We start from the raw sequence: 115,343 nt of genomic DNA, 5'->3' as shown, positions 1-115,343 counted from the left end.
AAAGTGGTTTCGAATTCAGCCATGTAGTACGTGTGCCTCAAAATTAATGGCGGCCAGTCTACATAACTCATCATGAAATTGATCTGCAATTTTCATTGAAAAGTGTGAACCGGCTCAAAGTAGGTGTATTAACGAACAACAACGCCCTCACCCGCGAAGGTGATGGCAATCAAAAAGATTACGGGCTGATATGTTCGTCAGCTATTGCTGGTCCGATTCTGCCAGGTCATCTTGGTCCTGGCCCAGGAGCGATAATTCCAACAATGCGTATCGGTGCTCAACAAAGTTATGAACGTTGTTGGCCACCGCCAGTTTGAACAGAGCCGTGGCGCTGTCCAAATCCCCCAGACTTAGGTAATACTTACCTAAATAGAAGTTGGTTTCACTGAGATGCTCAGCGAGCGAGGTGTTATCCGTTGCGTCCGCCTTGAGCCTTTCCATCAGCGTTGCTTCGCTAATGTCGCCCAGGTAGAACTCGACAATGTTCCATCCCCATTGCTCTTTATCCGATTTTTCGAAGCGTGCTTTTAACGCTTCTTTCGCCTGCTTCTCATTAAGCTTCTGCTCAACAAGATACAGCCACAGGCTGCGGTAAGGATCATTGGGATCGTCTTGATAAAACGCCAGCAGATCATCTTGCGCTAACTTATCACGGCCGCCGTAATACAATGCGATACCGCGGTTTAAGTGCGCGTAGTTGTAAGTTGGATCAAGCTCTAGTACAGAATCAAACGCTTCATAGGCAGCATCAAAATTGCCTGCCTGCGTTAAATAAATGCCTAAGTAATTGAATACTTCAGGCATATCCGGTCTGATTGCCAGCGCTTGTGAAAAATCATTTCGCGCTAATGCCCTCAAACCAAGACTATCATACAACACTCCGCGCTCATATAAAAGCTGTGCGCGTTCGTCATCGGTTAAAGCCCGACTGGCAAGAATCTGTTCCATACGCGCCAGAATCACTTCCTGCTGTAAAGTCGGTTGCAATGGTACTGCGAGGACTTCACTTTTACGCCAGGCGGAATTACTGCATCCTGCAAGCGTAAGTGCTGTCGCAACGAAACACCAGCGCAAAAAAGGCTTCATTTCCCACTCCCGAAGACAACGATTGAATGAACGTCCTGTTCCCCGGTGGCTCAACAAGGCGTCCAGCCAGGTCTAAAGCCCTCCGCACTGCGGAGGGCAAAAGGCTACCTTACTCGGCCTGTTCGCTCGCCGGAGCTTCCGGCGCAGCCGCAGGTTGAGACTGCTCGGTTGCTTCTTTAATGCTCAGACGTACACGGCCCTGGCGGTCAACTTCCAGAACCTTAACCGGGACTTCCTGACCCATCTGCAGATAGTCGGTCACTTTCTCTACACGCTTATCCGCGATTTGAGAGATGTGAACCAGACCTTCTTTACCGCCGCCGATGGCAACAAACGCGCCAAAGTCAACGATACGGGTCACTTTACCATTGTAGATACGGCCGACTTCGATCTCTGCGGTGATCTCTTCGATACGACGGATAGCATATTTCGCTTTTTCGCCGTCGGTCGCCGCGATCTTCACAGTACCGTCATCTTCGATTTCGATGGTGGTGCCGGTCTCTTCAGTCAGCGCGCGGATCACAGAACCGCCTTTACCGATCACGTCTTTGATCTTGTCCGTGCTGATCTTGATGGTATGGATACGCGGCGCGAATTCAGAGATATCGCCGCGCGGCGCGTTGATCGCCTGTTCCATCACGCCCAGGATGTGCAGACGCGCACCTTTAGCCTGGTTCAACGCAACCTGCATGATCTCTTTGGTGATACCTTCAATTTTGATATCCATCTGCAGCGCAGAGATACCGTCGCGGGAACCCGCCACTTTGAAGTCCATATCGCCCAGGTGATCTTCGTCGCCCAGAATGTCAGACAGTACAACGTAGTTGTCGCCTTCTTTCACCAGACCCATAGCGATACCTGCTACGGCGGCTTTAATTGGCACGCCAGCGTCCATCAGCGCCAGAGAAGCGCCGCACACGGAAGCCATAGAGGAAGAACCGTTGGATTCGGTGATTTCAGACACCACGCGAACGGTGTACGGGAATTTATCCATGTCCGGCATCACTGCCAGCACGCCGCGCTTCGCCAGACGACCGTGACCAATTTCACGACGCTTCGGAGAACCGACCATGCCGGTTTCGCCTACGGAGTACGGAGGGAAGTTGTAGTGGAACAGGAAGCTATCAGTGCGCTCGCCCATCAGTTCATCAAGCACCTGCGCGTCACGAGCAGTACCCAGAGTCGCGGTAACCAGCGCCTGCGTTTCACCACGGGTAAACAGAGCGGAACCATGAGTACGCGGCAGCACGCCAGTGCGCACGTCCAGACCACGGATCATGTCTTTTTCACGGCCATCAATACGCGGCTCGCCTGCCAGTACGCGGCTACGCACCACGTTTTTCTCAATAGCGTGCAGGATTTCGCCCAGCTCGTTAGCATCCAGAGTTTCATCTTCTGCAATAAGCTGCTCGATGGTTTCGGATTTGATTACGTCAACCTGAGCATAGCGTTCTTGTTTATCGGTGATGCGGTACGCGTCGCTCAGACGAGATTCAGCAAGCGCAGCAACACGCGCGTTCAACGCGTCGTTGACGGCTTCCGGCTGCCAGTCCCAACGTGGTTTACCGGCTTCTTTCACCAGATCGTTGATCGCCTGGATAACAACCTGCTGCTGCTCGTGACCGAATACCACCGCGCCCAGCATAGTGTCTTCGCTCAGCAGTTCAGCTTCGGATTCCACCATCAGCACAGCCGCTTCGGTACCGGCAACCACCAGGTCCAGCTTGCTTTCTTTCAGCTCGTCCTGGGTCGGGTTCAGCACGTACTGGTCATTGATGTAACCTACGCGCGCCGCGCCGATTGGGCCGTTGAACGGAATGCCGGACAGCGACAGCGCAGCAGATGCGCCGATCATCGCCACGATATCCGGGTTAACCTGCGGGTTAACGGAAACGACGGTCGCGATAACCTGCACTTCGTTAACGAAGCCTTCCGGGAACAGCGGACGAACCGGGCGGTCAATCAGACGCGCGATCAGGGTTTCGCCTTCGCTTGGACGGCCTTCACGACGGAAGAAGCTGCCCGGGATACGACCAGCAGCGTAGGTACGCTCCTGATAGTTAACGGTCAGTGGGAAGAAGTCCTGGCCTGGTTTGGCTTTTTTCTGGCCGACAACGGTAACGAATACGGCGGTGTCATCCATGCTTACCATAACAGCGGCAGTGGCCTGACGCGCCATCATGCCAGTTTCCAGCGTAACGGTATGCTGACCGTACTGGAATTTACGAACGATCGGATTAAGCAAAATAATATCCTTTCCAATTTTTGACGGCATAATACGCGCCGTCGTTAATACCCGATCTTCTGCGCATCCTCGCGACTAATGACAACCCTAACCCTGATATGGGTAAAGCCTCTCATTAGCCGCGCGAACCTCTGCAACGGAAGATCATTCATAGCAACAATACATTAGTTTCCAGCGAATTGCTGCCATCTGCTGGAAAAAAGGGGCCATGAAGGCCCCCTCTTTCTGAAACTCGAAAGAATTAGCGACGCAGACCCAGACGCTCAATCAGCGCGGTGTAGCGTGCAACATCTTTACGTTTCAGGTAGTCGAGCAGTTTACGACGCTGAGAAACCATACGCAGCAGACCACGACGGCTGTGGTGATCTTTTTTATGCTCTGCAAAGTGACCCTGCAGGTGGTTAATCTGTGCAGTCAACAGAGCAACCTGAACATCGGTAGAACCGGTGTCGTTTGCGTCACGACCGAACTCAGAAACGATTTTAGCTGTAGCTTCAGTACTTAGAGACATTTTAAAACTCCAAAGTATTTAAGAATGAGAGGACGCCGATCTCTAATTCAGCGATCCCAGTGTACGCCGCGTAAACTGTTAAATAATTTACGCGACGTTAAGCGGCGGTATTCTACTCGCAGCGCTCTCTTATCGCAAGACGAAGCGACATTACGCTGGGTACTCTACTACCAGCCGACGAGGCGCGACACGGCCTTCGTCGTCAATTTCGCCCATACCGATAAATTTACCGTCTTCGCCTTCCGTCACACGAACCAGTCCCTTCAACGGCGCGCCCGTGGTACGAACCGGGTTGCCATTTTTGAAGTATACCGAAGATGTTAACGGCAAATTAACAACAGGATAGTCCGAAGCTGGACTGTCCATTGGCATCAATAATGGATCGAGCAACTGCGCCGCCGGAACGCCCTGCTGTTCCGCCTGTGCTACCAGCTCGCGCAATTGCTCCAGCGTGACCATTCGCTCAATCGGATACTTGCTGACCGTCAGACGACGCAGGAACGTTACGTGCGCGCCACAGCCCAGTTTCTCACCTAAATCATCAATAATGGTACGAATATAGGTGCCTTTGGAGCAATGAACTTCCAGCTCCAGCTCGTTACCTTCATGGCGAATAAACAGCAGCTCATAGACGGTAATCGGGCGGGCTTCGCGCGGCACTTCGATACCCTGGCGGGCATATTCGTACAGCTTCTTGCCCTGATACTTCAGCGCCGAATACATCGAGGGAATCTGTTCGATATCCCCACGAAAGGTCTCCAGCGCGCTCGCAAGCTGCTCAGCGCTGAAAGTCACCGGACGCTCCTGCACGATTTGACCATCGGCGTCAGAGGTATCCGTGCGCTGCCCCAGACGGGCAATAACACGATAGCGTTTGTCAGAATCCAGCAGGTACTGCGAAAATTTTGTCGCTTCGCCGAGGCAAATCGGCAACATGCCGGTCGCCAGCGGGTCCAGCGCGCCGGTATGCCCGGCGCGGTTGGCATTGTAGATGCGCTTAACTTTCTGCAGCACGTCATTGCTGGACATACCCTGCGGCTTATCCAGCAGCAGAACGCCGTGAATGTCGCGGCCACGACGACGAGGACGACTCATCAGTCCTCCTTGTTGTCGTCCGGGTTCACACGACGTTCTTCGTCATGTTTCACCACGTTAGTCACCAGGTTGGACATACGCATCCCTTCCACCAGCGAGTTGTCGTAGAAGAAGGTCAGTTCCGGTACGATGCGCAGACGCATCGCTTTACCCAGCAAGCTGCGGATGAAACCAGACGCTTCCTGCAACGCTTTGATGCCCGCTTTTACTGCGTCTTCATCTTTGTCGTTCAAAAAGGTGACAAACACTTTGGCATAGGCCAGGTCACGGGACATTTCGACACCGGAGACGGTAGTCATCATACCCAGGCGCGGGTCTTTAATTTCGCGCTGCAGGATGATTGCGATCTCTTTTTGCATCTCCTGGGCCACGCGCTGCGGGCGACCAAATTCTTTCGCCATAATAAATCCTCCAGACAAAAAAGGGGCTATCAGCCCCTTTTTGAAATTAATACGGTATTCAGGCTGTAGGCCTGATAAGCGCTAGCGCCATCAGGCATAACATTGCCGGATGGCGGCGTAAACGCCTTATCCGGCCTACACCCAACCAACCTTAAGCGATAGTACGTTGGATCTCGATAATCTCGAATACTTCGATCATATCGCCAACGCGAACGTCGTTGTAGTTCTTCACGCCGATACCACATTCCATGCCGTTACGGACTTCGTTAACGTCATCTTTGAAGCGGCGCAGGGATTCCAGCTCGCCTTCATAGATAACCACGTTGTCACGCAGAACGCGGATTGGGTTATGGCGTTTAATCGTACCTTCGGTAACCATACAGCCCGCGATCGCGCCGAATTTCGGCGATTTGAACACATCGCGCACTTCAGCCAGACCGATGATCTGCTGTTTCAGTTCCGGAGACAGCATACCGCTCATCGCCGCTTTCACTTCGTCGATCAGGTTATAGATGACGGAGTAGTAACGCAGATCCAGGCTTTCAGATTCGATCACTTTACGCGCAGAGGCATCGGCACGAACGTTGAAGCCCACCAGAATGGCGTTGGATGCCGCAGCCAGGGTCGCGTCGGTTTCGGTGATACCACCTACGCCAGAACCGATGATCTTCACTTTCACTTCGTCGGTAGACAGTTTCAGCAAGGAGTCGGAGATCGCTTCCACAGAACCCTGTACGTCGGCCTTCAGCACGATGTTCACTTCGTGAACTTCGCCTTCGGTCATGTTGGCGAACATGTTCTCGAGTTTAGATTTCTGCTGACGAGCCAGTTTAACTTCACGGAATTTACCCTGACGATACAGAGCCACTTCACGCGCTTTCTTCTCGTCGCGAACTACGGTCACTTCGTCACCGGCAGCCGGAACGCCGGACAGGCCGAGGATTTCCACCGGAATGGACGGACCCGCTTCCAGCACTTCCTGACCCAGTTCGTTACGCATCGCACGCACGCGGCCGTATTCGAAGCCACACAGCACGATATCGCCCTTATGCAGCGTACCTTCGCGTACCAGAACGGTAGCCACCGGACCACGACCTTTATCCAGGAAGGATTCGATCACCGCGCCGCTCGCCATACCTTTGCGTACCGCTTTCAGTTCCAGAACTTCGGCCTGCAGCAGGATAGCATCAAGCAGTTCGTCAATACCGGTACCTGCTTTCGCAGACACGTGAACGAACTGGCTCTCGCCGCCCCACTCTTCCGGCAGAATGCCGTACTGGGACAGTTCGTTCTTAACGCGATCCGGATCCGCTTCCGGCTTATCGATTTTGTTCACCGCAACCACGACCGGCACACCTGCCGCTTTCGCGTGCTGGATAGCTTCGATAGTCTGCGGCATCACGCCGTCGTCTGCCGCTACCACCAGAACCACGATATCCGTTGCCTGGGCGCCGCGAGCACGCATAGAAGTAAATGCGGCGTGGCCCGGGGTGTCCAAGAAGGTGATCATCCCGTTGTCAGTTTCAACGTGGTAAGCACCGATGTGCTGGGTAATGCCGCCCGCTTCGCCAGAGGCTACTTTCGTGGAACGAATGTAGTCCAGCAGAGAGGTTTTACCGTGGTCAACGTGGCCCATGATGGTCACAACCGGGGCGCGCGGTTCAGCCGCAGCGCCGGTATCACGGTCGCTCATTACCGCTTCTTCCAGTTCGTTTTCACGACGCAGGATAACTTTGTGGCCCATCTCTTCGGCAACCAGCTGTGCGGTTTCCTGGTCGATGACCTGGTTGATAGTGGCCATGGCGCCCAGCTTCATCATCGCTTTGATGACCTGAGAACCTTTCACCGCCATCTTGTTCGCCAGTTCGCCAACGGTGATGGTTTCACCGATCACCACGTCACGGTTAACGGCCTGAGCGGGCTTCTGGAAGCCTTGCTGTAAAGAAGACCCTTTACGCTTACCGCCTTTACCGCCGCGAACCGCAGCACGCGCTTCTTCGCGATCGGCTTTAGATTCGGCATGTTTGCCTTTTTTCGCCGGACGCGCCGCTTTTGCATTACGGCCACGACCACGACCGCCTTCAACTTCACGATCGTTTTCGTCTTCGGCCTGGCGCGCGTGCTGAGAAGTGGTGACATGATAGTCACTGGTGTCTTCTACTGGCTCAGGCGTTGCGGTCCATTTGTTTTCTTCCGCCATGCGGCGAGCTTCTTCTGCTACACGACGCGCTTCTTCTTCGAGTTTGCGACGTGCTTCTTCTTCCGCTTTACGCTTCAGCTCTGCAGCTTCATTCTCACGGCGGGCTTTTTCGGCCTGGGCGGTTTTGGTCATATCGTCAGTCTGTTGATTGCTCACTTTGTCTTTTTCCGCAGCTTCACGTTTCGCTTTTTCAGCGGCTTCACGCTTAGCTTGTTCTGCGGCCTCGCGTTCAGCTTTTTGTTGCGCCTCGCGTTTGGCCTGTTCTTCTGCCTCACGACGGGCTTGCTCTTCCGCTTCACGCTGCGCCTGCTCTTCCGCGGCCAGGCGTTCAGCCTCTTGCGGATCGCGTTTCACAAAGGTGCGCTTCTTGCGGACTTCGATTTGTACCGATTTACTTTTTCCACCGGTACCTGGAATATTCAGGGTACTGCGCGTCTTACGCTGCAGCGTCAGTTTATCGGGACCAGAAACCGCTTCGCGGTTCAGGTGCGCCAGTAAAGTCTGTTTTTCTTGTGCGGACACAGAGTCGTCAGCAGATTTCCGGATACCTGCATCAGCAAACTGCTGTACCAGGCGATCCACGGAAACCTGTCTCTCTGCGGCCAGCGCTTTTAGGGTTACATCTGTCATGCTGTTCCTTCCTGCTACAGTTTATTACGCTTCGTCGCCGAACCAGCAAATATTACGGGCAGCCATAATCAGCTCACCGGCTTTTTCGTCGGTCAACCCTTCGATATCAGCCAGATCATCAATGCCCTGGTCGGCGAGATCTTCCAGCGTACAAACACCACGAGCCGCCAGTTTGAAAGCCATATCGCGATCTAATCCTTCCAGATTCAGCAGATCGTCAGCCGGTTTGTTATCACCGAGGCTTGCTTCCTGGTCCTGCGCCAGAGTGGTCAGTGCGTTTTTAGCACGCTCGCGCAGTGCTTCAACGGTCGGCTCATCAAGGCCGTCAATTTCCAGCAGTTCTTTCATTGGCACATAGGCCAGTTCTTCGAGCGTGGAGAAACCTTCTTCTACCAGAACGGTCGCGAACTCTTCATCAATATCAAGATATTTAGTAAAGATCTCGATAGCGGCATGTGCTTCAGCCTGATGTTTAGCCTGCAAGTCATCAACGGTCATTACGTTGAGTTCCCAGCCGCTCAATTGCGAAGCCAGGCGGACGTTCTGACCATTACGTCCGATCGCCTGCGCCAGATTACCGGCTTCAACGGCGATATCCATGGTATGTTTATCTTCGTCCACCACGATAGACGCGACGTCTGCCGGCGCCATCGCATTAATGACGAACTGCGCCGGGTTATCATCCCACAGCACGATATCGATACGCTCACCGCCCAGTTCGGTAGAGACCGCCTGAACGCGCGCGCCGCGCATCCCCACGCAAGCGCCGACCGGATCGATACGTTTATCGTTGGTTTTCACTGCGATTTTCGCACGAGAACCCGGATCGCGAGCCGCCGCTTTAATTTCAATCACTTCTTCGCCGATTTCCGGCACTTCGATGCGGAACAGTTCGATCAGCATTTCCGGCTTGGAACGGGTGACGAACAGCTGCGCGCCACGCGCTTCCGGGCGAACAGCATACAGCACGCCGCGAATACGGTCGCCAGGACGGAAGTTTTCGCGCGGCAGCATATCTTCACGCAGAATCACCGCTTCAGCGTTACCGGCCATCCCTTCAGATTTAATTTCCAGAGAGATATTGTCGCGGTTTACTTTCTTCACCACGCCAGTGACGATTTCGCCTTCCTGGTCGCGGAACTGATCGACAACCATCGCCCGTTCGGCTTCACGCACTTTCTGCACGATAACCTGTTTCGCAGTCTGCGTGGTGATACGGTCAAAGGTGACAGATTCAATCTGATCTTCAACATAGTCGCCGACATTCAGACTTTCGTCTTCAAAGCGCGCCGCTTCCAGCGTAATTTCCTTCGTCGGCATGGTCACTTCTTCAACGATCAACCAACGGCGGAAAGTATCAAAATCACCGCTTTTACGATCGATTTCTACACGAACATCGATCTCCTGCTCATATTTTTTCTTTGTTGCTGTCGCCAGCGCACTTTCCAGCGCTTCAAAAATTTTTTCGCGTGGCAGCGCTTTTTCGTTGGAGACGGCTTCAACAACAGCCAAAATTTCTTTGTTCATCGCGGGCTTTTCACCTCATCCAGACTGTTAAAAGTGGGGAACCAGGTTCGCCTTCTGGATATTACTCAGCGCGAACACTTCATCTTTGCCTTCGACTGTGACGGTAATCATTTCACCGTCCACCGCTTTGATAATGCCCTGCCACTTGCGACGGTTCTGTACCGCCATGCGAAGAACCAGCGCGACTTCTTCACCCTGGAAACGCGCATAGTGATCGGCAGTGAACATAGGACGGTCGAGACCCGGTGACGAGACTTCAAGGTTGTAAGCCACGGAGATAGGATCTTCAACGTCCAGCACCGCGCTTACCTGGTGGCTCACATCAGCACAATCATCAACATTGATGCCATCTTCACTATCAATATAGATGCGCAGTGTGGATGTGCGACCGCGAATAAATTCGATGCCGACCAGCTCGTAGCCTAAGGCTTCAACTGGCGCTGTAATCATCTCTGTTAATTTTTGCTCTAATGTGGACAAGCCCACCCCCAAGACATAAAAAAAGGGCCTAAAGCCCAGTTATTCTGTAGTCAGATAACAAAAAACCCCGATAAATCGGGGCTTTATATAACTGAACCCTATAACCGCAACGGCGGTCTGGTGTACCTTCCGAAAGAATTTTTTTCAAATCCAGCTACGAAGGACATAATCTTCACAGTATATTTGAAAAAGAACTCTAAGGGAAAGTGGTTGCGGGGGCCGGATTTGAACCGACGACCTTCGGGTTATGAGCCCGACGAGCTACCAGGCTGCTCCACCCCGCGCCTGAAACGTGGCAAATTCTACTCGTTTTGGGTAAAAAATGCAAATACTGCTGGGATTTGGTACCGAGGACGGGACGTAAAATCTGCGCACAGTATAGTGACCAGGCATGAGTTATGTCAACCCTATTCCCAATATGCAGATGAATGAATATCACTCTTCGTTATACTCATCCCACCTCTCCGGCTTATACACGCATTTCACAACGTTATTTCAGTAAACCTTCACTAAATGCTTCCTGTCTCTGCTAAAAGATGATTAAATGAAAACTCATTTATTTTGCATAAAAATGCACTAAAGCAGAAACCGATCTCATTATCAGTCAATCAAGCAGGGTTCTATTCTATGACGACGATTCTTAAGCATCTTCCAGCAGGTCAACGTATTGGTATCGCTTTTTCCGGCGGTCTGGACACCAGCGCCGCGCTGCTGTGGATGCGACAAAAAGGAGCTGTCCCATATGCCTATACTGCGAATCTGGGACAACCGGATGAGGATGACTATGACGCCATTCCTCGTCGCGCAATGGAGTATGGCGCAGAGAATGCTCGCCTGATTGATTGCCGCAAGCAGTTGGTTGCAGAAGGGATCGCAGCGATTCAGTGCGGCGCTTTCCATAATACGACTGGCGGACTGACCTATTTCAATACCACGCCGCTGGGCCGTGCCGTGACCGGCACGATGCTGGTCGCCGCGATGAAAGAAGACGGCGTGAATATCTGGGGCGACGGCAGCACCTATAAAGGCAACGATATTGAACGTTTCTATCGTTACGGCTTGCTGACCAACGCCGAGCTGCAGATTTACAAACCGTGGCTGGATACCGACTTTATCGATGAGCTGGGTGGTCGCCATGAGATGTCTGAATTTATGATTGCCTGCGGTTTCGACTATAAGATGTCAGTCGAAAAAGCCTACTCCACCGACTCCAACATGCTCGGCGCCACGCATGAAGCGAAAGATCTGGAGTTTCTTAACTCCAGCGTCAAGATCGTCAACCCGATTATGGGCGTGAAGTTCTGGGACGAAAGCGTGAAGATCCCGGCAGAAGTTGTGACCGTCCGCTTCGAGCAGGGTCACCCTGTTGCCCTGAACGGTAAAACCTTCAGCGATGATGTTGAGATGATGCTGGAAGCGAACCGCATCGGTGGCCGTCACGGCCTGGGCATGAGCGACCAAATTGAAAACCGCATCATTGAAGCAAAAAGCCGCGGTATTTATGAAGCCCCCGGAATGGCACTGCTGCACATCGCTTACGAGCGTCTGTTGACCGGTATTCACAACGAAGACACCATTGAACAGTATCATTCTCATGGTCGTCAGCTGGGTAAACTGCTGTATCAGGGCCGCTGGTTCGACTCTCAGGCGCTGATGCTGCGTGACGGCCTGCAACGTTGGGTCGCCAGCCAGATTACCGGTGAGGTCACACTCGAGTTGCGTCGCGGCAACGACTACTCCATCCTGAACACCGTGTCTGACAACCTGACCTATAAGGCTGAGCGTCTGACCATGGAGAAAGGCGAGTCCGTGTTCTCACCGGACGATCGTATCGGTCAGTTGACCATGCGTAATCTGGACATTACCGATACCCGCGAGAAACTGTTCGGCTACGCGAAAGCCGGTCTGTTAACCGCCTCTTCCGCGACCGGTCTGCCGCAGGTTGAGAATCTGGAAAACAAAGGCAAATAAGCCCGCGTCGTTGATGCAACAGGCCGCGAAAGCGGCCTTTTTTATGCGCGGAATATAAGGTGTCTGTTGGCCTGATAAACGTAGCGCCATCATGGGTTGTAATAATGTCGGATGGCGGCGTAACGTCTTATCCGACCTACAGACAACCACAAATAACAAACGAAAAAAAAGACGCTTTTCAGCGTCTTTCTTTCGGAATATTGGTACCGAGGACGGGACTTGAACCCGTAAGCCCTATTGGGCACTACCACCTCAAGGTAGCGTGTCTACCAATTCCACCACCTCGGCACGGATACTGCTATTAGCGCGGGATATCGCTGGTCGGCTGGGCCGGTGCAGCAGGTTGAGTCTGCTCGGTCTTCGCCGGCGCGCTCAGATTTTCCCACTCGCTTCCTTTATTGGTTTTATTGCTATTGATATTACCCAACACCAGACTGATGATGAAGAACAGCGTCGCCAATACCGCCGTCATTCGGGTCATGAAGTTACCAGAACCACTTGAACCAAATAGCGTAGCGGAAGCGCCTGCTCCGAAGGAGGCTCCCATATCAGCGCCTTTACCTTGCTGCAGCATGATCAGACCTACAAGGCCAATTGCCACAATAAGGAAAACAACTAAAAGAGCTTCGTACATAATCAACCTGTTCCTTGCGGAGTTGCCGCGTACCAATGCTTCTACCAATAAAGCGGGATTTTTACTGTTTCCCACTGAAGCGGGTGTGAATACTAACCAAAGCGAATGACCTTCGCAAGGGCAATTTAAGCGCATTGTATCAACTGCGGAAAAAAACAGCAAAAGCGTTGTTTTTTGCGGGCAGTAAGGCGGCAACCGCCGCCTTTTTAGTCACTTAAACGCTTAAACGGCTTTTACCGCATCCGCAATACGATGGGCGAATGCCGTAACCTGCGCTTCATCCTCGCCTTCCACCATCACGCGAATCAGCGGTTCGGTACCGGATTTACGTAGCAATACCCGCCCACGATTGCCGAGCGTGGCTTCTACGTCCGCCGTTACCGCTTTCACCGCTTCATTTTCCAGCGGATCGCCGCTACCGGCGGTGTAACGCACGTTAACCAGAATCTGCGGGAACATTTTCATACCGCTGCACAGATCGTGCAGACTCATATGATTACGCACCATCGCCGCCAGAACTTGTAGCCCCGCTACAATACCGTCGCCAGTGGTCGTTTTATCCAGCAGAATAACGTGACCAGAGTTTTCCGCGCCGATGCGCCAACCTTTTTCCTGCAATTTTTCCAGCACGTAGCGGTCGCCCACTTTCGCCCGGGCAAACGGAATGCCAAGCTGCTTGAGCGCCAGCTCCAGCCCCATATTGCTCATCAGCGTCCCCACCGCGCCGCCGCGCAGTTGCCCCTGGCGCAGCCCTTCGCGCGCGATGATATACATAATCTGATCGCCATCGACTTTATTGCCTTCATGGTCAACCATGATGACCCGGTCGCCGTCGCCGTCAAGCGCAATGCCGAGGTCCGCCTTCTCCGCCAACACGCGCGCCTGCAACGCGCGCACGTCGGTCGCGCCCACTTCTTCGTTAATGTTGACGCCGTTTGGCTCACAGCCGATGGCGATAACGGTCGCGCCCAGCTCGCGCAGCACATTCGGTGCGATATGGTAGGTAGCGCCGTTGGCGCAATCCACAACCACTTTCAGACCGTTGAGGCTCAGTTCGTTCGGGAAGGTGCCTTTACAGAACTCAATATAGCGTCCGGCGGCGTCGACGATGCGGCTCGCTTTCCCCAGCTCGGCGGAGTCTACGCAGGTGATCTCTTTTTCCATTTCGGCTTCGATGGCTTCTTCCACATCGTCAGGCAGTTTCGTACCGTCGATAGAGAAGAATTTAATGCCGTTATCATAGAACGGGTTATGCGAAGCCGAGATAACGATACCCGCCTCCGCGCGGAAAGTCCGCGTCAGATAGGCGACGGCTGGCGTTGGCATAGGTCCGGTAAACGAGGCCGACAGTCCCGCAGCGGCAAGGCCCGCCTCCAGCGCGGACTCCAGCATATAGCCGGAAATACGCGTATCTTTACCGATAATGATTTTACGCGAGCCATGACGCGCCAGCACTTTTCCGGCAGCCCAACCCAGTTTAAGCACGAAATCAGGTGTAATGGGGGCATTGCCTACACGTCCGCGAATCCCATCGGTACCGAAATATTTACGATTACTCATAGCGTTTGTTTCCCTTTGCAGACAGAGTGGCTTCTACCACCCGCATCGCCTCTACGGTTTCTTTGACGTCATGGACGCGAATGATCTGCGCGCCCTGCATCGCGGCAATTACCGCGCACGCAAGGCTGCCGTTCAGACGGTCTGATGGTCCCACGTTAAGTAACTGACCAACCATCGTTTTACGTGACATGCCCACCAGCAGCGGCAGGTTAAAATGATGAAACTCACCCAGTCGCGCCAGTAAGGTATAATTGTGAGAGAGATTTTTACCGAAACCGAATCCGGGGTCGAGCAACAATTTCTCTTTTGCGATGCCGGCCTTCTCACAACGTGCTATTTGCTCAATAAAGTAGCGATTCACCTCGGCAAAGACATCGTCATATTTCGGCGCCTCCTGCATGGTTTTGGGGTTGCCCTGCATGTGCATAAGACTGACCGGCAAGCCGGTTTCCGCTGCCGCTTCCAACGCGCCGAGTTCGGAGAGCGAACGGACATCATTGATAATATGCGCGCCCGCCCTTGCCGCTTCACGGATCACCTCGGGTTTAGAGGTATCCACAGAAATCCACACTTCAAAGCGTTGCGCGATTGCTTCCAGTACCGGAATAACGCGATCCAGCTCTTCTTCCACGCTCACTTCCGCCGCGCCTGGTCGCGTTGATTCCCCCCCCACATCAATAATTGTCGCCCCGGCATTCACCATTAAATTCGCATGTTTCACCGCCTCAATCAGCGTGTTATGCGCGCCGCCGTCGGAGAACGAATCCGGCGTTACGTTCAGGATCCCCATAACATGCGGATGAGTGAGATCGAGCGTGGCGCCCTGAGCGAAGAGTTTCATGGTCAAAATCCCTGTTTTATTTGTGGTGAGTTAAAAAAAGAAAAACCCCGGGGCAAGCCCCAGGGTTTCGGTGAGCGCTAAACATAATGTTGTACAACAAACGCTTATTTGTCGCCCAGCTGCTCTGACATCGTGTTGCCCGGGTTCGGCGTGCGTGGTTCATCAACCGGACGCGGCGCCTGAGGCGTACCATTGCTGTCAGAGTTATTGGTGCCGTTTGGATCTTCCCAGCCCGCAGGCGGACGCACTTCACGACGCGCCATCAGGTCATCAATCTGCGGCGCATCGATGGTTTCATATTTCATCAGCGCATCTTTCATCGCGTGCAGAATATCCATATTGTCAGTCAGGATCTGACGAGCGCGATTGTAGTTACGTTCAATCAGCGCTTTCACTTCCTGGTCGATGATACGCGCAGTTTCATCAGACATATGTTTCGCTTTTGCGACGCTACGGCCGAGGAACACTTCGCCCTCTTCTTCCGCATACAGCAGCGGACCAAGTTTGTCGGAGAAGCCCCACTGAGTCACCATGTTACGCGCCAGGTTAGTCGCGACTTTAATGTCGTTCGACGCCCCGGTAGAAACATGTTCGGCACCGTAGATGATCTCTTCCGCCAGACGACCGCCGTACAGGGTGGAGATCTGGCTTTCCAGTTTCTGACGGCTGGCGCTGATCGCGTCGCCTTCAGGCAGGAAGAAGGTCACGCCCAGCGCACGACCGCGCGGGATAATCGTCACTTTGTGCACCGGATCGTGTTCCGGCACCAGGCGACCGATAATCGCGTGGCCCGCTTCGTGGTACGCGGTCGACTCTTTCTGCGCTTCCGTCATCACCATGGAGCGACGTTCGGCACCCATCATGATTTTGTCTTTCGCTTTCTCGAACTCAACCATCGACACTACGCGTTTGTTGCCGCGTGCGGCAAACAGCGCCGCTTCGTTGACCAGGTTCGCCAGGTCCGCACCGGAGAAGCCCGGCGTACCGCGCGCAATGATCGCCGCATCAATATCCGTCGCTAACGGTACGCGACGCATATGCACCTTCAGAATCTGCTCACGACCGCGAACATCCGGCAGGCCTACCACCACCTGACGGTCGAAACGACCAGGACGCAGCAGCGCCGGGTCAAGGACGTCCGGACGGTTAGTTGCGGCGATAACGATGATACCTTCGTTACCTTCGAAGCCGTCCATCTCAACCAGCATCTGGTTCAACGTCTGCTCACGTTCATCGTGACCGCCGCCAAGACCTGCGCCACGCTGGCGACCGACGGCGTCGATTTCATCGATGAAGATAATGCACGGCGCCGCTTTCTTGGCCTGTTCGAACATGTCACGCACACGAGACGCGCCGACACCGACGAACATTTCCACAAAGTCAGAACCGGAAATCGTAAAGAATGGCACCTTCGCTTCACCCGCAATGGCTTTTGCCAGCAGGGTTTTACCGGTACCCGGCGGGCCGACCATCAGGACGCCTTTCGGAATTTTACCGCCCAGCTTCTGGAAACGGCTCGGTTCACGCAGGTATTCAACCAGTTCCGCCACTTCTTCTTTCGCTTCGTCACAGCCCGCGACGTCAGCAAACGTGGTTTTGATCTGATCTTCCGTCAGCATACGCGCCTTGCTCTTACCGAACGACATGGCGCCTTTGCCACCGCCGCCCTGCATCTGACGCATGAAGAAGATCCAGACGCCGATCAGCAACAGCATCGGGAACCAGGAAATGAAGATAGAAGCCAGCAGGCTTGGCTCTTCAGGTGGTTCGCCAACAACCTTGACGTTTTTAGTCAGCAGGTTATCAAGCAGCTTCGGATCATTAATCGGAATGTAAGTCGTGTAACGGTTACTATCTTTCTTGGTAACGTTGATCTCACGTCCGTTGATACGCGCTTCGCGAACCTGGTCCTGATTGACCTCTTGCAGGAAGGTAGAGTAATCCACCTTACGGCCATTAGACTCGCTGGGCCCAAAGCTCTGGAATACTGACATCAGCACAACGGCAATGACCAGCCAGAGTATTAGGTTTTTCGCCATGTCACTCAAGGGATTAACCTCTTATTACAACTGTGTTAAAAACAGCGTCAGGATACTCTATATCCAGTTTCTTTCAAACCTTACGTCTGAAATCTGCCGGTTATCACTTTCGCCCGGTCGCTACAATGTACACTTCACGCGAACGCGCACGCGAAGAGTCCGGCTTACGAACTTTAACCTTCGTAAACAGGGAGCGAATTTCCCTTAGATACTCATCGAAACCTTCGCCCTGGAACACCTTCACTACAAAACTTCCGCCTGGCGCCAGCACATCGCGGCACATCTCTAACGCCAGCTCCACCAGATACATGGCGCGGGGGATATCCACCGCCGGTGTTCCGCTCATGTTTGGTGCCATATCCGACATGACAACTTGTACTTTACTGTCACCCACGCGTTCCAGTAACGCTTTCATGACAAGTTCATCACGAAAATCGCCCTGAAGAAAGTCCACACCAACGATAGGATCCATAGGTAAAAGATCACAAGCGATGATGCGGCCTTTGCCGCCAATCTGCGTGACCACATACTGTGACCAGCCTCCTGGCGCAGCGCCGAGATCGACTACCGTCATTCCCGGCTTAAAAAGTTTGTCACTTTGCTGTATTTCATCAAGTTTAAACCAGGCACGGGAGCGTAGCCCCTTTTTCTGCGCCTGTTGAACATATTTATCGCTAAAGTGTTCCTGAAGCCAGCGGCTTGAGCTGGCAGAACGCTTTTTACCTGTCATTTAACTTTCCCGTCGGGGCAGTTCATCGTAGCCAATGGCGTAAATTTCTACACGCCTATTTGGCGATATAAGGGAGATGGCGGTAGAATGACCCGTTTTCAATCCCAACGTAAGCAAAAATATACGATGAATCTGAGTACTAAACAAAAACAGCACCTAAAAGGTCTGGCACATCCGCTCAAGCCTGTTGTTATGCTTGGCAATAATGGTTTGACCGAAGGGGTACTGGCCGAGATTGAACAAGCGTTAGAGCACCATGAACTTATCAAGGTGAAAATCGCCTCGGAAGATCGCGAAACAAAAACCTTGATCGTGGACGCTATCGTGCGCGAAACCGGCGCCTGTAACGTACAGGTCATCGGTAAAACGCTGGTGCTGTATCGCCCAACTAAAGAGCGTAAAATCTCGCTGCCGCGTTAAGGATATCCTAAAGTCGAACACAAAATCTGTGTAAAACGAGGGGTTTTCCACGAGCAGGAGAGCAAAATGCCACGCTCTCTCCGTTGATAAAAGGCCGCTATGCGGCCTTTTTCCTTTCTTTACAATACACCAACAATTTGCGTATTGAGTACTGCTTAAAGGTATTCCACTTTAAGCACTTCGTATTCCACATCGCCGCCAGGCGTTTTGATCACCACGACGTCATCCTGCTCTTTGCCGATCAGGCCGCGAGCGATTGGCGAGTTTACCGAAATGAGATTTTGCTTAAAATCCGCCTCATCATCGCCAACAATACGATAGGTCTGCTCTTCGTCGGTGTCCAGGTTCAGCACCGTGACGGTAGCGCCGAAAATCACGCGACCATTGTTCGGCATTTTAGTGACATCAATCACCTGCGCATTCGACAGTTTTGCTTCGATATCTTTAATGCGTCCTTCGCAGAAACCCTGCTGTTCGCGTGCAGCATGATACTCCGCGTTTTCTTTTAAATCGCCATGTTCGCGCGCTTCGGCGATAGCGGCGATGATTTCAGGACGGCGCACAGATTTCAGAAAATCCAGCTCTTCGCGCAGTTTTTCGGCTCCGCGTAAGGTCATCGGAATAGCTTGCATTTGTTATACCTCTTGAACATTCCTGTAGGGGGCAATGAACTCTACCCCGGCTGCTAAGCCAGCCCCGGCATATGCCATACCAGGGTCAGAAGCAAAAAAACACCAACCCGGGCGCGCAGTCCCAGGTCAGCTACAATTTCCTCTTTGATAACCATTTTACCCTGGAGTTCCCTATGGGTCATCGTTTACTTTTTAGGGCGTTGCGCCGTAGTATGACGGCTTGTTTCCAGGGTGTTAGCGCGAGATTATGCGATTTTCCAGATTTATCATCGGATTGACCACCAGTATAGCGTTCAGCGTTCAGGCCGCGAATATTGACGAATACATCAAACAGCTTCCGGCCGGCGCCAACCTCGCGCTGATGGTGCAAAAGATTGGCGCGCCCGCGCCAGCTATTGATTATCATAGTCAGCAGATGGCGCTTCCCGCCAGTACCCAAAAGGTGATTACCGCGCTGGCGGCGCTGATTCAACTCGGCCCGGATTTCCGTTTTACGACCACGCTGGAGACTAAAGGCAACGTCGATAACGGCATCCTGAAAGGTGACGTAATTGCGCGATTCGGTGGCGATCCAACGCTAAGACGTCAGGATATTCGCAATATGGTCGCGACGTTGAAAAAGTCAGGCGTCACGCAAATCGACGGCAATGTGCTTATCGACACGTCGATTTTCGCCAGCCACGATAAAGCGCCAGGCTGGCCGTGGAACGACCTGACGCAGTGTTTCAGCGCGCCTCCCGCCGCCGCCATTGTTGACCGCAACTGTTTTTCTGTGTCGCTTTATAGCGCGCAAAAACCAAACGATTTAGCTTTTATTCGCGTGGCCTCTTATTATCCGGTAACGATGTTCAGCCAGGTACGGACTCTGCCGCGCGGTTCGGCAGACGCGCAGTATTGCGAGCTGGATGTTGTGCCTGGCGATTTGAACCGTTATACGCTTACCGGCTGTTTACCACAGCGCGCCGACCCGCTGCCGCTGGCCTTTGCTATTCAGGACGGCGCCAGCTACGCGGGCGCGATCCTCAAGCAGGAACTGAAAGAGGCCGGGATAACTTACCGCGGCACACTGCTGCGCCAGACGCAGGTTAACGAGCCCGGAACGATCGTCGCCAGTAAACAGTCGGCGCCACTGCACGATCTGCTTAAGATTATGCTGAAAAAGTCAGACAACATGATCGCCGATACTGTTTTTCGGATGATTGGTCATGTCAGGTTTAACGTGCCTGGCACCTGGCGGGCGGGATCGGATGCCGTTCGCCAGATCCTGCGCCAACAGGCGGGAATTGATATCGGCAATACCATTATTGCCGACGGTTCCGGTCTTTCTCGCCATAACCTGATCGCTCCCGCCACGATGATGCAGGTGCTGCAATATATCGCCCAACACGATAACGAGCTGAACTTTATCTCTATGCTGCCGCTGGCGGGCTATGATGGTTCATTGCAATACCGCGCCGGACTGCATCAGGCGGGCGTAGACGGTAAGGTTTCGGCGAAAACTGGGTCACTGCAGGGCGTGTATAATCTGGCGGGCTTTATTACCACCGCAAGCGGGCAACGGATGGCATTTGTACAGTATTTGTCGGGCTACGCGGTTCCACCTGCCGATCAGCGTAATCGGCGTATTCCGCTGGTACGCTTCGAGAGTCGGTTGTACAAGGATATTTATCAGAATAACTGAGTGCATTATTGCCGGATGGCGGCGCTAACGCGTCTTATCCGGCCTACAACGAACATAATAAAACGGGCCGCAAATGCGGCCCGTTGGCTTTTGTAGGCCGGATAAGCGTTAGCGCCATCCGGCTACGAGATTAACGTTTGTAGATGAACTCGACGCCTTCTTCGTCGTCTTCATCCCAGTCGTCATCCCAGTCATCGTCTGCGTCTTCTTCCACTTCAGCCAACTGCTGGCGATGATAATCGTCCCACATGAACTCGACTTTTTCCGGCTGTTTTGCTTCTTCAGCCTGCGCGATCGGATTCTCGATGATAAAGGTCATCACATCCCAGCAGAGATCTTTCACCCCCAGCTGACTGGCGGCGGAAATCAGATAGTATTTCCCTTCCCAGCCCAACGCTTCGGCGATCGCTTTCGCTTTCTCTTCCGCTTCGGTTTTATCCATCAGATCGATCTTGTTGAACACTAACCAGCGCGGTTTAGCCGCCAGATCCTGGCTGTATTTTTCCAGTTCGCCAATAATGATACGGGCGTTTTCCACCGGATCGGAACCGTCGATCGGATCGATATCAATGAGGTGCAGCAGTACGCGGCAACGTTCGAGGTGCTTCAGGAAGCGAATCCCCAGGCCCGCGCCTTCCGCCGCGCCTTCGATCAACCCCGGAATGTCAGCCACCACAAAACTCTTTTCGCTGTCCATTCGTACCACGCCCAGGCTCGGCACCAGCGTGGTAAACGGATAGTCCGCGACTTTCGGTTTTGCTGCCGATACCGCACGAATGAACGTTGATTTACCGGCGTTTGGCATCCCCAGCATCCCGACATCCGCCAGCAGCATCAGTTCCAGCAGCAGGTCGCGCTTATCGCCCGGCGTACCATTGGTTTTCTGGCGCGGCGTACGGTTAACCGAGGATTTAAAACGGGTATTGCCTAACCCATGCCAGCCGCCCTTCGCGACCAACAGACGCTGACCGTGTTTGGTCATGTCGCCCATCGTTTCACCGGTTCCCTGGTCGATAACGCGCGTACCGACCGGCACTTTGATGGTCACGTCTTTACCGCGTTTACCGGTACAGTCGCGGCTCGCGCCATTCTGACCACGTTCAGCGCGGAATGATTTTTCAAAGCGGTAATCGATCAGCGTATTCAGGTTTTCATCGGCTTCCATCCAGACGTCGCCGCCGTCGCCGCCATCACCGCCGTCCGGGCCGCCTTTCGGGATATATTTTTCGCGGCGGAAGCTCACACAGCCATTACCGCCATCGCCTGCAACGACCAGAATCGATGCTTCATCAACAAACTTCATTTTATTCTCCGTAAATCATTCGCCTGAGCGGGGTTGCGAAACCACCGTTTCATGCTTGCGTAAACCGCCCCAAATACGATGACCAATGGCGGAATACATCGCGCCCGCAACCACGACAAACGCACCGAGATAACCTAAAAGGTTTAACATCGGTCTGGCGAAGAAATCGGGCCAGGCCATAGATAAAAGATCTGAAAACAGCAGGGTAAATAGCGGTGTAAGCGTGATTATCGCACTCACCTGCGCCGCCTGCCAACGCGCCATCGCTTCCGCCAGGGCGCCATATCCTACCAGCGTATTTAGCCCGCAGAAAATCAAACAGGCGAGCTGCCAGTCGCTCAGTTGCGCTATCACCATCGGTTTTGCCAGCGGCAAGAGCGCTATCGTACATAAAGTGTACAGTAAAAACAGGATCTGCTGCGAGGCCAGACGTCGCAATAATACTTTTTGCGCCACGCCATAGCTCACCCACACCATCGCCGCGCCTACGCCAAAAATAACGCCCCAGGTGTAGTCGGTCAGTCGGGTAAAAATCTCGATCAGACTGGTGTTAAAAAACATCACCAGCCCGCTCAATAACATCAGCGCGCCAATCACCTGCGTACCGCGCATCTTTTCTTTCAGAATAAAGACGCTGGCGACCATCATGCCAACCGGCGAGAGCTGGCCGATAACCTGCGACGCGGTTGGGCTTAAATATTGCAGGGAAGAACTGAACAAAATGAAATTACCGAACAGTCCGCAGGTCGCTATCGCTAATAACACCAACCAGCGCGGCTTACGAAAAATACGCAGCGGCGGCAGCTTTCTTTTTACTGCCAGTATCGCCCCGAGGCCAATACTGGCCATTAAGAAGCGGTAGAAGACAATGGTTGAAGGCTCCATCACCTCCAGCACTTGCTTCATTGCTATTGGCAACGCTCCCCAGCACATCGCGGTAGTGAGCGCTAAAAGAATGCCAATGCCTGCCTGCTGCTTCATGCCGTGTTCCCTGCAAAGACCCGTTAACGGCATTCGCACAGCCACACGGGTATATTTTAGTCGGCCATCGAATGTAAAAAGCCCCGCAACAGGTGCGGGGCTTTCATCCGTTACCGGACCACAAAAAACTTACTCAGCAACGATGCTGATGTATTTACGGTTTTTCGGGCCTTTAACTTCGAATTTCACTTTACCGTCTGCTTTAGCAAACAGAGTGTGGTCACGACCGCAACCAACGTTGGTGCCAGCGTGGAATTTAGTACCACGTTGACGAACGATGATGCTGCCTGCCAGAACTGCTTCACCGCCAAAGCGTTTTACGCCCAGACGTTTAGCTTCAGAATCGCGACCGTTACGAGTCGAGCCGCCAGCCTTTTTATGTGCCATTTAATCTGCTCCCCTAATCTTAAGCGCTGATGCCGGTAATTTTCACATCAGTGAACCACTGACGATGGCCCTGCTGCTTACGGTAGTGTTTACGGCGACGAAACTTAACGATTTTAACTTTCTCGCCACGACCGTGGGCAACAACTTCAGCTTTGATTACGCCGCCATCAACGAAAGGAACGCCGATTTTGACTTCTTCACCGTTTGCGACCATCAGAACTTCAGCGAACTCGATAGTTTCGCCAGTTGCGATGTCCAGCTTTTCCAGGCGAACGGTCTGACCTTCGCTTACTCGGTGTTGTTTACCACCACTTTGGAAAACCGCGTACATAAAAAACTCCGCTTCCGCGCACACCTTTCAATGATTCAGAGCGCGCTATAAATATTCACAATAGGGCGCGAATATTACGCAAATTGCACGGCTTTGACAAGTGCTACCATCAATACATGAAGAAAAAAAACACAACGCATACGGTAACGTTTATCTGCGGCGTTTTTTCAGTACAATCAGGGTATATTTCTAACCATAAACCCTACGTTACCTCATTCAGACATGGGATAATCGGGGCGATAAGCCCGGCTTTTGCGATGAATTTAGAAAAAATCAACGAGTTAACCGCGCAAGATATGGCGGGTGTCAATGCGACAATCCTTGAACAGCTTAATTCCGACGTTCAACTGATTAATCAGCTAGGATATTACATTATTAGCGGCGGCGGGAAACGCATTCGTCCGATGATTGCCGTTCTTGCCGCGCGTGCGGTGGGTTATCAGGGTAACGCGCACGTGACTATCGCCGCTCTGATCGAGTTTATCCACACGGCGACGCTGCTGCATGATGATGTGGTGGATGAATCCGATATGCGTCGCGGCAAGGCAACGGCAAATGCCGCCTTCGGTAATGCCGCCAGCGTGCTGGTCGGCGACTTTATCTATACCCGCGCCTTCCAGATGATGACCAGCCTCGGCTCGTTAAAAGTGCTGGAAGTGATGTCGGAAGCGGTCAACGTGATTGCAGAAGGCGAAGTGCTGCAATTGATGAACGTGAATGACCCGGACATTACCGAAGAAAATTACATGCGGGTGATTTACAGTAAAACGGCCCGTCTGTTCGAAGCCGCCGCCCAGTGCTCCGGTATTCTTGCCGGTTGTACGCCTGAGCAAGAGAAAGGGTTGCAGGACTATGGCCGCTACCTTGGTACGGCTTTCCAGCTCATTGACGATCTGCTGGATTACAGCGCCGACGGCGAGCATCTCGGTAAAAATGTGGGTGATGACCTCAATGAGGGCAAACCCACCTTACCGTTGCTTCACGCCATGCGCCACGGTACGCCAGAACAGTCAGCGATGATCCGTACCGCTATTGAACAAGGTAATGGCCGTCATCTTCTGGAACCGGTTCTGGAAGCGATGACCACCTGCGGCTCGCTGGAATGGACGCGTCAGCGAGCGGAAGAAGAAGCCGACAAAGCGATATCCGCGTTGCAGATATTGCCGGATACTCCATGGCGTGAGGCGCTTATCGGTCTCGCACACATCGCGGTGCAGCGCGATCGTTAATGCCGTTCTCTTATCCCGCGCACTGCGCGGGATATCCCATTAAGTTCTAATAAACTCCAGATACCCTATCGCCTGTCTTTCATATACTCACCCAGGACTTCCCCTGGCATATTCTGAATATTGCCGACACTTACATGAACTTTTTAGAACATTCCTTCACGAAGCGTTATAGTATCGAACGTCGTCGGGTTGTTAAAACCGTAAGTGATTAACCTAAGGAGTGATGGATGTATGGAAAGCAAGCTTATTGACTGGCATCCGGCCGATATCATTGCCGGACTACGTAAAAAAGGGACTTCAATGGCCGCTGAGTCACGTCGGAATGGATTGAGTTCATCCACGCTGGCCAATGCATTAACGCGCCCGTGGCCGAAAGGAGAGTTGATTATCGCGAAAGCATTGGGAACGGAACCCTGGGTTATTTGGCCATCGCGTTATCACGATCCGCGCACGCATGAGTTTATCGACAGAACGCGGCTTATGAGAGCGCGTAATAAAAACAAACAGAATGTAGAGTAAGAGCCTGTAAAACAACCCCCGCATCGCGTTCGCGGGGGTTATTCAGCGTATAGAAGGTTATTCGCCTTTCACGCGTTCAATATTCGCGCCTAGCGCGCGCAGTTTGTCTTCGATGCGCTCATAACCGCGATCGATGTGATAAATGCGATCCACAATCGTCGTGCCTTCCGCAATACAGCCCGCCAGCACCAGGCTCGCAGATGCCCGCAGATCTGTCGCCATGACCTGGGCGCCAGAGAGCGTTTCTACGCCATGGCATATGACGGTATTGCTTTCAATTTCCGCACGCGCGCCCATGCGGCTGAGTTCAGGCACGTGCATAAAACGGTTTTCAAAGACGGTTTCAGTGATAAAGCCCGTCCCTTGCGCCACCAGGTTCAGCAACGTGAACTGCGCCTGCATATCGGTCGGGAATGCCGGGTGCGGCGCGGTACGGACATTGACCGCCTTCGGTCGTTTGCCGTGCATGTCCAGACTAATCCAGTCCTCGCCCACTTCGATATCCGCGCCAGCATCGCGCAGTTTCGCCAGTACCGCGTCCAGAGTGTCCGGTTGCGCGTTACGGCAGAGGATTTTGCCGCGAGAGATCGCTGCCGCCACCAGGAAAGTCCCCGTTTCGATACGATCCGGCAGCACACGATAAACGCCGCCGCCCAGACGCTCTACGCCCTCGATCGTAATACGATCGGTGCCCTGCCCGGCGATCTTCGCCCCCAGCGTAACCAGGAAGTTAGCGGTGTCGACAATTTCCGGCTCGCGCGCGGCGTTTTCAATGATGGTCGTCCCTTCCGCCAGCGTAGCGGCGCACATAATGGTGACGGTCGCGCCGACGCTGACCTTATCCATCACGATATGCGCCCCTTTAAGACGTCCTTCGACGGAGGCCTTTACGTAGCCCTCTTCCAGCTTGATGGTCGCACCCAGTTGTTCCAGACCGGTAATATGCAGATCCACCGGACGCGCGCCGATAGTACAGCCCCCCGGCAGAGAGACTTGTCCCTGACCAAAACGGGCAACCAGCGGCCCCAGCGCCCATATCGAGGCGCGCATGGTCTTAACCAGATCATAAGGCGCGCAGAACACGTTCACCTGGCTGGCGTCAATGTGTACCGATCCATTGCGTTCCACTTTCGCACCTAATTGGCTCAGGAGCTTCATCGACGTATCCACGTCTTTCAGTTTTGGAACGTTTTGGATCTCTACCGGTTCTTCTGCCAGCAGAGCGGCGAACAGGATCGGCAGCGCGGCGTTTTTGGCGCCGGAAATTGTGACTTCGCCCTGGAGCGTCGTTGGCCCCTGTACACGAAATTTATCCATTATTGTATTCTCAGTTAAGCATTCATCTCCGCTACCGGCAGGTTACCCGTAGCTTAAAATCCGTTAAGTTTACGATCGCGCGCCCATTCCGCCGGGGTATATGCTTTGATCGATACGGCATGGATACGGTTGTCCGCAATGTACTCCATTAGCGGCCCATAGACCGTTTGCTGTTTCTTGACCCGGCTCATGCCGTCAAACATCTCGCCCACGGCAATAACCTGAAAGTGACTGCCATCGCCGGAGACGTGGACTTCCTGGAGGGAGAGGGCATTCATCAGCACACTCTGAATTTCATGATTTTCCATGGGTTCTTTATTCGTCAAATAGTGAAAACAGCCCAACATCTTAGAGCAAAGTCGCGCCGTCTTAAATAAGCAAAAGATTACGCTGATAAATCAGCGCGGTAAAAGTGCCGGATGGTGCTGCTAACGCAACTTATCCGGCCTACGGGGATCATGCGAAGTGTAGGCCGGATAAACCATCCGGCATTCATTACATACGGGGAAGTACGTCTTCGGGCAAGTTATATAATTGCGCCAGCGCGTAAACCTTGTCGTTAACGCCAGACAGCGACACGGCATTGCCCTGCTTTTTTGCCTGGTTCACAAGGTGCGCCAGCAGCGCCAGTCCCCCCGTATCCACCCTGGAGATCTGGCTCAGGTCGATACGGGTAACGCCATTCATCGCTTCTACGCGCGCGTCCCATAGCGGCGCCAACACGTCCTGATCCAGCTCTCCCGCCAGCACCAGAGTGTCCGCCTCACGCGTCCAGGTGAGTTGCGGCGTCATTACTGTTTCTCGTCCAAAGTAATTTTCTGTTGAGAGATAGATTTCAGTTGTGCGGTCAGGCCGTCAATGCCTTTAGTACGCAGCAGATCGCTCCACTCATTTTGCTTGGTAGTGATCATGCTGACGCCTTCCGCAATCATGTCATACGCCTGCCAGTTGCCGGTCTGAGTGTTTTTGCGCCACTGGAAATCCAGGCGTACCGGCGGACGACCGTTGGGATCGATAATCGTTACACGGATAGGCACAATGGTCGCATCGCCCAGCGGTTGCTCAGGCGCTATCTGGTAAGTCTGACCGTGGTACATCGCCAGCGCCTGACCGTATGCCTGTTTCAGGTATTCGCGAAACGCTGCAAAATAGGCTTCACGCTGCGCCGGGGTCGCCTCTTTGTAGTAGCGGCCCAACACCAGCGCGCCGGCATATTTTACCTGCACGTACGGCAGAAGTTCCTGATCAACAACGTCGCGCAGGTAATCCGGGTTGGCACGAATTTTCGGCTGTTCGTTTTTCAGGCGATCAAAAGTTTTCTGCGCCGCCTCGTTCATCAGTTTATAAGGATTGCTCTGATCCGCTGCCGTTGCTGCGCTTAATGGCGCAATGACCAGCAGGGCCACCATCATCAGTCGTTTAAACATGCCTCAATTCTCCTGAGATTATTTCGTTTCGCCCGCGGGCGTTGTGGCTTCAGTATGACCTTCCGTTGCGGCTGGCGCATCGCCAGAATTCTTATTGTCGTCGCCTTTGCTGTTATAAAGGAACTGGCCAATCATATCTTCCAGCACCATTGCAGACTTGGTGTCCTGAATCGTACTCCCATCTTTGAGGATAGACGTTCCCAGCTCAGGATCTTCAAAACCGACGTTTAATGCCAGATATTGCTCCCCCAGCAGTCCGGAAGTTCGAATACTCAACGAGCTGGTATCGGGAATATGGTTATAACGCTCTTCGATGTCGAGCGTTACGCGCGGCAGGTATGTTTTCGGATCAAGCGAGATATCTTCAACCCGCCCGACAACCACCCCGCCGATGCGTACCGGGGAACGCACTTTCAGACCGCCGATGTTATCGAAGGTCGCATAAACCTTATAGGTCGGCTCCGTGCGCATAGAGGTCACATTTGCCGCCTTCAGGCAAACAAACAGCGCCGCCAGCAACGCTACCAGCAAAAAAACGCCTACCCAAATTTCATTTTTTTTCGTTTGCATGAACTCAATTCCCAAACATCAGTGCGGTCAGCACAAAATCCAGCCCCAGAACGGCCAACGATGCGTGAACCACGGTACGCGTCGTTGCCCGGCTAATCCCGGCAGAAGTCGGTATTGCGTCATAACCGTTGAATAACGCAATCCATGTTACCGTAATGGCGAACACCACGCTCTTTATCAGACAGTTCACCAGGTCCATACGCCAGTCGACGGCATTCTGCATCGCGGACCAGAAGAACCCGGCGTCGATTCCCTTCCAGCTTACGCCGACCAGCGAGCCGCCCCAGATACCGACCGCCACAAAAATAATGGTCAGTAGCGGCAACGAAATCACGCCCGCCCAAAAGCGCGGCGAAATCACCCGGCGCAATGGATCGACCGCCATCATCTCCATACTGGAGAGCTGCTCCGTCGCCCGCATCAGGCCGATTTCCGCCGTCAACGCCGACCCGGCCCGCCCGGCAAACAGCAACGCCGCGACCACCGGCCCCAGCTCGCGCAGCAGCGAAAGCGCCACTAACATGCCAAGACTGGTCTCCGCGCTGTAAGTAGTCAGAACCAGATAGCCTTGCAGCCCCAGCACCATACCGATGAATACGCCGGAGACAATAATGATAAGCATCGACAAGACGCCCACATTATAAAGCTGGCGCACCAGCAGCGGCGCATGTTTGCGAAACTCCGGCTTACCGATAATCGCATTGAATAACATTAACCCGGCGCGCCCGAACGTCCTGACGGTTTTGATCCCGCTGTGTCCGAGTGCTGCCAGCGCATTTAACAGCATGAGTGGCTTAACTCCCTGTTTCGAGTAAATCAAGGTGATAGTCGCCCGCCGGATAGCGGAACGGAACCGGCCCGTCGGCAATGCCGTCAAGGAACTGACGCACGCGCGGGTCCGTATTCTCCTGCAACGCCTGAGCGCTACCGTGAGCGACGATTTTTTTGTCCGCCATGATCCAGGCGTGATCCGCAATACTGAGCACCTCTGGCACATCATGCGAGACCACCACGCAGGTCACGCCCAGCGCGCTGTTCAATTCTGAAATCAGCTTCACCAGAACGCCCATGGTAATCGGGTCCTGGCCGACAAACGGCTCATCGAACATGATGAGATCCGGTTCCAGAGCGATGGCGCGCGCCAACGCGGCGCGACGCGCCATCCCACCGGAGAGCTCGGAAGGCATCAGTTTTGCCGCACCGCGCAGCCCGACAGCTTCCAGTTTCATCATCACAACGCTTTTTAGCAGCGGCGCGGGTAAATTGGTGTGCTCCCGTAGCGGATAGGCCACATTGTCAAACACGTTCATGTCGGTAAACAGCGCTCCCGACTGAAACAGCATACTCATACGTTTACGGACGGTGTAGAGCCGCGAACGGGACATGGCCGGCACATTCTCGCCATCAAATAAGATCTCGCCCTTATCCGGCGGGATCTGTCCGCCAATCAGGCGCAACAGCGTGGTTTTACCGATGCCCGACGGCCCCATGATCGCCGTGATCTTCCCGCGCGGCACCGTCAGGGAAATATTATCGAAAATGCAGCGTTCGCCACGGGAAAAGCTGACGTCGCGCATATCGACTAAATTGGCCGCAGACTGACCCATTGATTCATCCTTCGTATTGCCTTGTTGAGGTAACCATGGCGCTGAATTTAACCATGGGTTCGACATAATTACAGAATATTAACTGACAGGGTTAGCGAAAGCTGGCATTCGTTTTACTTTTTAGCCGCATAAAGTCAAAATTAGGACTTCGTTACGGCTTCCAGATATCCCTTCCAGGGGACCGGCGAGTATACCTGAAGAAAGGACTTTAGATGCTTTTAGCGATGGCGCTACTCATAATTGGTTTGCTTCTGGTGGCCTACGGCGCCGATCGTCTGGTGTTTGCGGCCTCTATTTTATGCCGTACATTCGGTATTCCCCCGCTGATCATCGGGATGACGGTCGTGAGTATCGGCACCTCGCTGCCGGAAATTATTGTGTCGGCCGCCGCATCGCTACACGGTCAGCTCGATTTGGCCGTCGGCGCGGCGCTCGGTTCTAACATCACCAATATTTTGCTGATCTTAGGGCTGGCGGCGCTGGTTCGTCCATTTACCGTGCATTCCGATGTTTTACGTCGCGAATTGCCATTAATGTTATTTGTTAGCGTGGTAGCCGGTTCCGTACTGCATGACGGACAGTTAAGCCGCAGTGATGGTATCTTTCTCCTGCTTCTGGCTGTGCTATGGCTGTTATTCATTGTTAAAATCGCGCGTCTGGCCGAACGCCAGGGGAATGACAGCCTCACCCGCGAACAACTGGCGGAGCTGCCGCGCGAAGGCGGGCTCCCCGTCGCGTTCTTATGGCTGGGCATTGCGCTGGTCATCATGCCGATGGCGACGCGCATGGTAATCGATAACGCTACGGTGCTGGCGAACTATTTCGCCATGAGTGAATTAACGCTCGGTCTGACAGTCATCGCCGTCGGCACCAGTCTGCCAGAACTGGCGACGGCGATTGCCGGCGTGCGAAAAGGCGAAAATGATATTGCCGTTGGTAATCTCATTGGCGCCAATATTTTTAATCTCGCCATCGTGCTGGGACTACCTGCGCTGATCGCGCCGGGGGAGATCAACCCGCTGGCGTTTGGGCGAGATTATAGCGTGATGTTGCTGGTTAGCGTGGTTTTCGCTTTACTTTGCTGGCGGCATCCGCGCCAGATTGGCCGGGGCGCAGGTATACTGCTGACCGGCGGGTTTATCGTATGGCTGGCGATGCTCTATTGGCTATCGCCACTTCTTGTTGGATAACTGGAAACGGATTATGTCGCATTTAGCGTTGCAACCGGGGTTTGACTTTCAGCAGGCAGGCAAAGAGGTCCTGGAAATTGAACGTGAAGGCCTGGCGGAGCTTGATCAATATATCAACCAGGATTTCACGCTGGCCTGTGAAAAAATGTTCAACTGCACCGGAAAAGTGGTGGTCATGGGGATGGGAAAATCCGGCCATATCGGACGGAAAATGGCCGCCACGTTCGCCAGTACCGGCACCTCTTCCTTTTTTGTACATCCGGGCGAAGCCGCGCACGGCGATTTGGGGATGGTTACGCCGCAGGATGTGGTTATCGCTATCTCCAACTCCGGCGAATCCAGCGAGATCGCGGCGCTAATACCGGTGCTTAAACGGCTGCACGTGCCGTTAATTTGCATTACCGGGCGACCGGAAAGCAGCATGGCGCGTGCGGCAGATGTGCATCTGTGTGTTAAAGTGCCCAAAGAAGCGTGTCCGTTAGGACTGGCGCCTACCAGTAGTACCACCGCAACGCTGGTGATGGGCGACGCGCTCGCCGTGGCATTGTTAAAAGCGCGCGGCTTTACCGCCGAGGATTTCGCTCTGTCGCATCCTGGCGGCGCGCTGGGACGTAAGCTACTGCTGCGCGTAAGCGATATTATGCATACTGGCGATGAGATCCCGCATGTTAATAAACATGCCACCCTGCGTGATGCGCTGCTAGAAATTACGCGTAAAAATCTCGGTATGACCGTCATTTGCGATGAATCCATGAAGATTGACGGTATCTTCACCGACGGCGATTTACGTCGCGTGTTCGATATGGGCGGCGATATGCGCCAGTTGGGGATCGCCGAGGTGATGACGCCAGGGGGCATTCGCGTGCGTCCCGGTATTCTCGCTGTCGATGCGCTGAATTTAATGCAGTCCCGCCATATCACCTCCGTACTGGTTGCTGATGGCGACCAGTTACTCGGTGTGTTACATATGCATGATCTCCTGCGTGCAGGCGTCGTGTAGAAACTCAAGGATAATTAACGATGAGTAAAGCAGGTGCGTCGCTTGCGACCTGTTATGGCCCCGTCAGCACCCATGTCATGACCAAAGCGGAGAATATCCGCCTGCTCATCCTGGACGTGGATGGCGTATTGTCTGACGGCCTGATTTATATGGGCAATAACGGCGAAGAGCTGAAGGCTTTCAACGTTCGTGACGGCTATGGCATTCGCTGTGCTTTGACCTCCAATATCGAGGTTGCCATTATTACCGGACGAAAGGCTAAACTTGTAGAAGATCGCTGCGCCACGCTGGGGATTGTCCATCTTTATCAGGGACAGTCGAATAAGCTGATCGCCTTTAGCGATCTGCTGGAAAAACTGGCCATTGCGCCGGAAAATGTTGCCTATGTCGGCGATGATCTGATTGACTGGCCGGTGATGGAAAAAGTGGGGTTAAGCGTTGCCGTTGCGGATGCGCATCCGCTGCTGATCCCCCGCGCTGACTATGTGACGCACATTGCCGGCGGGCGCGGCGCGGTACGTGAGGTGTGCGATTTGCTGCTGCTGGCGCAGGGCAAGCTGGATGAGGCCAAAGGGCAATCGATATGAGTAAAACCAGACGTTGGGTTATCATTCTACTGTCGCTGGCCATTCTGGTACTGATTGGTATCAATCTGGCGGATAAAGACGATCCTGCTGCCGTGATGGTCAACAGCAACGATCCCACGTATAAAAGCGAGCATACGGATACCGTCGTGTACAGTCCGGAAGGCGCGTTGAGCTATCGTCTGATCGCGCAGCACGTTGAATATTTTTCCGATCAGGCGGTCTCATGGTTTACGCAACCGGTATTAACCACCTTTGATAAGGATAAAGTGCCGACATGGTCGATCAAGGCCGATAAAGCCAAATTGACTAACGATCGGATGCTCTATCTGTATGGTCATGTTGAAGTCAACGCCCTGGTGCCTGACGCTCAATTACGCAGAATTACCACCGATAACGCGCAGATTAATCTGGTGACGCAGGATGTTACCTCGAACGATCTGGTGACGTTATACGGCACAACATTTAACTCCAGCGGACTGAAAATGCGCGGTAACTTACGCAGCAAGAACGCCGAGCTGATTGAAAAGGTTAGAACCTCTTATGAAATTCAAAACAAACAAACTCAGCCTTAATCTTATGCTTGCCGGCTCGCTGCTGGCCGCCAGCATTCCGGCTTTCGCCGTCACGGGCGATACCGAACAGCCTATTCATATTGACTCGGATCAACAGTCGCTGGATATGCAAGGCAACGTCGTGACCTTTACGGGCAACGTGGTGATGACCCAGGGCACGATTAAGATCAACGCCGATAAAGTCGTGGTTACCCGCCCTGGCGGCGAACAGGGGAAAGAGGTGATCGACGGTTACGGCAATCCGGCCACCTTCTACCAGATGCAGGACAACGGTAAGCCGGTGAAAGGCCACGCTTCCCATATGCACTACGAGCTGGCGAAAGATTTTGTGGTGCTAACCGGCAACGCTTATCTGGAGCAGCTTGACAGCAACATTACCGGCGACAAAATCACCTACCTGGTGAAAGAGCAGAAAATGCAGGCCTTCAGCGAGAAAGGCAAACGCGTCACCACCGTTCTGGTGCCGTCGCAGTTGCAAGACAAAAACAAAGGCCAGACTCCGGCGCAAAAGAAGAGTAACTAATTCGTTATGGCAACATTAACTGCAAAGAATCTGGCGAAGGCCTATAAAGGCCGTCGCGTAGTGGAAGATGTCAGTCTGACCGTTAACTCCGGGGAGATTGTCGGGCTGCTCGGTCCAAACGGCGCGGGTAAAACCACCACCTTTTATATGGTCGTCGGTATCGTGCCGCGTGACGCGGGCAATATCATCATCGATGATGAAGATATCAGTCTGCTGCCGCTGCACGCGCGCGCGCGCCGCGGTATCGGCTATTTGCCGCAGGAAGCCTCTATTTTCCGCCGTCTCAGCGTATTTGATAACCTGATGGCGGTACTGCAAATTCGTGACGATTTGACCGCAGAACAGCGAGAAGACCGCGCCAACGAGCTGATGGAAGAGTTTCATATTGAGCATCTGCGCGACAGTATGGGACAAGCGCTGTCCGGTGGTGAACGCCGTCGTGTAGAAATAGCCCGCGCGTTGGCCGCTAATCCCAAATTTATCCTGCTGGATGAACCGTTTGCCGGCGTTGACCCGATTTCCGTTATCGACATCAAACGCATTATCGAGCATCTGCGCGATAGCGGGCTCGGCGTGCTGATCACCGACCATAACGTCCGTGAGACGCTGGCAGTCTGTGAACGCGCCTATATCGTGAGCCAGGGCCACCTTATTGCCCACGGTACGCCGACAGAAATCCTGCAAGACGAACACGTTAAGCGTGTATATCTTGGGGAAGACTTCAGACTCTGATAGGGTAGAGGGCTATGCTGCTCTAGCGGGAGAAAACGACTCTGAATATGAAGCAAGGTTTGCAACTCAGGCTTAGCCAACAACTGGCGATGACGCCTCAGCTACAACAGGCCATCCGTCTGTTGCAGTTGTCTACGCTGGAACTTCAGCAGGAACTCCAGCAAGCGTTGGAAAATAACCCGCTGCTTGAGCAAACCGATCTTCATGACGAAATCGACACTCAGCAACCTCAGGATAACGATCCTCTCGATACCGCCGACGCGCTCGAACAAAAAGAGATGCCGGAAGAGCTGCCGCTTGACGCCAGTTGGGATGAAATTTACACCGCCGGGACGCCGTCCGGCCCCAGCGGCGATTATATCGACGATGAGCTGCCCGTCTATCAGGGCGAAACGACGCAGTCGTTGCAGGATTATCTGATGTGGCAGGTTGAGCTAACGCCCTTCTCGGACACCGATCGCGCTATTGCGACATCCATTGTCGACGCGGTAGATGATACCGGTTATCTCACCGTATCCCTGGACGAAATTCGCGAAAGCATGGGCGATGTAGAGGTGGATCTCGATGAGGTTGAAGCCGTTCTGAAGCGCATTCAGCGTTTTGATCCGGTAGGCGTCGCGGCAAAAGATCTTCGCGACTGTCTGCTGATCCAGCTTTCACAATTCGACAAATCCACGCCGTGGCTGGAAGAGGCGCGGCTTATTATCTGCGATCACCTTGATCTGCTGGCCAACCACGATTTCCGCACGTTGATGCGCGTTACCCGACTAAAAGAAGAGGTGCTGAAAGAGGCGGTAAACCTGATTCAGTCGCTCGATCCCAGACCCGGTCAATCGATCCAGACCGGTGAGCCGGAGTACGTTATCCCGGATGTGCTGGTACGCAAGCATAACGGTCGCTGGACGGTGGAGCTTAATAGCGACAGTATTCCCCGTTTACAGATTAACCAGCACTATGCCGCCATGTGCAACAGCGCGCGCAACGATGCCGACAGCCAGTTCATCCGCAGTAATTTACAGGATGCGAAGTGGCTGATAAAAAGCCTTGAAAGCCGCAACGACACGCTGCTGCGTGTCAGTCGCTGCATCGTCGAGCAACAGCAAGCCTTTTTTGAACAGGGCGAAGAATATATGAAACCGATGGTACTGGCGGATATCGCCCAGGCCGTCGAGATGCACGAATCCACCATATCCCGCGTGACCACGCAGAAGTATTTGCACAGCCCGCGCGGTATTTTTGAACTCAAATATTTCTTTTCCAGCCACGTCAATACCGAAGGCGGAGGCGAAGCCTCTTCCACCGCGATTCGCGCGCTGGTGAAGAAGTTAATTGCGGCGGAAAACCCCGCGAAACCACTGAGCGACAGCAAGTTAACCTCTCTGCTGTCAGAACAAGGTATCATGGTGGCGCGCCGCACTGTTGCGAAGTACCGAGAGTCTTTATCCATTCCGCCGTCAAACCAACGCAAACAGCTGGTTTGACCCAACCGATAAGGAAGACACTATGCAGCTCAATATCACCGGACATAATGTCGAAATTACTGAAGCCCTGCGTGAATTTGTGACGACGAAATTCGCCAAACTTGAACAGTATTTTGAGCGGATTAATCAGGTATACGTGGTGTTGAAAGTGGAGAAGGTCACGCATATCTCGGATGCGACGCTACACGTTAACGGCGGCGAAATTCACGCCAGCGCGGAAGGCCAGGATATGTATGCCGCCATTGACGGCTTGATTGATAAACTGGCAAGGCAGTTAACCAGGCATAAAGATAAACTGAAACAACACTAATTGTCCGGGCAGTTAGCCAGTGCAGGACGGCCTGTTGTGTGACACAACGGGCCATTTGTACAGTTAGCGCTCCGAACCTGGCCATCAACCTGACAGGACAGGTTCTTAGGTGAAATTATGATAAATAACGATACGACTCTACAACTGAGCAGTGTACTTAACCAGGAGTGTACGCGTAGCGGCGTTCATTGTCAGAGTAAGAAACGCGCGCTGGAAATCATCAGCGAACTGGCGGCAAAACAGCTCAGTTTACCTCCTCAGGTCGTGTTTGAAGCCATTCTGACACGCGAAAAAATGGGCAGTACCGGTATTGGTAATGGTATCGCCATCCCGCACGGGAAACTGGAAGAAGATACCTTACGCGCCGTCGGCGTGTTCGTTCAGCTCGAAACGCCGATCGCGTTCGACGCCATCGATAACCAGCCGGTCGATCTCCTCTTCGCCCTGCTGGTGCCCGCCGATCAAACTAAAACGCATCTGCACACGCTGTCGCTGGTAGCGAAACGTCTGGCGGATAAAACGATCTGCCGCCGCCTGCGCGCGGCGCTGAATGATGAAGAGCTGTATCAAATCATTACTGACACCGAAGGTGAGCAGAATGAGGCATAACAACTCAATGGCATTTCTTTCTGTCGTTGTGAGGAGAAACGGTACATGGTACTGATGATCGTCAGCGGGCGTTCCGGATCAGGTAAATCTGTCGCTCTGCGCGCGCTGGAAGATATGGGATTTTACTGCGTGGATAACCTCCCCGTCGTGCTGTTGCCCGATCTGGCGCGAACGCTGGCCGATCGCCAGATTTCCGCCGCCGTCAGCATTGATGTGCGCAATATGCCTGAATCACCTGAGATTTTTGAACAGGCGATGAATAATCTGCCTGGCGCTTTCTCGCCGCAATTGCTGTTTCTTGATGCCGACCGCAATACCTTAATTCGCCGCTACAGCGACACGCGCCGTTTGCATCCGCTTTCCAGCAAAAACCTTTCTTTAGAGAGTGCGATCGATAAAGAGAGTGACTTGCTGGAGCCGTTACGCTCACGTGCGGATCTGATCGTCGACACTTCAGAAATGTCCGTCCATGAGCTGGCGGAGATGCTGCGTACCCGGCTGTTGGGCAAACGCGAGCGCGAACTGACGATGGTATTTGAGTCCTTCGGCTTTAAACATGGTATCCCGATTGATGCGGACTATGTGTTTGATGTCCGCTTTCTGCCCAACCCGCACTGGGATCCAAAACTGCGCCCCATGACCGGGCTTGATAAGCCGGTAGCCGCGTTTCTTGACCGACACACAGAAGTTCACAATTTTATCTATCAGACTCGCAGCTATCTTGAGCTATGGTTACCGATGCTGGAGACCAACAACCGCAGCTACCTTACCGTCGCTATCGGTTGTACCGGCGGGAAACACCGTTCGGTGTATATTGCAGAACAGCTGGCAGACTACTTCCGCTCGCGCGGTAAAAATGTCCAGTCTCGCCATCGCACGCTGGAAAAACGCAAAACATGACCGTAAAGCAAACTGTTGAAGTCACCAATAAGCTGGGCATGCATGCCCGGCCTGCCATGAAGCTTTTCGAACTGATGCAGGGTTTTGACGCCGAGGTGCTATTACGCAATGACGAAGGCACCGAAGCGGAAGCAAATAGCGTCATCGCTCTGTTAATGCTCGACTCCGCCAAAGGGCGTCAGATCGAAATTGAAGCCACCGGCCCGCAAGAAGTTGAAGCGCTGGCGGCGGTTATCGCGCTGTTCAATTCCGGCTTTGACGAAGACTAAACCTCCCCCTCTATACCCTATTTTCCCCCAACGCCGTCCCGGTATTTGATGACAGTCACCCCAAAACCGGGCGTGTTACGCCTGCCTGCCACTTGTCCCGCAGCCCCACCCTTTCGTAAGATTTGTACATTTCGTGCGCTTTACCTATGCATAAAAACATTAAGAAAACCTTAAAAAATTTCGTTTAGGTTTTGTTTAAGTTCTTTGTCCATACTAAATTTATGTGAATAAATTTTTCCAGGACTTGCCATGATCTTCTTATCCAAACAGACTCCGCTGGGCACCGGTCGACATCGTAAATGCTATACGCATCCGGATAATGCCCGGCGTTGCATAAAAGTCATTTACAACCGTAACCACGGCGGTGATAAAGAGATTCGGCGTGAACTGAGCTACTATGCGCATCTGTCCCGCTACCTGACGGACTGGAGCGCTATCCCCCGTTATTACGGCACGGTAGAAACCGATTGCGGCACCGGCTATGTCTACGACATGATTACCGATTTCAACGGCGCGCCCTCTATTACCCTGACCGAGTTCGCCGCGCAATGTCGTTATGAAGAGGATGTCGCTATCCTGCGGCGGCTACTGAAAAAACTGAAACGTTACCTGCTGGATAACCATATTGTGACGATGTCGCTGAAGCCGCAAAACATCCTGTGCCAGCGTATCAGCGAGTCAGAAGTGGTTCCGGTGGTTTGCGACAATCTGGGGGAAAGTACCTTTATCCCGCTGGCGACCTGGTCAACATGGTGCTGTGAACGCAAACTGGAGAGAGCGTGGCAGCGGTTTATCGCCCAGCCTGCGCTGGCCGTTGCCCTGGAGAGGGGCGCGCAGCCAAAAGACAAGAAACGGCTGGCGCTTACTTCTCACGAAGCTTAATGGCCTGTGCTTATCAGGCCTGGACGACACAGATCGCAGGCCGGATAAGGCGTTCGCGCCGCCAATCGGCAAAATTAATTAAGCTGGTTGCGCGTCATAAAAGATTCCCCGCCCAGTTGGCGCATCTGGCGCATAATCCACGCCTGCCGGCTACGCACATAGCCGGAAGGCGCATTCGCCTTATAGCGTAACGGATTTGGCAATACCGCCGCCAGCAACGCGGCTTCAGACATACTCAAGCGACTGGCAGGTTTATGAAAATACCGTTGCGCCGCAGCCTCCACGCCGAAAATACCATCGCCAAACTCCGCGATATTCAGATAAACCGTGAGAATGCGCTTTTTGCTCCAGACAGTTTCAATGCCCAGCGTTAGCCCAGCCTCCAGACCTTTGCGCACCCAACTGCGTCCATCCCATAAAAAGAGATTTTTCGCCGTTTGCTGCGAAAGCGTAGAGGCGCCGCGAATACGGCTCTCATTCCGCTCATTATGCGCCAGCGCTTTTTCAATCGCCGGAACATCAAAGCCCCAGTGCTCAGGGAACTTCTGGTCTTCCGCCGCAATTACCGCCAGCCCCATCCACGGCGAGATATCCGCCATACTGACCCAGTCAGAATGCGCCACATAACCGAACTCTCCACTCAGCCAGGCGCTAATCTGCCGTTCCGCCATCACCGCCGAAAAAGGCACCGGAACCACGCTAAACAGCGCAATGCCGCCGCCCCAAAAGACGGCGAGCGCAGCAAGGATACGTAAAAGTAGACGGCGCAAAAACGTTAACGGCGCGATGCGTCGTTTGCTCATTCCGCCAGAACCAGCACGCGCGACACTAATTTATCAATGCCGCTTGCCGCCTGGGCGATATCCTGCGCCAGCATATAGGCAGGGGTGGTCACGACCTTGTTATCCTCGTCCACAACGATATCATCAACCGGGCAAGGTACGTGTTCGGCCCCCATCTCTTCAAGTACTTCAGCGGTATCAATATCCGTCCCTATTGTCAGACGTAGCGGGAAGTCAAAGATTTTCGGCAACATTGCGGGCGCGATACAGATGAATCCCAGCGGCTTGCCGGACTGGTGCATGGCCTTCGCCAGCGCGACGACATCGCTATCCACCCGGCATTCGCTCCCCTGGCTGGCGAAATTACTCAGGTTCTTCGCCGCGCCGAAACCGCCAGGCACAATGAGCGCATCCAGTTCCTCTGGCTGAGCCTGGGACAGGGGACGAATATCGCCCCGCGTAATACGCGCCGCCTCAATCAGAACGTTACGCGTTTCCGCCATCGCTTCGCCGGTCAGGTGATTAATAACATCCGCTTGTGGTTTATCCGGCGCGAAGCAGGCAGCCTGCGCGCCGCTGCGGGCAATGGCCAACAGCGTCAGAACGGCCTCATGAATTTCGGCGCCGTCATAGACGCCGCATCCGCTGAGCACTACGCCAATTTTTTTCATGGTGAACATCCTCCTGCAACCGACTCAAGCCCATTAATAATTTTGATTAAAATGCTACGCTTCACACATTTAAATGATTCATGTAACAAATCATTTAGGATTTGCTATCTTAACTGCGTGCGGCCTGAAAACAGGACTGCGCCTTTGACATCATCATAATAAGCACGGCGCAGCCACGATTTCCCTGGTGTTGGCGCAGTATTCGCGCACCCCGGTCAAACCGGGGTCATTTTTTTTCCGCGTTTGCCACCCAGGCTTTCAGCACCGCGACATCGTGCTGCCACTCCTGCTTCATCTCTTCAATCCATTCCGCGACATTATCTTCCCAGGCGGGAAGATCCGGCGACTGGATTTGCTGGCCAAGTTGTTGCAGATGACGCAGCCCTACCGAACCGGCGGCGCCTTTAATCTTATGCCCTTCCTCAACGACGCCTTTTTTGTCACGCGCCGTCAGATTGGACTCCAGCACGCTTAAATAGCCAGGCATCATTTTTTCAAACACCGCGAGACCGTCGGTGATCAATTTAGGCCCAACCAACTCGATGTATTGTTCCAGCATCGGGATATCCAGCAGCGCTTGCGCTTTATCGCTCTCTTCAGGCGTCACGGTACTCTCCTCTTTATCGGTGGCATCCCAGAATTTTTTAATCATCGCGGTTAAGGCCGGCACCGACAGCGGCTTACTCAGCACATCGTCCATACCAGCGTCCAGATACTCTTTTTTATCTTTCAGAACGTTAGCCGTAAGCGCTACCAGCGGCGGTAAATCTTCCCGCGTGTGGCGACGGGTCAGTTCTCTGGCGATATCCAGACCCGTCATATCCGGTAGCTGAATATCCAGTAAGACCAGGTCATATTCGCCCGGCGCGAACATCTCCAGCGCCGCCTTGCCGGTCATCGCGACATCCACGCTGTTCCCCAGTTTTTCCAGTACCGAACGCGCTACGATCACGTTCAGTTCAATATCTTCGACCAGCAGAACATGCAGCGCGGGCAGCGGCATGTCGTCTTCATCAAAGGCGTCCTCCACCTCTTCCGCCACCGCTGGCGCATGAACCGTTAGCGTAAAGGTCGATCCTTTGCCCGGCAGACTGGAGACGGTAATATCGCCGCCCATATTTTTCGCCAGCCGACGGGAGACCGCCAGCCCGATACCGGTACCCGTCGCCGGCTTACCGCCATGACTGTCTTTCACCTGATAATACATGGCGAAAATTTTATCCTGCTCATCCTGCGGAATGCCGATCCCGGAATCTTCCACTTCAAAGTGCAGCATGTCGCCTTCATCATAGCGCGCCCGCACCGTCACCTGGCCCTGCTGAGTAAACTTCACCGCATTGCTGATCAAATTCCATAAAATCTGGCGCAGACGCGTTCCGTCGGTAATGACTTTGTGCGGCAGCGGCAGCGTCGGCTCAAGCACAAAACGTAGCCCTTTTTGCTGCGCCTGCAAACCGGAAAGGTTTTCCAGATCGGCCATAAAGCTGGTGAAATCAACCGGTTGGTTATCAAGCTGAACCTTACGCCGCTCCATCTTATCCATATCAATGATGTCATTGAAAATATTGCCTAACGTCACGGCGGAGACATGGATTGTTTTAAGGTATTTTTCCTGTTCGGCGGTGAGATCGGTATCCAGCAGGATGCGGCTTAAACCGACGATGCCGTTAAGCGGGGTGCGCAGCTCATGACTGATGGTAGAGATAAACGTGGTCTTGTCGCGGCTGGCGCGTTCCAGCGCGTCCTGATAACGCTTACGTTCGGTAATATCACGACCAAATCCCATCAGGCCATGACGTTTACCGACACGGTCGTAATAAGGCACTTTACGAATTTCAAAGCAGGCTTTTCGTCCGTCCGGGTAATCCAGCCACTGTTCGTAGGTCAGGGAGACGTTATGGCGGAATACTTTTTCATCGGTTTCAATGACTTTCTCCGCCGCTTCGGGAGAGTACACATCTTCCGGCTTCAAATGCACCAGCTGTTTTTCGCTCTTGCCGGTTAGCAATTCCATTGCGCGGTTACAGCCGGAAAATTCTTTATCCTCATTACGATAAAAAACCAAATCCGGCGAGGCGTCCAGAAAGGAGCGCAGAAAAGAGGATTGCTGTTCTAGCTGGATTTGCGCTTCTTCACGCTCTTTAATTTCTACTTTTAGCTGTTCAAATGTCTCATGCAGCTCCGCTTCCGCTTTTTCGCGATCGGCAATTTCCTGATTAAGCTGGGCAATATTGTCCTTCAACTGTACGTTAAGCTTGAGATCGCGCTCGCGCATCTCCTCCAGCTTTTGCACCAGACGCGACAGTCGCTGCCTTGACTCTTCCAGTTGTTCAACAACAACGGATAAGAAATAGACCGCCCAGGGCGTAATTAACAGGCCAAAAAAGATGGAGCGAATGACGTCGATACTTTCAACCTGACCATGCAGCACCATGGTCACCGCCATCTGCACGACAATCGCCAGCACCACCAATGCCAACGCCAGGAGCATGGAAAAGCGCACCAGACCCAATTTCATCATCAGGTCGACATAGTATTGCGCCAGCATACGAATTTGCTTCATAGAGGATTCCTTCACCACAACTTCGCACATAATACCCAATTATGGGAACCGCGTTGAATATTGTGCGAAATATGCGTAGCGCCCCTCATCACGCTACGCTACAGGTGGTATCCAGGGACGGGCCAGCGCAGAGCCCTGTACGCCATGCTCATTCAGGTATTTGTCCAGCTCAACCATCCCCGTCCAGCGATTCTCACACCACAGCGGGGCAAGCAGCGTCGGACGGCGAGCGCTGGCTGAAATCCGGTGATAAATTATCTCCGGCGGCGTATGACGAATCATCTCACCTGCCGTTAGCGTGTAGTCTTCCAGTTCGATGCCGTTCAGCCGCCCCGCTTCCCAGGCTTTGGCCATCGTACTGCCTTTCACAATATGTAGCGGATGCAGTTTAATACCGTCTACGCCCGTCTCCACCACACGCTCCATGGTTTGCAGGCATTCTGCCTGCCCTTCTCCCGGCAGCCCCACAATCAGATGCGCGCACACTTTCAGCCCGCGCTCCCGGGCAATCCGGGTGGTACGCTGATAGCAGGCGAAGTCATGCCCGCGGTTAATTCGGTGCAGGGTTTTATCGTGCGCGGTTTGCAATCCCAGTTCCAGCCACACCTCGTAGCCTTGATCTTTATATTCACACAGTAAATCTACTACTGCCTGCGGGACGCAATCCGGACGCGTACCGACACATAACCCGACGATACTGGCCTGGCTGACCGCCTGTTGATACATGGAACGCAGCACCTGCACTTCCGCAAAGGTGCTGGTGTAGGCCTGGAAATAGGCCAGATAGCGTTTAGCGCGGTTCACCAGATGCGCCTGATGCGCAAGCTGCTCGGCAATGGAATGATGCTGCTGCGCCTCATCGGCAAAAGAGGCGACATTACAGAAGGTGCAACCGCCACGCCCGATGGTACCGTCGCGATTAGGGCAGCTAAAACCGCCATGAAGCGTCAGCTTATGAACCTTTTGCCCATACCGACGTAAAAGATCCCCACCAAACATATTGACTAATTTCTGTAACTGCATAATCTGATAGACCGCCTCTTAAAAAGAGGCCAAAGCCTGCCATTTTTAGTCTCCTTTGGCGATGACCTGGATCAATCGTCCCGGAAGGCTTTTATCCATTGCATAATCAAGCAAAATAAACGATATTTCATTCATAATCCCGCTGATGATTTTTCCTGATATTCCCCTCTTTTTTCAGCGTTTGCTGGGTCATCGATAAAAACAGTAGCATTCAATACTGCTCACGCTTAAAACAGCATAAAATGCCAAGATTTTTGAAAAAGCAAGGTCAGATAACGTCTGGCGAGCGGCTCTTATAGTGAGACAGATCACAGGCTTTCTGCCGCTCCGTATTAGCAGCCACTCTATAAAAAACCTTTTAATTTCAACAGATTCAAAAAGTTATCTGTGCTACAGCACACTTTTGCATAAATCAGTTTGCCATTTGACCTGGGTGTGGATTCCCGATAAGTTGGGGATCCGCTGGAAGCTTTCTGGATGAGCCGTCTGCTCATCATATTTATGCAGTAATTGAGATTCCCTCTTAACCGTATTTACCAATGCGCAAAGGACACAAAGAGGGCGAATGCGAGGTAAGCGTATGATGCGCCAGCCCCGTCGCCATGCTCTTGCTGTGCCCGCGCGCCGTCGGTTGAGAGAGCGTCCCGTAGAGCCTGGGGAGGTTCACTGATATGTTGTACGATAAATCCCTTGAGAAGGATAACTGTGGTTTCGGCCTGATCGCCCACATAGAAGGCGAACCTAGCCACAAGGTAGTGCGTACCGCCATACACGCGCTGGCCCGGATGCAGCACCGTGGCGCGATCCTTGCCGACGGTAAAACCGGCGACGGTTGCGGCTTGCTGTTACAAAAACCTGACCGTTTCTTTCGCATCGTGGCCGAAGAGCGCGGCTGGCGCTTAGCCAAAAACTACGCCGTCGGGATGATCTTTTTGAATAAAGATCCTGAACTGGCCGCCGCGTCACGCCATATTGTCGAAGAAGAATTACAGCAGGAAACCCTGTCGATTGTCGGCTGGCGCGATGTGCCAACCAATGAAGGCGTGCTCGGTGAAATCGCCCTCTCCTCTCTGCCGCGTATTGAGCAGATTTTTGTCAACGCTCCGGCAGGCTGGCGTCCGCGTGATATGGAGCGCCGTCTGTTTATCGCCCGCCGACGCATTGAAAAACGCCTGCAGGACGACAAAGATTTCTACGTATGCAGCCTGTCGAACCTGGTCAACATTTATAAAGGTCTGTGTATGCCGGCGGATCTGCCGCGCTTCTACCTGGATCTTGCGGATCTGCGTCTGGAATCGGCCATCTGTCTGTTCCACCAGCGCTTTTCCACTAACACCGTGCCGCGTTGGCCGCTGGCGCAGCCGTTCCGCTACCTGGCGCATAACGGCGAGATTAACACTATCACTGGCAACCGCCAGTGGGCGCGCGCCCGTACCTATAAATTCCAGACGCCGCTGATCCCGGATTTACAGTCCGCTGCGCCGTTTGTTAACGAAACCGGTTCGGATTCCAGCTCGCTGGACAACATGCTGGAACTGCTGCTGGCAGGCGGGATGGACATTATCCGCGCCATGCGCCTGTTGGTGCCGCCCGCCTGGCAGAACAACCCCGATATGGACCAGGATCTGCGCGCCTTCTTTGACTTTAACTCCATGCATATGGAGCCGTGGGACGGTCCGGCAGGCATCGTGATGTCCGACGGGCGCTTCGCCGCCTGTAACCTTGACCGTAACGGCCTGCGCCCGGCACGCTATGTCATTACCAAAGACAAGCTGATCACCTGCGCCTCCGAAGTCGGTATCTGGGACTATCAGCCGGATGAAGTGGTCGAGAAAGGCCGCGTCGGTCCAGGCGAGCTGATGGTGATCGACACCCGCGGCGGACGTATTCTGCATTCCGCGGAAACCGATGACGATCTGAAAAGCCGCCATCCGTATAAAGCGTGGATGGAAAAGAATGTTCGCCGTCTGGTGCCGTTTGAAGAGCTGCCTGATGAAGAAGTCGGTAGCCGCGAACTGGACGATGACCTGCTCGCCAGCTATCAGAAACAGTTTAACTACAGCGCCGAAGAGCTGGACTCGGTTATCCGCGTGTTGGGCGAAAACGGCCAGGAAGCCGTCGGCTCAATGGGCGACGATACCCCCTTTGCCGTGCTCTCCAGCCAGCCGCGTATTATTTACGACTACTTCCGCCAGCAGTTCGCGCAGGTCACTAACCCGCCTATCGACCCGCTGCGTGAAGCGCACGTCATGTCGCTCGCCACCAGCATCGGTCGCGAAATGAACGTCTTCTGCGAAGCGGAAGGTCAGGCCCATCGCCTGAGTTTTAAATCGCCAATTCTGCTGTACTCCGATTTCAAACAGCTCACCACCATGAGCGAGCATCACTACCGCGCCGACTGGCTTGATATTACCTTTGATATCACCGAAACCACACTGGACGCGACGGTTAAGGCGCTGTGCGATAAAGCGGAACAGATGGTGCGTAACGGCACCGTGCTGCTGGTCCTCTCGGATCGCAATATCGGTAAGAATCGCCTGCCGGTCCCCGCGCCGATGGCGGTGGGCGCGGTGCAAACGCGTCTGGTGGAACAAAGCCTGCGCTGCGACGCCAACATCATCGTAGAAACCGGAAGCGCCCGCGATCCGCATCACTTTGCGGTACTGCTCGGCTTTGGCGCAACGGCCATCTATCCGTACCTGGCCTACGAAACGCTGGGGCGTCTGATTGATACCCAGGCCATCGCTAAAAACTACCGTACCGTGATGCAGAACTACCGCAACGGCATCAACAAGGGGCTGTACAAGATTATGTCCAAAATGGGCATTTCGACCATTGCCTCTTACCGCTGCTCCAAACTGTTTGAAGCGGTCGGACTGCACGATGATGTGGTAAACCTGTGCTTCCAGGGCGTGGTCAGCCGTATCGGCGGCGCGAGCTTTGATGACTTCCAGCAGGATCTGCTGAATCTCTCCAAACGCGCCTGGCTGGCGCGCAAACCCATTAGCCCTGGCGGCCTGTTGAAGTACGTCCACGGCGGCGAATATCACGCCTATAACCCGGATGTCGTGCGTACCCTGCAACAGGCGGTACAGAGCGGCGAGTACAGTGATTATCAGGAATACGCCAAACTGGTCAATGAGCGTCCGGCGGCAACGCTGCGCGATCTGCTGGCGATACATCCAGACGGCGAGGCGGTGACTATCGACGAGGTTGAGCCCGCCAGTGAGCTGTTTAAACGCTTTGATACCGCAGCCATGTCTATCGGCGCATTAAGTCCGGAAGCGCACGAAGCGCTGGCGGAAGCGATGAACAGCCTCGGCGGCAACTCCAACTCCGGCGAAGGCGGTGAAGACCCTGCGCGCTACGGCACCAATAAAGTGTCGCGTATCAAACAGGTGGCCTCTGGTCGCTTTGGCGTGACGCCGGCCTACCTGGTCAATGCCGATGTGATCCAGATTAAAGTCGCGCAGGGCGCGAAACCGGGCGAAGGCGGTCAGTTGCCGGGGGATAAAGTCACTCCGTATATCGCTAAACTGCGTTATTCAGTGCCGGGCGTGACGCTGATCTCCCCGCCGCCGCACCACGATATCTACTCTATCGAGGACTTAGCGCAGCTCATTTTCGACCTCAAGCAGGTCAACCCGAAGGCGATGATCTCCGTGAAGCTGGTGTCCGAACCGGGCGTTGGCACCATCGCAACCGGCGTGGCGAAAGCCTATGCGGATCTGATTACTATCGCCGGTTACGACGGCGGTACTGGCGCCAGCCCGCTCTCTTCGGTGAAATACGCTGGCTGCCCGTGGGAACTCGGACTTGTTGAAACCCAGCAGGCGCTGGTCGCCAACGGTCTGCGTCACAAGATTCGTCTGCAGGTGGACGGCGGTCTGAAAACCGGCGTCGACATCATTAAAGCGGCGATTCTCGGTGCGGAAAGTTTCGGCTTCGGCACCGGCCCGATGGTGGCGCTGGGCTGTAAATATCTGCGTATCTGCCACCTGAATAACTGCGCAACCGGCGTAGCGACGCAGGATGAAAAACTGCGTAAGAACCACTATCACGGCCTGCCGTTCAAAGTGACCAACTACTTTGAATTTATCGCCCGCGAAGTGCGCGAGCTGATGGCTTCGCTTGGCGTGACCCGCCTGGTGGATTTGATTGGCCGCACCGACCTGCTGAAAGAGCTGGAGGGCTTTACGGCGAAACAGCAGAAGCTGGCGCTGTCTCGTCTACTGGAAACCGCTGAACCTCATCCGGGTAAAGCGCTGTACTGCACCGAGAATAACCCGCCGTTTGATAACGGTGTGCTGAATGCGCAACTGTTGCAGCAGGCGAAGCCGTTTGTCGATGCGCGCCAGAGCAAAACCTTCTGGTTCGACATCCGCAACACCGATCGTTCCGTCGGCGCGTCGCTTTCCGGCTACATCGCACAGACCCACGGCGATCAGGGGCTGGCTTCCGATCCGATTAAAGCGCACTTCAGCGGTACCGCAGGCCAGAGCTTTGGCGTGTGGAACGCGGGCGGCGTGGAGTTATATCTGACTGGCGATGCCAACGACTATGTCGGTAAAGGTATGGCAGGCGGTTTGATCGCCATCAGACCGCCGGTAGGTTCCGCCTTCCTCAGTCATAAGGCCAGCATTATCGGCAACACCTGCCTGTATGGAGCGACCGGTGGCCGTCTGTACGCGGCGGGCCGCGCGGGCGAACGTTTCGGCGTGCGTAACTCCGGGGCGATTACCGTAGTAGAGGGCATCGGCGACAACGGCTGTGAATACATGACCGGCGGCATCGTCTGCGTGCTGGGTAAAACCGGCGTTAACTTCGGCGCGGGGATGACCGGCGGCTTCGCCTATGTGCTGGACGAAGATGGCGAATTCCGTAAACGCGTGAACCCGGAACTGGTAGAAGTACTGGACGTTGATTCGCTGGCTATCCACGAAGAGCATCTGCGCGGCCTGATCACCGAGCACGTGCAGCATACTGGTTCGCAACGCGGCGAAGAGATCCTGTCCAGGTGGTCAAGCTTCTCAACCCAATTCGCGTTAGTGAAGCCCAAGTCCAGCGATGTCAAAGCCCTGTTGGGCCACCGTAGTCGTAGTGCGGCAGAATTGCGCGTGCAGGCGCAGTAAGGAATTGAAATGAGCCAGAATGTTTATCAATTTATCGACCTGCAGCGCGTTGATCCGCCGAAGAAACCGCTGAAGATCCGTAAGATCGAGTTTGTTGAAATCTACGAACCGTTTTCTGAAGGTCAGGCGAAAGCCCAGGCGGATCGCTGTTTGTCCTGCGGGAACCCCTACTGCGAGTGGAAATGTCCGGTACATAACTACATCCCGAACTGGCTGAAACTGGCTAACGAAGGGCGTATTTTTGAGGCGGCTGAGCTATCGCACCAGACCAACACCCTGCCGGAAGTGTGTGGCCGCGTCTGCCCGCAGGACCGCCTGTGCGAAGGCTCCTGTACGCTGCACGACGAGTTCGGCGCAGTAACCATCGGCAACATCGAACGTTATATCAACGATAAAGCGTTCGAAATGGGCTGGCGCCCGGATATGACCGGCGTGCGCCAGACGGACAAACGGGTAGCGATTATCGGCGCAGGTCCGGCAGGGCTGGCGTGCGCCGACGTGCTGACCCGCAACGGCGTGAAGGCGGTGGTCTTTGATCGCCATCCGGAAATCGGCGGCCTGCTGACCTTCGGTATTCCAGCTTTCAAACTGGAAAAAGAGGTGATGACCCGCCGTCGCGAGATCTTCACCGGCATGGGTATTGAGTTCAAACTTAATACCGAAGTGGGCCGCGACGTCGAACTTGACGAGCTGTTGAAAGAGTACGACGCGGTATTCCTTGGCGTCGGCACCTATCAGTCGATGCGCGGCGGGCTGGAAAATGAAAATGCGGACGGCGTATTCGACGCTCTGCCGTTCCTGATCGCCAATACGAAGCAGATCATGGGGTTTGGCGAAACCAGCGACGAACCATATGTCAGCATGGAAGGCAAACGCGTGGTGGTGCTGGGCGGCGGCGATACCGCAATGGACTGCGTACGTACCTCCATTCGTCAGGGCGCAACGCACGTAACCTGTGCTTATCGTCGTGATGAAGAGAACATGCCGGGCTCCAGACGCGAAGTGAAGAACGCGCGCGAGGAAGGTGTCGAATTTCAGTTTAACGTTCAACCGCTGGGCATTGAAGTCAATGCCAACGGCAAAGTGAGCGGCGTAAAAATGGTGCGCACTGAAATGGGCGAACCGGATGCCAAAGGCCGTCGGCGGGCGGAGATCGTCGCCGGTTCCGAGCATGTGGTTCCGGCTGATGCGGTGGTGATGGCGTTTGGTTTTCGTCCACACAGCATGGAATGGCTGGCGAAACACAGCGTGGAACTGGACTCGCAGGGACGAATTATCGCGCCGGAACGCAGCGATAATGCTTTCCAGACCAGCAACCCGAAAATCTTCGCCGGTGGCGACATCGTGCGCGGTTCCGATCTGGTGGTAACGGCGATTGCCGAAGGCCGTAAGGCGGCTGACGGGATTATGAACTACCTCGAAGTGTAACCCTTCCGGCTCCCCGGTTGATGCCTTGTGCTGATGGCTGGGGAGCCGATATTCCTCTCCTCAATATCTCTCCTGCCGATTCTGGAAACCCGCTCGTAAATCGAGATGTAATGCCATGTAAAATCCGTTCATGGATTGATCCGTTTACGCCTGAAGCGTATTGATAGCGTTCTAATTTCATAATGAAACTATCACGTAAGGGATGACATGACGAATCCAACTTTAGCGCCACAGTCTGATGAATATCAGCAAATCCATGACGGCATTATTCGTCTGGTCGATACGGCACGTACCGAGACCGTGCGCAGCATCAATGCCATTATGACAGCAACCTACTGGGAAATTGGCCGACGCATTGTCGAATTTGAACAGGGAGGAGAAGCGCGAGCGGCCTATGGCACTCAGCTCATCGAACGATTATCGGTAGATTTAAGTCAGCGCTATAAGCGCGGTTTTTCCACCAGAAACCTATGGCAAATTCGTACATTTTATCTTTGTTTTCAACACATTGAAATTCTGCAGACACTGTCTGCGGAATCTTCAAATCTCATACCGCTCGCCAAAACATTCCCTCTTCCCTGGTCAGCTTATGTGCGTCTGCTGTCGGTGAAAGATAACGATGCCCGCACTTTTTACGAGAAAGAGACGCTACGTAACGGCTGGTCAGTTAGGCAGCTCGACAGGCAAATCGCCACTCAATTTTACGAACGAACGCTACTGTCCCACGACAAATCCGCCATGTTGCAGCAGCCTGCACCCGCCGAGCCAAACGTTTTGCCGGAGCAAGCCATACGCGACCCGTTCATTCTGGAATTTCTTAACCTGAAGGACGAGTATTCCGAATCAGATCTCGAAGACGCGCTGCTCAGCCACCTGATGGACTTTATGCTGGAGCTTGGTGACGATTTTGCTTTTGTTGGCCGCCAACGCCGACTACGCATAGACGATAGCTGGTTCCGCGTCGACCTGCTGTTCTTCCATCGTCGCTTGCGCTGCCTGTTGCTCGTTGACCTGAAGGTAGGCAAATTCGGTTATGCGGATGCCGGGCAGATGAATATGTACCTGAACTATGCCAAAGAGCACTGGACAATGCCCGGAGAAAACCCGCCAGTCGGCCTGGTTTTGTGCGCAGGGAAAGGCGCGGGGGAAGCGCATTACGCGCTGACTGGCCTGCCAAACACCATCATGGCGAGCGAGTACAAAGTGCAGTTGCCCGACGAAAAATTACTCACAGACGAACTTATTCGTTCGCAAACCATGCTGGAAACTCAACTCACACGCGGTGGTTCACTGACAACGGAGAAAAACTAGCGAATCATTAATGACATGAATGATTATCAAAAAAATATCACACGAAAACGTTTGCTTTATTCTGAGAACTGTATATTATGCGGCGGATTTTTTGGGCAAAATTCATGGAGGCGTTGTGTCGCAGGACAACAATTATAGCCAGGGCCCCGTCCCTCTGGCGGCGCGGAAGGGCGTGATTCCACTGACGTTTGTCATGTTGGGTTTAACGTTTTTTTCCGCCAGTATGTGGACCGGAGGGACACTCGGCACCGGTCTTACCTATCACGATTTCTTCCTCGCAGTTCTCTTCGGTAATCTCCTCCTCGGTATCTACACTGCATTTCTTGGTTACATCGGCGCAAAAACCGGACTCTCCACCCACCTCCTTGCACGTTACTCCTTTGGCGTTAAAGGCTCATGGCTTCCCTCCTTGCTGCTTGGCGGCACACAGGTAGGCTGGTTTGGCGTTGGCGTAGCGATGTTCGCTATTCCGGTCAGTAAAGCGACGGGCATTGATGCCAATATTCTGATTGCCGTTTCGGGTCTGCTGATGACCCTGACCATTTTTTTCGGCATCTCGGCGTTGACCATTTTGTCTATCATTGCCGTACCCGCGATCGTGATTCTGGGCAGCTACTCCGTCTGGCTGGCGGTCAGCGGCGTGGGTGGGCTGGAGCATTTAAAAACGATAGTGCCGCAGACGCCGCTGGATTTTTCCAGCGCGCTGGCGCTGGTGGTGGGCTCGTTTGTCAGCGCCGGTACATTAACCGCCGACTTCGTCCGCTTCGGGCGTCATGCCAAAAGCGCCGTACTGATTGCGATGGTCGCTTTTTTCCTCGGCAACTCGCTGATGTTTATCTTTGGCGCGGCAGGCGCTGCCGCCGTCGGTCAGGCGGATATCTCTGACGTGATGATAGCGCAGGGGCTGCTGCTGCCCGCGATTGTGGTGCTTGGCCTGAATATCTGGACCACCAACGATAACGCGCTGTACGCATCGGGTCTGGGCTTCGCCAATATTACCGGTCTTTCCAGCCGCACGCTGTCGGTGGTGAACGGGATTATCGGTACCGTGTGCGCGCTGTGGCTTTACAATAATTTTGTCGGCTGGCTGACGTTCCTGTCATCTGCCATCCCACCGATTGGCGGAGTGATTATTGCCGACTATCTGTTGAACCGCCGCCGCTATGCCGACTTCAACACCGTGCGCTTTATTCCCGTTAACTGGATTGCTATTCTTTCCGTCGCGCTGGGCATCGCCGCCGGACATTATGTTCCTGGTATTGTGCCCGTCAACGCCGTACTCGGCGGCGTCTTCAGCTATATCCTGCTGAATCCACTTTTCAACCGCAGCCTTGCTAAATCACCAGAGGTCAGCCATGCAGAACAATAACATCACCATTCTTCAGGCGCGTCTGCAGGGACACGAAGGATTATGGCAGATTACGATTGAAAACGGGCGCTTTAGCCGGATTGAGCCTCAGGAAGCCGCATCGTTACCGCAGGGCGAAGTGCTTGATGCCGAAGGCGGTCTGGCTATTCCACCGTTTGTTGAGCCACATATCCACCTGGATACCACGCAAACGGCGGGTGAACCGAGCTGGAACCAGTCCGGCACACTGTTTGAAGGGATTGAGCGCTGGGCAGAACGTAAAGCAATGCTCACGCATGAAGATGTGAAAGCGCGCGCGATGCAGACCCTGAAATGGCAGATGGCTAACGGCATCCAGTACGTTCGTACTCACGTTGACGTTTCAGATCCTACGCTCACCGCGCTGAAAGCCATGCTGGAAGTGAAGCAAGAGGTTGCGCCGTGGGTAGACCTACAAATCGTCGCCTTTCCGCAAGAAGGTATTCTGTCTTATCCCAACGGTGAAGCGCTGTTAGAGGAAGCCGTGCGTTTGGGCGCTGACGTTATTGGTGCCATTCCGCACTTTGAGTTCACGCGCGAATATGGCGTTGAATCGCTGCACAAAATCTTTGCACTGGCGCAGAAATACGATCGCTTGATCGATGTGCACTGCGACGAAATTGATGACGAGCAGTCTCGCTTTGTCGAAACGGTCGCGGCGCTGGCGCATCGTGATGGCATGGGGGCGCGCGTGACCGCCAGCCACACCACGGCTATGCACTCGTACAACGGCGCGTATGCGTCACGCCTGTTCCGCCTGTTGAAAATGTCGGGGATTAACTTCGTCGCCAACCCGCTGGTGAATATTCATCTGCAAGGGCGGTTTGACACTTACCCGAAACGTCGTGGCGTCACGCGGGTGAAAGAGATGCTGGAAGCGGGGATCAACGTCTGCTTTGGCCATGATGACGTCTTCGATCCGTGGTATCCATTAGGCACGGCAAATATGCTGCAGGTGCTGCATATGGGGTTACACGTTTGCCAGTTGATGGGGTATGGGCAAATCAACGATGGGTTAAATCTGATCACTACCCACAGCGCAAAAACCCTGCATTTACAGGACTACAGTCTGAGCGTCGGCAATGCCGCGAATCTGGTTATCTTACCCGCTGAGAATGGATTCGATGCGGTACGTCGCCAGACGCCTGCCCGTTACTCGATTCGCCACGGGCGGGTAATTGCCGAGACGGTGCCGAGCCAGACGACGCTGCACCTGCCCCAGCCGGAAGCCGTGACGTTTAAGCGTTAACCCGTCATACCCGCGCTCTCCGGCACATTCACCACGCAGCCCGTAAGGGGCTGCGTTCGGAAGACTGCTCCGGCAAGAGATTCAGGCCGCCAGCAGACTGGCGCGTACTTTCACTACCACTTTCTTGATGTCATCCGGCTCACCCACTGCACATCCCGGTTTATGCGGTTCTCCCGGCATAAACACAGCAAACATCCCCGCTTGCAGCGTAATAGTCTGCTCGTCGACAATTTGACTACAAAGCTGGTAATCCTCTTCAACGTGCATCTCCTCGCACTGGCGAGCGGCACCGGACATCCCAAACGCAATACGCTCGACGCCGGTTAGTAGTAGCTGAATATCAATGTATTGTTCATGCAATTCCGCTTTCTTCTCGGCCGGCATTTGCGTCGTTAACTGCATTACATTCATAAAGATATTGTCGCCCTGCAATTCATAGCGCCCCGGCGCTTTCTCCTGCGGCCTTGCCGCCAGCGCGAGAGTCAAGGCATCCAGCAGTCGCGGATGCAACCCGCAAGAAGGCAACGACTGTACTTCCCCCATCATCATAATGTGTCTCCTTGAGCTAACAAAGCAGCGCCTAATAATCCTGCGTCATGCCGATAGCGAGCGGCGCTCAGCGCCACGTGATAAGGCGCAGGCTCTTGCATCAAAAAAGCGCGAACCTGCTCCAGGTATCCCTCAGCTAACCCTACGCTGCCGCCAATGACCACACACTGGCAGTCGGTAATCGCTTTCACATCGGCGATCATTCGCGCTATTACCTGCGCGGATTGGCTTACCAGATGTTGCGCCTGCTGATGACCTTCGCCAGCGCGAATAAATAGGGTTTTGGCGTCGCATCCCGCCAGATCGTCCCGCGCCGCCGCGGCCATCCCTCGTCCGGAGGCGATGGCCTCTACGCAGCCAACGCGTCCACAGCCGCATACGGGCCCGTGTGGGTCCGCCAGGGTGTGTCCCAGGTGCCCGGCCAGACCGCCTTTTCCGGTAAGGAGCTTGCCGTCGCAGACAACGCCGCCGCCAACGCCGGTTGAAACGGTGATAAATACCATATCGCGAATATCATCAGGGAGCGCGTGATACTCCGCCCAGGCCGCCGCCTGCGCGTCGTTCACCGCCAGCGTCGGCAGGCCTGCTATCGTTTCCAGTGTTTGTACTAACGGAAAGTGTAGCAAGCCGCCCAGATTATGGGGGTTTAGCGCCAGCAGCATCCCTTCCTGAATGATCCCGGTAGAAGCTATCGCTACCTGACGCGCCTCTGCCCGTAGTGGTTCAACCAGCGCCTTTAATGCTTCACGTAACGCATCCGGCGTTTTGCTTGCGGGGGTCGGCAGCTCGCGACGCTGGCTAATGCGCAAGTTTTTGTCGATGAGCGCGGCGGCAAGTTTAGTACCGCCAATATCGATTGCTAACGTAGTCATGACGCCGCCTTTTTTAATGCGTCGTTATACCATCCACAGATATGTTCCAGACGGGTAATGGCGGACCCCACCGTCACCGCCCATGCGCCATAACGGATCGCCTCCGCCGCCAGTGCTGGCGAGTTATAGCGCCCTTCGGCTATTACCCGGCATCCGGCGTCATGCAACGCTTTGACTAAGGGCAGATCGGGTTCCTCCGGCGTATCGGGGGTGGTGTAGCCGGACATCGTCGTGCCGATAATGTCCGCGCCCAACCGTTGGCAGGCGAGACCATCGTCCACGGATGAGCAGTCGGCCATCGCCAGTAGATGGTGGTGATGAATGCGCGTCAACAACGCCTCAACGGCTACCGGCCGTTGCCGAGCGGTTCCATCAACGGCGATAATATTTGCGCCGGCCTGCGCCAGCGCATCTACATCGTCGAGAAAAGGGGTAATGCGCACTGGAGACTCATCCAGGTCGCGTTTGATAATGCCGATAATGGGTACCGAAACGAGCGAGCGGGCCACGCGCAGGTTGTCTATGCCTTCAATACGCACCGCAACCGCGCCCGCCTGTTCCGCCGCCAACGCCATTGCCGCTACAATCTCCGGCTTATCCAGCGGACTGCCCGGAACGGGCTGGCAGGAGACAATCAGGCCGCCAGAAGCGGCAATATTTTTATCCAGTTGTTCAAGTAACGACATACTACTCCCTTACAAATATTGCCCGGTTGAAAACCGGGCAAGCGGATTAACTTTTCGTTTTTACAAAGGCACCTTTACCACTGCCAAGCGGTACGGCTCCGCTGAACGGTTTGTCGTCGATAGCATCGTGGGTACGTAACGCTTCCGGACGTAGCCAACGCTGTACGCGAGACGGCATATCAAGCCCAATAAGCAGGATCACGACAAACGTCAGGCTGAAAGAGAGCGATGCTAGCGCAGTGCCCAGATCCAGACGTTGAGCGATCAGCGCTCCCAGGATCGGCGCCAGCGCGCCGCCGAGCGCGCCGACGTTATAAGTAAAGCCCAGCCCCGCCGCGCGCTGATCGGTATCGAAGTAACCGCCGATCAGTTTCGGCAGAATCCCGGCAATCCCCTGCCCCAACATCTGTTGGAAAAACAGTAGCAGACCCAGAACCCAGACGTTTGTGCCGCCAATCGCAAAGACCGGAATAATGAGGATTTGCGAGGCCAGCAGGCTACAGACATAGGCTTTACGCGTTCCCAGCCAGTCGCCAAGAAAACCGCCTACGCAGCAACCAACCGCCGCGCCAAATCCGCTAAAGAACAGGACATTCGCCACCGTATGCGGATCGTAGGCCAGCTCGGTTTTCAGATAAGTAGGTAATAGCGCCTGAATCGGCCAGGAATAGAGGAAAGCAAACAGTACCACCAGCATCAGCATGACGCCAGTGGGCCAGCGTTTACCGCTGCTCTGCACCATAAAGCTGATAAAGATAACCGCGCACAGTAGTCCCAGCCCCGCCACAATCGCAGCATTTTGTAGGTTACCGGCAAAACAGAACCACAGCGCAGCGGCGGCGGCGAAAGTCATTAAAATGTTGATGATGCGATGTTCGCCCCGATAAAGAATGTCGACCATCGTACGTACCGGCGCTTTACCCGCGTGTTTCTCTTTCCAGTCTTCCGCTTCCGGAATGTTTTTCCGCAGCCAGAGGGCGAAGATAATTGGCAAAATGCCAATGAAAAACAGCGCGCGCCAGCCCCAGACAGGCACCACCAGGCTGTACACCTGCGCGGCAACGACCGCGCCGACGGAGAAGCCGGAAATCAGAAAACCGCTGGCTTTATTGCGTAAATGTTTTGGCCAGCTTTCAATCACATAGGTCGCGCTGGAACCATATTCGCCCGCCATGCCCATACCAATCACCAGTCGGGCGATGAACATGGTGGTGTAACCGGGCGCAAACCCGCAGGCCAGGGTTCCCACTGAAAACAGGATGATGCTGCTGACCATCGCCAGACGACGCCCATAGCGATCGCCCATCGCGCCCAGTAATAACCCGCCGAACCAGCGAGAGATAAAAGCCGCAGAAATCAGGCTTGCCGCCTGTACTGTCGTCAGCCCAAATTCGCTTTGTACCTCAGTCAGTACAAGAGCAATCAACACAAAATCAAAACCATCAAGCAGATATCCCAGCCAGGCAGCGGAAAATGCCCGCCACTGCGCCCGGTTGAGATGGCGATACCACGGGATGTTCTGGGTAGAAGTACTCATTTTACTCTCCCGACGATTTTTGTTGTCGTTATGCCGAATGGCGGCTCCGCCTTATCCGGCCTACCGCTCACACTGTTGTAGGCCGGGCAAGCGTAGCGCCCCCGGCATTATGCTGTTACGCCTTTTCTTCCATTAGTTGTTGAGCCAGCGCCTTGAGCGCCGGCAGGTATTTTTCATCAACAGGCGCGAACGGTTTACGACACAGCGGCACCGATACCACGTCCATATAATGCAGGACCGTTTTCAGGCCGCGGAATACGCCGGTTTTAATCAGTAAATCAATAACCTTATTGCACTCGGTTTGCAGACGCTGCGCTTTCGCCACATCGCCCTCACGTAATGCCTGCACAATCCCCTGATAACGCCAGCCCATAATGTTGTATGTGCTGCCGATACCGCCGTCCGCGCCCGCCAGCAGACCGGAAGCGAAGATTTCGTCATAACCGTTGTACAGCACCAGATCCGGATGTGCGCGGCGGATCTGCTCCATCTGGAAGAGATCGCCGGAGGTTTGCTTCAGCGCGCTCACGCCCGGTAATGTCACCAGCGTATTGATCTGATCGAGGGTAAGTTTTACGCCGCTTAACGCCGGAATGTTGTATACCACCATCGGCAATCCATCTGCGGAATCAATGATTGCCCGATAATGGTCACAGTGCTCTTCAAAACTGAAAGGGTAATAAAAAGGCGTCACCGCAGAGACCGCATCAAAACCGTAACGCTTTGCGGCGCTGGCAAGCTGCTGGCTTTCTGCGGTGCTTACCGTCCCGACATGGGCGATCAACGTGATTTTTCCCTTCGCCTCTTCGGCGACAATCTCCAGTACCTGCTCTCTTTCAGCAAGGCTCTGTACGAATGCTTCCCCGGTGGAACCGCCAACGTACAGCCCGTCGATACCCTGCCCGATGTTAAAACGCACCAGACGGCGCAGGCTTTCGCTATCCAGTTGCTGCTGATGATCAAATGGGGTCAACAACGCCGCCATTACGCCTTGCAATGCTTTTGCCATACCTACCTCTACGGATGATGAATATATTAACTACCTACCTTTATACCTGTTATACCAGATCAAATAAGCAGCAAATAATACAGAACGCTTATAGTGCGATCTGCTTCACTAAACCGGGATCGGAGGTGCGATCGCTACCGCATTTTTTGACTTTTTTTACCGAGCGCGTGCCAGGTAGCGGAAACGCTATTGAGGTGGGTTTGCAGAGCGCGATCCGCTTTATCGGGATCTCGCTGGCGAATGGCATCAACAATCACAATATGCTGTTGATAACTCAAGTTATTATGTTCATGCAGCTCACGATCGGGAACGCTTGGGCGAGCGGCGATTAGCCAGTCCAGCAGAGCAACATGAATAGCCATAAAGATCGGATTGCCGGGAATTTCAGCCAGCACCCGGTGAAACTCGACATCCGAACGAATAAACAGCGCGTTGTCATCCAGCGACTGGCTATTAATTTCCAGTGCTTTCGTTAACAACGCGATCTGCTCGTCGGTGGCATGTTCCGCCGCATAGCGTACCAGGCTGGATTCAAAGAAAAGCCGTAGCTGTTCAAAGTGAGCGATGCCGCCAGGATGAGTAAGAAAATCTTTCGCCATACCCGACAGTTCGCTGATGATGGTATCAGCAGAGGGGCGCGAGACGCGGGCGCGTTCGCCGTTATTGATTTGCACCAAGCCTTTACGCTTCAGCGCAGCTAACGCTTCACGCACAGAGGGACGTCCCACATTGAAGAAGGCCATTAATTCACGTTCAGACGGTAGCTGTTCTCCCTCGCCAAACTCATGACGGCGGATCATCTGCTCCAGCTCTTCCTCAACCATTTCAGACAGTTTTTTACGCGCCAGCGGACGGCGGCGCAAACTACGCCCGAGGGATGTCGGTGAATCTTCTGCTTGCGAATCAAATGCGTTCATAACGTCCATTCATGAGTGGTCGGTGGCAAATAATAGCAAGCTTATCGTAACACAGCTTCAAAAGCAGGGTGAACCCGCGAGGAGACCAAACAAAACAGGCCCTTCCGGGCCTGTTGATTATTTTACTACGCGTAGCGCCGGACGTCCGCCACGCGGCGGAGGCGGCTCGTCATCAGGACTACTGTCGTCATCGTGGTCGGGCTTATCGCCATCAATGACGGACATCACGGTCTCGCTTTCCGCGCCTGCGGTATTGTCATCATCATTTAAGCTGACAACGTCTTCATCATAGGCGGCTTCAGGCTCAAACATGGTGCCTGCGCCGTTTTCACGGGCGTAAATCGCCAGCACCGCAGCCAAAGGCACAGAAACCTGACGGGGAACGCCGCCGAAGCGCGCATTAAAACGCACTTCATCATTAGACAGCTCCAGATTACCCACCGCCCGCGGCGCAATATTGAGGACGATTTGCCCATCACGCGCATATTCCATAGGGACATGCACGCCAGGCAGCATCACATCCACCACCAGATGCGGAGTCAACTGGTTATCCAGCAACCACTCGTAGAAAGCACGCAACAGATAAGGACGACGCGGCGTCAACTGTGACAAATCCATACAGGTTAACCCCGACCGAGGCGCATTTCACGTTCAGCTTCGGTTAAAGAAGCCAGGAAAGAATCACGTTCAAAGACGCGGGTCATATAGCCTTTCAGCTCTTTCGCCCCTGCGCCGCTGAATTCGATACCCAACTGCGGTAAACGCCACAGGAGAGGCGCCAGGTAACAATCAACCAGGCTGAATTCGTCGCTCAGAAAATACGGTTTCTGACCAAATACCGGCGCAATCGCCAGCAGCTCTTCACGCAGTTGTTTACGCGCAGAGTCGGCCTCGGAAGCAGACCCGTTTACGATGACGTTCATCAGCGTATACCAGTCTTTTTCAATACGGTGCATGTACAGACGGCTTTCACCGCGCGCGACCGGATAAACCGGCATCAGCGGCGGATGAGGGAAACGCTCATCCAGATATTCCATAATGATGCGAGATTCCCACAGGGTCAGCTCACGATCCACCAGTGTCGGAACGCTTTGGTTCGGGTTGAGGTCAATCAGATCCTGAGGTGGATTGTCCTTTTCCACATGTTCGATCTCAAAACTAACACCCTTTTCAGCCAACACAATGCGGACCTGATGGCTATAGATGTCAGTAGGACCAGAAAACAGCGTCATTACCGAACGTTTGTTGGCAGCGACAGCCATGAAAACCTCCAGGTATATTCAGAATTTTTACTGCTACCAGCCACAATGTGACCAGCCAGATGTTATGTCACCCAGGGCGAAAAAAGCCATCATTGCTCAGAAACGAGACAAAAAATGAACATTCCCCGCTATTTGGGCAGAAAATTGGATGATAGTTTACCAGATTTTGTGACCTTTGTGGTGAGTCGATTCTGGAATTGGGGAAAAAGAGACAACAATCCGCATTTCATCGTGACAGATAAATGCATTGCCCATAAAAAAACCCGCCGAAGCGGGTTTTTCGCTAATAGTTGTCTGCCGAAGCAGAAACCCATTAACGTTTGGAGAACTGCGGACGACGACGTGCTTTACGCAGGCCGACTTTCTTACGTTCAACCTGACGAGCGTCACGAGTAACGAAGCCAGCTTTACGCAGTTCGCCACGCAGGGACTCGTCGTACTCCATCAGAGCGCGGGTGATACCGTGACGGATCGCACCAGCCTGACCAGAGATACCACCACCTTTAACAGTGATGTACAGATCCAGTTTCTCAACCATGTCGACCAGTTCCAGCGGCTGACGAACTACCATGCGGGCAGTTTCACGACCGAAGTACTGTTCCAGAGAACGTTGGTTGATAACGATTTTACCGTTGCCCGGTTTGATGAAAACGCGAGCTGCGGAACTTTTGCGGCGACCAGTGCCGTAGTATTGATTTTCAGCCATTGCCTATAATCCCGATTAGATGTCAAGAACTTGCGGTTGCTGTGCCGCGTGGTTGTGCTCGTTGCCCGCGTAAACTTTCAGTTTACGGAACATAGCACGACCCAGCGGGCCTTTTGGCAGCATGCCTTTAACCGCGATTTCAATCACACGCTCAGGACGGCGGGCAATCATCTCTTCAAAGGTCGCTTGTTTGATACCACCGATGTGGCCGGTGTGGTGATAGTACACTTTGTCAGTACGCTTGTTGCCGGTTACAGCAACTTTGTCAGCGTTCAGAACGATGATGTAATCACCGGTATCTACGTGCGGAGTGTATTCCGCTTTGTGCTTACCGCGCAGGCGACGAGCCAGTTCAGTAGCCAGACGGCCCAGAGTTTTACCGGTCGCGTCAACAACATACCAGTCGCGTTTTACGGTTTCTGGTTTAGCTGTAAAAGTTTTCATTAAAAGCTTACCCAAATAAATAAGTTACACGTTGGTGAACACCCAAACGTTTTAAATAGTTGAGGTTCACACGACAAAGTCCGGTAAACCTACCCCCTCGGATATGTTTGGCCGGCACAGAGAAAGTTTGGGAAAAAACTCTCTTGTAACGTGGGGTCGCAGGATTATAGAGAAGTCCAGGTCAAAGATCGACCCCTTTTTGCGATTTGCCGCGGGTTTTGTTCAGGCCTGGTTCACCCTCGGTCGGGGAGGTTGCACAGATATAATACCGCATAATGCCGGGGCGCTGCGCTTGTCCGGCTTACGGCATATGCTCCCGCTTGAGGTACTCCGCACTCTGCATCTCTTGCAGGCGTGACAGACAGCGCTGAAATTCAAACTTGAGCCGCTCCCCCTGATAAATTTCATATAACGGCGCGGCGGCGCTGACCACCAGCTTAACGTGGCGCTCGTAAAACTCATCCACCAGCGCAATAAAGCGGCGCGCTTCGTTCTCCATCAGCGGCGTCATGACCGGCACGTCAAACAGCAGAACCGTGTGAAATAACCTTGAGAGCGCAATGTAATCATGCTGGCTGCGGGCCTCGACGCACAGCGTAGCGAAAGAGACCGCTAGCGTTTGGTTTTCAACGCCCAGGGTGGATAAAGGGCGATGATTGATTTCCAGCGTCGGAGCGCGCGCGCGCGCGCGCCCCGCTAACGCCAGCCACAGTTTATCCATTTGCCGCCGGGTTTCATCATTAAGCGGCGTTAGCCATAAATGGGCCTGCGTCAGCGTCCGCAGTCGGTAATCGACGCCGGCGTCCACATTCATAATGTCGCAGTGCTGTTTAATGGCATCGATAGCCGGCAGGAAGCGGGCGCGTTGCAAACCGTTGCGGTAGAGTTCATCCGGCGGAATATTGGAGGTCGCGACCAGCGTAATGCCGCGTGCAAACAGCGCCTTCATTAAACCGCCCAGCAGCATGGCGTCGGTAATATCGGTGACGAAAAACTCATCGAAACACAGTACGTCCGTCTCGGTTTTAAACCGATCGGCAATAATGTCTAACGGATCGATCTGTCCCTGTAACGCGGTAAGTTCTTCATGCACGCGCAGCATAAACCGATGAAAATGCAGACGTAGTTTTCGCTCGCCCGGCAGGCTGTGGTAGAAGAGATCCATGAGCCATGTTTTGCCGCGACCCACGCCCCCCCACATATACAGCCCGCGAACCGGTATTTGCGCGTCCGGTTCGTTTTTGCCTAATAATTTCCCCAGTCGCGCTATCAGACCGCCGGGTGGCGTAGCCGACGATTTTTTCGCGGTGAGCGCCTGATAAAGGGTTTCCAGACGGTCGACCGCCTCTTTCTGTACGTCGTCAGGCTGATGGGTGCCTTCGTTGATTGCCTGGAGATAACGCGATGTAGGGGAAAGGCTTTGCATAATGTTATTGTTATTCCTTGAAAATCGATGTGCCGTCGTTCACGGCTGACGAAAAAAAGGCCGTTCTACACTACGCGATATGCTGTCGGGATTCCACTTCTACGGAATTAGCGGTTATAGTGGCATAATCAGGCGCGGGCATGGAGCCTGGAGCCAACACCCTACGGAAACATAAGACAACGGGAGATGTTCATGACCTGGGAATATGCGCTAATTGGATTAGTCGTCGGTATTATCATTGGTGCCGTGGCCATGCGTTTTGGTAATCGTAAGTTACGTCAACAGCAGGCATTGCAGTACGAACTGGAAAAAAACAAAGCTGAGCTGGAAGAGTACCGTGAAGAGCTGGTTAGCCACTTTGCCCGCAGCGCGGAACTGCTGGATACCATGGCGCATGATTACCGCCAGCTGTATCAGCATATGGCGAAAAGCTCCAGCAGCCTGCTGCCGGAAATGTCTGCGGAGTCGAATCCGTTCCGTAACCGTCTGGCGGAGTCTGAGGCGAGCAACGATCAGGCGCCAGTACAAATGCCACGTGATTATTCTGAAGGCGCGTCTGGCCTGTTACGTAGCGGCGCAAAGCGCGATTAATCGCACGCCGTTAAGAAATTTATCGGGCGCATCGCTTGCGCCCTCTCTCTATCTTTCCTGTCCCAGCTATTATCATTGTTACCAGGCTGAAAATTCAATAACATCAATCTGTTTTGAATTGTCTATCCGTTCATCCAAGGTACGAGAGCAGCATCCATGAAAAAACACACCCAGCTGTTAAGTGCATTAGCGTTAAGTGTCGGGTTAACTCTTTCGGCGCCGTTTCCAGCCCTTGCATCGATACCAGGCCAGGCGACGCTGCCAAGCCTTGCCCCTATGCTGGAGAAAGTGCTGCCTGCTGTCGTCAGCGTAAAAGTCGAGGGAACCGCCGCCCAGAGCCAAAAAGTGCCGGAGGAGTTTAAAAAATTCTTTGGCGAGGATCTGCCAGACCAGCCGTCCCAGCCGTTTGAAGGACTCGGTTCGGGGGTGATTATCGATGCCGCGAAAGGCTATGTATTAACCAATAATCATGTGATTAATCAGGCACAAAAGATCAGCATTCAACTGAATGACGGACGCGAATTCGACGCGAAGCTGATCGGCGGCGACGACCAGAGCGATATCGCTCTGTTACAAATTCAGAATCCCAGCAAGTTAACGCAAATTGCCATCGCCGATTCCGACAAACTCCGCGTCGGCGATTTCGCCGTGGCGGTCGGTAATCCGTTTGGTCTTGGACAAACCGCCACCTCCGGGATTATTTCAGCGCTGGGACGCAGCGGGCTTAATCTGGAAGGGCTTGAGAACTTTATTCAAACCGATGCCTCTATTAACCGCGGCAACTCCGGCGGCGCGCTGCTTAACCTGAACGGCGAGCTGATCGGGATTAATACCGCGATCCTCGCGCCAGGTGGCGGGAGTATCGGCATTGGCTTTGCTATTCCTTCCAATATGGCGCAGACGCTGGCGCAGCAGTTGATTCAGTTCGGCGAAATCAAACGCGGATTGCTGGGAATTAAAGGCACTGAAATGACCGCTGATATCGCCAAGGCATTCAAACTGAACGTTCAGCGTGGCGCTTTTGTCAGCGAGGTTTTACCCAATTCAGGTTCGGCGAAGGCCGGGGTGAAATCCGGAGACGTGATTATCAGTCTTAACGGTAAGCCGCTGAATAGCTTTGCCGAACTGCGTTCACGTATCGCCACCACCGAACCGGGCACGAAAGTGAAGCTGGGCCTGCTGCGCGATGGTAAGCCGCTGGAGGTGGAAGTCACGCTGGATTCCAATACCTCTTCTTCCGCCAGCGCCGAAATGATCGCCCCGGCGTTGCAAGGCGCGACGTTGAGCGACGGCCAGCTGAAAGACGGGACGAAAGGCGTTAAGGTTGATAGCGTCGAAAAAAGCAGTCCTGCCGCGCAGGCCGGTTTGCAAAAAGATGATGTTATCATCGGCGTTAACCGCGATCGTATCAGTTCTATCGCCGAAATGCGCAAAGTGATGGCGGCAAAACCGTCCATCATTGCTCTTCAGGTAGTACGCGGCAACGAGAACATTTATCTATTGCTACGCTAATCCTGTCTTAAACCGGGCATCAGCCTGCGATGTGATGTCCGGTTAACTCATGGTATGCTGCTGCCGTTCCCTTTTTTAACGACGCCTCCATCATGTTTGTGAAGCTCTTACGTTCGGTCGCAATAGGTTTAATTGTCGGCGCTATTCTGTTGGCCGTCATGCCTTCTTTGCGCAAAATTAATCCTATCGCCGTCCCGCAATTCGACAGTACCGATGAGACGCCAGCCAGTTATAATTTTGCGGTTCGCCGCGCCGCGCCTGCCGTCGTCAATGTCTATAACCGCAGTATGAACAGTACCGCGCATAATCAACTGGAGATCCGCACGCTGGGTTCCGGCGTGATCATGGATCAACGCGGTTATATTATTACCAACAAGCACGTGATTAACGATGCCGATCAGATTATCGTCGCGCTACAGGATGGCCGCGTCTTTGAAGCGCTACTGGTTGGCTCCGATTCGCTTACCGATCTGGCGGTGCTGAAGATCAACGCCACTGGCGGGCTGCCTACCATCCCGATTAATACAAAGCGTACACCGCATATTGGCGACGTCGTACTGGCTATCGGCAACCCATATAATCTGGGACAGACCATCACCCAGGGGATCATCAGCGCAACGGGTCGTATCGGCCTGAACCCGACGGGGCGACAGAATTTTCTCCAGACCGACGCCTCGATTAACCACGGTAATTCCGGCGGCGCGCTGGTCAACTCGTTAGGCGAACTGATGGGGATCAACACCCTCTCTTTTGATAAGAGTAACGATGGCGAAACGCCGGAAGGCCTTGGTTTTGCGATTCCCTTCCAGCTAGCCACGAAAATTATGGATAAGCTTATCCGCGACGGTCGCGTGATTCGCGGCTATATCGGTATTGGCGGACGAGAAATCGCGCCGCTGCACGCGCAGCAGGGTAGCGGCATGGACCCGATTCAGGGCATTGTCGTTAATGAAGTGACGCCAAACGGCCCCGCCGCGCTTGCCGGTATTCAGGTTAATGATTTGATTATTTCGGTCAATAATAAACCCGCTGTGTCCGCACTGGAAACGATGGATCAGGTGGCGGAAATCCGCCCGGGCTCCGTCATTCCGGTCGTGGTAATGCGGGATGATAAGCAGCTCACGTTCCAGGTGACGGTGCAGGAATACCCGGCGTCGAACTAAAACGACGCGGCTTTTGCCCGCGTCGTTCGACGGCTAGTCAATAAAGACTGGCCCTGCCGGAAAATGCGCCAGGAAACTCGTGAAGATCAGCAGAGCGGGGAGACTTTTCTCCCCGACGGCCTCTTCACGCAGCACCTTATCGAGTGCCAATAAGCCAGACTCGCCTCCTTCCCCCAGAATGCCGCCCATCCAGAGCAGTCGTTGCGCCTGTTGACGCGCATACTGCGATGCGCTTTTCCAGGCGATCAGATGCAGCAACGTTTGTAACAGCAGGATCCGAGATGCGTGACCATCGCGTTGTAATCGCCTGAATACGGGTAATGCAATACTACGTACCGTCGAGAAACCGCTCGCCGCCTCCCCCTCAATCGGCGATAAACCAACAGCCGCCTGTTTGACGAAATCGCATAACTGATTGTGTGTTAATGGCCGCTCGCCTGCGCTCATATACCCTGCGGCAAAACAGAGTAACCCGATACCCTGAGCCCAATCGGTCGATGGCAGAATCCCCTGCGGAACATTCGGTGCCGACGTCTGTGCGGCACAAAGCCCCTCGTCGTAACACTGTGCAAAACGTTGCTCATATATTGCTGAGTTGACGCCAGACCACGGCAGCAAATGCAGCGCTGGCTCAAGCTCAGTTATCTGATTCACCGTCTCAACAACATAATGCAAGATGGTTTCTCTGGATGGCATGGATGTACCTTGCCGAAACGCAACCATTTCATTCATTACTGTGTCCTCATTTTGCGGGAGCAGAATCACTGCTCCCGATTAGATTGGATTACATCGCCAGCACGTACTTGAGCATCACGCCCGCCGCAATGGCCGAACCGATAACCCCCGCCACGTTCGGGCCCATCGCGTGCATCAGCAGGAAGTTCTGTGCGTCCGACTCCAGCCCCACCTTGTTCGATACGCGGGCCGCCATCGGCACCGCCGACACCCCCGCCGAACCGATAAGCGGGTTGATTTTGTTCTTACTGCACAGGTTCAGCAGCTTCGCCATCAGCACCCCGGCCGCCGTCCCGATACCAAAGGCAATCACCCCCAGCAGCAGAATGCCCAGCGTCTGCGGCTGCAGGAACTTGTCCGCGACCAGCTTGGCGCCCACCGACAGTCCGAGGAAGATGGTCACGATATTAATCAGCCCGTTCTGTACCGTGTCGCTCAGACGCTCCACCACGCCACTTTCGCGCATCAGGTTGCCAAAGCAGAACATCCCCAGCAGCGGCGCGGCGTCCGGCAGCAGCAGGGCCACCAGCATGAGCAACACCACCGGGAAGAGGATTTTTTCCCGCTTGCTGACGGTGCGCAGCTGCACCATGCGGATTTTGCGCTCAGTCTCCGTGGTCAGCGCCTTCATAATCGGCGGCTGGATTAACGGCACCAGCGCCATATACGAATACGCCGCCACCGCGATGGCCCCCAGCAGCTCCGGCGCCAGCTTGCCCGACAGATAAATCGCCGTCGGGCCGTCCGCGCCGCCGATAATGCCGATGGCCGCAGCCTGCGGCAGGGTGAAGGAAATCAGGCCGAAGTAGTTCAGCGTCAGCGCCCCCAGCACCGTAGCGAAGATACCGAACTGCGCCGCCGCGCCGAGCAGCAGGGTGCGCGGGTTGGCCAGCAGCGGGCCGAAGTCGGTCATCGCCCCCACGCCCATAAAGATGACCAGCGGCGCGACGCCGGAGCCAATCGCCACTTTATAGAACAGCGCCAGTACCCCCGGCGTGTAGCCCATGTCCACCGCCAGATTTTCCATCTGACTCTGCACTGACGGCAGCGCCAGCGCTAATGCCTCTTTAATGGCGTGCACGTCCGGCGCGCAGTTAAGCTTCGCGGCAATCACCGCCAGCTGCCCGGCGTCGTGATGCGCCAGCAGGCTCTCCAGCGCGGTCAGCGCCATGCCCGCTTCCGGGATGTTGGAGAGCAGGCCGCCGAAGCCAATCGGCAGCAGCAGTAACGGTTCGAACTTTTTCGCTATCGCCAGCCACAGCAACAGCAGGCTGACCAGCAGCATGATGGCCTGGCCCGCGCCAAGGTGCATCAGCCCCATGCCCTGAAGCAGGGCGTTCAGACTTTCCATTTCAGTTCTCCGTTACGCCAGCGTCATCAGGGTGTCGCCGACGGAAACCGCGTCCCCGGACTTCACCGCAATACCGCGTACCGTCCCGGCCTGCGCGGCGCGGATTTCGGTTTCCATCTTCATGGCCTCCAGAATCAGCAGCACATCGCCTTCGGCCACCGTCTGGCCCTCGGTGGCAATCACCTTCCAGATGTTGCCCGCCAGCGGGGCGGTGACCGGGGTGCCTGCGCCTGCCGGGGCGGCTGCCTGAACCGGTGCGGAAGACGGGGTGGCAGCAGTGAGCTGGCTGATATCGCCGCCGTCGCTGACCTTCACCACAAAGGCTTTGCCTTCCACTTCCACGGTGTAGATACCGGAGGCGGCAGGCTTCTCTGCTTTTGCCACCGGCTGCGCGGCTTCCGCCTGCGGCAGTGGCTCAAACGCCGCCGGGTTGTGGCGGTTCTCAAGGAATTTGAGGCCGATTTGCGGGAACAGCGCCACGGTGAGCACGTCGTCGATGGCGTTTCCCGCAAGCTGGATGCCCTTCTCCTGCGCCTGGCGCCTGACGTCCGCTTCCAGTTCAGCCAGTTCCGGTTTGAGTAAATCCGCCGGACGGCAGGTCACCGGGGCTGCCCCTTCCAGCACGCGGGCCTGTAACGCGGCGTTAACCGGCACCGGGGTGTGGCCGTATTCGCCTTTCAGAATGCCCGCCGTTTCTTTGGCAATGGTTTTGTAGCGTTCGCCGGTCAGGACGTTGAGCACCGCCTGGGTGCCGACAATCTGCGAGGTGGGGGTCACCAGCGGGATAAAACCGAGGTCCTCGCGCACGCGGGGGATTTCCGCCAGCACCTGGTCGAGTTTGTCCGCCGCGTTCTGCTGCTTCAGCTGGCTTTCGAGGTTGGTCAGCATTCCGCCCGGCACCTGCGCCACCAGAATGCGGCTGTCGTAGCCCTTCAGCTGGCCTTCAAAGGCGTGGTATTTCTTGCGCACCTCGCGGAAGTACGCGGCGATGTTTTCCAGTTTCAGGATATCCAGCCCGGTGTCGTGCTCAGTACCTGCCAACGTCGCCACCAGCGCCTCGGTGGCCGGGTGGCCGTAGGTGGCGCTCATGGAGGAAATCGCCGTGTCGACGCCGTCAACGCCCGCCTCGATGGCCTTCAGCAGCGCCATCTCCGCCATCCCGGTGGTGGCGTGACAGTGCAGGTGCAGGCGCACCTCAAAACGTTTTTTGATTTCACTGACCAGCTCAAAGGCGACCATCGGCGTCAGGATGCCGGACATATCCTTGATGGCAATCGAGTCAACGCCGGTTTCCAGCAGCTGTTCGGTCAGGTCCAGCCAGGTCTGCAGGGTGTGGGCCGGGCTGGTGGTGTAGGAGAGCGTGCCCTGGGCGTGTGCGCCGTGGCTGCGCACCGCCTGCAGGGCGGCTTTCATATTGCGCGGGTCGTTCATGGCATCGAAGACGCGGAACACGTCCATGCCGTTTTTCACCGCGCGTTCGACAAAACGCTCCACCACGTCATCGGCGTAGTGGCGGTAGCCGAGCAGGTTCTGGCCACGCAGCAGCATCTGCAGCGGGGTTTTGGGCATGGCTTTTTTGAGTTCGCGCAGGCGCAGCCACGGGTCTTCGCCGAGAAAGCGAATGCAGGCGTCAAAGGTGGCGCCGCCCCAGCATTCGAGGGAGCCGTAGCCGACATCGTCAAGCTGAGTGGCAATCGGCAGCATATCGTCAAGGCGCAGGCGGGTGGCGAACAGAGACTGGTGGGCGTCGCGCAGGACGACATCGGTAATGGCAATAGTCATGGATCCCTCCGGAAATTAAGCGTTAAGGCGGTGATGGTGAATGGCGGCGGCAATCACCGGCTTTAAGCGGGTGAAGTCGTCCACGACGGGAACGGCGCGCGGTGCGGGTGCGGCGACCGGTTCGGGGAAGAAGCGGTTGACGGCGGCGGACATGCCGCGGATGGCGAAAATCAGCAGGAACAGAAACGCCAGCACGAACCCCATGCCGAGGAACATCAGGGTGAAGCCTTCACCTAATAGCAGAGCTGCATCAGTCATAAAATAGCCTTCAGGCAGGAGGCACGATAATGGTGCTATTTATGACGATGAAATAATAAGGGTGGATTTCCCTGAGCCGCCCCCGGCCAGAGCCCTTGGTTATTATTATCGTCATAACGTATTACCACCATTATCGTGCAATTTACGTAATCAGGTTTATTTGATGAAACTTACGTTCTGGCATATTTCATCAGCGACGATCTCTTTACGCTGATTAAAAATAATTTTGTTCTGTTCAAACAGATTATTCCCATGGGTATCAATAGAAACAATCAGCGGGCCAAACTCTTTAACCCGGCAGACCCACAGCGTTTCCGGCATCCCCAGATCGCGCCATTGGGCATCTTCAATTTCTTCCACGCACACGGCGGCTACAACCGCACAACCGGCAGGGAATACGCAGTGCAGCGCTTTGTGTTCAGCACAGCCCTCTTCGGTACCTTTACCCATACCGCCTTTACCCACAATTAATTTCACGCCGGTCTGCGCAATAAATTCTTTTTCGAATTTCTCCATACGCATGCTGGTGGTTGGTCCAACGGAGACCATTTCAAACTTATCGTCTTCGCCTTTAATTGGGCGGACAATTGGGCCAGCGTGTAAAATAGCGCCGCCGCGAACATCTACCGGAAGTTCGCGACCACCTTCAATTAAACGGCGATGAGCTACGTCACGGCAGGTAACAATATGACCGTTGAGATAAATAATATCGCCAGCCTTAATATCCGCTAAATCTTCATCTTTAATTGGCGTAGTCAGGATTTTTTTAGTCATCAGAAATTCACTCCGCTGTGAGACGTAATGGTGTAATTCAAATCTTTATCGAAAACGATGTGCCCTTTACGGTGCGACCAGCAGCCGACGTTTACCGCTACGCCGATGGTAGAAGGATGACGCGCGGTGTTTTCAATGTTCACGCCCATAACGGAGGTATTACCGGACATCCCCTGCGGCCCCAGGCCAATTTTGTTAATGCCGTCTTCCAGCATTTTTTCCAGCGAGGCTGCACGCTCATTCTCGTTATGCGAACCGATCGGACGCATCAGCGCTTTTTTCGATAGCAGTGCCGCCGTTTCAACAGAGGTCGCTACGCCCACGCCAACCAGCAGCGGCGGACAAGCGTTGAGGCCGTAGCTGGTCATCACATCCAGTACAAAGCGGGTCACACCTTCATAGCCTGCACCCGGCATCAGCACCATCGCTTTCCCCGGCAGAGAACAACCACCGCCCGCCATATAGGTATAAATGCTGCACTGATCGGAGTTGGGAACGATCTCCCAGAAGACCGTCGGCGTACCTTTACCCACGTTTTTACCGGTGTTGTATTCATCAAAAGTTTCTACGCTGTTGTGGCGCAGCGGAGAATCTACAGTTGCTTTGATCACCGCCTCACGCAACAACGCTTCCAGCTCGCCAATCAGCGGAAAGTTCGTCCCGCACTCCACCAGAAACTGAATGACACCGGTGTCCTGGCAGGAAGGTCGATCCAGCTCTTTCGCCAGACGCTGGTTCTCAATCATGGTAGTAAAGATGACGTCGGCCAGTTTACTGGTCTCTTTCTTATGCAAATCTTCCAGTTTTGCAGTGACATCATCAGGCAAAACTTTGCCGGTATATCCCACAAACTTGGCCATAACGTCGGTCATATGGGATATCTGTTCACTTTTGCTCATAAATGCTCCTTAGTCAGAACAGCTTCCGTTAATTACGGATGAAAAGGGAAAAGGATTGGCAGCAGGATCAAGCTGACAATGGTTGAAACGATAATCAGGGGGATACCGGCCTTAGCGTAGTCGACAAATTTATAGCCACCCGCAGAGAGCACCATCATGTTGGCAGGCATACCGATAGGGGTTGCGTAGGCGCAGGAACCGCCAATGACCGTCGCCATCAGAACCGCACGCGGGTCGGCCCCCATACCTGCGGCAATGGACAAACTCACCGGCACCAACAGCGCTGTCGTTGCGGTATTGGACATAAAGTTGGTCATCACAACGGATAAGGCGAAAACGGCGATCAGCAACATGAACGGTGAGGAGTTTTGCCCCAGCATGCCGATTACATAGTCCGCAACCAGCTTGCCTGCCCCGGTCATTTCCAGCGCTTTTGCCAGCGCCAGGGTGCCGCCAAAGATAAAAATAGTCTGTGAATCAATGGCTTTATAGGCCTGTTTTTCCGTGAGTACGCCGCTTACTACCAGCACCAGAGCGCCAATACAACCGGTCACGGCCAGGCTGACACCGATCTTCTTCTCAAAGATCATGCCGAGGATCGTTGCGATCAACACCACGAGTGAGAGCCGTTGTTTCCACTGTGGAACATGGCTGTAGTCACGTTGCTCCCCGACGCTCCCCACCTCACCGCCGGTCGCATTATTCGGCAGAAAGCGATAGCCAATAGTCAGGAAGTAGAGAATGCCGCAGATGAGCATCGGGAGACCGATTTTTGCGTATTCAAAAAAGCCAAAGCCGCCGCCAATATTCTGTAGCGCAGACTGCGCGATAAGATTTCCCGGCGCGCCAATTAACGACAGGTTACCGCCCAACGCAGCGGCGAAAACCAGCGGCATCAGTAGACGAGAACGCGAGAAGCCCGATTTTGCCGCCACGCCGATCACCACCGGAATCAAAACCGCAGCGGTACCGGTGTTAGAGAGGACGCCAGACATCAAACCCACCACCACCATAATGGTGAAGATCAGCTGTTTTTCTGTTTTCGCGAAGCGCGTGATGACGCCGCCCACTTTGTTTGCCATACCGGTCTCGAACAACGCACCGCCCACGATAAACATCGCGACAAAGAGGATGACGTTAGTGTCGATAAAGCCAGCAAAGGCCTGTTTGATATTCAGAACGCCGGTGATAACTAAGGCCACGCAGACAATCATGGAAGTGACGGCCAGCGGCACTTTTTCCCATACAAACATGACGATAGCGAACACCAATAAACATAGGGTAAGGGTAATGGGTTCCATATTTATAATTATCCAATCAATGATATATGATATTGTATCCAATATTGACAGGGAGAAATTATTCCCATACAAAAACTAAGTCAAATCGTTTCTCAGGAAAGATGCAGGAGTGGGATCTACATCAAGATCGTGGTTAGATCGTTACTGGACGTGATTAATAGAATTGAAGAATTGGTTGAAGCGCCTGCGATGCTCACGCAGGCGAAAAGATCAGGCAGAAGGGTCACCAACATAGCGGGTCAGCATATTCTCCATCGAGCGAATAATGTGTTCGCGCATGCGCTGGCGTGCCAATGTTTCATCATGAAGTTCAAGAGCTTGCAGAATACTTTTATGTTCCTGAATGGAAATCACGGCATACTCTTCTTCGGTGACCTTATGGCCCATCGAAAGGCCGTTCCACATATTACAGAGCAACATTTTCATTTTTTCGTTGCCAGCAACATTCCAGATTTCCATATGAAATGCCTGATTCAGGTCGGAGTATTCCGCCGAGTTATTTTCCGCGAGAGCCTTTTCAGCGGCATAATGCACCTGGGCTATCCGCGAGATATCGGTGCCGGGACGAGAAGCTTTAGCCACCGCCTCACTTTCTAACAGCGCGCGAATTTCATAGTGTTCACGGATCGTTTGTTCATTGATGCCCAACACCACCGCCCCTTTATTAGGGCGCACTTTTATCAGCCCATCCGCCGCCAGAATCTGAAACGCCTCGCGCACTGGCATACTGGACACGCCGACCATTCCGGCAATGCCTTCTAACGTAATCTCCTGCCCTTCCACTAACTCCCTCGAAAGAATCGCTTTACGCAGCACCGCCGCGACCTGTTCTTTCGCTGAAAGAAGCTTAATCTTCCCTAATTTAGGCTTCTGCACTTTCCCAATCCTTCATATGTTGACGCATTATTTCTGCTAAAGAGAGGAAATAACGCTGCATAACTTGCCCAATCTCATCACGCCGCCCCTGGCGTATGACGTCAGCCAGTTCAGCGAAAAGCTGCGCCGACTCCTGATTATCTTTTTTCAGATGCAAAATAACATAAGAAACATAGCCGTCCAGGAACTGCTGATACACCTTTTCCAGATAGCGGTTATTCACATAAGAAATCAGCATCGCATGACACTCCAGTTCGCAGGATTTGTCTTCTGCGACAGCCAGCGCTTGCGCACGTATCAGAAGGGCATCGCCTACTTCGCTGGGTATCAGCGAAAACATTTCGGCGGCCATCGCGGCAATTACGCGAAAAATATGACTCACGCGATCGGCCTCAAGATGCGCGACCTGCATGTGCCTGTTGGGCAGTCGGATTAAAAAACCTTCCTGTTCGAGTGACTGTAGCGCTTCTCGAACCGGCATTCGTGAAAGACCAAGCTGCTCCGCAATACTTTCCTGCGCGAGTTCTTCTCCCGCTTTTATATTGCCGGAAAGAATTTCATAGCGAAGCATTTGCGTAATGTGATCGCGGGTTTGCGTTCTTTGGATCTTTTTCACGACGTTCTCGTTAATAACCGATAAGACGTGAGGAGTTTAGCAGATTTAGTACTTGATTTCGTGGCTTGTTTACAGTCAAAGAAGCCGGAGCAAAAGCCCCGGCATCGGGCAGGAACAGCTTATTTATTAATAAAATCTTCACCCAACTGAATATCTTTTTTCAGCGTATCCAGCATAGCGTCCAGCGAATGTTGCTCAAAAGCGCTCAGTGTGCCGATGGATTTACGCTCTTCTACACCGTTTTTACCCAGCAGCAGCGGCTGAGAGAAGAAACGGGCATACTGACCGTCGCCTTCCACATAGGCGCATTCCACCACGCCTTTTTCGCCCTGCAGAGCGCGAACCAGAGAAAGACCGAAACGTGCGGCAGCCTGACCCATAGAGAGGGTTGCCGATCCGCCGCCGGCTTTCGCCTCGACGACTTCAGTACCGGCGTTCTGAATACGTTTAGTCAGCTCGGCCGCTTCTTGTTCGGTAAAACTTACGCCTGGAATCTGCGACAGCAGCGGCAGAATCGTCACGCCGGAGTGCCCGCCAATCACCGGGACTTCAACTTCCGTTGGCAGCTTACCTTTCAGCTCTGCAACAAAGGTATTAGAGCGGATGATATCCAGCGTGGTGACGCCAAACAGTTTGTTTTTGTCGTATACGCCTGCTTTTTTCAGCACTTCCGCCGCAATCGCAACGGTGGTGTTCACCGGGTTGGTGATAATGCCCACGCACGCTTTCGGGCAGGTTTTAGCGATCTGCTGCACCAGGTTTTTCACGATGCCGGCGTTAACGTTAAACAGGTCGGAACGGTCCATACCCGGCTTACGCGCCACACCCGCAGAAATCAGTACTACGTCAGCGCCTTCAAGCGCCGGGGTTGCGTCTTCACCGGAGAAACCTTTGATTTTTACAGCGGTGGGGATATGGCTCAAATCAACGGCCACACCGGGAGTCACTGGAGCGATGTCGTACAGGGAGAGTTCTGAACCTGAAGGCAGTTGGTTTTTTAAAAGTAATGCCAGCGCCTGACCGATACCACCAGCAGCGCCGAGGACTGCGACTTTCATCCTAAACTCCTTATTATATGATTAGCTAAGTGTCTATTGCTCCGCGGCGGCGACCTTAATTCACAAATTCAATGATTACAATCCTCACTCATCAAGAATGCGGAGTCGCGCAATTTTGGCTTTTATGCATTTAATTTGCGTAATCCGGATCGACTGCAACCAGAGAGCAACGTTCCTACAGGTGGTGACAATATACCCTACTATCCTCTCAAAACAACATCATTTTGATAACAATTAATTTACTTTTAATCTTATTTGCGAGGCGTGACACAGGCATGTTTCTTGATAACGAAATTTGATAAAATTCCGCTCTTTCATAACATTATTTCAGCCTTAAACAAGGCAGACTGTTTGCATAAAAATTCATCTGTATGCACAATAATGTTGTTTCTACCGCCATATTACGGGTGACTTATGCGAAGCTCGGCTAAACAAGAAGAACTAGTAAGAGCGTTTAAAGCGCTCCTCAAAGAAGAAAAATTCAGCTCACAGGGCGAAATCGTCCTCGCGTTGCAGGATCAGGGCTTTGAAAATATCAATCAGTCCAAGGTCTCGCGCATGTTGACTAAGTTCGGCGCAGTGCGTACACGTAACGCAAAAATGGAAATGGTGTACTGTCTTCCGGCTGAACTGGGCGTCCCAACAACATCCAGTCCGTTGAAAAATCTGGTGCTGGATATCGACTATAACGACGCTGTCGTGGTGATTCATACCAGCCCCGGCGCGGCACAACTCATTGCGCGCCTGCTGGATTCACTGGGGAAAGCAGAAGGTATTCTCGGCACGATTGCCGGCGACGATACTATCTTCACTACGCCTGCCAGCGGATTTTCCGTAAGAGATCTGTACGAAGCCATTCTGGAACTTTTTGAACAAGAGCTCTAGTCCCACTTCCTCCGTCGTCGTACGGCGGAGGCACCTTTTTGTCCTCTCCCCTCGCCGCTTTCCTGTACGGCTATCATTTGGCAAATCATGCCCTTAAACATTCACCACGTGAATGACAAATCAAAAAAACGCACAAAATGCCAAATTTCTTAACCAATTGATTTTCTTTTATTTTTTAAAAGACAGCGGCGAAAAACAGCAATTTTAATTCCATAACGTTATAAAAAATAAAATTTTTAATGTCTTTAAAAAGCAGAAACAATTAGCGTGGTATTAATTAATCGCGTGATTAGTGTATACTTAATTTTGTGATGAGGGTCACGAAACAAAGACCCCAGTAAAGGAATTCGACGAGGTAAAAATCATGAATATCAAAACCACTGTTGCAACATTAAGTGTTCTGTCCGTTCTCTCTTTTGGCGCTTTCGCCGCAGAACCTATCAGCGCAGAGCAAGCGCAAAATCGTGAAGCAATCGGATCGGTTTCAGTCAGCGCTATCGGCTCATCGCCTATGGATATGAACGCCATGCTGAGCAAAAAAGCGGATGAACAAGGCGCTACGGCCTACCACATTACCGAAGCGCGTAGCGGCAGCAACTGGCACGCCACTGCCGAACTGTACAAATAAAATTCACCTGCCATCGCATATAACGTGTCGTTACTTCGCGGAGATATCGCATAAGAAAAGCCCATTAATCCGCGAGGTTGACCCTATAAAGGAATAAAAGACCATGAAAACGAAATACATTATCGCATCACTCGGCCTGGCCACTCTGCTCTCTTTCGGCGCAAATGCCGCAGTACACCAGGTCAACGCGGAACAGGCGCAGAATCTGCAACCGATGGGCACCATTTCCGTCTCGCAGATTGGCAGTACGCCAATGGATATGCGCCAGGAGATCGTCGCTAAAGCCGAAAAAGCAGGCGCTAATAGCTATCGCATCATCGAATTAAAAGAAGGTGATAACTGGCACGCCACCGCCGAGTTGTATAAGTAAACCCTCGTCGTCTAACCCGACGACTTGCCCCCGCCTGTCGGGGGCTTTTTTATGCTTTTTCAATGCCGGACATTAAACCGTAGCCGCCCCTCCAGCTCTTCTTCCGCTTCATCAAAGAGTAAAATCAGCGCCCCGTAGCGCCTGCGCAGTTTATCAGGCAGGTGAACAAACTCAATCTCTAGCGGTAGGGGTAAGATATCGCTCATTACCGCATCCCATAATGTATCAAGATCGCTTACTTTCTCACTGGCAAGACCAAACGTCTGCGTAAACTCGCGATAAAAATCGCTTTGGTTTTTAATATCATTAAAATCAAAAGTATAGACATTCATAGCCAGCCACCATCCCCGACAGACAATTGTCTGTTTTACTACTAAGCATCATTATGCAGAGGTTTCACTTCCAGAAACGCTTTTAGCCCCGGAGCACTCTTGCGCTGTTTTTGTATCTCAAATAAGTATAGTCATAAAAAAACCGACGCTTTTGGCATCGGTTCTTGTGGGTTAGCTATCGGTAAGCGCGTTCTGGTATTTATGTAACATGCCCGTCAGGCGTTTAACCGGTTCCGTCACCTGCGGCGGCGCCTCCCAGATACGTAATTTCTCCTGATAGATATCCAGCTCATCCAGCAACTGACCAAAGTAGCGTCGCCGTTTATCATCGCTTCCGGCGGAAATAACATGGTCTGCGGTACGACGAAGCTGACGGTGAAACACTGACAGATCTTCATTAACCGGTATCGGCGCGTCGCGCAGGCGTTGATGAGCAATGATCATCGTTAGCGCCAGGCGAAACTTCGGCAAATCGCCAGGGAATTTATTCATCAGCAAAAAGAGTTGCTGATATAACGCAGGCAGACGGTTTTCTTTACGACGTACCACGTTGGTCGTCATTGCCGAGACCGCAGCGGAAACAAACTGATTAAGCAGCACGCGACCGGTTCGATCTTTGGATTTATCACGCACCAGCAGGATGACGATAAACGCCAGCATACAGCCAACAATTTGCCCCAACGCGCTGTCGAGGAACTGGCTGAAATGGAACGTCATCGGATTATCCAACACAATAATGTTAATCGTACTGGCCAGCGCCCCCATCGACCCCAGACGCCGTTTCTGGACCTCAATGCCGATAAAGAACCCCAATACCGCCAGGCTCAAACATAACAACAGCATACTTTGCTGCGTATTGGGAATAATCACCAGGAAATAGAGCAATCCCAGCGGCAACGCCGCCAGAGTGCCATAAATAAAATCAATGCAGACCATGCGCGGATTGGGTAAACGCATCGCCAGCGAGGTCACCACGGCAATCATCACCATCGCGCCATTACCCGATGTCCAGCCGGTCCATAGCCAGAATAATGTCCCCAGAATGCAGGAAAGCGTGGTGCGCCAGAAGTTCACCATCGCATGGTGGCGTTCAGCGGATTCCACTTTAACTACGGGCTCGCCTTGCAGGATCTCTTCTTCCGTCGCGCTGATTTTGGTGTTGCTGATCACGCCGCGTTTAAGCAGCAGATAGCGCGTCGCAGCGCCTACCCAGCTATAAAGCGTGACGGGCGTTTCGCGCTCGCCGGTCCAGACAATGACACGCCGCATCCGTTTTAACTGTCTGTGGACGTCCTGTACCGTTTCAACCGGCGTCTCGAACAGTTCCCGGAATGTATCGGTAATCAGTTCCGGCCGCGTGTTTTGAATAAGATAAGTTTCACAGGATTGCGTAATCAGCGTGAGCGAAAGCGTATTCAACGCTTTCAGGCGGCGGTTAGCGCGTACCCAGCGCGAAGATTCCATATTCAGATTACTTCGCATCCCCTCCAGCGCCGCCGTGCGTCGCACCAGATCGCCCCAGGCGTTGTCGACTTCTTCGCTGTCGCCATGCTTAATACAAAGTTGCATTAGCTGATATTGCGCTACCAGTAAACTGTCCAGTTCGCGATCAACCTCCTGCTTTATCGATCGCGGCGAGAAAAGCAGATCCGCTAAAATAGCGCAGCCAATGCCGATGACGATTTCGCTACAGCGTTCAAGCGCAAATTGCGGCGTGAGCAGCGGCTCCGTCTGAATGGTAATCACAATGATCAGCGCAGTATAACCTGACAGTCCCCACGCATAAGAGTTTTCGATCCGTACTAAAGAGGAGATCCAGGTACAAAAACCGGCCCAGACACAGCACACCAAAATCATCAATAGCGGCGCGCGGATCATAGAGATAATAATGATAAGCGCGGCGATACAGCCAATAAACGTCCCGATAATACGCAACATTCCGCGATAACGGATAGCGCCGGAATAGGGTTCCCCGCCGGCGGCAAATGCCGGGCCTGCCGCCACGATCGCGGCGGTCAGCACCGCCCAACGCGGCGTCTCCAGTTGAAAATGGAAGCCGATAAATAATGCCAGCACAATGGCGCACGCCAGCTTTACCGCAAAACGAATGTGCTGGTTGGCAATGGAGAAAATGCCCATGACGATTAACCGAATTCGCGCAGCCGGTGCGCCAGTTTACGGAAGAAGGAGTCCTGGCTTGCGTCACGATCCTGCTTACCGGTGATCACGACGGTTGCCGTCGTACCGGCAGGCCACAAATTCCCCTGCTGCTCGTCGAGCCGGATGCGCACCGGGACACGCTGGGCCAGACGCACCCATTCGAGGTTAGAGTCTATCGTCGCCATCCCTTTCGCATCGCTGGTACTGCTGGCATTCGTTACCCCTGCCGCCACGCTATCGACGGTACCTTTTAATACCCGGTTACTGCCAAGCGGCGTGATTTCGGCACGATATCCCGGACGCACGCCTTCCAGCTTGGTCTCTTCCATATAGGCCTGCACGTAAAAAGAGTTCTTTTTCACCAGGGCGACGGCTGTGGAACCGCGGGTAATAAATTCACCGGCATAAACATTGAGGTTAGTCACCCAGCCGTCGGCAGGCGCGCGAATGACGGTGCGTTCCAGATCGAGTTTAGCCAGATCGCGCGTCGCCTGGGCTTTAGCCAGTTGATGCAGTACAGTCTGCAAAACATTGTTCGCCTGATCGATCTCTTCCCGGGACATCGCCTGTACGCCGAGGCGATTACGGCGACTGGCTTCCTGGCGTTTTTCCTGCGCCAGGACCTGATAATAGGCTACATCAGCTTCCGCTTCCGCCAGCGCTTTTTGATAGCGTGGCTGATCGATGGTAAACAGGACCTGATCCTTTTTCACCAGTTGGTTATCATGCACGTTTACATGGGTAATCAGGCCCGCGACATCCGGGGCAATAGCGACGACATCGGCGCTAAAACGCGCGTCGCGCGTCCAGGGAGATTCGGTGTAATACACCCAGGCGCGGAAAATGGCGATAAAGGCCAGAATAACCAGTACGAGGGTAATGGCCGTACGGGAGAGTTTTCTTGTTAGTGTTTTCACTTCAACCTCAAACGAACAGGCGCGATATTAAATAAAACAGACAACAATACAGCGCGGTATTGAACAGAGCCGGATGCCAGACAAAATCATAGATGCCCGTCGGTACAAGCATCCGACGCACCAGCCAAAAAATAGCCAGTGACAAAAGCAATTCGAAAAATATCGGTGGGAAGGAAAGACCAAACACCACGATAACGGGAAACAGACTCATGTTGACCTTGATTTCTGAGAGAGAGCAGGCGATAGATTGTTAAGCTACATCGCCGCAGAGAAGGGCAAGAGACGCCAGGCGAGAGCGACATAGCTCTTATTCGAATAATAGTATATTAACGTAATTGTTATGCTGTTATCTATATTATGTGATCTAAATCACTTTTAAGCCAGAGTGAATAATGGAACGATTAAAACGAATGTCGGTATTCGCCAAAGTTGTCGAGTTTGGCTCTTTTACCGCCGCAGCCAGACAGCTGCAAATGAGCGTATCGTCCATCAGCCAGACTGTGGCGAAACTGGAAGATGAGCTTCAGGTTAAATTGCTCAACCGCAGCACACGCAGCATTGGGCTCACCGAGGCTGGAAAAATCTATTATCAGGGCTGTCGTCGTATGCTGCATGAAGTGCAGGATGTTCACGAGCAGCTTTACGCTTTTAATAACACGCCTATCGGTACATTGCGTATCGGCTGTTCTTCAACCATGGCGCAAAATGTGCTGGCCGGGCTTACCGCAAAATTATTAAAAGAGTATCCCGGTCTGGCGGTCAATCTGGTGACAGGAATTCCGGCTCCGGATTTAATTGCCGACGGGCTGGACGTGGTGATCCGCGTGGGCGCGCTGCAAGACTCCAGCCTGTTTTCCCGTCGACTTGGCGCGATGCCGATGGTTGTGTGCGCCGCCAAGCCCTACCTCGCTCAGTACGGCGTCCCGGAAAAACCCGCCGATCTCAGTAGCCATTCCTGGCTGGAATATAGCGTGCGCCCGGATAATGAGTTTGAACTTATCGCGCCGGAAGGAATTTCTACCCGACTGATTCCACAGGGGCGGTTCGTCACTAACGATCCGATGACGCTGGTACGCTGGCTGACCGCCGGAACCGGAATCGCCTATGTGCCGCTGATGTGGGTGATCGATGAGATCAATCGTGGCGATCTGGAGATCCTGCTGCCTCGCTATCAGTCCGATCCCCGTCCGGTGTACGCGCTGTACACCGAAAAAGATAAGCTGCCGCTTAAAGTGCAGGTAGTGATTAACGCGTTAACTGACTATTTTGTCGATGTCGCACACCTGTTTCAGGGGATGCACGGGCGAGGGAAAGAAAAATAAAAACACCGGGTAATTGCTGAAGACGATTGTAGCCAGATGCCACCCGAGGCTGACATTGCCTGATGGCGCTGCGCTTATCAGGCCTGGGCGGCACACACCACAGGCCTGATAAGGCGGACAGTTATGCGGTGCCGCCAACCGTCAGGTTATCGACTTTCAGCGTCGGCTGGCCTACGCCTACCGGCAGACTTTGACCCTCTTTACCGCAGACCCCCACCCCGTTATCCAGCTTAAGGTCGTTGCCGACCATGGAGATCTGTTGCATCGTTTCAATGCCTGATCCAATCAACGTCGCGCCCTTCACCGGCGTCGTGACTTTGCCGTTTTCAATCAGATACGCTTCCGAGGTAGAGAACACAAACTTGCCGGAGGTGATATCCACCTGACCGCCGCCAAAGTTAGGCGCATAGATGCCGTACTCAACGGATTCGATAATTTCCTGCGGCGTTGACTGCCCCGCCAACATATAGGTATTCGTCATACGCGGCATCGGCAGATGCGCATAAGATTCGCGACGCCCGTTACCGGTCGGCGCAGCGCCCATCAGGCGCGCGTTCAGCTTGTCCTGCATGTATCCTTTCAGCACGCCATTTTCAATCAATACGTTGTACTGGCCTGGCGTACCTTCATCATCGATAGCAACGGAGCCACGACGGTTCATCATTGTGCCGTCATCCACTACGGTGCAAAGCGCGGAGGCAACCTGCTCGCCGATCTGACCGCTAAACACAGACGTCCCACGACGGTTAAAATCACCTTCCAGCCCGTGCCCGACCGCTTCGTGCAGCAATACGCCCGGCCACCCGGCGCCCAGAACCACCGGTAACGTCCCCGCTGGCGCAGCGACCGCGGAGAGATTAACCAGCGCCATGCGTACCGCTTCTTTCGCCCACGCGTCGGCGCGAACCTCGCCGTCGAGATCGGCAAGAAAATACTCATAACCAAAGCGACCGCCGCCGCCGCTGGCGCCGCGCTCGCGTTTACCGTCTTCTTCCACCTGCACGCTAACGGACAACCGCACCAGTGGACGGACATCCGCCGCCAGCGTCCCGTCGGTCGCCGCCACGAGGATTAATTCATATACGCCGGTCAGGCTGGCGTTAACTTCCTGCACGCGTTTATCGGCTTCTCGCGCCGCTTTATCAACGCGTCTGAGGATATCCAGCTTCTCTTCGCGGCTCATACTTTGCAGCGGATCAAGGGTGGTGTAGAGCGGCTGATGCGCTACGGCGGCGAGCGTTTTTACCTTGCCTTCACCGTTCTCGCGTACAATGGTTCGCGCTGCCTGCGCACTCTGCTCCAGCGCCAGGAGGCTTATCTGGTCAGCATAAGCAAAACCGGTTTTTTCGCCGCTAATGGCGCGAACGCCAACGCCCTGGTCGATATTATATGAACCATCTTTAATGATGCGGTCTTCTAAAACCCAGGATTCGTGATAGCTCGACTGAAAATAGAGGTCGCCATAATCAAGACGGCGTTCGGCCAGTTGGCCCAAAATAGCGAACAGATCCTGATGGTTCAGGCCATTCGCCGCTAGCAATTGTTCACTTACCAGGTTCAGACTCATCGTTTTTGCTACTCGTTGATTTCTGCCGGATGGCGGTTCACGCCTTATCCGGACTACGTTGTTAGATTGTACAAACCGGATAAACGCAGCGCCGTCCGGCATGACTATTTACTGAGAGTGGGGCAATTCCTCGCCCCCGTCAAATCATTGCTGGCTTTCTTTTCTCGGTTGGCGCAGAACTTCGTTGATCTGCGGCGCATCGACCGGACCGGTAATGCGATATCGCAAAATGGAGACCTTGCTCCATAGCGGCCCCAACACTTTACTGGCGGCAAATACCGCCGCGCCGACAATCGGGTTAACGGCAAACGCGGCGGCGACGCCCACGGTGGCGGAAATTTCCGGCGCGACAACGGCCTCCATATCAAGACGACGACGCACCAGATCAACAGAACCTTTCATTGCAATATCCGCTTCCAGCCCATCCACCAGCGTATCGTCAGTATGCAGGACGCCATCTTTAATCCACGCGGTACTATGAATAGAGTCGAAATAGAAGCCCTCGCTAAAGGTATCTCTGAAGTCAAACCGCAGCTTACGCAGCAACGCATCAAAACTGAGCAGCCGCAGTAACTGTCCGGCATGACCGCTACTGAGATCAGTAAACTCGCCTTTACCCAGACGCGTACGTAAAATCCCGTTGAGCGTGGCTTCCTCAGGTTGCCAGGGCGGGTTTCGCCAGTGCAGATCGTAATCTACGTTAAAAGACGCGTTCTGGATTGGCGTCGAGATGCCGAAGAACCCGGCAGCCGTGTCGAGGTTACTACCATGCAGACTACCTTTCAGCGAGGTTCGTTCATTACCCGGCGCATTCACCCACTCGCCGTTCGCTTTCAAACGGGCGAATCCGGTATCGATCAGGCCATTCGCCAGAGTCAGCGTATTGCCTTTGATGGCGAAATCGCCATCAATACGCCCATATTTTTGCCCCCACAGCCAGCACTCTTCGCAGCGAAGCTGTAAGTCCGGCCAGCCGCGGAAGCTAATCGTGTTCGCCGAAGCCAACGGCGATGTCGGCGTTGGTGACGAGGCGTGCGTTTTTGCGACGCCAGGGTTGTAATACAGGTACTTAATGTTCGCCAGCCACGGCGCATGGTTGCGCATGAGCAGCGTGGCGTTCACCTCACGGCCCTGCGCTTCAATTTTTGTTCCGTTCAGCGAGGGGGCTGAAACGACGCTCAAATTGTTCCACTGCTGGCCGCCCAGCGATAGCGCGGGAGTACGCAACGTGATGCGTTGAGGAAACTCGGCCGAACTGCTCACGTTATCCGCCGCGCCTTTCTGGAATAACGCCAGCCACTGCGCGCCATCCAGCGCCGGCAGATTGAGCTCAACGCCTTGTTGAGCAGGTAATGGCGGAATCGTCCGGCTGTCCGTCGTCCAGATAGCCCGATCCAACGTCAGCTTCTGATTTAATAACCAGCGGCTGTTAAAGTGATTTTTACTCCCTGCGCTCCCCGTTAGCGCAAAACTTTTCAGGTTGCCGTCAGCCTGAATGTTCACCGGAATGGCTTCGCCTGCGGGTTTATTTAGCGGAGAAGGTAAGTGACTGCTCACATTTCTCAGATCGCCGTTCAGCTCGATGTGATAAGTGGTGTCAGCGTGATACGGAAGATCGATGCCGACTTTACCATTCCACGTCACGCTGCCGCTCAGGGCGTCATTCAGTTGCGGCGGTAAGACGCCCATACGCGTTGGCTGCCAGTTACCGTTCAGGTTGACGGCGACCTGATAGGCTTTTGCCCCTTCCGTCGTACTGAAATCCAGGTTAAGCGGCTGATTAAACCAGTTTGCCGTCAGCGGCCCGCTTTTTAGCGCGCCATTCACAAAGCTGAATTTACCGTTCAGATTTTTGAGCGTGCTGTTTAGCGGCTTAATAAACAGACTGTTATTACGCAACGAGACATCGCCCTCAGCGGTAACCTGTTCGCCATCCAGCGGAATATCAAGATGTAAGCGAGCATTCACATCACCATCTAATTGGAGCTCCGCCAGCGTCGAGCCAAGCGAGTCTTTTAGCGGCGTCTCGTCAAAATAAGGCCCAACGGCTTTTCCCGGCCCGTTAATATCGGCATCAATGAGCAGTTTCTCTTTGGAATAATCCGGAATCGCCGCCGCGAGTTTGCTGGCCTTCACCCCGCCCAAATCGACGCTATCCGAACGCATCCACAGGCCGTCGTTCAGGAAATCCAGTTCAATGTTGAGATTTTTTAGCGCCGGCCAGTCGGGTTGAAAGGCAAACGTCGCATTGCGCAGCGGCACCAGCACTTCAAACTGACCTTCGTTATGCTTATAGGGAAAGAGGTGCGGGTTACCACCGTAAACCAACGTGGCGTTATCCGCCTCGCCGCCCTGAATCGCGCCGCTAAGGTAATCGACCAGCGCTTTGCCCATCAGGTTTTCCGGAAAATAGCGCCACGCCTGAGATCCATCGTCGGTACTGATGCCGGCCAGAATGCCCAGCCACGGTTCGTCGCCCGTCGGTTGCAGATAGCGGAACCCGCCGCGCGCATGTACCGCCTTTGCTTTGACGTCAATGTCGCGGCCATCAAGCTGAAAGCCGTTCTCATTCTTCAACCAGCTAAGCGTCGCGACGCCGTTTTCAATTTCCAGCGGCGCGCGAAAAACGGTTTCATAGGGCATTTTAGCCTGCTGCATCGCAACCTTCATCTGCCCGTCTTCTACGCTTCCCGCCAGCGTACCGGAAAAATGTTCCGCGCCGGGCAACAGCTTCCACTGTTTCCAGGCAAGATTTTCCCACGATGCCTGAAAACGCGTTTTTTCGGTCGCCTGTAGCGGAATATCCAGCGCCAGTGTGGCGATCTTTCCGCTCGGCTGCGTAGCCTGCCATATTTCGCCCAGCACAGGCGACAGTTTAGCCGCCAGCGGACGTAATGCTTCCAGCCCCGCCAGTTCAAGGTTACTGGCGCGAATGCGTAGCTCATCGCTACGTGTGTGATTCTCGCCGCCGACATCCTGCTGCGGGAGCCAGGCCACGGTTAAGGCTCCGCTCGGCCAGGGTTTACCATCAAGCGTAATCCGTGTGTCCGGAATATAAAACTGCCAGCCCGGCTGCTCGCGGCTAATCTGCGCCGTCAGGTTATCGACAGACAGCGTGTGCGTCGTGTTATCACCCAGCCAGCTTGCGCCACCCTGTTTCAGCCAGACGTCTCCTCCGGCGATTTCGCCTTTGCTGAGCGTCATCCAGCCTTCCAGACTGAAACGCGCCGTCTGGAGCGCCACATTATCCTGCATCCATTTGCCCAGCCACGGCTTGACGTCAATATCGTCGGCCTGTAACCAGACTCTGCCATTATTCAGCAAACCGTCGTCATCGCGTAAATCCATCCGCACCTGCATCACACCGTGCTGCCCGGTCAGGCTGGAGAGACTGACCTCGCCTTCGGCGCGGTGCCGCTCTTTGCCGTTTAGCCAGGTAAGCTGTGGGATCGCCAGCTCCGCGCGTTGTCCGGAAAGCGTCAGAAAACTGATTTGGCTATCGCGCAGATCGAAATGATCGAACTGACGCAGGAAAAGATCGCTTAAACGGCTGGTTTCGATGCCTTCGCCGTCGCTGCTTTGAAGAGGCGTGTTGGTGCGGAAATTGAGTTGCCAGAAGGTCAGGTCGCGAAACTGCCAGCGCATATGCAACAGGCTTTGCCAGACGTCCAGCGCCAGCGTAACGCGTTTTATCGACAGTTCGCCGCCATCTTTCAGGGCGGCATGAATATTATGCGCTTCCAGCGTAGGGCCAAAATTTTGCCAGCTTGCGGAGAGTTGGCTGGCGGCCACCGGCACGCCGGTCACAGACTCAATTTTATTCAGGATAGCTGGACGCCAGGCGTCAAGATGAGGCAACGCCAGGCGCAACCCGCTAACCAGCAGCGCTGCAATGACGATGAGCGCGGCTCCAGTGAGCAATAAAATCCCCGGCAATCGCCTCACGCGTCTCTCCTTGTCTGCCAAAAAATACGACTCACACCCCTTGAAGGTATATTGCCGGATGGCGGCGCTTGCGCCTTATCCGGCCTACATGCGCTGGTGCTACTACTCAATTACATCATTACGACGTCAAACTGCTCCTGGTTATAAAGCGGTTCGACCTGAACTTTAACCTGTTTGCCGACAAAGATTTCGACTTCCGCCAGCGCGTGTGATTCTTCGCCTTTCAGCGCTTCCGCCACCGCAGGAGAAGCATAAACCAGGAAGCGATCGGAGTCATAAGCGTGATGAACACGTACAATTTCACGCATGATCTCATAGCAGACGGTTTCCACCGTTTTTACCGTCCCGCGGCCATGACAGGTTGGACACTCGTTACAAAGCACATGTTCCACGCTTTCACGAGTCCGTTTACGGGTCATTTCCACCAGCCCCAGCGGCGAAAAACCGTTAATACTGGTTTTCACGCGATCCTTACTTAACGCCTGTTCCAGCGAATGCAGCACCCGGCGGCGATGATCTTCATTATTCATGTCGATAAAATCGATAATGATAATGCCGCCCAGATTACGCAGGCGTAGCTGGCGGGCAATGGCCTGAGTCGCTTCAATATTGGTATTAAAAATGGTGTCGTCGAGATTACGGTGTCCGACAAACGCGCCGGTATTGATATCTACCGTCGTCATCGCTTCGGTTTGGTCGATAATCAGATAACCGCCGGACTTGAGTTCAACCTTACGCTCCAGCGCGCGCTGGATTTCATTTTCCACGTCATAAAGATCGAAGATCGGCTGATGGCCACTGTAATGCTCCAGCTTACTGGTCATTTCCGGGATGTATTCTGCGGTAAACTCCAGCAGCGACTCATAGGTCAGACGTGAGTCGACGCGAATTCGGTCCAACTGCGCATCGGCGAAATCGCGCAGCACGCGCTGCGCCAGCGCCAGTTCGCCATACATCTGGTAGCGCGTTTGCGGACGCTTTTTGCGCTCCATGACTTTCGTCCAGACGCGCTTGAGATAGGCGGCGTCAGACGCGAGATCCTCTTCACACACGCCTTCCGCCGCGGTACGGATAATAAACCCGCCCTGTTCGTCGCAGTATTCCGCCACCACCTTTTTCAGGCGCTCGCGTTCACTTTCGCTTTCGATACGCTGGGAAACGCCAACGTGTGACGCCCCGGGCATAAAAACAAGGTAACGGGAGGGCAACGTGATGTCCGTGGTCAAACGCGCGCCTTTCGTGCCGAGCGGATCTTTCACTACCTGCACCATCAGATCCTGTCCCTGACGCACCAGTTCGGAGATATCGCGCACCGTAAACTGTTTTTGCTCGTCGCCCGCCACGCATTCGGTATGCGGCATAATGTCGGAAGCATGAAGAAATGCGGCTTTATCCAGCCCAATATCTACAAAAGCCGCCTGCATACCTGGAAGTACACGACTTACACGACCTTTGTAGATATTGCCTACGATTCCGCGTCGCGCTTCGCGCTCAATATGGATTTCCTGAAGAATACCGCCATCAATGTACGCCACGCGCGTTTCCGATGGCGTTACGTTTACCAACAATTCAGCCGTCATGTTTATCCCTTTTATCACGCAGTGCGTTAAAATGACTCAACAACTCATACGTTTCAACCAGCGGTAAGCCGACCACGGCGTGATAGCTGCCATTTATCTTCCTGACAAAACAGCCACCCCGCCCCTGAATACCGTATGCACCTGCTTTATCTAAAGGCTCGCCGCTGGCGACATAGCCAGTAATATCCTGCGCAGAAAGCGTGCGGAAAGTCACCTCCGTTACCACCAGACAATCCAGCGTCTGCTGCGAGTCCGCAAGCGCAACAGCAGTCATCACCTGATGCGTATTTCCGGAAAGCAAACGCAGCATTTCTGCGGCATGAGCGGCGTCGCGCGGCTTTTCCAGCACCTCGCCATTTAACACGACTATCGTATCCGCGCCCAACACCGGCAGATCACGGGGAACCAGCGCCACGCCAGCCTGCGCCTTTTCGCGCGCCAGCCGAACAACATACTGCTGCGCGCTTTCCTGAGCACGCCGTTGCTCTTCAATACCAGGCACGACCTGCTCGAATGAAAATCCAAGTTGAGTCAATAATTCCTGGCGACGCGGGGAACCGGAAGCAAGATACAGAGTTGTCATATCGACCTTTATTGCACAGCAAACTGCTGGCGTACTTTACGCATCAGCAAAAAGAGCCAGGGCCACAGCACGCCATTGACTACACTACTCCAGAACACTTCCGGTCTGAAAGAGACGTTGATCACTAAAAACTCGGCCCAGAAAACAATAATGTCCACGGCCAGTGAAAGCAACATTACCACCAGCGCCTGCTGCCAGAGCGCCAGGTTACGGAAGAGCTGGAATTTCAGAGCGACCAGGTAGGCGACAATACTCATCGACAGAGCGCGCACGCCAAGTGTGGAACCGCTGATGAGATCAAGTATGGCACCCATCACAAATCCCGTCCCCACATTTACGCGGTGCGGCAGGGCCAGAATCCAGTACAGTAAGATGAGCAAAACCCAGTTTGGCCGGAAAACAATGATGTCGTCCGGCCAGGGCATGATTTGCAGCAACAGCGCAATAAGAAACGAGAGCCAGATAACCCAGCGCCCCTGGCTACGATAGCTCGCCACCATTACCCTCCCGGCGCACGCGCAGGCGGCGTGGTCGCGCCCGAAGGCGATGGTTGCGTTGATACCGGCGCAGTCTGGCCCGCAGATGGCTGAGTAATCCCCGTCGCCGGATCCGGCACTGGTGCCGGCGGCCCCATCGCATCCGGAGAAGGCAACACCTGCGGCATCATCTGCATCAGGCGCTCATTGGCGACGCGGTGAACCTCTTCCGGCGTCATCGGATTGGCGCCGTTACGATCGGCTCCCCACAACAGCAGCAGATAGCGTAAACGCTGCAAACCCGCGGTTGGACGTGCCTGAATGACGGTATAGGCGCGCTGAGTGTCCAGCTTGACGGAGGAGACCACCGCCACCGGATACCCTTCCGGGAAACGCCCACCAAGTCCGGACGTTACCAGCACATCGCCGACGCGAATATCGGTATTGGCGGGCAGATGTTCAAGCTGAAGATCGTCAGTGCAGCCGTTACCGGCGGCAATCACGCGGATGTCATTGCGCAGTACCTGAATCGGCAGCGCATGAGTCGCATCGCAAATCAGCAGTACGCGGCTGGTCAGTTTCGCCACGGCGACAACCTGCCCTACGACGCCTTTGTCGCTAATGACCGGTTGACCTTCATATACGCCATTAACGCTGCCTTTATCGATAACGACCTGATCGCTGTAAGGATCGTTAACCGTTGAAATAACCTGCGTCACCATTTTCTGCTCGTCCTGACGCAGCGGCGACCCCAGCAGCTCGCGCAACCGCGCGTTCTCCTGTTTGTACTGCCCCAGCATCAGCAGGTCGCTGTTTTTTAGCAGTAATTCCTGGCGCAGCGCCCGGTTTTCCAGCTCAAGCTGGTCGCGAGAAGCCAGCGTTTGCGACACGCTGTCGAGCAGTTCACGAGGGCCGTTTGAAATAAAATAGAAAGGACTGACGGCAGTGTCCATGTACGTTCGGATTTGACTGAACGTCCCCAGGCGGCTATCGGCAATGATAACGCCGAGCGCCACCAGCACCGCCAGAATAAGGCGAATCTGTAGCGACGGGCCACGGCTAAAAATTGGCTTCATAGGCTATGCGTATTCTCGCGTCGGAGAGGCAGGACAATCCAGGGATAATCCTGCCCGTATCCAACTACTCTTCGCTGAACAGGTCGCCGCCGTGCATATCGATCATTTCCAGCGCCTTGCCGCCGCCGCGCGCCACACAGGTCAGCGGATCTTCAGCAACCACGACAGGAATGCCCGTCTCTTCCATTAACAGACGGTCAAGGTTACGCAGCAGCGCGCCGCCGCCGGTGAGCACCATACCGCGCTCGGAGATGTCTGACGCCAGCTCCGGCGGACACTGTTCCAGCGCTACCATTACCGCGCTGACGATACCGGTCAACGGTTCCTGCAACGCTTCCAGAATCTCGTTTGAGTTCAGGGTAAAGCCGCGTGGAACGCCTTCCGCCAGGTTACGGCCACGCACTTCGATCTCACGGACTTCGTCGCCCGGATAAGCGGAACCGATTTCGTGTTTAATACGTTCTGCGGTAGCTTCACCGATCAGAGAACCGTAGTTACGACGAACGTAATTAATGATGGCTTCGTCGAAGCGGTCACCACCAATACGGACAGAAGAAGAGTAAACCACGCCGTTCAGGGAGATCACGGCAACTTCAGTGGTACCACCACCGATATCCACAACCATTGAACCGGTTGCTTCAGAAACTGGCAGACCTGCGCCGATCGCGGCCGCCATCGGCTCTTCGATCAAAAAGACTTCACGGGCGCCTGCGCCCTGAGCGGATTCACGAATCGCGCGGCGTTCTACCTGAGTCGCGCCGACCGGCACGCATACCAGTACGCGCGGGCTTGGGCGCATAAAGCTGTTGCTATGCACTTGTTTAATAAAGTGCTGGAGCATTTTTTCGGTCACAAAGAAGTCAGCGATAACGCCGTCTTTCATCGGACGGATCGCAGCGATATTGCCCGGCGTACGGCCCAGCATCTGCTTCGCATCATGACCGACTGCAGCCACGCTTTTCGGCGAACCGGCACGATCCTGACGAATGGCCACAACGGAAGGCTCATTCAATACGATGCCTTGTCCTTTTACATAAATGAGGGTATTCGCGGTACCCAGGTCAATGGACAGGTCATTGGAAAACATGCCACGAAATTTTTTCAACATACTAAGGGATAATCCTGAAAGCTGGGGCGGAAAACAAAATCCGCTTACTTTACCAACCACACGCAGCAGCGACAAGGCGCAAAAATCATCTGCTACGGTGAAAATTAGTGCAGTTCGTTTCCTTTGTTACAAATCTCGGCCTGAGTCCCTCAGGGCTGAAAAAATCAGCAGCAATCCTCGCCTTCGTTTGCAACCTGTCAAAGGTCATTCACCTGCATATTTGCTGCAACAATCTGGCGAGCAGACAAGCACACCCCCATGAGGCGCAGCGCGCGTTATTCTACGTGAAAACAAATTAAACGGCAGGTTAAACCGAGTATCTTTGCGAATATTTTTTCACGTTTGTGTCAAGTAGTTGTGAGGAGGCAAAAAAATCACCCTGCCCGCCAGCCACGCCGCGTTTTGTCAGCGTCTGCCACTCGCCGCGCGAACGGACGCCCGTCGCGTAAACCTGCGTAGGCGTACCCGCGCAGGCCTCTACCAGACTTTGAACCAGAAGCTGGTTTTCCGTTCGCTTCTCAATGTTTCTGACCAGACTCGGATGCAGCTTGAGTAATTCCACATTGAGCGCTTTAATCCAGCTCGTGCTAACCAGCGTCAAACCCGCCTGTGTCACCGCCACCCGAACGCCAAGCGCATTGACTAAGCGAAGGATGGGTTGTAACCGGCTGATGTGTTGACAAACATCTGCCTCCGCAAGTTCAATAATTATGCGATTTCGCTGTGATTTTTCACACTGCATTAACGTATCGCGCAACCAGCGCTGAAAACGCGGACGAATCAGCGACTCAACCGTCAACTGCATTGCCAGATTTTCATCCGGCCAGTAGCCCAGCAACGTAATCAGGCGGCTAATTTGTAATCTGTCATACTCTTCCGATAAACCAAATTGCAACACCATCGGCATATACTCCGCCGAGCTCACCTCTTCTTTACCGTCATAGATGCGACACATCAATTCCCGATGATGCACACGACCTTCTCGCGTGACCGCTGGTTTTTGATAAAGTCGCGGTCCGCCCCGGTTCAGCATCTGCTCAATCAATGTGCGCCAGCGTACATTGCCGCGCCCTTTTTCCGGCAGAGTGTCGTCGTAGATAGCCCAGCTATTTCCCCCCTGCAGGGCGGCATTCCGCGCCGCGGCTTCAGCATGTTCCATCACCTGCTCGGTGGACTGTCCGCTGCGCCAGGCGCAAATGCCGATATGTACCATATCGTCACGATCGAGCATTTTGTTAGCCGGTAGCGCATCGACAGCTTTTAAAAGTTGTCCGGCAATACTTTCCGCTTCTTTCAGCGTTCGATGCGGTAGCAGCACGGCAAAGTCGCTGCGGTGATAACGCGCCAGCAGCGAGCCTGGGTAACGCATAATAAATGTCGATAGCAGATTGATAAGCATAAACATCTGCTCTTCCGCCTGATTGCCTCCCAGGCTGTCGCGCAGAAGATTGAAATCTGGCAAGCGGATCATCATCACCACGCCATGCACTCCCACTTTTTCCTGATCTTCCAGCAGCGTCGCCAGTTGGTTATCAAAGAACAGACGGTTACCGAGTCCGGTTTTGGTGTCCTGCGCGGCGTAGGAGCGAATGAGGGTGTCCAGGCGACTACGCTGTTCGTGAGCAAACTGAATTTCGGAAAGCAATACATCAAGCGCGCTACTGGTGCGCGCTGGCCATTCGTAAACAGAACCGCGGACATTCGCCCCGCGTTCGCCGTTCAGAATACGCGTTGAGCGAATTTCCAGAAGCTCTTGCCCGGAAAGCTGCCGCTGCAGCCAGCGCACCGATAAAAACAAAATCAGAACGATAAAACCGATCGCCAGCGTCAGCGGCGCCGTGGTGATCAGTGAGTGAAAATAGTTACCCATCGGGTCCTGATAAACCAGACGTAGCGACATTCCTGGATGTTTTATCAGCGGTACGACCAGCTCGCGATACATGTCGCTGGTGCCGGCTGGCCGATAACCTCTGGCGCGAGAATGGCTGTAGACGCTGCGCTCCCCCTGCAACAGATCGACACGCACAATATCGGAAGCGATCATGAGTTCGTCGATTTGCGGCGTCAGCGAGACAATATCATGGGTCACCAGGTGCGTATCAATGGCTGTCGCCGTCGCCTGCACACGGCTGACATACTTATACTGTACGGCGTTATAAAAGCTTAGCGAGCAACCTATCAGAGTCACGAAGATCGTTAACCCCGTGAGCAGCGTGATAAAAGCTGAGAATTTCGTCGTTAATCGCATCCTTGAGTTAACTCCGACGGTTATAAACAGTATGAAAAAGCGAATCTGAAGGCGGAATTCGCCACGGCGCGCAATGAAGCAGGCATACTACCAAAATGGATCTATCTGGCAATTTATTGCGTTGCATCGGCATCACGTTTTAATTAGCGAGTATAGTCTTCGTAGCTATTTTTCCAATCTACCATGTAAAGTGAGGACAGGTTATGCAGGCGTTGATCTTAGAACAGCAGGACGGTAAAACCCTCGCATCCGTGCAACATCTCGAAGAGAGTCAACTGCCGGCAGGTGATGTGACGGTGGATGTCCACTGGTCCAGCCTGAATTATAAAGATGCTCTGGCTATCACCGGAAAAGGGAAAATTATCCGTCATTTTCCGATGATTCCTGGTATTGATTTCGCCGGCACCGTTCACGCAAGCGAAGATCCTCGCTTTCATGCAGGCCAGGAAGTACTACTGACTGGCTGGGGCGTGGGCGAAAACCACTGGGGCGGCCTGGCCGAACGCGCACGCGTTAAAGGCGACTGGCTGGTCGCGCTGCCTGCGGGACTGAGCAGCCGTAACGCCATGATCATCGGCACCGCCGGTTTTACCGCCATGCTGTGCGTCATGGCGCTTGAAGATGCAGGTATTCGCCCGCAAGACGGTGAGGTTGTCGTCACCGGTGCCAGCGGCGGCGTGGGCAGCACTGCCGTTGCATTACTGCATAAGCTGGGCTATCAGGTTGCAGCAGTATCAGGACGTGAAAGCACCCACGGCTATCTTAAGAGCCTGGGAGCTAACCGTATTCTCAGCCGCGATGAGTTTGCTGAATCTCGCCCGTTGGAAAAACAGCTGTGGGCCGGTGCAATTGATACCGTTGGCGATAAAGTGCTGGCGAAAGTGCTGGCACAGATGAACTATGGCGGTTGCGTGGCCGCCTGCGGCCTGGCGGGCGGCTTCGCGCTGCCGACCACCGTTATGCCATTCATTCTGCGTAATGTGCGTTTGCAAGGGGTGGACTCGGTGATGACCCCACCGGCACGTCGCGCAGAAGCCTGGGCGCGTTTGGTTAAGGATCTGCCGGAATCGTTCTATGCTCAGGCCGCCACAGAGATTACGCTGGCGGATGCGCCGAAGTTCGCCGATGCCATCATCAATAATCAGGTTCAGGGCCGTACGCTGGTGAAGATAAAATAACGTCACGTATAAAAAAATTTACACTTAATTAACTATTTATTTTTACACATTGACACACTCCCTGTCATATTCACTACACGCCATGTTGTGGTGGGTAGACCGGGAGTCTGTGATGAAAAAGATACGTCCATTAACAGAAGCCGATGTGACTGCGGAATCGGCTTTTTTTATTCAGCGCCGACAGGTGCTAAAAGCATTAGGCATCAGCGCGGCCGCCTTATCCTTACCCTCAACGGCGCAGGCCGATCTCTTCAGTTGGTTTAAAGGCAACGATCGTCCGAAAGCGCCTGCCGGTAAACCGCTTGAGTTTAGTCAGCCTGCCGCCTGGCGAAGCGATTTAGCGTTAACGCCGGAAGATAAGGTGACGGGCTACAACAATTTCTATGAGTTTGGCCTTGATAAAGCCGACCCGGCGGCCAATGCCGGAAGTCTGAAAACCGAACCGTGGACGTTGAAAATCAGCGGGGAAGTCGCGAAGCCATTTACGCTGGATTACGACGATTTAACACATCGTTTTCCATTAGAAGAGCGTATCTATCGAATGCGCTGCGTCGAAGCGTGGTCCATGGTCGTGCCGTGGATTGGTTTCCCTTTATATAAGCTACTCGCGCAGGCACAGCCCACCAGCCACGCTAAATATGTGGCATTCGAAACGCTATACGCGCCGGATGATATGCCAGGACAGAAAGATCGCTTTATTGGCGGCGGACTGAAATACCCTTATGTCGAAGGGCTACGTCTGGACGAAGCCATGCATCCGCTGACTCTGATGACCGTTGGCGTCTATGGTAAGGCGTTACCCCCGCAAAACGGCGCGCCCATTCGACTCATCGTTCCATGGAAGTATGGTTTCAAAGGTATTAAATCTGTTGTTAGCATTAAACTCACCCGCGAACGTCCGCCAACCACCTGGAATTTGTCGGCTCCCAACGAATATGGTTTTTACGCCAATGTGAACCCGCATGTGGATCATCCACGCTGGTCTCAGGCTACCGAACGCTTTATTGGTTCAGGCGGTATCCTTGATGTGCAAAGGCAGCCGACGCTGCTGTTTAACGGCTACGCCAATGAAGTCGCTTCGCTGTATCGCGGTCTCAATTTGCGGGAGAATTTTTAAGTGCGTCTGACAGCAAAACAGATAACCTGGCTAAAAGTTTGTCTGCATCTTGCCGGTTTTTTGCCGCTTCTGTGGCTCTTTTGGGCGATAAATCACGGTGGACTCAGCGCAGACCCGGTAAAGGATATCCAACACTTTACCGGCAGAACCGCACTCAAATTTTTGCTCGCCACCTTGCTGGTTTCACCGCTGGCGCGCTACGCTAAACAGCCATTATTGATACGCACACGCCGCCTGTTGGGGTTATGGTGTTTCGTTTGGGCTACGCTGCATTTAACCAGCTATGCCTTACTGGAACTGGGGATACATAACCTGGCGCTGTTAGGAAGCGAGTTGATTTCACGCCCTTATTTGACGCTTGGGATCATTAGCTGGCTGGTGTTATTGGCGCTGACGTTGACCTCAACGCAATTTGCGCAGCGTAAATTGGGCAAACGCTGGCAAACATTGCATAACGTCGTCTATCTTGTCGCGATCCTGGCTCCCATACATTACCTGTGGTCGGTAAAGATTTTATCACCGCAACCGGTCATCTACGCGGCATTAGCGTTAGCCCTTTTAGCGTTGCGTTACCGGAAGTTTCGCCAGTGGTGGCGCTAGTTTGGTGAACTGTGCGGTCGATTGCAAAACGCAAAACAGGTAATGTCCTTTTTATGTTTCGGGTTGATTATCTTCCCTGATAAGACCAGTATTTAGCTGCCAATTGCGACGAAATAGTTATAATGTGCGACTTTACATTGCCCAACGGCGATTTTCGTTCGCAGAAAGGGTGACAATCGTGCAATGAAGGTATATTTTGTTTTTTGCCCGAAAATGGCAGAAGATAGCCACACAATGACTGGCAAATCATGAATTTCACCTTCGGGTGCTACGGCATAACAGGCAAATCAAAGATGCGCGGTATTTTACCCGCGGCAGTCATTCACATGCTTTACAGACGGCGCTAAAACGCCTGTCACAATCACACTAAACAAAGAGTACGGAACCCACTCATGGATATTCGTAAGATTAAAAAACTGATCGAGCTGGTTGAAGAATCAGGTATCTCCGAACTGGAAATTTCTGAAGGCGAAGAATCTGTTCGCATCAGCCGCACAACGGCAAACGCCGGTTTTCCGGTGATGCAGCAGGCTTATGCGGCGCCGATGATGCAGCAACCCGCTCTGTCTAACGCTGTCGCGCCAACGGCTACTCCAGCAATGGAAGCGCCTGCCGCAGCGGAAATCAGTGGTCACATCGTACGCTCCCCAATGGTTGGTACTTTCTACCGCACCCCAAGCCCGGACGCGAAAGCGTTCATCGAAGTGGGCCAGAAAGTGAACGTGGGCGATACCCTGTGCATCGTTGAAGCCATGAAAATGATGAACCAGATCGAAGCAGACAAAGCAGGTACTGTGAAAGCGATTCTGGTCGAAAGTGGTCAACCGGTAGAATTTGACGAGCCACTGGTCGTCATCGAGTAACGAGGCGAACATGTTGGATAAAATTGTCATCGCCAACCGCGGCGAGATCGCATTACGTATTCTTCGAGCCTGTAAAGAACTCGGCATCAAGACCGTCGCTGTGCACTCAAGCGCGGATCGCGATTTAAAACACGTATTGCTGGCGGATGAGACGGTCTGTATTGGCCCGGCACCGTCCGTAAAAAGTTATCTGAACATCCCGGCTATCATTAGTGCCGCTGAAATCACCGGCGCGGTGGCAATCCACCCGGGTTACGGCTTCCTTTCTGAGAACGCCAATTTTGCCGAGCAGGTTGAACGCTCCGGCTTTATCTTTATCGGCCCGAAAGCGGACACCATCCGCCTGATGGGCGATAAAGTGTCCGCGATTACCGCGATGAAAAAAGCGGGCGTGCCGACCGTACCAGGATCTGACGGCCCGCTGGGCGACGATATGAATGCGAACCGCGCTCATGCCAAACGTATTGGCTATCCGGTGATCATCAAAGCGTCCGGCGGCGGCGGCGGCCGCGGTATGCGCGTGGTTCGTAGCGATGCTGAACTGGCGCAGTCCATCTCCATGACCAAAGCGGAAGCGAAAGCGGCTTTCAGCAACGACATGGTATACATGGAAAAATACCTGGAAAATCCACGCCACATCGAAATTCAGGTGCTGGCGGACGGCCAGGGCAACGCTATCTATCTGGCGGAACGCGACTGTTCCATGCAGCGTCGCCACCAGAAAGTGGTTGAAGAAGCCCCGGCGCCAGGCATTACGCCGGAACTGCGTCGCTATATCGGCGAACGCTGCGCGAAAGCGTGCGTAGACATCGGCTATCGCGGCGCAGGGACGTTCGAATTCCTGTTCGAAAACGGCGAGTTCTATTTCATCGAAATGAACACCCGTATTCAGGTTGAACACCCGGTGACTGAAATGATTACCGGCGTCGATTTGATCAAAGAGCAGTTGCGCATCGCGGCGGGTCAGCCGCTGTCGATCACACAGGACGAAGTTGTCGTTCGAGGCCATGCGGTAGAATGCCGTATCAATGCCGAAGATCCGAACACCTTCCTGCCAAGCCCTGGCAAAATCACGCGCTTCCATGCGCCTGGCGGCTTTGGCGTTCGCTGGGAATCTCATATCTACGCGGGCTACACGGTGCCGCCGTACTATGATTCCATGATCGGCAAACTCATCTGCTACGGTGAAAACCGCGACGTGGCGATTGCCCGTATGAAAAATGCCCTGCAGGAACTGATTATCGATGGTATCAAAACCAATATCGATCTGCAGACCCGCATCATGAATGACGAACACTTCCAGCACGGTGGAACTAACATCCACTATCTGGAGAAAAAACTCGGTCTTCAGGAAAAGTAATCGCACGTTAATCTCAAAAGGCCGGTGAATCCGGCCTTTTTTATTTCTGGGGATAGCGATGCCCCATCATGTACAATTCCCGCTTTCTTCACCCATAAGGGACAAAAAATGGACGCTCGTTTTGTTCAGGCCCATAAAGAGGCGCGCTGGGCGCTGTGGCTGACCCTTTGCTATCTGGCGGCATGGTTAGTGGCTGCTTACTTACCTGGAGACTCGCCGGGAATTACCGGTCTGCCGCACTGGTTCGAGATGGCCTGCTTATTGACGCCGCTGGTCTTTATTTTGCTGTGCTGGGCGATGGTGAAATTCATTTATCGCGATATTCCGCTGGAGGATGACAATGCAGCTTGAGGTCATTCTACCACTGGTAGCCTATCTGATCGTGGTCTTCGGAGTCTCGATTTACGCTATGCGCAAGCGTACCGCCGGCACCTTTTTAAACGAATATTTTCTTGGCAGCCGTTCGATGGGCGGGATCGTGCTCGCGATGACGCTTACCGCCACCTATATTAGCGCCAGTTCCTTTATCGGCGGTCCCGGCGCGGCTTATAAATACGGTCTGGGCTGGGTCTTGCTGGCGATGATCCAGCTTCCCGCCGTCTGGCTTTCACTGGGTATTCTGGGTAAAAAATTCGCTATCCTGGCGCGTCGCTATAATGCCGTCACGCTTAACGATATGCTATTCGCTCGTTACCAAAGCCGCCTGCTGGTGTGGTTGGCAAGCCTGAGTTTATTGGTCGCGTTTATTGGCGCAATGACCGTACAATTTATCGGCGGCGCGCGACTGCTGGAAACCGCGGCGGGAATTCCCTACGAAACCGGCCTGCTAATATTTGGCGTCAGTATCGCACTCTATACGGCGTTTGGCGGCTTTCGCGCCAGCGTACTTAACGATACGCTACAGGGCCTGGTGATGCTGGTCGGCACGATAGTGCTGCTGGTGGGCGTGGTCCATGCGGCGGGCGGTCTAAGTCAGGCCGTTGACACGCTGCACGCTCTCGACCCCAAACTGGTAACGCCGCAGGGTGCCGATGACATACTTTCTCCCGCTTTTATGACCTCTTTTTGGGTACTGGTCTGTTTTGGCGTGATTGGCCTGCCGCATACGGCGGTGCGCTGCATCTCCTATAAAGACAGTAAAGCGGTACACCGGGGCATTATTATCGGTACGATTGTCGTGGCGATTTTAATGTTCGGGATGCACCTTGCCGGCGCGCTGGGTCGCGCGGTGCTTCCAGATCTGACGGTGCCGGATCTGGTGATCCCAACGCTAATGGTGAAAGTTTTGCCGCCGTTTGCCGCCGGGATCTTCCTCGCTGCGCCAATGGCGGCGATCATGTCAACAATTAACGCCCAACTGCTGCAAAGTTCCGCGACGATCATTAAAGATCTCTATCTCAATCTACGCCCCGATCAGATGCAAAATGAGATCCGGCTGAAGCGTATGTCGGCAGCGATTACTTTACTGCTAGGCGCGCTGTTGCTGCTGGCAGCATGGAAACCGCCAGAGATGATCATTTGGCTCAACCTGCTGGCGTTTGGCGGCCTAGAAGCGGTGTTCTTATGGCCGCTGGTACTGGGCCTTTACTGGGAGCGGGCAAACGCGGCAGGCGCATTAAGCGCCATGATCGTGGGCGGCGTGCTATATGCCCTGCTTGCCACATTTAATATTCAGTACCTGGGCTTTCATCCGATTGTGCCCGCGTTACTGTTAAGTTTATTGGCTTTTCTGATCGGAAACCGATTCGGCTCTTCCGCTTCGCAAGCCACCGTATTGTCTACTGATAAATAAAGAGTTTTGCCATGCCATGGATCCAATTGAAACTGAATACCACCGGCGCGAATGCTGAAGAGCTGAGTGATGCGCTGATGGAAGCGGGCGCCGTTTCCATTACCTTTCAGGATACGCACGATACGCCGGTTTTTGAGCCGTTGCCGGGCGAAACCCGTCTGTGGGGCGATACCGATGTGATCGGTCTGTTCGACGCCGAAACCGACATGAAAGACGTTGTCGCGATTCTGGAGCAACATCCGCTGCTGGGTGCCGGATTTGCCCATAAAATCGAACAACTGGAAGATAAAGACTGGGAACGCGAATGGATGGATAATTTCCATCCGATGCGTTTTGGCGAGCGTCTGTGGATTTGTCCCAGCTGGCGTGACATTCCGGACGAGAATGCCGTCAACGTGATGCTCGACCCGGGACTGGCGTTCGGTACGGGTACGCACCCCACCACCTCTTTATGTCTGCAATGGCTGGACGGGCTCGATCTCAACGGCAAAACCGTGATCGACTTTGGCTGCGGTTCAGGCATTCTGGCGATTGCCGCGCTGAAGCTGGGAGCGGCAAAGGCGATTGGTATTGATATCGATCCGCAAGCTATTCAGGCCAGTCGCGATAATGCCGAACGCAACGGCGTGTCTGACCGGCTGGAGCTGTACCTGCCGAAAGACCAGCCAGAAGCCATGAAAGCCGACGTGGTCGTCGCTAACATCCTGGCAGGCCCATTACGCGAACTGGCTCCGTTAATCAGCGTACTGCCCGTTGAGGGCGGTCTGCTGGGGCTTTCAGGTATTCTCGCCAGCCAGGCGGAAAGCGTCTGCGATGCTTACGCCGAGCTTTTTACTCTCGACCCGGTCGTCGAAAAAGAAGAGTGGTGCCGCATTACTGGCCGTAAGAAATAATTCTTGTCAGCGTGGTCGCCCGGCCACGCTTTTCTCCACACAACTGCCTTAACGCCTTTCAGGCACCGAGACATCATTAAATTCATCAAATGAATGCCTGAAATGACTTCTTTGTCACTATCCGTCTGGATAAACAGCTGCTACCAGCGCACAAAAGGTACTGGCGTTTTAACGGGTCGCAGCCATCGCCCTCGTACTTAGTAAATGCTATCCGGGTTGTTCTGCAGCATCCGCTAACGCGCTCTTCAGCACAGCTGGAAAAATTTATGCGTGCCATTCATGAACACAAAAGCGCGTCTGTGCGCCCCCTTCCGACTGGCAATGGAGAAAAGTCACGCGCAGCGGGAAGTGATCTTGTCCTGAAACGAGACGGCGATCCCATTCATTTGGGGTAATTAGCTTATAAAAAAAGCAGATTATTCCGCTTATCTTGTTTCTGGACGAAGAAATAGAGAGAAGTTACGGGAATTTGTAAGCGCGTACAAAACCGCCGACAATAAATAACTCTATGATTTTACTGAATTATAAATTTATTTTGCTGTTTTTAAGCACGATTCATTGATCTACAACAGTGGATTGTTCAAAGTTTGGCCTTTCATCTCGTGCAAAAAATGCGTAATATACGCCGCCTTGCAGTCACAGTATGGTCATTTCTTAACTCATGCGCATCGGACAATATCAGCTCAGAAATCGCCTGATCGCAGCGCCCATGGCTGGCATTACTGACAGACCTTTCCGGACGCTGTGCTATGAGATGGGAGCAGGATTGACAGTATCCGAGATGATGTCTTCTAACCCGCAAGTGTGGGAAAGCGATAAATCTCGTTTACGGATGGTGCACGTTGATGAGCCAGGTATTCGCACGGTGCAAATTGCCGGTAGCGACCCTGTTGAGATGGCCGATGCCGCACGTATTAACGTGGAAAGCGGCGCCCAGATTATTGATATCAATATGGGGTGCCCGGCGAAGAAAGTGAATCGTAAGCTGGCAGGTTCAGCCCTCTTGCAGTACCCGGATTTAGTGAAGTCTATACTCATCGGGGTCGTAAACGCAGTGGACGTTCCTGTGACTCTCAAGATTCGCACCGGCTGGGCGCCGGAACACCGTAACTGCGTAGAGATTGCCCAACTGGCTGAAGATTGTGGTATTCAGGCTCTGACCATCCATGGCCGCACCCGCGCCTGTTTGTTCAACGGAGAAGCTGAATACGACAGTATTCGGGCAATTAAGCAGAAAGTTTCCATTCCGATTATCGCGAATGGCGACATTACTAACCCGCATAAAGCCAGAGCTGTTCTCGACTATACAGGGGCGGATGCCCTGATGATAGGCCGCGCAGCTCAGGGAAGACCCTGGATCTTTCGGGAAATCCAGCATTATCTGGACACTGGGGAGCTGCTTCCGCCGCTGCCGCTGGCAGAGGTAAAGCGCTTGCTTTGCACGCATGTTCGGGAACTGCATGACTTTTACGGTCAGGCAAAAGGGTACCGAATCGCGCGTAAACACGTCTCCTGGTATCTCCAGGAGCACGCTCCAGACGACCAGTTTCGGCGCACATTCAACGCTATTGAGGACGCCAGCGAACAGCTGGAGGCGTTGGAGGCATACTTCGAAAATTTTGCGTAAACAGAAATAAAGAGCTGACAGAACTATGTTCGAACAACGCGTAAATTCTGACGTACTGACCGTTTCTACCGTTAACTCTCAGGATCAGGTAACCCAAAAACCCCTGCGTGACTCGGTTAAACAGGCACTGAAGAACTATTTTGCTCAACTGAATGGTCAGGACGTTAATGACCTGTATGAGCTGGTACTGGCTGAAGTAGAACAGCCCCTGTTGGACATGGTGATGCAATACACCCGTGGTAACCAGACCCGTGCTGCTCTGATGATGGGCATCAACCGTGGTACGCTGCGTAAAAAATTAAAAAAATACGGCATGAACTAATTTCGATTAGCTAACTGCTTGTTTAAAAAGGCGCTACTCGGCATGGGGAAGCGCCTTTTTTATACGCATCACATGGAATTTGGTCATGAAAGCGGAATGTGAACCTCAGTACTTTGGCGATGAATCGAAGAAGATTATTCACGGTGACGCGCTAACAGAACTTAAAAAACTGCCTTCTGAAAGCATTGACTTAATTTTTGCCGATCCGCCTTACAATATCGGAAAAGATTTCGACGGTATGGTCGAATCCTGGGACGAAGCGTCTTTTCTGGCCTGGCTGTATGAATGCATTGATGAGTGCCACCGCGTACTGAAGAAACACGGCACCATGTACATCATGAATAGCACAGAAAATATGCCGTATATCGATCTCAAATGCCGAACGCTTTTTACCATCAAAAGCCGTATCGTCTGGTCCTATGATAGTTCCGGGGTGCAGGCGAAAAAATACTTTGGTTCTATGTATGAACCGATCCTGATGATGGTAAAGAACCCGAAAAGCTATACCTTTAACCGTGACGCGATTCTGGTCGAGACCACCACGGGCGCTAAGCGCGCGCTAATCGATTATCGAAAAAACCCGCCCCAACCATACAATCAGAAAAAAGTGCCGGGCAACGTCTGGTCATTTCCTCGCGTACGTTATCTGATGGATGAATATGAAAACCATTCTACGCAAAAGCCCAGCGCGCTGTTAAAACGGATCATACTGGCCTCTTCTAACCCGAGCGATACCGTATTGGACCCTTTCGCGGGCAGTTTCACCACAGGCGCTGTCGCAGCGGCGTCAGGTCGTAAGTTTATCGGTATTGAACTCAATAATGAGTACGTAAAAATGGGGCTCAGAAGATTGAGCGTCACTTCGCATTATTCAGAAAATGAACTTGCAAAAGTCAAAAAGAGAAAAACACAAAACCTGTCCAAAAAGCAGCGAAATGTCGGGATAAACGCGCTATCTTCAGAGAAGTAAAAGCATTGTAAGTCCGCTTTTCAGCGTCAAAATTTCATGTATATTCCCAGCACGCATGGGCATGAATACACAGGATTTGACGATGATACGTAAGTATTGGTGGCTGGTTGTTTTTGCCGTCTCCGTTTTTCTTTTTGATGCGCTTTTGATGCAATGGATCGAATTGATGGCAACTGAACAGGATAAGTGCCGAAACATGGATTCGGTTAACCCTCTCAAATTGATCAATTGTACCGATCTGGAGTAGCGAACCGGGCGATTTAACCTATGATTATTTATCACCCGGATTTCTTTTATCCCTTATAAAAACAGGGAATTAAAACACGTTGAGGATAAAAGAAGGGGTGATACTGTCTCGTCCTTTTCTTTTCCTGCATAACCAATGAGCTAATGATACATGCCGGTTAGTGAGTACAACCACATCCTTGTGGCGGTTTCATTTGCTGTCGCTATTTTTGCGTCCTATACCGCATTAAATATGGCCGGACGCGTAGCCGGAAGCGCCCGATCAAACGCCAGAATATGGCTAATGGGCGGCGGCTTCGCGCTGGGCGTCGGTATTTGGGCGATGCATTTTGTCGGGATGCTGGCGATGGATCACGCGATGAACATGCGCTTCGATCCGTTCCTCACCGGCCTCTCCATGCTGATCGCGATCGGCTCCTCCCTGTTTGCGCTATGGCTGGTCAGCGCTGAAAAACTGCGCCTGCGCCGTTTACTGCCGGGCGCGCTGGTGATGGGACTGGGCATCAGCGCAATGCATTATACCGGGATGGCGGCGCTGCAATTTGCTTCCATTATCGTCTGGAATAGCGCGTGGGTTGCCCTCTCTATCATTATCGCGCTACTGGCGTCCTGCGGCGCGCTGTGGCTCACGTTCCGCCTGCGTCATGAGGGAACAGATGTCGCCCTGAGGCGAGCAGGCGCTGCGGTATTAATGGGGATAGCTATCGCCGGCATGCATTACGCCGGCATGAAGGCCGCACACTTTCCCCAAAACTGGCCGATGGAGCATCGTGGCGTCGATAGCAACTGGCTGGCTGTTCTTGTCAGCGTGGTCGCGCTGACTATCCTGGGCATTACTCTGCTGGTTTCTTTATTTGACGCCCGGCTTCAGGCCCGCACCGCACTACTTGCCTCTTCGCTGGCGCAGGCGAACCAGGAACTGGCGCAGTTGGCGCTGCATGATACGCTCACCCGTTTACCAAACCGGGTACTTCTTGAGGATCGTCTGGAACAGGCCATCAGCAAAGCGAATCGGGAAAACACGTCTTTCGCGCTACTGTTTATGGATCTGGATGGCTTTAAAGCCGTTAATGACGCTTATGGTCATGATATTGGCGATAAGCTACTGGTAGCGGTCACGCATCGTCTGAACCAACCGCTGAGCGGGCAGTTTACCCTGGCGCGGATTGGCGGCGACGAATTTGTGCTGCTTGCAGAAGTCAGCGCGCCTGACGAAGCGGCTTCCCTTGCCAGCGCGCTGGTACATTCGATAGATGCGCCCTTTACGATAGATCCGTACGAACTGGTCGTCACCCTTAGCGTGGGAATAGCGCTCTATCCGCTGGACGGAAAAAACGAACGGGAACTGATGTTCAACGCCGATGCCGCAATGTACCACACGAAACATACGGGGCGTAACGGATACCATTTCTTTCAGCCATCAATGAATATGCTGGCGCAAACCCAGCTTCAGCTAATGAATGACCTGTGGCTGGCGCTGGAAAGACAAGAGCTCAGGCTGGTGTACCAGCCTAAATTTCAGGCTCCTGCCGGCCCCATTGTAGGATTTGAGGCCCTGTTGCGCTGGTATCATCCAAAACAAGGCGTACTGAATCCTGACCAGTTTTTACCGCTGGCGGAAAAAACGGGTCTTATCGTCACTATCGGTAGCTGGGTGATAGACGAGGCGTGTCGACAGCTACGCGAGTGGCACTTACAGGGATACGCCTTATGGTCAGTGGCGGTAAATCTTTCCGCCTTACAATTTGAGCAGCCCGGCCTTGTGGACACCATTACGCGGAGCCTGGCCCGACACAGTATCCGTCCCGATTTATTGATTCTGGAAATCACCGAAACCACGGCGATGAACAAGCCAGAGCAAAGCGTCGCTATACTCACCAGATTAACGGAAATGGGGGTTAAGGCCTCTATTGACGACTTTGGCACCGGTTATTCCAGCCTTCTCTATCTGAAACGTCTTCCGGCGTGCGAACTAAAAATTGATCGCGCTTTCGTACATGAACTCAGCGAGGCAAGCGACGGCGCGACCATTGTTGCGGCTATTGTCGCGCTGGCGAAAGCGTTAAATCTGCAAATTGTGGCAGAAGGGGTAGAAAATGAAACGCAGCAACAATTTTTGACCCAGTTAGGATGCCATACACTTCAGGGGTTCCTGCTTGGCAAGCCGCGTACGGCAGAGGAAATTGCTCGCGATATTCGGGACCCTGCCAATATATTCACAAGGTCAATATATAATATCAACTCAAAATAATCTCAGGCTTCTTCCGCCTGTTGTTCATTTGGCATTAATTGCCTCACACTGCCATCCGGGCTTAGCATTTTTAATACATTATCGACTAATGCAGGCGCCTGCTTATAAAGATCATAACTTGTGGGATTCATTAACCAGTTCTTTACTATTCCGCTAAAACTACCATGCAGAATAATTAATATGACATCCAGATCAAGACTGCCTGAGATCAGCTTTTTATCCATACATCGCTGTAATACTTCAAGCAGCGACTGATGATGGAAACCAATCTTCTCCCGAATGGCCTGTTCCGATATCATACCATTATGGAATTCACATTTATGATATAAAATCTGCATTAATGCCTGCTGACGAGGCACTGCCGCAATATATTGTAAGGCTGCAATAAATTTCTCTCGTAGATCCTGTAAAGGATTATCATTCCAGCATCCCGTAAGCCTATCCTGAATAAGTTCGCGTAAAGGTGGTTGCTGTAACCAAACCTCATTAAACAACTGCGTTTTATTCTCAAAGTGCCAGTAGATGGCGCCCCGCGTGACATCAGCGGCATCAGCGATATCATTCAGCGTCGTGTTGGCAACGCCGCGCAAAGCGAACTGCGCAATAGCGGTTTCAATCAAGTGTTGCCGCGTTTTAAGCGCATCCGCCTTCGTTTTCTTCGCCATAATTAAGATATCCTGGACCATAAAAACGATAAATACGCTGATAAAATACTCAGCATAAAAAACAACTTTACCATGTCCTTTTTAGTCAGACGAGAGACAGCTATTTTTATTTCGCACAACACCGCCAAATCAATAATAAAAACAAATAAATTAATAAAACACATTCATATAAAATATATATTTCGAATCATGTTATTCAACATCATGATTTTACTAATCGGGACATTATGAAACGACAGGGAATAGTTCTTTTTTTTGCTTTTATGTGCCGTGAACCCCATCCCAAAATAAGTATTGCTTACATCACAAGCTAATAATTTGTAGGATACCCCACTGCTATTCTATTTTTCGCGCGTTAACGCCTTACCGTTATCCGGTGAATAACGAGCTTTCGGTTTTTTAAGGAACAGTAATGACGAAACATGCCAGGTTTTCACTCCTGCCCTCATTCATCATATTCTCTGCTGCGCTGCTGGCCGGTTGTAATGACCAGGGAGATACCCAGGCTCATGCCGGCGAGCCGCAAGTCACCGTCCATGTGGTCGAAACAGCGCCGCTAGCCGTAACGACCGAACTTCCCGGACGTACGTCCGCATTTCGCATTGCGGAAGTTCGCCCCCAGGTGAGCGGGATCGTGCTTAAAAGAAACTTCACCGAAGGTAGCGATGTAGAGGCCGGGCAGTCGCTTTATCAGATCGATCCTGCCACCTATCAGGCCGATTATGACAGCGCTAAAGGCGAACTTGCTAAAAGCGAAGCGGCTGCGGCTATCGCGCACCTGACGGTCAAACGCTATGTTCCACTGGTCGGCACAAAATATATCAGCCAACAGGAATATGATCAGGCGATTGCCGACGCCCGCCAGGCCGATGCCGCCGTTGTGGCGGCAAAAGCCGCTGTTGAAAGCGCGCGTATTAACCTTGCGTATACCAAAGTCACCTCGCCCATCAGCGGGCGTATAGGAAAATCTAATGTGACTGAAGGCGCGCTGGTGACTAATGGTCAGTCAACTGAACTGGCTACCGTGCAACAACTCGACCCGATTTATGTCGACGTGACGCAATCAAGCAACGACTTTATGCGACTCAAGCAATCCGTCGAACAAGGTAACCTGCATAAAGACAGCGCCAGTAGCACGGTTCAACTGGTAATGGAAAATGGTCAGGTCTACCCGATTAAAGGCACGCTGCAATTTTCCGACGTTACCGTAGATGAAAGCACCGGCTCTATCACGCTCAGGGCAGTTTTCCCTAACCCGCAACACAGTCTGCTTCCCGGTATGTTTGTGCGCGCCCGCATTGATGAAGGCGTCCAGCCCAATGCCATCCTTGTCCCCCAGCAGGGCGTAACCCGCACGCCGCGCGGCGACGCAATGGTGATGGTGGTTAACGATAAAAGCCAGGTTGAAGCCCGCAATGTCGTGGCGGCTCAGGCTATTGGCGATAAATGGCTCATCAGCGAAGGGTTAAAACCGGGCGATAAGGTCATCGTCAGCGGCTTACAAAAAGCGCGACTGGGCGTCCAGGTGAAAGCCACTACCGATGCTCCTGCAGCGAAAACGGCGCAATAAGGTAACCGTACATGGCAAACTTTTTTATTAGACGTCCTATTTTCGCCTGGGTTCTGGCCATTATCCTGATGATGGCTGGCGCACTGGCAATAATGCAACTTCCCGTTGCGCAGTATCCAACCATTGCGCCGCCAGCGGTTTCTATTTCTGCAACCTATCCTGGCGCGGATGCGCAGACGGTACAGGATACGGTTACTCAGGTTATCGAACAAAATATGAACGGTATCGATAACCTGATGTATATGTCCTCTACCAGCGACTCTGCTGGTAGCGTGACCATCACCCTGACCTTCCAGTCCGGAACCGATCCGGATATCGCGCAGGTTCAGGTGCAAAATAAATTGCAGCTCGCCACGCCTTTACTGCCGCAAGAAGTCCAGCAGCAGGGGATTAGCGTTGAAAAGTCCAGCAGCAGCTTTTTGATGGTCGCCGGGTTCGTCTCAGATAATCCGAACACTACCCAGGACGACATCTCTGACTATGTCGCCTCTAACATTAAGGATTCTATCAGCCGTCTGAATGGTGTGGGCGACGTTCAGCTATTTGGCGCACAGTACGCCATGCGTATCTGGCTGGATGCGAATCTGCTAAATAAATACCAGCTCACGCCAGTTGATGTCATCAACCAGTTAAAAGTACAGAACGACCAGATTGCGGCAGGCCAACTGGGCGGCACGCCAGCATTACCGGGCCAGCAGCTTAACGCCTCAATCATCGCCCAAACGCGTCTGAAAGATCCGCAAGAGTTCGGCAAAGTTACGTTGCGTGTCAATACCGACGGTTCTGTCGTCCATCTCAAAGATGTCGCGCGTATTGAGCTTGGCGGTGAAAACTATAACGTTGTAGCGCGCATTAACGGTAAACCGGCCTCCGGTCTCGGTATTAAACTGGCGACCGGCGCTAACGCGCTGGATACCGCAACCGCAATCAAAGCGAAACTGGCAGAACTGCAGCCTTTCTTCCCTCAGGGAATGAAGGTGGTTTATCCTTATGACACAACGCCCTTCGTAAAAATATCTATCCACGAAGTGGTAAAAACGCTGTTTGAAGCGATTATTCTGGTGTTCCTGGTAATGTATCTGTTTTTACAGAATATCCGGGCAACCCTGATTCCTACCATCGCTGTTCCTGTCGTGTTGCTAGGCACTTTTGCGGTACTCGCCGCCTTTGGCTATTCCATCAATACCCTGACGATGTTTGGTATGGTACTAGCGATAGGGCTGTTGGTTGACGATGCGATAGTGGTCGTAGAAAACGTTGAACGTGTAATGATGGAGGATAACCTTTCTCCCCGAGAGGCGACGGAAAAATCCATGTCGCAGATTCAGGGAGCGCTGGTTGGTATCGCGATGGTACTGTCTGCGGTATTTATCCCGATGGCCTTTTTTGGCGGCTCGACCGGGGCAATTTATCGCCAGTTCTCTATTACTATTGTTTCAGCAATGGCGCTATCCGTTCTGGTTGCGTTGATTCTGACGCCAGCGCTGTGCGCTACGCTACTTAAACCCGTATCTGCTGAACATCACGAGAAAAAAAGTGGCTTCTTTGGCTGGTTCAATACCAGGTTTGATCACAGCGTTAACCACTATACTAACAGCGTAAGCGGTATCGTGCGTAATACGGGTCGCTATCTCATTATCTATCTACTTATTGTAGTCGGAATGGCGGTTCTGTTTTTACGCCTCCCAACCTCCTTCCTGCCGGAAGAAGATCAGGGGGTTTTCCTGACTATGATTCAGCTCCCCTCTGGCGCTACGCAAGAACGTACGCAGAAAGTGCTGGATCAAGTCACTCATTACTACCTGAATAATGAAAAAGCGAACGTCGAAAGCGTGTTTACCGTAAACGGCTTTAGCTTTAGCGGTCAGGGACAAAACTCAGGGATGGCATTTGTCAGCCTTAAACCCTGGGAAGAGCGTAACGGTGAAGAAAATAGCGTCGAAGCCGTTATCGCCAGAGCGACACGCGCCTTCAGCCAGATTCGCGACGGGTTGGTGTTCCCCTTCAACATGCCGGCAATTGTCGAGTTAGGTACCGCGACAGGTTTCGACTTTGAGCTGATTGATCAGGGAGGACTCGGTCACGATGCGTTAACAAAAGCGCGTAATCAACTCCTGGGTATGGTCGCGAAGCATCCTGATCTATTAGTGCGCGTACGCCCGAACGGGCTGGAAGACACGCCACAGTTCAAGCTGGATGTCGATCAAGAAAAAGCGCAGGCGCTCGGTGTTTCGCTGTCTGATATCAACGAAACCATCTCCGCGGCGTTGGGCGGCTATTACGTTAACGACTTTATCGATCGCGGACGAGTGAAAAAAGTATACGTTCAGGCTGACGCTCAGTTCCGTATGCTGCCGGGAGATATCAACAATCTTTATGTACGCAGCGCCAATGGCGAGATGGTGCCCTTCTCTACCTTTAGCTCAGCACGGTGGATTTATGGTTCGCCACGCCTGGAACGCTATAACGGGATGCCGTCAATGGAACTGCTCGGTGAAGCAGCGCCCGGACGAAGTACCGGTGAAGCCATGTCGTTAATGGAAAATCTGGCTTCACAGCTGCCAAACGGTATTGGCTATGACTGGACAGGTATGTCGTATCAGGAACGGTTGTCAGGTAACCAGGCGCCGGCGCTGTACGCAATCTCACTCATTGTCGTTTTCCTCTGCCTTGCCGCTCTGTATGAAAGCTGGTCAATTCCGTTCTCGGTAATGCTGGTCGTACCGCTCGGCGTGGTTGGCGCTCTGCTTGCAGCGTCATTGCGCGGTCTGAACAATGACGTTTACTTCCAGGTTGGCTTGTTAACCACTATTGGCCTTTCTGCTAAAAACGCCATCCTGATTGTTGAGTTCGCCAAAGATCTTATGGAGAAAGAAGGACGTGGATTGATTGAAGCGACGCTGGAAGCATCCCGTATGCGTTTACGTCCTATTCTAATGACCTCGCTGGCCTTTATTCTCGGGGTAATGCCGTTAGTTATCAGTCGTGGCGCAGGTAGTGGGGCACAGAACGCAGTAGGCACAGGGGTTATGGGGGGAATGTTAACCGCAACCTTATTAGCTATCTTCTTCGTGCCAGTATTCTTCGTTGTTGTAAAACGCCGATTTAATCGCCATCATGATTAACCGGTAAACAGAGGCGTCTTCGGACGCCTTTTTAAACGGTACGTCTTTATCTCCGCTATTCCCCCCTCTCCGCTTACTTTTTCATTCTCCATAGTTTTTACAATTCACATGAATTGAGATGATTCCTCATGTCGGCCATTTTTTCTGTGGTGGTAAAATAACTCCCGTTTTCGCAGCGGTTAGAGCCAGCATTTACGTTGCTGTACTTCGCGAAACGCTGATTAATGAGGTAACACCATGAAAAGACTAATTCCAGTTGCATTGCTTACCACCTTATTGGCAGGTTGT

Annotated in this window: 110 protein-coding genes and 2 tRNA genes (2 of these 112 only partly in view); 45 read left to right on the top strand and 67 right to left on the bottom strand. The window is 53.4% G+C overall.

The annotated features are described in order from the left end of the window. From deaD to LDB27_RS02725, 11 genes are all read right to left on the bottom strand, one after another. Nucleotides 1-23, bottom strand: partial view of an ATP-dependent RNA helicase DeaD gene (deaD, locus tag LDB27_RS02775; RefSeq protein WP_000807248.1) — the 5' portion only. The gene continues 1,867 nt to the left of window position 1, outside the view; only the first 23 of its 1,890 coding nucleotides appear in the window; the start codon lies at nucleotides 21-23; its stop codon lies beyond the left edge, outside the window. Beyond that, on the bottom strand, nucleotides 16-96 hold the full coding sequence (gene yrbN / locus LDB27_RS02770; RefSeq protein ID WP_010723222.1) for a protein YrbN: 81 nt from the start codon (nucleotides 94-96) through the stop codon (nucleotides 16-18). Before yrbN ends, deaD begins: the two co-directional genes overlap by 8 nt. Nucleotides 97-201: 105 nt before the next feature. Further along, nucleotides 202-1,086: a lipoprotein NlpI gene (gene nlpI, locus LDB27_RS02765; RefSeq protein WP_000802069.1), complete on the bottom strand. Its 885-nt coding sequence runs from the start codon at nucleotides 1,084-1,086 to the stop codon at nucleotides 202-204. Between the two features lie 109 nt (nucleotides 1,087-1,195). Then, on the bottom strand, nucleotides 1,196-3,331 hold the full coding sequence (pnp, locus tag LDB27_RS02760; RefSeq protein WP_001670767.1) for a polyribonucleotide nucleotidyltransferase: 2,136 nt from the start codon (nucleotides 3,329-3,331) through the stop codon (nucleotides 1,196-1,198). A 241-nt stretch (nucleotides 3,332-3,572) separates the two neighbouring features. Next, nucleotides 3,573-3,842, bottom strand: coding sequence for a 30S ribosomal protein S15 (gene rpsO / locus LDB27_RS02755; protein ID WP_000059465.1), 270 nt, complete (start codon nucleotides 3,840-3,842; stop codon nucleotides 3,573-3,575). A 150-nt stretch (nucleotides 3,843-3,992) separates the two neighbouring features. Beyond that, complete coding sequence (gene truB, locus LDB27_RS02750; protein ID WP_000089670.1) at nucleotides 3,993-4,937, bottom strand: tRNA pseudouridine(55) synthase TruB; 945 nt, start codon at nucleotides 4,935-4,937, stop codon at nucleotides 3,993-3,995. After that, on the bottom strand, nucleotides 4,937-5,338 hold the full coding sequence (gene rbfA, locus LDB27_RS02745) for a 30S ribosome-binding factor RbfA (RefSeq protein ID WP_001040198.1): 402 nt from the start codon (nucleotides 5,336-5,338) through the stop codon (nucleotides 4,937-4,939). The genes truB and rbfA overlap by 1 nt, the downstream gene beginning before the upstream one ends. 151 nt (nucleotides 5,339-5,489) lie before the next feature. Beyond that, complete coding sequence (gene infB / locus LDB27_RS02740; RefSeq protein WP_000133064.1) at nucleotides 5,490-8,168, bottom strand: translation initiation factor IF-2; 2,679 nt, start codon at nucleotides 8,166-8,168, stop codon at nucleotides 5,490-5,492. Nucleotides 8,169-8,192: 24 nt separating this feature from the next. After that, on the bottom strand, nucleotides 8,193-9,695 hold the full coding sequence (gene nusA / locus LDB27_RS02735) for a transcription termination factor NusA (RefSeq protein WP_001031039.1): 1,503 nt from the start codon (nucleotides 9,693-9,695) through the stop codon (nucleotides 8,193-8,195). A gap of 27 nt (nucleotides 9,696-9,722) precedes the next feature. Then, nucleotides 9,723-10,175 (bottom strand): ribosome maturation factor RimP, encoded by a 453-nt coding sequence (rimP, locus tag LDB27_RS02730; RefSeq protein WP_000105461.1) that lies wholly within the window; start codon nucleotides 10,173-10,175, stop codon nucleotides 9,723-9,725. Between the two features lie 207 nt (nucleotides 10,176-10,382). Beyond that, a tRNA-Met gene (locus tag LDB27_RS02725) sits at nucleotides 10,383-10,459 on the bottom strand. 343 nt (nucleotides 10,460-10,802) lie between these two features. On the opposite strand from LDB27_RS02725, the gene argG reads away from it, so the two are divergent. After that, nucleotides 10,803-12,146 (top strand): argininosuccinate synthase, encoded by a 1,344-nt coding sequence (gene argG, locus LDB27_RS02720; protein WP_000207654.1) that lies wholly within the window; start codon nucleotides 10,803-10,805, stop codon nucleotides 12,144-12,146. Nucleotides 12,147-12,347: 201 nt separating this feature from the next. Here argG and LDB27_RS02715 read toward each other — a convergent pair. From LDB27_RS02715 to rlmE, 6 genes are all read right to left on the bottom strand, one after another. Then, nucleotides 12,348-12,434, bottom strand: a tRNA-Leu gene (locus LDB27_RS02715). Between the two features lie 13 nt (nucleotides 12,435-12,447). Continuing rightward, nucleotides 12,448-12,780, bottom strand: coding sequence for a preprotein translocase subunit SecG (gene secG / locus LDB27_RS02710; protein WP_000272680.1), 333 nt, complete (start codon nucleotides 12,778-12,780; stop codon nucleotides 12,448-12,450). Between the two features lie 222 nt (nucleotides 12,781-13,002). After that, nucleotides 13,003-14,340, bottom strand: coding sequence for a phosphoglucosamine mutase (gene glmM / locus LDB27_RS02705; RefSeq protein WP_000071169.1), 1,338 nt, complete (start codon nucleotides 14,338-14,340; stop codon nucleotides 13,003-13,005). Next, complete coding sequence (gene folP, locus LDB27_RS02700) at nucleotides 14,333-15,181, bottom strand: dihydropteroate synthase (RefSeq protein ID WP_000764709.1); 849 nt, start codon at nucleotides 15,179-15,181, stop codon at nucleotides 14,333-14,335. The genes glmM and folP overlap by 8 nt, the downstream gene beginning before the upstream one ends. Nucleotides 15,182-15,285: 104 nt before the next feature. Then, nucleotides 15,286-17,220 carry an ATP-dependent zinc metalloprotease FtsH gene (gene ftsH, locus LDB27_RS02695; protein WP_001107480.1) on the bottom strand — a complete coding sequence of 645 codons (1,935 nt, stop codon included), beginning with the start codon at nucleotides 17,218-17,220 and terminating at the stop codon, nucleotides 15,286-15,288. Nucleotides 17,221-17,323: 103 nt separating this feature from the next. Next, nucleotides 17,324-17,950, bottom strand: a complete 627-nt coding sequence (gene rlmE / locus LDB27_RS02690) for a 23S rRNA (uridine(2552)-2'-O)-methyltransferase RlmE (RefSeq protein WP_000145974.1) — start codon at nucleotides 17,948-17,950, stop codon at nucleotides 17,324-17,326. A gap of 126 nt (nucleotides 17,951-18,076) precedes the next feature. Between rlmE and yhbY the strand changes: the two genes are divergently transcribed. Beyond that, nucleotides 18,077-18,370, top strand: a complete 294-nt coding sequence (yhbY, locus tag LDB27_RS02685; protein WP_001592995.1) for a ribosome assembly RNA-binding protein YhbY — start codon at nucleotides 18,077-18,079, stop codon at nucleotides 18,368-18,370. Between the two features lie 155 nt (nucleotides 18,371-18,525). On the opposite strand, the gene greA is transcribed toward yhbY, so the two are convergent. Beyond that, on the bottom strand, nucleotides 18,526-19,002 hold the full coding sequence (greA, locus tag LDB27_RS02680) for a transcription elongation factor GreA (protein WP_001148008.1): 477 nt from the start codon (nucleotides 19,000-19,002) through the stop codon (nucleotides 18,526-18,528). Between the two features lie 247 nt (nucleotides 19,003-19,249). Here greA and dacB point away from each other — a divergent pair, with 247 nt between their 5' ends. Next, nucleotides 19,250-20,683 carry a serine-type D-Ala-D-Ala carboxypeptidase gene (dacB, locus tag LDB27_RS02675; RefSeq protein ID WP_001212686.1) on the top strand — a complete coding sequence of 478 codons (1,434 nt, stop codon included), beginning with the start codon at nucleotides 19,250-19,252 and terminating at the stop codon, nucleotides 20,681-20,683. A 130-nt stretch (nucleotides 20,684-20,813) separates the two neighbouring features. Here dacB and cgtA read toward each other — a convergent pair whose 3' ends face one another. The 4 genes from cgtA to rplU all read right to left on the bottom strand — a co-directional run bounded on the left by cgtA (nucleotide 20,814) and on the right by rplU (nucleotide 23,685). After that, nucleotides 20,814-21,986, bottom strand: coding sequence for an Obg family GTPase CgtA (cgtA, locus tag LDB27_RS02670; RefSeq protein ID WP_000673556.1), 1,173 nt, complete (start codon nucleotides 21,984-21,986; stop codon nucleotides 20,814-20,816). A gap of 15 nt (nucleotides 21,987-22,001) precedes the next feature. Continuing rightward, nucleotides 22,002-22,967 (bottom strand): DMT family transporter, encoded by a 966-nt coding sequence (locus tag LDB27_RS02665; RefSeq protein ID WP_000813052.1) that lies wholly within the window; start codon nucleotides 22,965-22,967, stop codon nucleotides 22,002-22,004. Nucleotides 22,968-23,096: 129 nt separating this feature from the next. Next, nucleotides 23,097-23,354: a 50S ribosomal protein L27 gene (gene rpmA, locus LDB27_RS02660; protein ID WP_000940593.1), complete on the bottom strand. Its 258-nt coding sequence runs from the start codon at nucleotides 23,352-23,354 to the stop codon at nucleotides 23,097-23,099. Nucleotides 23,355-23,373: 19 nt separating this feature from the next. Beyond that, the gene (gene rplU, locus LDB27_RS02655) at nucleotides 23,374-23,685 is read right to left on the bottom strand and encodes a 50S ribosomal protein L21 (protein ID WP_000271398.1); all 312 of its coding nucleotides are present in this window, start codon (nucleotides 23,683-23,685) and stop codon (nucleotides 23,374-23,376) included. A 257-nt stretch (nucleotides 23,686-23,942) separates the two neighbouring features. Between rplU and ispB the strand changes: the two genes are divergently transcribed. Next, nucleotides 23,943-24,914, top strand: coding sequence for an octaprenyl diphosphate synthase (gene ispB / locus LDB27_RS02650; RefSeq protein WP_001047354.1), 972 nt, complete (start codon nucleotides 23,943-23,945; stop codon nucleotides 24,912-24,914). Nucleotides 24,915-25,145: 231 nt separating this feature from the next. Next, nucleotides 25,146-25,433 (top strand): DNA-binding transcriptional regulator SfsB, encoded by a 288-nt coding sequence (gene sfsB, locus LDB27_RS02645; RefSeq protein WP_000444168.1) that lies wholly within the window; start codon nucleotides 25,146-25,148, stop codon nucleotides 25,431-25,433. Between the two features lie 57 nt (nucleotides 25,434-25,490). Here the strand turns inward: sfsB and murA are convergent, their stop codons facing one another. The 7 genes from murA to mlaF all read right to left on the bottom strand — a co-directional run bounded on the left by murA (nucleotide 25,491) and on the right by mlaF (nucleotide 30,354). Then, on the bottom strand, nucleotides 25,491-26,750 hold the full coding sequence (murA, locus tag LDB27_RS02640; protein ID WP_000357289.1) for a UDP-N-acetylglucosamine 1-carboxyvinyltransferase: 1,260 nt from the start codon (nucleotides 26,748-26,750) through the stop codon (nucleotides 25,491-25,493). A gap of 53 nt (nucleotides 26,751-26,803) precedes the next feature. Then, nucleotides 26,804-27,058 carry a BolA family iron metabolism protein IbaG gene (ibaG, locus tag LDB27_RS02635; protein ID WP_001518349.1) on the bottom strand — a complete coding sequence of 85 codons (255 nt, stop codon included), beginning with the start codon at nucleotides 27,056-27,058 and terminating at the stop codon, nucleotides 26,804-26,806. 187 nt (nucleotides 27,059-27,245) lie between these two features. After that, nucleotides 27,246-27,542 (bottom strand): lipid asymmetry maintenance protein MlaB, encoded by a 297-nt coding sequence (mlaB, locus tag LDB27_RS02630; protein ID WP_000188843.1) that lies wholly within the window; start codon nucleotides 27,540-27,542, stop codon nucleotides 27,246-27,248. Beyond that, on the bottom strand, nucleotides 27,542-28,177 hold the full coding sequence (gene mlaC, locus LDB27_RS02625; protein ID WP_000476475.1) for a phospholipid-binding protein MlaC: 636 nt from the start codon (nucleotides 28,175-28,177) through the stop codon (nucleotides 27,542-27,544). Before mlaC ends, mlaB begins: the two co-directional genes overlap by 1 nt. An 18-nt stretch (nucleotides 28,178-28,195) precedes the next feature. Beyond that, nucleotides 28,196-28,747 (bottom strand): outer membrane lipid asymmetry maintenance protein MlaD, encoded by a 552-nt coding sequence (gene mlaD, locus LDB27_RS02620; RefSeq protein WP_001193591.1) that lies wholly within the window; start codon nucleotides 28,745-28,747, stop codon nucleotides 28,196-28,198. 4 nt (nucleotides 28,748-28,751) lie between these two features. Further along, a complete protein-coding gene (gene mlaE, locus LDB27_RS02615) occupies nucleotides 28,752-29,534 on the bottom strand; it encodes a lipid asymmetry maintenance ABC transporter permease subunit MlaE (protein ID WP_000925786.1) in 783 nt (260 codons plus the stop codon). 7 nt (nucleotides 29,535-29,541) lie between these two features. Beyond that, nucleotides 29,542-30,354: a phospholipid ABC transporter ATP-binding protein MlaF gene (mlaF, locus tag LDB27_RS02610; protein WP_000531566.1), complete on the bottom strand. Its 813-nt coding sequence runs from the start codon at nucleotides 30,352-30,354 to the stop codon at nucleotides 29,542-29,544. Between the two features lie 212 nt (nucleotides 30,355-30,566). Between mlaF and LDB27_RS02605 the strand changes: the two genes are divergently transcribed. The 12 genes from LDB27_RS02605 to yrbL all read left to right on the top strand — a co-directional run bounded on the left by LDB27_RS02605 (nucleotide 30,567) and on the right by yrbL (nucleotide 39,409). After that, nucleotides 30,567-31,544: a calcium/sodium antiporter gene (locus LDB27_RS02605; protein WP_000922736.1), complete on the top strand. Its 978-nt coding sequence runs from the start codon at nucleotides 30,567-30,569 to the stop codon at nucleotides 31,542-31,544. 13 nt (nucleotides 31,545-31,557) lie between these two features. After that, complete coding sequence (gene kdsD, locus LDB27_RS02600) at nucleotides 31,558-32,544, top strand: arabinose-5-phosphate isomerase KdsD (RefSeq protein WP_000018613.1); 987 nt, start codon at nucleotides 31,558-31,560, stop codon at nucleotides 32,542-32,544. 20 nt (nucleotides 32,545-32,564) lie between these two features. Further along, a complete protein-coding gene (kdsC, locus tag LDB27_RS02595) occupies nucleotides 32,565-33,131 on the top strand; it encodes a 3-deoxy-manno-octulosonate-8-phosphatase KdsC (protein ID WP_000030029.1) in 567 nt (188 codons plus the stop codon). Further along, nucleotides 33,128-33,703 (top strand): LPS export ABC transporter periplasmic protein LptC, encoded by a 576-nt coding sequence (gene lptC / locus LDB27_RS02590; protein ID WP_000047845.1) that lies wholly within the window; start codon nucleotides 33,128-33,130, stop codon nucleotides 33,701-33,703. Before kdsC ends, lptC begins: the two co-directional genes overlap by 4 nt. After that, the gene (gene lptA, locus LDB27_RS02585) at nucleotides 33,672-34,226 is read left to right on the top strand and encodes a lipopolysaccharide ABC transporter substrate-binding protein LptA (RefSeq protein ID WP_000669770.1); all 555 of its coding nucleotides are present in this window, start codon (nucleotides 33,672-33,674) and stop codon (nucleotides 34,224-34,226) included. The genes lptC and lptA overlap by 32 nt, the downstream gene beginning before the upstream one ends. A gap of 6 nt (nucleotides 34,227-34,232) precedes the next feature. Continuing rightward, nucleotides 34,233-34,958 (top strand): LPS export ABC transporter ATP-binding protein, encoded by a 726-nt coding sequence (lptB, locus tag LDB27_RS02580; RefSeq protein WP_000224104.1) that lies wholly within the window; start codon nucleotides 34,233-34,235, stop codon nucleotides 34,956-34,958. A gap of 47 nt (nucleotides 34,959-35,005) precedes the next feature. After that, complete coding sequence (gene rpoN, locus LDB27_RS02575; RefSeq protein WP_000809020.1) at nucleotides 35,006-36,439, top strand: RNA polymerase factor sigma-54; 1,434 nt, start codon at nucleotides 35,006-35,008, stop codon at nucleotides 36,437-36,439. A gap of 22 nt (nucleotides 36,440-36,461) precedes the next feature. Then, nucleotides 36,462-36,749 (top strand): ribosome hibernation promoting factor, encoded by a 288-nt coding sequence (gene hpf, locus LDB27_RS02570; protein ID WP_001176589.1) that lies wholly within the window; start codon nucleotides 36,462-36,464, stop codon nucleotides 36,747-36,749. 117 nt (nucleotides 36,750-36,866) lie between these two features. Then, a complete protein-coding gene (gene ptsN, locus LDB27_RS02565) occupies nucleotides 36,867-37,358 on the top strand; it encodes a PTS IIA-like nitrogen regulatory protein PtsN (RefSeq protein ID WP_000609332.1) in 492 nt (163 codons plus the stop codon). Nucleotides 37,359-37,403: 45 nt separating this feature from the next. Further along, nucleotides 37,404-38,258 carry an RNase adapter RapZ gene (gene rapZ, locus LDB27_RS02560; RefSeq protein WP_000243749.1) on the top strand — a complete coding sequence of 285 codons (855 nt, stop codon included), beginning with the start codon at nucleotides 37,404-37,406 and terminating at the stop codon, nucleotides 38,256-38,258. Further along, the gene (gene npr / locus LDB27_RS02555; protein WP_000216797.1) at nucleotides 38,255-38,527 is read left to right on the top strand and encodes a PTS phosphocarrier protein NPr; all 273 of its coding nucleotides are present in this window, start codon (nucleotides 38,255-38,257) and stop codon (nucleotides 38,525-38,527) included. Before rapZ ends, npr begins: the two co-directional genes overlap by 4 nt. A 249-nt stretch (nucleotides 38,528-38,776) precedes the next feature. After that, nucleotides 38,777-39,409, top strand: a complete 633-nt coding sequence (gene yrbL, locus LDB27_RS02550; RefSeq protein ID WP_000576806.1) for a PhoP regulatory network protein YrbL — start codon at nucleotides 38,777-38,779, stop codon at nucleotides 39,407-39,409. Between the two features lie 74 nt (nucleotides 39,410-39,483). Here the strand turns inward: yrbL and mtgA are convergent, their stop codons facing one another. From mtgA to LDB27_RS02530, 4 genes are all read right to left on the bottom strand, one after another. Beyond that, nucleotides 39,484-40,212: a monofunctional biosynthetic peptidoglycan transglycosylase gene (mtgA, locus tag LDB27_RS02545; protein WP_000044656.1), complete on the bottom strand. Its 729-nt coding sequence runs from the start codon at nucleotides 40,210-40,212 to the stop codon at nucleotides 39,484-39,486. Then, a complete protein-coding gene (gene elbB, locus LDB27_RS02540; RefSeq protein ID WP_000719810.1) occupies nucleotides 40,209-40,862 on the bottom strand; it encodes an isoprenoid biosynthesis glyoxalase ElbB in 654 nt (217 codons plus the stop codon). Before elbB ends, mtgA begins: the two co-directional genes overlap by 4 nt. 226 nt (nucleotides 40,863-41,088) lie before the next feature. Continuing rightward, nucleotides 41,089-43,425, bottom strand: a complete 2,337-nt coding sequence (gene arcB, locus LDB27_RS02535; RefSeq protein ID WP_000809807.1) for an aerobic respiration two-component sensor histidine kinase ArcB — start codon at nucleotides 43,423-43,425, stop codon at nucleotides 41,089-41,091. A gap of 93 nt (nucleotides 43,426-43,518) precedes the next feature. Next, complete coding sequence (locus tag LDB27_RS02530) at nucleotides 43,519-44,448, bottom strand: TIGR01212 family radical SAM protein (protein ID WP_001176881.1); 930 nt, start codon at nucleotides 44,446-44,448, stop codon at nucleotides 43,519-43,521. 671 nt (nucleotides 44,449-45,119) lie between these two features. Here LDB27_RS02530 and gltB point away from each other — a divergent pair. The 5 genes from gltB to LDB27_RS02505 all read left to right on the top strand — a co-directional run bounded on the left by gltB (nucleotide 45,120) and on the right by LDB27_RS02505 (nucleotide 54,955). Then, complete coding sequence (gene gltB / locus LDB27_RS02525) at nucleotides 45,120-49,580, top strand: glutamate synthase large subunit (protein ID WP_000965011.1); 4,461 nt, start codon at nucleotides 45,120-45,122, stop codon at nucleotides 49,578-49,580. A gap of 9 nt (nucleotides 49,581-49,589) precedes the next feature. Beyond that, nucleotides 49,590-51,008, top strand: a complete 1,419-nt coding sequence (gene gltD, locus LDB27_RS02520) for a glutamate synthase subunit GltD (RefSeq protein ID WP_000081633.1) — start codon at nucleotides 49,590-49,592, stop codon at nucleotides 51,006-51,008. Between the two features lie 207 nt (nucleotides 51,009-51,215). After that, nucleotides 51,216-52,319, top strand: coding sequence for a PDDEXK nuclease domain-containing protein (locus LDB27_RS02515; protein WP_000184301.1), 1,104 nt, complete (start codon nucleotides 51,216-51,218; stop codon nucleotides 52,317-52,319). Between the two features lie 115 nt (nucleotides 52,320-52,434). Continuing rightward, nucleotides 52,435-53,688: a cytosine permease gene (gene codB / locus LDB27_RS02510; protein WP_001542969.1), complete on the top strand. Its 1,254-nt coding sequence runs from the start codon at nucleotides 52,435-52,437 to the stop codon at nucleotides 53,686-53,688. Then, nucleotides 53,675-54,955, top strand: a complete 1,281-nt coding sequence (locus LDB27_RS02505) for a cytosine deaminase (protein ID WP_001180667.1) — start codon at nucleotides 53,675-53,677, stop codon at nucleotides 54,953-54,955. The genes codB and LDB27_RS02505 overlap by 14 nt, the downstream gene beginning before the upstream one ends. Before the next feature lie 81 nt (nucleotides 54,956-55,036). On the opposite strand, the gene nanQ is transcribed toward LDB27_RS02505, so the two are convergent. The 11 genes from nanQ to zapE all read right to left on the bottom strand — a co-directional run bounded on the left by nanQ (nucleotide 55,037) and on the right by zapE (nucleotide 64,363). Beyond that, the gene (nanQ, locus tag LDB27_RS02500) at nucleotides 55,037-55,504 is read right to left on the bottom strand and encodes an N-acetylneuraminate anomerase (RefSeq protein ID WP_000979901.1); all 468 of its coding nucleotides are present in this window, start codon (nucleotides 55,502-55,504) and stop codon (nucleotides 55,037-55,039) included. After that, complete coding sequence (gene nanK / locus LDB27_RS02495; protein WP_000208968.1) at nucleotides 55,501-56,376, bottom strand: N-acetylmannosamine kinase; 876 nt, start codon at nucleotides 56,374-56,376, stop codon at nucleotides 55,501-55,503. The genes nanQ and nanK overlap by 4 nt, the downstream gene beginning before the upstream one ends. After that, entirely contained in the window at nucleotides 56,373-57,062 is a 690-nt protein-coding gene (locus LDB27_RS02490; RefSeq protein WP_000054449.1) for an N-acetylmannosamine-6-phosphate 2-epimerase, read from the bottom strand. The genes nanK and LDB27_RS02490 overlap by 4 nt, the downstream gene beginning before the upstream one ends. Before the next feature lie 46 nt (nucleotides 57,063-57,108). Further along, on the bottom strand, nucleotides 57,109-58,599 hold the full coding sequence (gene nanT / locus LDB27_RS02485; protein ID WP_000108071.1) for a sialic acid transporter NanT: 1,491 nt from the start codon (nucleotides 58,597-58,599) through the stop codon (nucleotides 57,109-57,111). Between the two features lie 115 nt (nucleotides 58,600-58,714). Then, on the bottom strand, nucleotides 58,715-59,608 hold the full coding sequence (gene nanA, locus LDB27_RS02480) for an N-acetylneuraminate lyase (RefSeq protein WP_001029667.1): 894 nt from the start codon (nucleotides 59,606-59,608) through the stop codon (nucleotides 58,715-58,717). A gap of 134 nt (nucleotides 59,609-59,742) precedes the next feature. Continuing rightward, nucleotides 59,743-60,534: a transcriptional regulator NanR gene (nanR, locus tag LDB27_RS02475; RefSeq protein WP_000382923.1), complete on the bottom strand. Its 792-nt coding sequence runs from the start codon at nucleotides 60,532-60,534 to the stop codon at nucleotides 59,743-59,745. Nucleotides 60,535-60,642: 108 nt separating this feature from the next. Continuing rightward, nucleotides 60,643-61,143 (bottom strand): ClpXP protease specificity-enhancing factor, encoded by a 501-nt coding sequence (gene sspB / locus LDB27_RS02470; RefSeq protein ID WP_000366112.1) that lies wholly within the window; start codon nucleotides 61,141-61,143, stop codon nucleotides 60,643-60,645. A gap of 5 nt (nucleotides 61,144-61,148) precedes the next feature. Next, nucleotides 61,149-61,787, bottom strand: a complete 639-nt coding sequence (gene sspA, locus LDB27_RS02465) for a stringent starvation protein SspA (RefSeq protein ID WP_000257298.1) — start codon at nucleotides 61,785-61,787, stop codon at nucleotides 61,149-61,151. Between the two features lie 313 nt (nucleotides 61,788-62,100). Further along, nucleotides 62,101-62,493 (bottom strand): 30S ribosomal protein S9, encoded by a 393-nt coding sequence (gene rpsI, locus LDB27_RS02460; RefSeq protein ID WP_000829815.1) that lies wholly within the window; start codon nucleotides 62,491-62,493, stop codon nucleotides 62,101-62,103. 15 nt (nucleotides 62,494-62,508) lie between these two features. Continuing rightward, complete coding sequence (gene rplM / locus LDB27_RS02455) at nucleotides 62,509-62,937, bottom strand: 50S ribosomal protein L13 (protein ID WP_000847559.1); 429 nt, start codon at nucleotides 62,935-62,937, stop codon at nucleotides 62,509-62,511. A gap of 301 nt (nucleotides 62,938-63,238) precedes the next feature. Further along, complete coding sequence (zapE, locus tag LDB27_RS02450) at nucleotides 63,239-64,363, bottom strand: cell division protein ZapE (RefSeq protein WP_001191211.1); 1,125 nt, start codon at nucleotides 64,361-64,363, stop codon at nucleotides 63,239-63,241. A gap of 192 nt (nucleotides 64,364-64,555) precedes the next feature. On the opposite strand from zapE, the gene zapG reads away from it, so the two are divergent. The 3 genes from zapG (at nucleotide 64,556) to degS (ending at nucleotide 67,629) form a co-directional block, all read left to right on the top strand. Then, a complete protein-coding gene (zapG, locus tag LDB27_RS02445) occupies nucleotides 64,556-64,954 on the top strand; it encodes a Z-ring associated protein ZapG (RefSeq protein ID WP_001519074.1) in 399 nt (132 codons plus the stop codon). Between the two features lie 156 nt (nucleotides 64,955-65,110). Then, the gene (gene degQ / locus LDB27_RS02440) at nucleotides 65,111-66,466 is read left to right on the top strand and encodes a serine endoprotease DegQ (RefSeq protein WP_000716682.1); all 1,356 of its coding nucleotides are present in this window, start codon (nucleotides 65,111-65,113) and stop codon (nucleotides 66,464-66,466) included. Nucleotides 66,467-66,558: 92 nt separating this feature from the next. Continuing rightward, complete coding sequence (gene degS, locus LDB27_RS02435; RefSeq protein WP_000497705.1) at nucleotides 66,559-67,629, top strand: outer membrane-stress sensor serine endopeptidase DegS; 1,071 nt, start codon at nucleotides 66,559-66,561, stop codon at nucleotides 67,627-67,629. A gap of 33 nt (nucleotides 67,630-67,662) precedes the next feature. Here degS and LDB27_RS02430 read toward each other — a convergent pair whose 3' ends face one another. From LDB27_RS02430 to mdh, 10 genes are all read right to left on the bottom strand, one after another. Then, entirely contained in the window at nucleotides 67,663-68,394 is a 732-nt protein-coding gene (locus LDB27_RS02430) for a triphosphoribosyl-dephospho-CoA synthase (RefSeq protein WP_000602020.1), read from the bottom strand. 19 nt (nucleotides 68,395-68,413) lie between these two features. After that, the gene (locus LDB27_RS02425) at nucleotides 68,414-69,715 is read right to left on the bottom strand and encodes an oxalacetate decarboxylase subunit beta (RefSeq protein WP_024153518.1); all 1,302 of its coding nucleotides are present in this window, start codon (nucleotides 69,713-69,715) and stop codon (nucleotides 68,414-68,416) included. 12 nt (nucleotides 69,716-69,727) lie between these two features. After that, nucleotides 69,728-71,497, bottom strand: coding sequence for a sodium-extruding oxaloacetate decarboxylase subunit alpha (gene oadA, locus LDB27_RS02420; RefSeq protein WP_079800417.1), 1,770 nt, complete (start codon nucleotides 71,495-71,497; stop codon nucleotides 69,728-69,730). 15 nt (nucleotides 71,498-71,512) lie between these two features. After that, nucleotides 71,513-71,755: an oxaloacetate decarboxylase subunit gamma gene (locus LDB27_RS02415; RefSeq protein WP_000128598.1), complete on the bottom strand. Its 243-nt coding sequence runs from the start codon at nucleotides 71,753-71,755 to the stop codon at nucleotides 71,513-71,515. Between the two features lie 156 nt (nucleotides 71,756-71,911). Then, complete coding sequence (gene ttdB / locus LDB27_RS02410) at nucleotides 71,912-72,529, bottom strand: L(+)-tartrate dehydratase subunit beta (protein ID WP_000162405.1); 618 nt, start codon at nucleotides 72,527-72,529, stop codon at nucleotides 71,912-71,914. Beyond that, entirely contained in the window at nucleotides 72,529-73,428 is a 900-nt protein-coding gene (gene ttdA / locus LDB27_RS02405; RefSeq protein ID WP_000045349.1) for a L(+)-tartrate dehydratase subunit alpha, read from the bottom strand. Before ttdA ends, ttdB begins: the two co-directional genes overlap by 1 nt. A gap of 32 nt (nucleotides 73,429-73,460) precedes the next feature. Further along, entirely contained in the window at nucleotides 73,461-74,729 is a 1,269-nt protein-coding gene (locus LDB27_RS02400; protein WP_000433390.1) for an SLC13 family permease, read from the bottom strand. 210 nt (nucleotides 74,730-74,939) lie between these two features. Beyond that, nucleotides 74,940-75,605, bottom strand: coding sequence for a GntR family transcriptional regulator (locus tag LDB27_RS02395; protein WP_001171581.1), 666 nt, complete (start codon nucleotides 75,603-75,605; stop codon nucleotides 74,940-74,942). Next, nucleotides 75,592-76,221, bottom strand: a complete 630-nt coding sequence (locus tag LDB27_RS02390; protein ID WP_000723776.1) for a GntR family transcriptional regulator — start codon at nucleotides 76,219-76,221, stop codon at nucleotides 75,592-75,594. Before LDB27_RS02390 ends, LDB27_RS02395 begins: the two co-directional genes overlap by 14 nt. 119 nt (nucleotides 76,222-76,340) lie before the next feature. After that, entirely contained in the window at nucleotides 76,341-77,279 is a 939-nt protein-coding gene (gene mdh, locus LDB27_RS02385) for a malate dehydrogenase (RefSeq protein WP_000861586.1), read from the bottom strand. A gap of 414 nt (nucleotides 77,280-77,693) precedes the next feature. On the opposite strand from mdh, the gene argR reads away from it, so the two are divergent. The 3 genes from argR to yhcN-B all read left to right on the top strand — a co-directional run bounded on the left by argR (nucleotide 77,694) and on the right by yhcN-B (nucleotide 79,162). Beyond that, nucleotides 77,694-78,164, top strand: coding sequence for a transcriptional regulator ArgR (gene argR, locus LDB27_RS02380; protein WP_001257852.1), 471 nt, complete (start codon nucleotides 77,694-77,696; stop codon nucleotides 78,162-78,164). A 364-nt stretch (nucleotides 78,165-78,528) separates the two neighbouring features. Further along, the gene (yhcN, locus tag LDB27_RS02375) at nucleotides 78,529-78,792 is read left to right on the top strand and encodes a peroxide/acid stress response protein YhcN (RefSeq protein WP_001022820.1); all 264 of its coding nucleotides are present in this window, start codon (nucleotides 78,529-78,531) and stop codon (nucleotides 78,790-78,792) included. Nucleotides 78,793-78,895: 103 nt separating this feature from the next. After that, a complete protein-coding gene (gene yhcN-B / locus LDB27_RS02370; protein WP_000853277.1) occupies nucleotides 78,896-79,162 on the top strand; it encodes a DUF1471 family stress response protein YhcN-B in 267 nt (88 codons plus the stop codon). A 59-nt stretch (nucleotides 79,163-79,221) separates the two neighbouring features. Here the strand turns inward: yhcN-B and LDB27_RS02365 are convergent, their stop codons facing one another. From LDB27_RS02365 to aaeX, 4 genes are all read right to left on the bottom strand, one after another. Then, entirely contained in the window at nucleotides 79,222-79,494 is a 273-nt protein-coding gene (locus LDB27_RS02365; protein ID WP_001103887.1) for a hypothetical protein, read from the bottom strand. A 171-nt stretch (nucleotides 79,495-79,665) separates the two neighbouring features. After that, the gene (gene aaeB / locus LDB27_RS02360; RefSeq protein WP_000510913.1) at nucleotides 79,666-81,633 is read right to left on the bottom strand and encodes a p-hydroxybenzoic acid efflux pump subunit AaeB; all 1,968 of its coding nucleotides are present in this window, start codon (nucleotides 81,631-81,633) and stop codon (nucleotides 79,666-79,668) included. A 5-nt stretch (nucleotides 81,634-81,638) separates the two neighbouring features. Further along, a complete protein-coding gene (gene aaeA, locus LDB27_RS02355; RefSeq protein WP_000855138.1) occupies nucleotides 81,639-82,571 on the bottom strand; it encodes a p-hydroxybenzoic acid efflux pump subunit AaeA in 933 nt (310 codons plus the stop codon). Between the two features lie 7 nt (nucleotides 82,572-82,578). Next, nucleotides 82,579-82,782, bottom strand: coding sequence for a p-hydroxybenzoic acid efflux pump operon protein AaeX (gene aaeX, locus LDB27_RS02350; RefSeq protein ID WP_000051840.1), 204 nt, complete (start codon nucleotides 82,780-82,782; stop codon nucleotides 82,579-82,581). A gap of 181 nt (nucleotides 82,783-82,963) precedes the next feature. Here aaeX and aaeR point away from each other — a divergent pair, with 181 nt between their 5' ends. Beyond that, nucleotides 82,964-83,893, top strand: a complete 930-nt coding sequence (aaeR, locus tag LDB27_RS02345) for an HTH-type transcriptional activator AaeR (protein WP_000440300.1) — start codon at nucleotides 82,964-82,966, stop codon at nucleotides 83,891-83,893. A 121-nt stretch (nucleotides 83,894-84,014) separates the two neighbouring features. Here aaeR and tldD read toward each other — a convergent pair whose 3' ends face one another. The 8 genes from tldD to csrD form a co-directional block, all read right to left on the bottom strand. Beyond that, nucleotides 84,015-85,460, bottom strand: a complete 1,446-nt coding sequence (gene tldD, locus LDB27_RS02340) for a metalloprotease TldD (RefSeq protein WP_000055936.1) — start codon at nucleotides 85,458-85,460, stop codon at nucleotides 84,015-84,017. Nucleotides 85,461-85,604: 144 nt separating this feature from the next. Further along, complete coding sequence (gene yhdP, locus LDB27_RS02335; protein WP_001253495.1) at nucleotides 85,605-89,405, bottom strand: AsmA2 domain-containing protein YhdP; 3,801 nt, start codon at nucleotides 89,403-89,405, stop codon at nucleotides 85,605-85,607. A gap of 110 nt (nucleotides 89,406-89,515) precedes the next feature. Continuing rightward, nucleotides 89,516-90,985 (bottom strand): ribonuclease G, encoded by a 1,470-nt coding sequence (gene rng, locus LDB27_RS02330; RefSeq protein WP_000123188.1) that lies wholly within the window; start codon nucleotides 90,983-90,985, stop codon nucleotides 89,516-89,518. After that, the gene (locus LDB27_RS02325) at nucleotides 90,975-91,568 is read right to left on the bottom strand and encodes a Maf family protein (RefSeq protein WP_000210306.1); all 594 of its coding nucleotides are present in this window, start codon (nucleotides 91,566-91,568) and stop codon (nucleotides 90,975-90,977) included. The genes rng and LDB27_RS02325 overlap by 11 nt, the downstream gene beginning before the upstream one ends. An 8-nt stretch (nucleotides 91,569-91,576) precedes the next feature. Further along, entirely contained in the window at nucleotides 91,577-92,065 is a 489-nt protein-coding gene (mreD, locus tag LDB27_RS02320; protein WP_000179403.1) for a rod shape-determining protein MreD, read from the bottom strand. Nucleotides 92,066-92,067: 2 nt separating this feature from the next. Continuing rightward, a complete protein-coding gene (gene mreC, locus LDB27_RS02315) occupies nucleotides 92,068-93,120 on the bottom strand; it encodes a rod shape-determining protein MreC (protein WP_000802538.1) in 1,053 nt (350 codons plus the stop codon). 64 nt (nucleotides 93,121-93,184) lie between these two features. Continuing rightward, complete coding sequence (gene mreB, locus LDB27_RS02310) at nucleotides 93,185-94,228, bottom strand: rod shape-determining protein MreB (RefSeq protein WP_000913396.1); 1,044 nt, start codon at nucleotides 94,226-94,228, stop codon at nucleotides 93,185-93,187. A gap of 307 nt (nucleotides 94,229-94,535) precedes the next feature. Further along, the gene (gene csrD, locus LDB27_RS02305; protein WP_001241381.1) at nucleotides 94,536-96,476 is read right to left on the bottom strand and encodes an RNase E specificity factor CsrD; all 1,941 of its coding nucleotides are present in this window, start codon (nucleotides 96,474-96,476) and stop codon (nucleotides 94,536-94,538) included. Between the two features lie 203 nt (nucleotides 96,477-96,679). Between csrD and LDB27_RS02300 the strand changes: the two genes are divergently transcribed. The 13 genes from LDB27_RS02300 (at nucleotide 96,680) to LDB27_RS02235 (ending at nucleotide 109,695) form a co-directional block, all read left to right on the top strand. Further along, nucleotides 96,680-97,654 carry an MDR family oxidoreductase gene (locus LDB27_RS02300; RefSeq protein WP_001148246.1) on the top strand — a complete coding sequence of 325 codons (975 nt, stop codon included), beginning with the start codon at nucleotides 96,680-96,682 and terminating at the stop codon, nucleotides 97,652-97,654. Between the two features lie 112 nt (nucleotides 97,655-97,766). Beyond that, complete coding sequence (msrP, locus tag LDB27_RS02295; protein ID WP_225519917.1) at nucleotides 97,767-98,771, top strand: protein-methionine-sulfoxide reductase catalytic subunit MsrP; 1,005 nt, start codon at nucleotides 97,767-97,769, stop codon at nucleotides 98,769-98,771. Continuing rightward, the gene (gene msrQ / locus LDB27_RS02290) at nucleotides 98,772-99,371 is read left to right on the top strand and encodes a protein-methionine-sulfoxide reductase heme-binding subunit MsrQ (protein ID WP_001240053.1); all 600 of its coding nucleotides are present in this window, start codon (nucleotides 98,772-98,774) and stop codon (nucleotides 99,369-99,371) included. It abuts the gene before it with no gap. 392 nt (nucleotides 99,372-99,763) lie between these two features. After that, nucleotides 99,764-100,234: an acetyl-CoA carboxylase biotin carboxyl carrier protein gene (gene accB, locus LDB27_RS02285; RefSeq protein ID WP_000354628.1), complete on the top strand. Its 471-nt coding sequence runs from the start codon at nucleotides 99,764-99,766 to the stop codon at nucleotides 100,232-100,234. 10 nt (nucleotides 100,235-100,244) lie between these two features. Further along, nucleotides 100,245-101,594 carry an acetyl-CoA carboxylase biotin carboxylase subunit gene (accC, locus tag LDB27_RS02280; RefSeq protein WP_000884627.1) on the top strand — a complete coding sequence of 450 codons (1,350 nt, stop codon included), beginning with the start codon at nucleotides 100,245-100,247 and terminating at the stop codon, nucleotides 101,592-101,594. A 108-nt stretch (nucleotides 101,595-101,702) separates the two neighbouring features. Then, on the top strand, nucleotides 101,703-101,945 hold the full coding sequence (locus LDB27_RS02275) for a YhdT family protein (protein WP_000340017.1): 243 nt from the start codon (nucleotides 101,703-101,705) through the stop codon (nucleotides 101,943-101,945). Beyond that, a complete protein-coding gene (gene panF / locus LDB27_RS02270) occupies nucleotides 101,935-103,386 on the top strand; it encodes a sodium/pantothenate symporter (RefSeq protein WP_001175684.1) in 1,452 nt (483 codons plus the stop codon). Before LDB27_RS02275 ends, panF begins: the two co-directional genes overlap by 11 nt. Before the next feature lie 11 nt (nucleotides 103,387-103,397). Then, nucleotides 103,398-104,279, top strand: a complete 882-nt coding sequence (gene prmA / locus LDB27_RS02265; RefSeq protein WP_001145849.1) for a 50S ribosomal protein L11 methyltransferase — start codon at nucleotides 103,398-103,400, stop codon at nucleotides 104,277-104,279. A 661-nt stretch (nucleotides 104,280-104,940) separates the two neighbouring features. Then, nucleotides 104,941-105,906 carry a tRNA dihydrouridine synthase DusB gene (gene dusB, locus LDB27_RS02255; protein ID WP_225519916.1) on the top strand — a complete coding sequence of 322 codons (966 nt, stop codon included), beginning with the start codon at nucleotides 104,941-104,943 and terminating at the stop codon, nucleotides 105,904-105,906. A gap of 25 nt (nucleotides 105,907-105,931) precedes the next feature. Then, complete coding sequence (fis, locus tag LDB27_RS02250) at nucleotides 105,932-106,228, top strand: DNA-binding transcriptional regulator Fis (protein ID WP_000462905.1); 297 nt, start codon at nucleotides 105,932-105,934, stop codon at nucleotides 106,226-106,228. A gap of 85 nt (nucleotides 106,229-106,313) precedes the next feature. Further along, a complete protein-coding gene (gene yhdJ / locus LDB27_RS02245; RefSeq protein ID WP_225519915.1) occupies nucleotides 106,314-107,198 on the top strand; it encodes an adenine-specific DNA-methyltransferase in 885 nt (294 codons plus the stop codon). Between the two features lie 82 nt (nucleotides 107,199-107,280). After that, nucleotides 107,281-107,445 (top strand): DUF2556 family protein, encoded by a 165-nt coding sequence (locus LDB27_RS02240; RefSeq protein WP_000620015.1) that lies wholly within the window; start codon nucleotides 107,281-107,283, stop codon nucleotides 107,443-107,445. Between the two features lie 150 nt (nucleotides 107,446-107,595). Next, nucleotides 107,596-109,695: a putative bifunctional diguanylate cyclase/phosphodiesterase gene (locus LDB27_RS02235; protein WP_001145330.1), complete on the top strand. Its 2,100-nt coding sequence runs from the start codon at nucleotides 107,596-107,598 to the stop codon at nucleotides 109,693-109,695. Nucleotides 109,696-109,697: 2 nt separating this feature from the next. Here LDB27_RS02235 and envR read toward each other — a convergent pair whose 3' ends face one another. After that, entirely contained in the window at nucleotides 109,698-110,360 is a 663-nt protein-coding gene (gene envR / locus LDB27_RS02230) for an acrEF/envCD operon transcriptional regulator (protein WP_001085721.1), read from the bottom strand. A 412-nt stretch (nucleotides 110,361-110,772) separates the two neighbouring features. Here envR and LDB27_RS02225 point away from each other — a divergent pair, with 412 nt between their 5' ends. The 3 genes from LDB27_RS02225 to LDB27_RS02215 form a co-directional block, all read left to right on the top strand. After that, the gene (locus tag LDB27_RS02225; RefSeq protein WP_000160380.1) at nucleotides 110,773-111,930 is read left to right on the top strand and encodes an efflux RND transporter periplasmic adaptor subunit; all 1,158 of its coding nucleotides are present in this window, start codon (nucleotides 110,773-110,775) and stop codon (nucleotides 111,928-111,930) included. An 11-nt stretch (nucleotides 111,931-111,941) separates the two neighbouring features. Beyond that, nucleotides 111,942-115,055 (top strand): efflux RND transporter permease subunit, encoded by a 3,114-nt coding sequence (locus LDB27_RS02220; protein ID WP_001273290.1) that lies wholly within the window; start codon nucleotides 111,942-111,944, stop codon nucleotides 115,053-115,055. Between the two features lie 237 nt (nucleotides 115,056-115,292). After that, nucleotides 115,293-115,343, top strand: partial view of a membrane protein gene (locus LDB27_RS02215; RefSeq protein ID WP_000825645.1) — the 5' end (the start) only. 171 nt of this gene lie beyond the right edge of the window; 51 of the gene's 222 nt are visible here — the first part of the coding sequence; its start codon is at nucleotides 115,293-115,295; its stop codon lies off the right edge, out of view.

It is taken from the genome of Salmonella sp. JXY0409-18 (assembly GCF_020268625.1).
In the GTDB taxonomy this organism is placed as follows: domain Bacteria; phylum Pseudomonadota; class Gammaproteobacteria; order Enterobacterales; family Enterobacteriaceae; genus Salmonella; species Salmonella enterica.
The sequence above is the reverse complement of the archived record's forward strand: the minus strand, read 5'-3'. Positions and strand labels throughout refer to the sequence as shown.

Excerpts from the sequence above, each read along its gene's own strand:
- mlaD (WP_001193591.1), bottom strand. The coding sequence starts at position 28,747 with ATGCAAACGAAAAAAAATGAAATTTGGGTAGGCGTTTTTTTGCTGGTA.
- elbB (WP_000719810.1), bottom strand. The coding sequence starts at position 40,862 with ATGAAAAAAATTGGCGTAGTGCTCAGCGGATGCGGCGTCTATGACGGC.
- truB (WP_000089670.1), bottom strand. The coding sequence starts at position 4,937 with ATGAGTCGTCCTCGTCGTCGTGGCCGCGACATTCACGGCGTTCTGCTG.
- LDB27_RS02225 (WP_000160380.1), top strand. The coding sequence starts at position 110,773 with ATGACGAAACATGCCAGGTTTTCACTCCTGCCCTCATTCATCATATTC.
- degS (WP_000497705.1), top strand. The coding sequence starts at position 66,559 with ATGTTTGTGAAGCTCTTACGTTCGGTCGCAATAGGTTTAATTGTCGGC.
- cgtA (WP_000673556.1), bottom strand. The coding sequence starts at position 21,986 with ATGAAGTTTGTTGATGAAGCATCGATTCTGGTCGTTGCAGGCGATGGC.
- glmM (WP_000071169.1), bottom strand. The coding sequence starts at position 14,340 with ATGAGTAATCGTAAATATTTCGGTACCGATGGGATTCGCGGACGTGTA.
- gltB (WP_000965011.1), top strand. The coding sequence starts at position 45,120 with ATGTTGTACGATAAATCCCTTGAGAAGGATAACTGTGGTTTCGGCCTG.
- mlaC (WP_000476475.1), bottom strand. The coding sequence starts at position 28,177 with ATGTTTAAACGACTGATGATGGTGGCCCTGCTGGTCATTGCGCCATTA.
- LDB27_RS02220 (WP_001273290.1), top strand. The coding sequence starts at position 111,942 with ATGGCAAACTTTTTTATTAGACGTCCTATTTTCGCCTGGGTTCTGGCC.
- yhcN-B (WP_000853277.1), top strand. The coding sequence starts at position 78,896 with ATGAAAACGAAATACATTATCGCATCACTCGGCCTGGCCACTCTGCTC.
- sspB (WP_000366112.1), bottom strand. The coding sequence starts at position 61,143 with ATGGATTTGTCACAGTTGACGCCGCGTCGTCCTTATCTGTTGCGTGCT.
- aaeR (WP_000440300.1), top strand. The coding sequence starts at position 82,964 with ATGGAACGATTAAAACGAATGTCGGTATTCGCCAAAGTTGTCGAGTTT.
- gltD (WP_000081633.1), top strand. The coding sequence starts at position 49,590 with ATGAGCCAGAATGTTTATCAATTTATCGACCTGCAGCGCGTTGATCCG.
- LDB27_RS02530 (WP_001176881.1), bottom strand. The coding sequence starts at position 44,448 with ATGCAGTTACAGAAATTAGTCAATATGTTTGGTGGGGATCTTTTACGT.
- yrbL (WP_000576806.1), top strand. The coding sequence starts at position 38,777 with ATGATCTTCTTATCCAAACAGACTCCGCTGGGCACCGGTCGACATCGT.
- zapE (WP_001191211.1), bottom strand. The coding sequence starts at position 64,363 with ATGCAAAGCCTTTCCCCTACATCGCGTTATCTCCAGGCAATCAACGAA.
- tldD (WP_000055936.1), bottom strand. The coding sequence starts at position 85,460 with ATGAGTCTGAACCTGGTAAGTGAACAATTGCTAGCGGCGAATGGCCTG.
- ibaG (WP_001518349.1), bottom strand. The coding sequence starts at position 27,058 with ATGGAAAATCATGAAATTCAGAGTGTGCTGATGAATGCCCTCTCCCTC.
- nanQ (WP_000979901.1), bottom strand. The coding sequence starts at position 55,504 with ATGATGATGGGGGAAGTACAGTCGTTGCCTTCTTGCGGGTTGCATCCG.
- folP (WP_000764709.1), bottom strand. The coding sequence starts at position 15,181 with ATGAAACTCTTCGCTCAGGGCGCCACGCTCGATCTCACTCATCCGCAT.
- mlaF (WP_000531566.1), bottom strand. The coding sequence starts at position 30,354 with ATGGGTCAGTCTGCGGCCAATTTAGTCGATATGCGCGACGTCAGCTTT.
- LDB27_RS02275 (WP_000340017.1), top strand. The coding sequence starts at position 101,703 with ATGGACGCTCGTTTTGTTCAGGCCCATAAAGAGGCGCGCTGGGCGCTG.
- rpsO (WP_000059465.1), bottom strand. The coding sequence starts at position 3,842 with ATGTCTCTAAGTACTGAAGCTACAGCTAAAATCGTTTCTGAGTTCGGT.
- ttdA (WP_000045349.1), bottom strand. The coding sequence starts at position 73,428 with ATGAGCAAAAGTGAACAGATATCCCATATGACCGACGTTATGGCCAAG.
- mtgA (WP_000044656.1), bottom strand. The coding sequence starts at position 40,212 with ATGAGCAAACGACGCATCGCGCCGTTAACGTTTTTGCGCCGTCTACTT.
- kdsD (WP_000018613.1), top strand. The coding sequence starts at position 31,558 with ATGTCGCATTTAGCGTTGCAACCGGGGTTTGACTTTCAGCAGGCAGGC.
- dacB (WP_001212686.1), top strand. The coding sequence starts at position 19,250 with ATGCGATTTTCCAGATTTATCATCGGATTGACCACCAGTATAGCGTTC.
- argG (WP_000207654.1), top strand. The coding sequence starts at position 10,803 with ATGACGACGATTCTTAAGCATCTTCCAGCAGGTCAACGTATTGGTATC.
- rpsI (WP_000829815.1), bottom strand. The coding sequence starts at position 62,493 with ATGGCTGAAAATCAATACTACGGCACTGGTCGCCGCAAAAGTTCCGCA.
- envR (WP_001085721.1), bottom strand. The coding sequence starts at position 110,360 with ATGGCGAAGAAAACGAAGGCGGATGCGCTTAAAACGCGGCAACACTTG.
- mreC (WP_000802538.1), bottom strand. The coding sequence starts at position 93,120 with ATGAAGCCAATTTTTAGCCGTGGCCCGTCGCTACAGATTCGCCTTATT.
- sspA (WP_000257298.1), bottom strand. The coding sequence starts at position 61,787 with ATGGCTGTCGCTGCCAACAAACGTTCGGTAATGACGCTGTTTTCTGGT.
- LDB27_RS02425 (WP_024153518.1), bottom strand. The coding sequence starts at position 69,715 with ATGGAAAGTCTGAACGCCCTGCTTCAGGGCATGGGGCTGATGCACCTT.
- npr (WP_000216797.1), top strand. The coding sequence starts at position 38,255 with ATGACCGTAAAGCAAACTGTTGAAGTCACCAATAAGCTGGGCATGCAT.
- nanA (WP_001029667.1), bottom strand. The coding sequence starts at position 59,608 with ATGGCAAAAGCATTGCAAGGCGTAATGGCGGCGTTGTTGACCCCATTT.
- nusA (WP_001031039.1), bottom strand. The coding sequence starts at position 9,695 with ATGAACAAAGAAATTTTGGCTGTTGTTGAAGCCGTCTCCAACGAAAAA.
- LDB27_RS02515 (WP_000184301.1), top strand. The coding sequence starts at position 51,216 with ATGACGAATCCAACTTTAGCGCCACAGTCTGATGAATATCAGCAAATC.
- infB (WP_000133064.1), bottom strand. The coding sequence starts at position 8,168 with ATGACAGATGTAACCCTAAAAGCGCTGGCCGCAGAGAGACAGGTTTCC.
- LDB27_RS02400 (WP_000433390.1), bottom strand. The coding sequence starts at position 74,729 with ATGGAACCCATTACCCTTACCCTATGTTTATTGGTGTTCGCTATCGTC.
- rpoN (WP_000809020.1), top strand. The coding sequence starts at position 35,006 with ATGAAGCAAGGTTTGCAACTCAGGCTTAGCCAACAACTGGCGATGACG.
- kdsC (WP_000030029.1), top strand. The coding sequence starts at position 32,565 with ATGAGTAAAGCAGGTGCGTCGCTTGCGACCTGTTATGGCCCCGTCAGC.
- ptsN (WP_000609332.1), top strand. The coding sequence starts at position 36,867 with ATGATAAATAACGATACGACTCTACAACTGAGCAGTGTACTTAACCAG.
- yrbN (WP_010723222.1), bottom strand. The coding sequence starts at position 96 with ATGAAAATTGCAGATCAATTTCATGATGAGTTATGTAGACTGGCCGCC.
- LDB27_RS02665 (WP_000813052.1), bottom strand. The coding sequence starts at position 22,967 with ATGAAGCAGCAGGCAGGCATTGGCATTCTTTTAGCGCTCACTACCGCG.
- rplU (WP_000271398.1), bottom strand. The coding sequence starts at position 23,685 with ATGTACGCGGTTTTCCAAAGTGGTGGTAAACAACACCGAGTAAGCGAA.
- lptB (WP_000224104.1), top strand. The coding sequence starts at position 34,233 with ATGGCAACATTAACTGCAAAGAATCTGGCGAAGGCCTATAAAGGCCGT.
- argR (WP_001257852.1), top strand. The coding sequence starts at position 77,694 with ATGCGAAGCTCGGCTAAACAAGAAGAACTAGTAAGAGCGTTTAAAGCG.
- csrD (WP_001241381.1), bottom strand. The coding sequence starts at position 96,476 with ATGCGATTAACGACGAAATTCTCAGCTTTTATCACGCTGCTCACGGGG.
- rbfA (WP_001040198.1), bottom strand. The coding sequence starts at position 5,338 with ATGGCGAAAGAATTTGGTCGCCCGCAGCGCGTGGCCCAGGAGATGCAA.
- accC (WP_000884627.1), top strand. The coding sequence starts at position 100,245 with ATGTTGGATAAAATTGTCATCGCCAACCGCGGCGAGATCGCATTACGT.
- nlpI (WP_000802069.1), bottom strand. The coding sequence starts at position 1,086 with ATGAAGCCTTTTTTGCGCTGGTGTTTCGTTGCGACAGCACTTACGCTT.
- mlaE (WP_000925786.1), bottom strand. The coding sequence starts at position 29,534 with ATGCTGTTAAATGCGCTGGCAGCACTCGGACACAGCGGGATCAAAACC.
- LDB27_RS02240 (WP_000620015.1), top strand. The coding sequence starts at position 107,281 with ATGATACGTAAGTATTGGTGGCTGGTTGTTTTTGCCGTCTCCGTTTTT.
- sfsB (WP_000444168.1), top strand. The coding sequence starts at position 25,146 with ATGGAAAGCAAGCTTATTGACTGGCATCCGGCCGATATCATTGCCGGA.
- msrP (WP_225519917.1), top strand. The coding sequence starts at position 97,767 with ATGAAAAAGATACGTCCATTAACAGAAGCCGATGTGACTGCGGAATCG.
- rpmA (WP_000940593.1), bottom strand. The coding sequence starts at position 23,354 with ATGGCACATAAAAAGGCTGGCGGCTCGACTCGTAACGGTCGCGATTCT.
- nanK (WP_000208968.1), bottom strand. The coding sequence starts at position 56,376 with ATGACTACGTTAGCAATCGATATTGGCGGTACTAAACTTGCCGCCGCG.
- LDB27_RS02605 (WP_000922736.1), top strand. The coding sequence starts at position 30,567 with ATGCTTTTAGCGATGGCGCTACTCATAATTGGTTTGCTTCTGGTGGCC.
- fis (WP_000462905.1), top strand. The coding sequence starts at position 105,932 with ATGTTCGAACAACGCGTAAATTCTGACGTACTGACCGTTTCTACCGTT.
- LDB27_RS02365 (WP_001103887.1), bottom strand. The coding sequence starts at position 79,494 with ATGAATGTCTATACTTTTGATTTTAATGATATTAAAAACCAAAGCGAT.
- rplM (WP_000847559.1), bottom strand. The coding sequence starts at position 62,937 with ATGAAAACTTTTACAGCTAAACCAGAAACCGTAAAACGCGACTGGTAT.
- mdh (WP_000861586.1), bottom strand. The coding sequence starts at position 77,279 with ATGAAAGTCGCAGTCCTCGGCGCTGCTGGTGGTATCGGTCAGGCGCTG.
- dusB (WP_225519916.1), top strand. The coding sequence starts at position 104,941 with ATGCGCATCGGACAATATCAGCTCAGAAATCGCCTGATCGCAGCGCCC.
- accB (WP_000354628.1), top strand. The coding sequence starts at position 99,764 with ATGGATATTCGTAAGATTAAAAAACTGATCGAGCTGGTTGAAGAATCA.
- mlaB (WP_000188843.1), bottom strand. The coding sequence starts at position 27,542 with ATGACGCCGCAACTCACCTGGACGCGTGAGGCGGACACTCTGGTGCTG.
- secG (WP_000272680.1), bottom strand. The coding sequence starts at position 12,780 with ATGTACGAAGCTCTTTTAGTTGTTTTCCTTATTGTGGCAATTGGCCTT.
- aaeB (WP_000510913.1), bottom strand. The coding sequence starts at position 81,633 with ATGGGCATTTTCTCCATTGCCAACCAGCACATTCGTTTTGCGGTAAAG.
- murA (WP_000357289.1), bottom strand. The coding sequence starts at position 26,750 with ATGGATAAATTTCGTGTACAGGGGCCAACGACGCTCCAGGGCGAAGTC.
- yhdJ (WP_225519915.1), top strand. The coding sequence starts at position 106,314 with ATGAAAGCGGAATGTGAACCTCAGTACTTTGGCGATGAATCGAAGAAG.
- yhcN (WP_001022820.1), top strand. The coding sequence starts at position 78,529 with ATGAATATCAAAACCACTGTTGCAACATTAAGTGTTCTGTCCGTTCTC.
- LDB27_RS02415 (WP_000128598.1), bottom strand. The coding sequence starts at position 71,755 with ATGACTGATGCAGCTCTGCTATTAGGTGAAGGCTTCACCCTGATGTTC.
- rlmE (WP_000145974.1), bottom strand. The coding sequence starts at position 17,950 with ATGACAGGTAAAAAGCGTTCTGCCAGCTCAAGCCGCTGGCTTCAGGAA.
- greA (WP_001148008.1), bottom strand. The coding sequence starts at position 19,002 with ATGCAAGCTATTCCGATGACCTTACGCGGAGCCGAAAAACTGCGCGAA.
- mreB (WP_000913396.1), bottom strand. The coding sequence starts at position 94,228 with ATGTTGAAAAAATTTCGTGGCATGTTTTCCAATGACCTGTCCATTGAC.
- nanT (WP_000108071.1), bottom strand. The coding sequence starts at position 58,599 with ATGAGTACTTCTACCCAGAACATCCCGTGGTATCGCCATCTCAACCGG.
- LDB27_RS02235 (WP_001145330.1), top strand. The coding sequence starts at position 107,596 with ATGCCGGTTAGTGAGTACAACCACATCCTTGTGGCGGTTTCATTTGCT.
- ttdB (WP_000162405.1), bottom strand. The coding sequence starts at position 72,529 with ATGACTAAAAAAATCCTGACTACGCCAATTAAAGATGAAGATTTAGCG.
- ispB (WP_001047354.1), top strand. The coding sequence starts at position 23,943 with ATGAATTTAGAAAAAATCAACGAGTTAACCGCGCAAGATATGGCGGGT.
- LDB27_RS02505 (WP_001180667.1), top strand. The coding sequence starts at position 53,675 with ATGCAGAACAATAACATCACCATTCTTCAGGCGCGTCTGCAGGGACAC.
- LDB27_RS02490 (WP_000054449.1), bottom strand. The coding sequence starts at position 57,062 with ATGTCGTTACTTGAACAACTGGATAAAAATATTGCCGCTTCTGGCGGC.
- ftsH (WP_001107480.1), bottom strand. The coding sequence starts at position 17,220 with ATGGCGAAAAACCTAATACTCTGGCTGGTCATTGCCGTTGTGCTGATG.
- zapG (WP_001519074.1), top strand. The coding sequence starts at position 64,556 with ATGACCTGGGAATATGCGCTAATTGGATTAGTCGTCGGTATTATCATT.
- aaeX (WP_000051840.1), bottom strand. The coding sequence starts at position 82,782 with ATGAGTCTGTTTCCCGTTATCGTGGTGTTTGGTCTTTCCTTCCCACCG.
- rapZ (WP_000243749.1), top strand. The coding sequence starts at position 37,404 with ATGGTACTGATGATCGTCAGCGGGCGTTCCGGATCAGGTAAATCTGTC.
- degQ (WP_000716682.1), top strand. The coding sequence starts at position 65,111 with ATGAAAAAACACACCCAGCTGTTAAGTGCATTAGCGTTAAGTGTCGGG.
- lptC (WP_000047845.1), top strand. The coding sequence starts at position 33,128 with ATGAGTAAAACCAGACGTTGGGTTATCATTCTACTGTCGCTGGCCATT.
- LDB27_RS02325 (WP_000210306.1), bottom strand. The coding sequence starts at position 91,568 with ATGACAACTCTGTATCTTGCTTCCGGTTCCCCGCGTCGCCAGGAATTA.
- rng (WP_000123188.1), bottom strand. The coding sequence starts at position 90,985 with ATGACGGCTGAATTGTTGGTAAACGTAACGCCATCGGAAACGCGCGTG.
- panF (WP_001175684.1), top strand. The coding sequence starts at position 101,935 with ATGCAGCTTGAGGTCATTCTACCACTGGTAGCCTATCTGATCGTGGTC.
- arcB (WP_000809807.1), bottom strand. The coding sequence starts at position 43,425 with ATGAAGCAAATTCGTATGCTGGCGCAATACTATGTCGACCTGATGATG.
- lptA (WP_000669770.1), top strand. The coding sequence starts at position 33,672 with ATGAAATTCAAAACAAACAAACTCAGCCTTAATCTTATGCTTGCCGGC.
- hpf (WP_001176589.1), top strand. The coding sequence starts at position 36,462 with ATGCAGCTCAATATCACCGGACATAATGTCGAAATTACTGAAGCCCTG.
- yhbY (WP_001592995.1), top strand. The coding sequence starts at position 18,077 with ATGAATCTGAGTACTAAACAAAAACAGCACCTAAAAGGTCTGGCACAT.
- oadA (WP_079800417.1), bottom strand. The coding sequence starts at position 71,497 with ATGACTATTGCCATTACCGATGTCGTCCTGCGCGACGCCCACCAGTCT.
- LDB27_RS02300 (WP_001148246.1), top strand. The coding sequence starts at position 96,680 with ATGCAGGCGTTGATCTTAGAACAGCAGGACGGTAAAACCCTCGCATCC.
- nanR (WP_000382923.1), bottom strand. The coding sequence starts at position 60,534 with ATGGACGTTATGAACGCATTTGATTCGCAAGCAGAAGATTCACCGACA.
- prmA (WP_001145849.1), top strand. The coding sequence starts at position 103,398 with ATGCCATGGATCCAATTGAAACTGAATACCACCGGCGCGAATGCTGAA.